Source organism: Devosia sp. J2-20, assembly GCF_055808475.1.
Window position 1 is genome coordinate 3,560,070 of the sequence record NZ_CM147870.1, and the last position, 112,098, is coordinate 3,672,167.

Annotated in this window: 113 protein-coding genes, 2 tRNA genes and 5 pseudogenes (2 of these 120 running past the window's edge); 51 read left to right on the forward strand and 69 right to left on the reverse strand. The window is 62.0% G+C overall.

Annotated elements, in window-relative coordinates; all coding sequences use genetic code 11:
* Positions 1-5 carry the start of an SH3 domain-containing protein gene (locus AC0L37_RS17690; protein WP_473313590.1) on the reverse strand. 454 nt of this gene lie to the left of the window's left edge, so 5 of the gene's 459 nt are visible here — the first part of the coding sequence; its start codon is at positions 3-5; its stop codon lies off the left edge, out of view.
* A gap of 103 nt (positions 6-108) precedes the next feature.
* On the opposite strand from AC0L37_RS17690, the gene AC0L37_RS17695 reads away from it, so the two are divergent.
* The 4 genes from AC0L37_RS17695 to truB all read left to right on the forward strand — a co-directional run bounded on the left by AC0L37_RS17695 (position 109) and on the right by truB (position 3,284).
* The gene (locus tag AC0L37_RS17695; RefSeq protein WP_212660215.1) at positions 109-1,122 is read left to right on the forward strand and encodes a 2-hydroxyacid dehydrogenase; all 1,014 of its coding nucleotides are present in this window, start codon (positions 109-111) and stop codon (positions 1,120-1,122) included.
* A gap of 146 nt (positions 1,123-1,268) precedes the next feature.
* Complete coding sequence (locus tag AC0L37_RS17700) at positions 1,269-1,946, forward strand: hypothetical protein (protein ID WP_282222465.1); 678 nt, start codon at positions 1,269-1,271, stop codon at positions 1,944-1,946.
* A 31-nt stretch (positions 1,947-1,977) separates the two neighbouring features.
* Positions 1,978-2,385, forward strand: coding sequence for a 30S ribosome-binding factor RbfA (gene rbfA / locus AC0L37_RS17705; protein WP_212660213.1), 408 nt, complete (start codon positions 1,978-1,980; stop codon positions 2,383-2,385).
* Positions 2,382-3,284 (forward strand): tRNA pseudouridine(55) synthase TruB, encoded by a 903-nt coding sequence (truB, locus tag AC0L37_RS17710; RefSeq protein WP_269371765.1) that lies wholly within the window; start codon positions 2,382-2,384, stop codon positions 3,282-3,284. Before rbfA ends, truB begins: the two co-directional genes overlap by 4 nt.
* A gap of 133 nt (positions 3,285-3,417) precedes the next feature.
* Here truB and AC0L37_RS17715 read toward each other — a convergent pair whose 3' ends face one another.
* The 11 genes and pseudogenes from AC0L37_RS17715 to aptA all read right to left on the reverse strand — a co-directional run bounded on the left by AC0L37_RS17715 (position 3,418) and on the right by aptA (position 14,946).
* The gene (locus AC0L37_RS17715) at positions 3,418-4,302 is read right to left on the reverse strand and encodes a hypothetical protein (RefSeq protein WP_473313595.1); all 885 of its coding nucleotides are present in this window, start codon (positions 4,300-4,302) and stop codon (positions 3,418-3,420) included.
* 284 nt (positions 4,303-4,586) lie between these two features.
* Positions 4,587-5,557: pseudogene (locus tag AC0L37_RS17720) on the reverse strand (ABC transporter substrate-binding protein).
* A 19-nt stretch (positions 5,558-5,576) separates the two neighbouring features.
* Complete coding sequence (locus tag AC0L37_RS17725) at positions 5,577-6,647, reverse strand: ABC transporter permease (RefSeq protein ID WP_473315452.1); 1,071 nt, start codon at positions 6,645-6,647, stop codon at positions 5,577-5,579.
* 23 nt (positions 6,648-6,670) lie between these two features.
* Positions 6,671-7,534, reverse strand: a pseudogene (locus AC0L37_RS17730) (ABC transporter permease).
* 15 nt (positions 7,535-7,549) lie between these two features.
* Complete coding sequence (locus AC0L37_RS17735) at positions 7,550-8,335, reverse strand: ABC transporter ATP-binding protein (protein ID WP_212660209.1); 786 nt, start codon at positions 8,333-8,335, stop codon at positions 7,550-7,552.
* A 184-nt stretch (positions 8,336-8,519) separates the two neighbouring features.
* On the reverse strand, positions 8,520-8,951 hold the full coding sequence (locus tag AC0L37_RS17740; RefSeq protein WP_282222463.1) for an NUDIX hydrolase: 432 nt from the start codon (positions 8,949-8,951) through the stop codon (positions 8,520-8,522).
* On the reverse strand, positions 8,951-10,402 hold the full coding sequence (gene hydA / locus AC0L37_RS17745; protein WP_282222462.1) for a dihydropyrimidinase: 1,452 nt from the start codon (positions 10,400-10,402) through the stop codon (positions 8,951-8,953). The genes AC0L37_RS17740 and hydA overlap by 1 nt, the downstream gene beginning before the upstream one ends.
* Positions 10,399-10,755, reverse strand: a complete 357-nt coding sequence (locus AC0L37_RS17750; protein WP_348984723.1) for an endonuclease domain-containing protein — start codon at positions 10,753-10,755, stop codon at positions 10,399-10,401. The genes hydA and AC0L37_RS17750 overlap by 4 nt, the downstream gene beginning before the upstream one ends.
* Before the next feature lie 157 nt (positions 10,756-10,912).
* A complete protein-coding gene (locus AC0L37_RS17755) occupies positions 10,913-12,163 on the reverse strand; it encodes a Zn-dependent hydrolase (protein WP_269371777.1) in 1,251 nt (416 codons plus the stop codon).
* 9 nt (positions 12,164-12,172) lie between these two features.
* On the reverse strand, positions 12,173-13,666 hold the full coding sequence (locus tag AC0L37_RS17760) for a CoA-acylating methylmalonate-semialdehyde dehydrogenase (RefSeq protein ID WP_269371779.1): 1,494 nt from the start codon (positions 13,664-13,666) through the stop codon (positions 12,173-12,175).
* A complete protein-coding gene (gene aptA, locus AC0L37_RS17765; protein ID WP_269371899.1) occupies positions 13,666-14,946 on the reverse strand; it encodes an omega-aminotransferase AptA in 1,281 nt (426 codons plus the stop codon). The genes AC0L37_RS17760 and aptA overlap by 1 nt, the downstream gene beginning before the upstream one ends.
* A gap of 172 nt (positions 14,947-15,118) precedes the next feature.
* On the opposite strand from aptA, the gene AC0L37_RS17770 reads away from it, so the two are divergent.
* Both AC0L37_RS17770 and AC0L37_RS17775 read left to right on the forward strand, forming a co-directional pair.
* On the forward strand, positions 15,119-15,841 hold the full coding sequence (locus AC0L37_RS17770) for a TetR family transcriptional regulator C-terminal domain-containing protein (RefSeq protein WP_282222461.1): 723 nt from the start codon (positions 15,119-15,121) through the stop codon (positions 15,839-15,841).
* A 71-nt stretch (positions 15,842-15,912) separates the two neighbouring features.
* The gene (locus AC0L37_RS17775) at positions 15,913-16,341 is read left to right on the forward strand and encodes a DoxX family protein (RefSeq protein WP_282222460.1); all 429 of its coding nucleotides are present in this window, start codon (positions 15,913-15,915) and stop codon (positions 16,339-16,341) included.
* 9 nt (positions 16,342-16,350) lie between these two features.
* Here the strand turns inward: AC0L37_RS17775 and AC0L37_RS17780 are convergent, their stop codons facing one another.
* Entirely contained in the window at positions 16,351-17,424 is a 1,074-nt protein-coding gene (locus AC0L37_RS17780) for a GGDEF domain-containing protein (RefSeq protein ID WP_282222459.1), read from the reverse strand.
* A gap of 449 nt (positions 17,425-17,873) precedes the next feature.
* Between AC0L37_RS17780 and AC0L37_RS17785 the strand changes: the two genes are divergently transcribed.
* From AC0L37_RS17785 to AC0L37_RS17810, 6 genes are all read left to right on the forward strand, one after another.
* Positions 17,874-18,227, forward strand: coding sequence for a septal ring lytic transglycosylase RlpA family protein (locus tag AC0L37_RS17785; RefSeq protein WP_212660200.1), 354 nt, complete (start codon positions 17,874-17,876; stop codon positions 18,225-18,227).
* Positions 18,228-18,373: 146 nt separating this feature from the next.
* Entirely contained in the window at positions 18,374-18,955 is a 582-nt protein-coding gene (locus AC0L37_RS17790) for a hypothetical protein (protein WP_282222458.1), read from the forward strand.
* A gap of 296 nt (positions 18,956-19,251) precedes the next feature.
* Complete coding sequence (locus tag AC0L37_RS17795) at positions 19,252-20,241, forward strand: MFS transporter (RefSeq protein ID WP_473313606.1); 990 nt, start codon at positions 19,252-19,254, stop codon at positions 20,239-20,241.
* 26 nt (positions 20,242-20,267) lie between these two features.
* Entirely contained in the window at positions 20,268-21,461 is a 1,194-nt protein-coding gene (locus AC0L37_RS17800) for an MFS transporter (protein ID WP_473315454.1), read from the forward strand.
* The gene (locus tag AC0L37_RS17805; RefSeq protein WP_212660197.1) at positions 21,454-21,918 is read left to right on the forward strand and encodes an MmcB family DNA repair protein; all 465 of its coding nucleotides are present in this window, start codon (positions 21,454-21,456) and stop codon (positions 21,916-21,918) included. Before AC0L37_RS17800 ends, AC0L37_RS17805 begins: the two co-directional genes overlap by 8 nt.
* A 5-nt stretch (positions 21,919-21,923) precedes the next feature.
* Complete coding sequence (locus AC0L37_RS17810) at positions 21,924-23,078, forward strand: MFS transporter (RefSeq protein WP_282222456.1); 1,155 nt, start codon at positions 21,924-21,926, stop codon at positions 23,076-23,078.
* Here the strand turns inward: AC0L37_RS17810 and AC0L37_RS17815 are convergent.
* The 3 genes from AC0L37_RS17815 to AC0L37_RS17825 all read right to left on the reverse strand — a co-directional run bounded on the left by AC0L37_RS17815 (position 23,041) and on the right by AC0L37_RS17825 (position 26,706).
* Positions 23,041-24,696 (reverse strand): MBL fold metallo-hydrolase RNA specificity domain-containing protein, encoded by a 1,656-nt coding sequence (locus AC0L37_RS17815; RefSeq protein WP_282222455.1) that lies wholly within the window; start codon positions 24,694-24,696, stop codon positions 23,041-23,043. The genes AC0L37_RS17810 and AC0L37_RS17815 overlap by 38 nt on opposite strands.
* A gap of 96 nt (positions 24,697-24,792) precedes the next feature.
* Positions 24,793-25,344: an ActR/PrrA/RegA family redox response regulator transcription factor gene (locus tag AC0L37_RS17820; RefSeq protein ID WP_212660194.1), complete on the reverse strand. Its 552-nt coding sequence runs from the start codon at positions 25,342-25,344 to the stop codon at positions 24,793-24,795.
* Between the two features lie 51 nt (positions 25,345-25,395).
* Complete coding sequence (locus AC0L37_RS17825; protein ID WP_212660193.1) at positions 25,396-26,706, reverse strand: ActS/PrrB/RegB family redox-sensitive histidine kinase; 1,311 nt, start codon at positions 26,704-26,706, stop codon at positions 25,396-25,398.
* A gap of 181 nt (positions 26,707-26,887) precedes the next feature.
* On the opposite strand from AC0L37_RS17825, the gene AC0L37_RS17830 reads away from it, so the two are divergent.
* Both AC0L37_RS17830 and AC0L37_RS17835 read left to right on the forward strand, forming a co-directional pair.
* Positions 26,888-27,349 carry a DUF2852 domain-containing protein gene (locus tag AC0L37_RS17830; RefSeq protein ID WP_473313613.1) on the forward strand — a complete coding sequence of 154 codons (462 nt, stop codon included), beginning with the start codon at positions 26,888-26,890 and terminating at the stop codon, positions 27,347-27,349.
* Between the two features lie 174 nt (positions 27,350-27,523).
* On the forward strand, positions 27,524-28,261 hold the full coding sequence (locus AC0L37_RS17835; RefSeq protein ID WP_282222453.1) for a M48 family metallopeptidase: 738 nt from the start codon (positions 27,524-27,526) through the stop codon (positions 28,259-28,261).
* 29 nt (positions 28,262-28,290) lie between these two features.
* On the opposite strand, the gene AC0L37_RS17840 is transcribed toward AC0L37_RS17835, so the two are convergent.
* The 3 genes and pseudogenes from AC0L37_RS17840 to AC0L37_RS17850 form a co-directional block, all read right to left on the reverse strand.
* Positions 28,291-30,618, reverse strand: coding sequence for a PBP1A family penicillin-binding protein (locus AC0L37_RS17840; protein ID WP_282222452.1), 2,328 nt, complete (start codon positions 30,616-30,618; stop codon positions 28,291-28,293).
* Positions 30,618-30,890: a hypothetical protein gene (locus AC0L37_RS17845; RefSeq protein WP_282222451.1), complete on the reverse strand. Its 273-nt coding sequence runs from the start codon at positions 30,888-30,890 to the stop codon at positions 30,618-30,620. Before AC0L37_RS17845 ends, AC0L37_RS17840 begins: the two co-directional genes overlap by 1 nt.
* A 236-nt stretch (positions 30,891-31,126) precedes the next feature.
* Positions 31,127-32,379: pseudogene (locus AC0L37_RS17850) on the reverse strand (D-amino acid dehydrogenase).
* A 160-nt stretch (positions 32,380-32,539) separates the two neighbouring features.
* Here AC0L37_RS17850 and AC0L37_RS17855 point away from each other — a divergent pair.
* Genes AC0L37_RS17855 through AC0L37_RS17870 form a run of 4 tightly spaced genes read left to right on the forward strand, consistent with a single transcriptional unit; the run spans position 32,540 to position 34,621 of the window.
* Complete coding sequence (locus AC0L37_RS17855) at positions 32,540-32,986, forward strand: Lrp/AsnC family transcriptional regulator (RefSeq protein WP_427857123.1); 447 nt, start codon at positions 32,540-32,542, stop codon at positions 32,984-32,986.
* Positions 32,987-32,991: 5 nt separating this feature from the next.
* On the forward strand, positions 32,992-33,429 hold the full coding sequence (locus AC0L37_RS17860) for a hypothetical protein (RefSeq protein WP_282222450.1): 438 nt from the start codon (positions 32,992-32,994) through the stop codon (positions 33,427-33,429).
* Between the two features lie 55 nt (positions 33,430-33,484).
* A complete protein-coding gene (locus AC0L37_RS17865) occupies positions 33,485-33,916 on the forward strand; it encodes an antitoxin Xre-like helix-turn-helix domain-containing protein (protein WP_282222449.1) in 432 nt (143 codons plus the stop codon).
* Entirely contained in the window at positions 33,917-34,621 is a 705-nt protein-coding gene (locus AC0L37_RS17870) for an RES family NAD+ phosphorylase (RefSeq protein ID WP_282222448.1), read from the forward strand.
* 9 nt (positions 34,622-34,630) lie between these two features.
* On the opposite strand, the gene gyrB is transcribed toward AC0L37_RS17870, so the two are convergent.
* The 3 genes and pseudogenes from gyrB to dnaN form a co-directional block, all read right to left on the reverse strand.
* A complete protein-coding gene (gyrB, locus tag AC0L37_RS17875; RefSeq protein ID WP_212660184.1) occupies positions 34,631-37,087 on the reverse strand; it encodes a DNA topoisomerase (ATP-hydrolyzing) subunit B in 2,457 nt (818 codons plus the stop codon).
* A 103-nt stretch (positions 37,088-37,190) separates the two neighbouring features.
* Positions 37,191-38,298 (reverse strand): annotated as a pseudogene (recF, locus tag AC0L37_RS17880) (DNA replication/repair protein RecF).
* 13 nt (positions 38,299-38,311) lie between these two features.
* Entirely contained in the window at positions 38,312-39,433 is a 1,122-nt protein-coding gene (dnaN, locus tag AC0L37_RS17885) for a DNA polymerase III subunit beta (RefSeq protein WP_212660183.1), read from the reverse strand.
* 202 nt (positions 39,434-39,635) lie between these two features.
* Here dnaN and AC0L37_RS17890 point away from each other — a divergent pair, with 202 nt between their 5' ends.
* A complete protein-coding gene (locus AC0L37_RS17890) occupies positions 39,636-40,502 on the forward strand; it encodes an SDR family NAD(P)-dependent oxidoreductase (protein WP_282222447.1) in 867 nt (288 codons plus the stop codon).
* Positions 40,502-41,479: an aldo/keto reductase gene (locus AC0L37_RS17895; protein ID WP_473313621.1), complete on the forward strand. Its 978-nt coding sequence runs from the start codon at positions 40,502-40,504 to the stop codon at positions 41,477-41,479. The genes AC0L37_RS17890 and AC0L37_RS17895 overlap by 1 nt, the downstream gene beginning before the upstream one ends.
* Positions 41,480-41,571: 92 nt before the next feature.
* Here AC0L37_RS17895 and dnaA read toward each other — a convergent pair whose 3' ends face one another.
* The 3 genes from dnaA to mutM form a co-directional block, all read right to left on the reverse strand.
* Positions 41,572-43,026, reverse strand: a complete 1,455-nt coding sequence (gene dnaA / locus AC0L37_RS17900) for a chromosomal replication initiator protein DnaA (protein ID WP_212660180.1) — start codon at positions 43,024-43,026, stop codon at positions 41,572-41,574.
* A gap of 905 nt (positions 43,027-43,931) precedes the next feature.
* The gene (gene rpsT / locus AC0L37_RS17905) at positions 43,932-44,198 is read right to left on the reverse strand and encodes a 30S ribosomal protein S20 (protein ID WP_212660179.1); all 267 of its coding nucleotides are present in this window, start codon (positions 44,196-44,198) and stop codon (positions 43,932-43,934) included.
* 154 nt (positions 44,199-44,352) lie between these two features.
* Positions 44,353-45,240, reverse strand: coding sequence for a bifunctional DNA-formamidopyrimidine glycosylase/DNA-(apurinic or apyrimidinic site) lyase (gene mutM, locus AC0L37_RS17910; protein ID WP_282222445.1), 888 nt, complete (start codon positions 45,238-45,240; stop codon positions 44,353-44,355).
* Positions 45,241-45,338: 98 nt separating this feature from the next.
* Between mutM and ubiE the strand changes: the two genes are divergently transcribed.
* The 5 genes from ubiE to AC0L37_RS17935 are packed head-to-tail and all read left to right on the forward strand — an operon-like array spanning position 45,339 to position 49,608.
* Entirely contained in the window at positions 45,339-46,103 is a 765-nt protein-coding gene (gene ubiE / locus AC0L37_RS17915; protein WP_212660177.1) for a bifunctional demethylmenaquinone methyltransferase/2-methoxy-6-polyprenyl-1,4-benzoquinol methylase UbiE, read from the forward strand.
* A 3-nt stretch (positions 46,104-46,106) separates the two neighbouring features.
* Positions 46,107-47,666 carry a 2-polyprenylphenol 6-hydroxylase gene (gene ubiB / locus AC0L37_RS17920; RefSeq protein WP_282222444.1) on the forward strand — a complete coding sequence of 520 codons (1,560 nt, stop codon included), beginning with the start codon at positions 46,107-46,109 and terminating at the stop codon, positions 47,664-47,666.
* 59 nt (positions 47,667-47,725) lie between these two features.
* A complete protein-coding gene (dut, locus tag AC0L37_RS17925; protein ID WP_282222443.1) occupies positions 47,726-48,196 on the forward strand; it encodes a dUTP diphosphatase in 471 nt (156 codons plus the stop codon).
* Positions 48,141-48,896, forward strand: a complete 756-nt coding sequence (locus AC0L37_RS17930; protein WP_212660175.1) for a DUF2259 domain-containing protein — start codon at positions 48,141-48,143, stop codon at positions 48,894-48,896. Before dut ends, AC0L37_RS17930 begins: the two co-directional genes overlap by 56 nt.
* Positions 48,886-49,608: a HesA/MoeB/ThiF family protein gene (locus tag AC0L37_RS17935; protein ID WP_473313632.1), complete on the forward strand. Its 723-nt coding sequence runs from the start codon at positions 48,886-48,888 to the stop codon at positions 49,606-49,608. The genes AC0L37_RS17930 and AC0L37_RS17935 overlap by 11 nt, the downstream gene beginning before the upstream one ends.
* Positions 49,609-49,614: 6 nt before the next feature.
* Here the strand turns inward: AC0L37_RS17935 and AC0L37_RS17940 are convergent, their stop codons facing one another.
* The 3 genes from AC0L37_RS17940 to fabA form a co-directional block, all read right to left on the reverse strand.
* Complete coding sequence (locus AC0L37_RS17940; protein ID WP_212660173.1) at positions 49,615-50,811, reverse strand: GAF domain-containing sensor histidine kinase; 1,197 nt, start codon at positions 50,809-50,811, stop codon at positions 49,615-49,617.
* A 173-nt stretch (positions 50,812-50,984) separates the two neighbouring features.
* Positions 50,985-52,211: a beta-ketoacyl-ACP synthase I gene (gene fabB / locus AC0L37_RS17945; RefSeq protein WP_212660172.1), complete on the reverse strand. Its 1,227-nt coding sequence runs from the start codon at positions 52,209-52,211 to the stop codon at positions 50,985-50,987.
* A 75-nt stretch (positions 52,212-52,286) separates the two neighbouring features.
* Positions 52,287-52,817 carry a 3-hydroxyacyl-[acyl-carrier-protein] dehydratase FabA gene (gene fabA, locus AC0L37_RS17950; RefSeq protein ID WP_212660171.1) on the reverse strand — a complete coding sequence of 177 codons (531 nt, stop codon included), beginning with the start codon at positions 52,815-52,817 and terminating at the stop codon, positions 52,287-52,289.
* Between the two features lie 189 nt (positions 52,818-53,006).
* On the opposite strand from fabA, the gene irrA reads away from it, so the two are divergent.
* The 5 genes from irrA (at position 53,007) to AC0L37_RS17975 (ending at position 56,826) form a co-directional block, all read left to right on the forward strand.
* Positions 53,007-53,453, forward strand: a complete 447-nt coding sequence (gene irrA, locus AC0L37_RS17955) for an iron response transcriptional regulator IrrA (protein ID WP_212660170.1) — start codon at positions 53,007-53,009, stop codon at positions 53,451-53,453.
* A 167-nt stretch (positions 53,454-53,620) separates the two neighbouring features.
* Complete coding sequence (locus AC0L37_RS17960) at positions 53,621-55,093, forward strand: arylamine N-acetyltransferase (RefSeq protein ID WP_348984718.1); 1,473 nt, start codon at positions 53,621-53,623, stop codon at positions 55,091-55,093.
* Entirely contained in the window at positions 55,090-55,626 is a 537-nt protein-coding gene (locus AC0L37_RS17965) for a DUF1697 domain-containing protein (RefSeq protein WP_282222441.1), read from the forward strand. Before AC0L37_RS17960 ends, AC0L37_RS17965 begins: the two co-directional genes overlap by 4 nt.
* On the forward strand, positions 55,623-56,519 hold the full coding sequence (locus tag AC0L37_RS17970; protein WP_269371825.1) for a ribokinase: 897 nt from the start codon (positions 55,623-55,625) through the stop codon (positions 56,517-56,519). The genes AC0L37_RS17965 and AC0L37_RS17970 overlap by 4 nt, the downstream gene beginning before the upstream one ends.
* 118 nt (positions 56,520-56,637) lie before the next feature.
* The gene (locus AC0L37_RS17975; RefSeq protein WP_212660165.1) at positions 56,638-56,826 is read left to right on the forward strand and encodes a hypothetical protein; all 189 of its coding nucleotides are present in this window, start codon (positions 56,638-56,640) and stop codon (positions 56,824-56,826) included.
* A gap of 85 nt (positions 56,827-56,911) precedes the next feature.
* Here the strand turns inward: AC0L37_RS17975 and AC0L37_RS17980 are convergent, their stop codons facing one another.
* From AC0L37_RS17980 to infC, 6 genes are all read right to left on the reverse strand, one after another.
* Entirely contained in the window at positions 56,912-57,238 is a 327-nt protein-coding gene (locus tag AC0L37_RS17980) for a YdeI/OmpD-associated family protein (RefSeq protein ID WP_282222439.1), read from the reverse strand.
* Positions 57,239-57,291: 53 nt separating this feature from the next.
* Positions 57,292-57,504 carry a DUF4287 domain-containing protein gene (locus AC0L37_RS17985; protein WP_282222438.1) on the reverse strand — a complete coding sequence of 71 codons (213 nt, stop codon included), beginning with the start codon at positions 57,502-57,504 and terminating at the stop codon, positions 57,292-57,294.
* A 194-nt stretch (positions 57,505-57,698) separates the two neighbouring features.
* On the reverse strand, positions 57,699-58,082 hold the full coding sequence (locus tag AC0L37_RS17990; RefSeq protein ID WP_282222437.1) for a VOC family protein: 384 nt from the start codon (positions 58,080-58,082) through the stop codon (positions 57,699-57,701).
* Positions 58,079-58,714, reverse strand: coding sequence for an RNA polymerase sigma factor (locus AC0L37_RS17995; protein ID WP_282222436.1), 636 nt, complete (start codon positions 58,712-58,714; stop codon positions 58,079-58,081). The genes AC0L37_RS17990 and AC0L37_RS17995 overlap by 4 nt, the downstream gene beginning before the upstream one ends.
* 153 nt (positions 58,715-58,867) lie before the next feature.
* Positions 58,868-59,356, reverse strand: a complete 489-nt coding sequence (locus AC0L37_RS18000; protein ID WP_282222435.1) for a P-loop nucleotide/nucleoside kinase family protein — start codon at positions 59,354-59,356, stop codon at positions 58,868-58,870.
* Between the two features lie 263 nt (positions 59,357-59,619).
* Positions 59,620-60,156, reverse strand: a complete 537-nt coding sequence (infC, locus tag AC0L37_RS18005) for a translation initiation factor IF-3 (protein ID WP_212660255.1) — start codon at positions 60,154-60,156, stop codon at positions 59,620-59,622.
* A gap of 185 nt (positions 60,157-60,341) precedes the next feature.
* Here infC and AC0L37_RS18010 point away from each other — a divergent pair, with 185 nt between their 5' ends.
* Together AC0L37_RS18010 and AC0L37_RS18015 are read left to right on the forward strand one after the other, a co-directional pair.
* Complete coding sequence (locus AC0L37_RS18010) at positions 60,342-61,115, forward strand: alpha/beta hydrolase (protein WP_282222434.1); 774 nt, start codon at positions 60,342-60,344, stop codon at positions 61,113-61,115.
* A gap of 89 nt (positions 61,116-61,204) precedes the next feature.
* On the forward strand, positions 61,205-62,182 hold the full coding sequence (locus tag AC0L37_RS18015; RefSeq protein ID WP_212660158.1) for a ribose-phosphate diphosphokinase: 978 nt from the start codon (positions 61,205-61,207) through the stop codon (positions 62,180-62,182).
* Between the two features lie 3 nt (positions 62,183-62,185).
* Here AC0L37_RS18015 and AC0L37_RS18020 read toward each other — a convergent pair.
* The 4 genes and pseudogenes from AC0L37_RS18020 to AC0L37_RS18035 all read right to left on the reverse strand — a co-directional run bounded on the left by AC0L37_RS18020 (position 62,186) and on the right by AC0L37_RS18035 (position 65,499).
* Positions 62,186-62,838, reverse strand: a pseudogene (locus AC0L37_RS18020) (GNAT family N-acetyltransferase).
* Positions 62,835-63,704, reverse strand: coding sequence for an SDR family oxidoreductase (locus AC0L37_RS18025; RefSeq protein ID WP_473313646.1), 870 nt, complete (start codon positions 63,702-63,704; stop codon positions 62,835-62,837). The pseudogene AC0L37_RS18020 and the gene AC0L37_RS18025 overlap by 4 nt, the downstream one beginning before the upstream one ends.
* Positions 63,701-64,825 carry a tRNA epoxyqueuosine(34) reductase QueG gene (queG, locus tag AC0L37_RS18030; protein WP_282222433.1) on the reverse strand — a complete coding sequence of 375 codons (1,125 nt, stop codon included), beginning with the start codon at positions 64,823-64,825 and terminating at the stop codon, positions 63,701-63,703. Before queG ends, AC0L37_RS18025 begins: the two co-directional genes overlap by 4 nt.
* Complete coding sequence (locus AC0L37_RS18035; protein ID WP_212660154.1) at positions 64,822-65,499, reverse strand: glutathione S-transferase family protein; 678 nt, start codon at positions 65,497-65,499, stop codon at positions 64,822-64,824. Before AC0L37_RS18035 ends, queG begins: the two co-directional genes overlap by 4 nt.
* Positions 65,500-65,611: 112 nt before the next feature.
* Between AC0L37_RS18035 and AC0L37_RS18040 the strand changes: the two genes are divergently transcribed.
* Positions 65,612-66,427 carry an undecaprenyl-diphosphate phosphatase gene (locus AC0L37_RS18040; protein WP_269371844.1) on the forward strand — a complete coding sequence of 272 codons (816 nt, stop codon included), beginning with the start codon at positions 65,612-65,614 and terminating at the stop codon, positions 66,425-66,427.
* A gap of 4 nt (positions 66,428-66,431) precedes the next feature.
* Here AC0L37_RS18040 and AC0L37_RS18045 read toward each other — a convergent pair whose 3' ends face one another.
* From AC0L37_RS18045 to AC0L37_RS18070, 6 genes are all read right to left on the reverse strand, one after another.
* Positions 66,432-67,055: a LolA family protein gene (locus AC0L37_RS18045; protein WP_282222432.1), complete on the reverse strand. Its 624-nt coding sequence runs from the start codon at positions 67,053-67,055 to the stop codon at positions 66,432-66,434.
* A gap of 88 nt (positions 67,056-67,143) precedes the next feature.
* Positions 67,144-69,888 carry a DNA translocase FtsK gene (locus AC0L37_RS18050; RefSeq protein WP_282222431.1) on the reverse strand — a complete coding sequence of 915 codons (2,745 nt, stop codon included), beginning with the start codon at positions 69,886-69,888 and terminating at the stop codon, positions 67,144-67,146.
* Between the two features lie 291 nt (positions 69,889-70,179).
* Positions 70,180-71,541, reverse strand: coding sequence for an ammonium transporter (locus AC0L37_RS18055; protein WP_212660150.1), 1,362 nt, complete (start codon positions 71,539-71,541; stop codon positions 70,180-70,182).
* Between the two features lie 20 nt (positions 71,542-71,561).
* The gene (locus tag AC0L37_RS18060; RefSeq protein ID WP_212660149.1) at positions 71,562-71,900 is read right to left on the reverse strand and encodes a P-II family nitrogen regulator; all 339 of its coding nucleotides are present in this window, start codon (positions 71,898-71,900) and stop codon (positions 71,562-71,564) included.
* 328 nt (positions 71,901-72,228) lie between these two features.
* Positions 72,229-73,605, reverse strand: a complete 1,377-nt coding sequence (locus tag AC0L37_RS18065) for an ammonium transporter family protein (protein ID WP_269371848.1) — start codon at positions 73,603-73,605, stop codon at positions 72,229-72,231.
* A 25-nt stretch (positions 73,606-73,630) separates the two neighbouring features.
* Positions 73,631-73,969 (reverse strand): P-II family nitrogen regulator, encoded by a 339-nt coding sequence (locus tag AC0L37_RS18070; RefSeq protein ID WP_212660147.1) that lies wholly within the window; start codon positions 73,967-73,969, stop codon positions 73,631-73,633.
* Between the two features lie 257 nt (positions 73,970-74,226).
* Between AC0L37_RS18070 and AC0L37_RS18075 the strand changes: the two genes are divergently transcribed.
* Positions 74,227-75,447, forward strand: coding sequence for an FAD-dependent oxidoreductase (locus tag AC0L37_RS18075; protein WP_282222430.1), 1,221 nt, complete (start codon positions 74,227-74,229; stop codon positions 75,445-75,447).
* Here the strand turns inward: AC0L37_RS18075 and AC0L37_RS18080 are convergent.
* The 4 genes from AC0L37_RS18080 to trxA are packed head-to-tail and all read right to left on the reverse strand — an operon-like array spanning position 75,444 to position 77,706.
* Positions 75,444-75,836, reverse strand: coding sequence for an ACT domain-containing protein (locus AC0L37_RS18080; RefSeq protein ID WP_282222429.1), 393 nt, complete (start codon positions 75,834-75,836; stop codon positions 75,444-75,446). The genes AC0L37_RS18075 and AC0L37_RS18080 overlap by 4 nt on opposite strands.
* On the reverse strand, positions 75,826-76,074 hold the full coding sequence (locus AC0L37_RS18085; protein WP_212660144.1) for a Trm112 family protein: 249 nt from the start codon (positions 76,072-76,074) through the stop codon (positions 75,826-75,828). The genes AC0L37_RS18080 and AC0L37_RS18085 overlap by 11 nt, the downstream gene beginning before the upstream one ends.
* Positions 76,074-76,742, reverse strand: coding sequence for an LON peptidase substrate-binding domain-containing protein (locus tag AC0L37_RS18090; protein ID WP_282222428.1), 669 nt, complete (start codon positions 76,740-76,742; stop codon positions 76,074-76,076). The genes AC0L37_RS18085 and AC0L37_RS18090 overlap by 1 nt, the downstream gene beginning before the upstream one ends.
* A gap of 13 nt (positions 76,743-76,755) precedes the next feature.
* Positions 76,756-77,706 (reverse strand): thioredoxin, encoded by a 951-nt coding sequence (trxA, locus tag AC0L37_RS18095; protein WP_282222427.1) that lies wholly within the window; start codon positions 77,704-77,706, stop codon positions 76,756-76,758.
* Between the two features lie 201 nt (positions 77,707-77,907).
* Here trxA and AC0L37_RS18100 point away from each other — a divergent pair.
* Positions 77,908-77,982: transfer RNA gene (locus AC0L37_RS18100), tRNA-Gly, on the forward strand.
* A 187-nt stretch (positions 77,983-78,169) separates the two neighbouring features.
* On the opposite strand, the gene AC0L37_RS18105 is transcribed toward AC0L37_RS18100, so the two are convergent.
* Together AC0L37_RS18105 and AC0L37_RS18110 are read right to left on the reverse strand one after the other, a co-directional pair.
* On the reverse strand, positions 78,170-79,378 hold the full coding sequence (locus tag AC0L37_RS18105; protein ID WP_212660128.1) for an ammonium transporter: 1,209 nt from the start codon (positions 79,376-79,378) through the stop codon (positions 78,170-78,172).
* Positions 79,379-79,538: 160 nt separating this feature from the next.
* Positions 79,539-80,486 carry a sodium-dependent bicarbonate transport family permease gene (locus AC0L37_RS18110; protein WP_282222426.1) on the reverse strand — a complete coding sequence of 316 codons (948 nt, stop codon included), beginning with the start codon at positions 80,484-80,486 and terminating at the stop codon, positions 79,539-79,541.
* A gap of 106 nt (positions 80,487-80,592) precedes the next feature.
* On the opposite strand from AC0L37_RS18110, the gene AC0L37_RS18115 reads away from it, so the two are divergent.
* Both AC0L37_RS18115 and AC0L37_RS18120 read left to right on the forward strand, forming a co-directional pair.
* A complete protein-coding gene (locus AC0L37_RS18115) occupies positions 80,593-81,507 on the forward strand; it encodes a LysR family transcriptional regulator (protein WP_269371862.1) in 915 nt (304 codons plus the stop codon).
* A 145-nt stretch (positions 81,508-81,652) separates the two neighbouring features.
* Complete coding sequence (locus tag AC0L37_RS18120) at positions 81,653-82,192, forward strand: flavodoxin domain-containing protein (RefSeq protein ID WP_282222425.1); 540 nt, start codon at positions 81,653-81,655, stop codon at positions 82,190-82,192.
* A gap of 44 nt (positions 82,193-82,236) precedes the next feature.
* Here AC0L37_RS18120 and AC0L37_RS18125 read toward each other — a convergent pair whose 3' ends face one another.
* Entirely contained in the window at positions 82,237-83,166 is a 930-nt protein-coding gene (locus AC0L37_RS18125) for an aldo/keto reductase (protein ID WP_282222424.1), read from the reverse strand.
* Between the two features lie 87 nt (positions 83,167-83,253).
* Complete coding sequence (locus AC0L37_RS18130) at positions 83,254-84,345, reverse strand: NAD(P)-binding domain-containing protein (protein ID WP_282222423.1); 1,092 nt, start codon at positions 84,343-84,345, stop codon at positions 83,254-83,256.
* 106 nt (positions 84,346-84,451) lie between these two features.
* Here AC0L37_RS18130 and AC0L37_RS18135 point away from each other — a divergent pair, with 106 nt between their 5' ends.
* A complete protein-coding gene (locus tag AC0L37_RS18135; RefSeq protein ID WP_212660122.1) occupies positions 84,452-84,703 on the forward strand; it encodes a DUF2188 domain-containing protein in 252 nt (83 codons plus the stop codon).
* An 89-nt stretch (positions 84,704-84,792) separates the two neighbouring features.
* Here the strand turns inward: AC0L37_RS18135 and AC0L37_RS18140 are convergent, their stop codons facing one another.
* The 6 genes from AC0L37_RS18140 to AC0L37_RS18165 form a co-directional block, all read right to left on the reverse strand.
* Positions 84,793-85,845, reverse strand: a complete 1,053-nt coding sequence (locus AC0L37_RS18140) for an ABC transporter ATP-binding protein (protein WP_212660121.1) — start codon at positions 85,843-85,845, stop codon at positions 84,793-84,795.
* A 9-nt stretch (positions 85,846-85,854) separates the two neighbouring features.
* Positions 85,855-86,940, reverse strand: coding sequence for a Gfo/Idh/MocA family protein (locus AC0L37_RS18145; RefSeq protein WP_212660120.1), 1,086 nt, complete (start codon positions 86,938-86,940; stop codon positions 85,855-85,857).
* Positions 86,937-87,956, reverse strand: coding sequence for a Gfo/Idh/MocA family protein (locus AC0L37_RS18150; RefSeq protein WP_212660119.1), 1,020 nt, complete (start codon positions 87,954-87,956; stop codon positions 86,937-86,939). The genes AC0L37_RS18145 and AC0L37_RS18150 overlap by 4 nt, the downstream gene beginning before the upstream one ends.
* Positions 87,957-87,960: 4 nt before the next feature.
* Positions 87,961-88,782 carry a carbohydrate ABC transporter permease gene (locus AC0L37_RS18155; RefSeq protein ID WP_249327991.1) on the reverse strand — a complete coding sequence of 274 codons (822 nt, stop codon included), beginning with the start codon at positions 88,780-88,782 and terminating at the stop codon, positions 87,961-87,963.
* A 55-nt stretch (positions 88,783-88,837) separates the two neighbouring features.
* Positions 88,838-89,791, reverse strand: coding sequence for a carbohydrate ABC transporter permease (locus tag AC0L37_RS18160; RefSeq protein WP_269371873.1), 954 nt, complete (start codon positions 89,789-89,791; stop codon positions 88,838-88,840).
* Between the two features lie 130 nt (positions 89,792-89,921).
* Positions 89,922-91,211, reverse strand: coding sequence for an ABC transporter substrate-binding protein (locus AC0L37_RS18165; RefSeq protein ID WP_212660116.1), 1,290 nt, complete (start codon positions 91,209-91,211; stop codon positions 89,922-89,924).
* A 457-nt stretch (positions 91,212-91,668) separates the two neighbouring features.
* Here AC0L37_RS18165 and AC0L37_RS18170 point away from each other — a divergent pair, with 457 nt between their 5' ends.
* The gene (locus AC0L37_RS18170) at positions 91,669-92,592 is read left to right on the forward strand and encodes a LysR family transcriptional regulator (protein ID WP_212660115.1); all 924 of its coding nucleotides are present in this window, start codon (positions 91,669-91,671) and stop codon (positions 92,590-92,592) included.
* Here the strand turns inward: AC0L37_RS18170 and AC0L37_RS18175 are convergent.
* From AC0L37_RS18175 to AC0L37_RS18190, 4 genes are all read right to left on the reverse strand, one after another.
* Entirely contained in the window at positions 92,589-93,290 is a 702-nt protein-coding gene (locus tag AC0L37_RS18175; RefSeq protein WP_212660114.1) for a TetR/AcrR family transcriptional regulator, read from the reverse strand. The two genes, AC0L37_RS18170 and AC0L37_RS18175, sit on opposite strands and share 4 nt — an antisense overlap.
* Entirely contained in the window at positions 93,238-94,764 is a 1,527-nt protein-coding gene (locus AC0L37_RS18180; RefSeq protein ID WP_282222422.1) for a tripartite tricarboxylate transporter permease, read from the reverse strand. Before AC0L37_RS18180 ends, AC0L37_RS18175 begins: the two co-directional genes overlap by 53 nt.
* 16 nt (positions 94,765-94,780) lie before the next feature.
* Positions 94,781-95,341: a tripartite tricarboxylate transporter TctB family protein gene (locus tag AC0L37_RS18185; RefSeq protein ID WP_269371877.1), complete on the reverse strand. Its 561-nt coding sequence runs from the start codon at positions 95,339-95,341 to the stop codon at positions 94,781-94,783.
* Positions 95,342-95,420: 79 nt separating this feature from the next.
* Positions 95,421-96,461 carry a Bug family tripartite tricarboxylate transporter substrate binding protein gene (locus AC0L37_RS18190; protein WP_249327983.1) on the reverse strand — a complete coding sequence of 347 codons (1,041 nt, stop codon included), beginning with the start codon at positions 96,459-96,461 and terminating at the stop codon, positions 95,421-95,423.
* A 197-nt stretch (positions 96,462-96,658) separates the two neighbouring features.
* On the opposite strand from AC0L37_RS18190, the gene AC0L37_RS18195 reads away from it, so the two are divergent.
* The 4 genes from AC0L37_RS18195 (at position 96,659) to AC0L37_RS18210 (ending at position 100,823) form a co-directional block, all read left to right on the forward strand.
* Complete coding sequence (locus tag AC0L37_RS18195) at positions 96,659-97,399, forward strand: sulfite exporter TauE/SafE family protein (RefSeq protein WP_212660111.1); 741 nt, start codon at positions 96,659-96,661, stop codon at positions 97,397-97,399.
* 107 nt (positions 97,400-97,506) lie between these two features.
* Positions 97,507-98,658, forward strand: a complete 1,152-nt coding sequence (locus AC0L37_RS18200; RefSeq protein ID WP_269371883.1) for a Gfo/Idh/MocA family protein — start codon at positions 97,507-97,509, stop codon at positions 98,656-98,658.
* Between the two features lie 171 nt (positions 98,659-98,829).
* The gene (locus tag AC0L37_RS18205; protein WP_282222421.1) at positions 98,830-99,999 is read left to right on the forward strand and encodes a dihydrodipicolinate synthase family protein; all 1,170 of its coding nucleotides are present in this window, start codon (positions 98,830-98,832) and stop codon (positions 99,997-99,999) included.
* Positions 99,996-100,823, forward strand: a complete 828-nt coding sequence (locus AC0L37_RS18210; protein WP_282222420.1) for a sugar phosphate isomerase/epimerase family protein — start codon at positions 99,996-99,998, stop codon at positions 100,821-100,823. The genes AC0L37_RS18205 and AC0L37_RS18210 overlap by 4 nt, the downstream gene beginning before the upstream one ends.
* Positions 100,824-100,872: 49 nt before the next feature.
* Here the strand turns inward: AC0L37_RS18210 and AC0L37_RS18215 are convergent, their stop codons facing one another.
* From AC0L37_RS18215 to AC0L37_RS18235, 5 genes are all read right to left on the reverse strand, one after another.
* Complete coding sequence (locus AC0L37_RS18215) at positions 100,873-101,265, reverse strand: hypothetical protein (RefSeq protein WP_282222419.1); 393 nt, start codon at positions 101,263-101,265, stop codon at positions 100,873-100,875.
* Between the two features lie 110 nt (positions 101,266-101,375).
* Positions 101,376-102,572: a class I SAM-dependent RNA methyltransferase gene (locus AC0L37_RS18220; protein WP_282222418.1), complete on the reverse strand. Its 1,197-nt coding sequence runs from the start codon at positions 102,570-102,572 to the stop codon at positions 101,376-101,378.
* A gap of 52 nt (positions 102,573-102,624) precedes the next feature.
* A complete protein-coding gene (locus AC0L37_RS18225; RefSeq protein ID WP_473313669.1) occupies positions 102,625-105,558 on the reverse strand; it encodes an FAD-binding and (Fe-S)-binding domain-containing protein in 2,934 nt (977 codons plus the stop codon).
* 76 nt (positions 105,559-105,634) lie between these two features.
* The gene (locus AC0L37_RS18230; RefSeq protein ID WP_282222415.1) at positions 105,635-106,339 is read right to left on the reverse strand and encodes a PadR family transcriptional regulator; all 705 of its coding nucleotides are present in this window, start codon (positions 106,337-106,339) and stop codon (positions 105,635-105,637) included.
* 157 nt (positions 106,340-106,496) lie between these two features.
* The gene (locus AC0L37_RS18235; RefSeq protein ID WP_212660104.1) at positions 106,497-107,492 is read right to left on the reverse strand and encodes a complex I NDUFA9 subunit family protein; all 996 of its coding nucleotides are present in this window, start codon (positions 107,490-107,492) and stop codon (positions 106,497-106,499) included.
* A 142-nt stretch (positions 107,493-107,634) separates the two neighbouring features.
* Between AC0L37_RS18235 and AC0L37_RS18240 the strand changes: the two genes are divergently transcribed.
* The 6 genes from AC0L37_RS18240 (at position 107,635) to AC0L37_RS18265 (ending at position 110,887) form a co-directional block, all read left to right on the forward strand.
* Positions 107,635-108,000 (forward strand): GFA family protein, encoded by a 366-nt coding sequence (locus tag AC0L37_RS18240; protein ID WP_282222414.1) that lies wholly within the window; start codon positions 107,635-107,637, stop codon positions 107,998-108,000.
* A gap of 59 nt (positions 108,001-108,059) precedes the next feature.
* Positions 108,060-108,144, forward strand: a tRNA-Leu gene (locus tag AC0L37_RS18245).
* Positions 108,145-108,431: 287 nt separating this feature from the next.
* Entirely contained in the window at positions 108,432-109,688 is a 1,257-nt protein-coding gene (gene metK, locus AC0L37_RS18250; RefSeq protein ID WP_282222413.1) for a methionine adenosyltransferase, read from the forward strand.
* Positions 109,689-109,695: 7 nt separating this feature from the next.
* Positions 109,696-109,875, forward strand: a complete 180-nt coding sequence (locus tag AC0L37_RS18255) for a hypothetical protein (protein ID WP_348984717.1) — start codon at positions 109,696-109,698, stop codon at positions 109,873-109,875.
* A 32-nt stretch (positions 109,876-109,907) separates the two neighbouring features.
* Entirely contained in the window at positions 109,908-110,396 is a 489-nt protein-coding gene (gene trmB / locus AC0L37_RS18260; protein ID WP_473315458.1) for a tRNA (guanosine(46)-N7)-methyltransferase TrmB, read from the forward strand.
* Between the two features lie 107 nt (positions 110,397-110,503).
* Complete coding sequence (locus tag AC0L37_RS18265; RefSeq protein WP_212660100.1) at positions 110,504-110,887, forward strand: winged helix-turn-helix transcriptional regulator; 384 nt, start codon at positions 110,504-110,506, stop codon at positions 110,885-110,887.
* Positions 110,888-110,935: 48 nt separating this feature from the next.
* Here the strand turns inward: AC0L37_RS18265 and AC0L37_RS18270 are convergent, their stop codons facing one another.
* Both AC0L37_RS18270 and AC0L37_RS18275 read right to left on the reverse strand, forming a co-directional pair.
* Entirely contained in the window at positions 110,936-111,208 is a 273-nt protein-coding gene (locus AC0L37_RS18270) for a hypothetical protein (protein WP_282222412.1), read from the reverse strand.
* A gap of 23 nt (positions 111,209-111,231) precedes the next feature.
* Positions 111,232-111,504 (reverse strand): hypothetical protein, encoded by a 273-nt coding sequence (locus AC0L37_RS18275; protein ID WP_269371414.1) that lies wholly within the window; start codon positions 111,502-111,504, stop codon positions 111,232-111,234.
* 258 nt (positions 111,505-111,762) lie between these two features.
* Between AC0L37_RS18275 and AC0L37_RS18280 the strand changes: the two genes are divergently transcribed.
* Both AC0L37_RS18280 and AC0L37_RS18285 read left to right on the forward strand, forming a co-directional pair.
* The gene (locus AC0L37_RS18280; RefSeq protein WP_282222411.1) at positions 111,763-112,032 is read left to right on the forward strand and encodes a ferredoxin reductase domain-containing protein; all 270 of its coding nucleotides are present in this window, start codon (positions 111,763-111,765) and stop codon (positions 112,030-112,032) included.
* Positions 112,032-112,098, forward strand: the 5' portion of a protein-coding gene (locus AC0L37_RS18285) for a hypothetical protein (RefSeq protein ID WP_282222410.1). 65 nt of this gene lie beyond the right edge of the window; only the first 67 of its 132 coding nucleotides appear in the window; it begins with the start codon at positions 112,032-112,034; its stop codon lies beyond the right edge, outside the window. The genes AC0L37_RS18280 and AC0L37_RS18285 overlap by 1 nt, the downstream gene beginning before the upstream one ends.

Sequence of the window (112,098 nt, forward strand, 5' to 3'; positions counted from 1 at the left end):
AACATGGCTTTGCAGATGAAAAGGAATTACCTTATCACTAGCCCATGATCCTTAATGGTCGCTGAAGGGTGGCGTTTTCCACACCTCGCGCCCGCAAACCGGAACCTCATGGCCAGTCAGAAACCCAAAATTCTGGTGACTCGACGTCTGCCCGAGAGCATCGAGTCCCGCATGGCGACCCTGTTCGAAACAGACATTAATGATGGCGACATCACCCTGACCAGCGATGACATCATCGCCGGGCTTGAGGGCAAGGATGTGCTGGTCTGTTCGATCACCGATACCATTGATGCGGCGTTGATTGCCCGCCTGCCCCAGAGCGTGCGGCTGATCGCCCAGTTCGGCAATGGCATCGACAATATCGATGTCGAGGCGGCCTGGGCTGCCGGGCTGACCGTGACCAACACCCCATCAGTTCTGACCGAAGACACCGCCGATATGGCCATGGTGCTGATGCTGGCGCTGCCCCGTCGGCTGGTGGAAGGCACGCAGATGCTAGTGCGTGACGGAGTGTGGGCCGGCTGGTCGCCGACCTCGATGCTGGGGCATCGGCTACGGGGCAAGGCGCTGGGCATTGTCGGCATGGGCCGCATTGGCACCGCCGTGGCGCAACGCGCCAAGGCGTTCGGGCTCAACATTCACTACTATTCACGCAATCGTCGGCCACCAGCGATCGAAGACCCGCTCGAGGCCACCTACTGGCACGATCTGGACAGCATGATTGCGGCGGTCGACATTGTCTCGCTGCACACGCCCCATACGCGCGAAACCTTCCATCTGCTCTCGGCCAAACGGCTGGCGGGGATGAAGCCTGGCAGCTTCGTGGTCAATGTCAGCCGACCCGAACTGATTGATGAGACCGCGCTGGTGGCCGAGATCGAATCCGGCCATCTCAGCGGTGCCGCGCTCGATGTGTTCGAGAACAAGAACGGTATCAATCCGCGCCTGCTGGCGCTGGCCGAGCAGAACAAGGTGGTGCTCACCGCCCACATGGCCTCGGCAACGCTGGAAGCCCGGGTGGAGATGGGTGAAACGGTCATCGTCAATATTCGCGCCTTCATGGATGGCCATCAGCCGCCGCATCGCGTGTTGCCCGAAGGTGGTCGCGGCACGCTGAGCTAGCGGTCGCTGCGCCGATAACCGTGATTGCAATCGATTGCGTTGGCGCTTGCCAGCGCTGTCGTTTCCCGCCAAAACCGAGAGTGACCGCCCCGTCTGGAGGATGGACGCTGCGGTCGCGTGCGTATTGTCAGGTGAGGAGACCCCCAATGGTATCGTCTGGAACGCTGGCGCGGATTGTCCGCGCGGTTGTGGTAAGCGGCCTTATGGTGGCCGGTGCGGGGGCGCAGGAGCTTACCGAGTCCCCGATCGTGCAGGACGGCAATGCGCTGCTGCTTGGTGCGGTCGAGCACGATCTGACCCTGCCCCTGCCCGACTGGCTGTCGCCCGCGGAGCGGCTGAGCGGCAATGTGATCGATCAGGTGGTGGCCAGCTATCGGGCGGATGCCAGTCAGGCGCTGCTGGAAATCTACCCCAAGGGCGAGAGCGAAGCCGACTGGCGCACGCTTTATGGCGCGCGCATTACGCTGCAGGCCGATCGCCCGCTCAACGATTATCGCAGCGCGGTAATGTACGGGTACAGCCAGAGCTGCAAGCCCGAGCTGACGGGCTTTTTCAAGTTTGGCGAGGATGACGGCGATGCGCTGGCGCCGCTGGGCTTTGTGTGTGGCGCCTATCTCGACAATTTGAAGAGCTATGCCGGTCAGGGCGAAGTGATGGTGATGAGCTTTCACAAGACGGCAAAAGGCTCGGCCATTGTCTATCAGGAATGGCGCGGCCGGGCGTTCGATCCGTCCGACCCCAAGACCTGGCCAGTGGAAGCCAATGTGCTCCAGACGCGGGCCGAACAGCTTAAATCGGGGGCGGCACTGGCGCTGGCGGATTGACGGGAGCGCGGCGAGGGCATAATTGGCCGCAATGAGCAAAGACAACAAAGCTAATGGCCCGACCCAGCGTTCGCTGCGCGTGGGCGAACTGGTCCGCCACGCCCTGGCTGCCATGTTTGCCCGTGGCGACGTCGAGGATGACGCCCTGCGCGGCGCGGTGATCACCGTGCCCGAGGTCCGCATGAGCCCCGATCTCAAGCTGGCCAACGCCTATATCATGCCGCTGGGCGGCCAGCACGCCGAAGAAATCGTGGCGGCGCTGAACCGTCATCGCAAGTTTGTGCGCGGCCGCGTGGCGCCACAGATCAACATGAAGTTCGCGCCTGAAGTGCGGTTTCATGTCGATGACACCTTCGAGGAAGCCAGCCGCATCGATGCGCTGCTGCGCTCGGAGAAGGTGCAGCGCGACCTCGACGAAGATGATGGCGAGACCGATTGAGCGCCCCCAAACGCGTCAAACGCGCGATCTCCGGCTGGGTGGTTCTCAACAAGCCCTATGACATGACCTCCACCCAGGCGGTGGGCAAGGTGCGCTGGCTGTTCAGTGCAGCCAAGGCGGGTCATGCCGGCACGCTTGATCCGCTGGCAACGGGCATTCTGCCCATTGCACTGGGCGAAGCGACCAAGGCCGTGCCGCAGGTGCAGGATGGCACCAAGGTCTATCGCTTTGCCATTGCCTGGGGCAGCGCCACCACCACCGATGACACTGAAGGCAGCGTGATCGCCACTTCCGAAGTGCGTCCCGACCGGGATGCGCTCGAAGCCGTGCTGCCGCAATTTACCGGGACGATCATGCAGCGCCCGCCGATCTTTTCGGCGCTCAAGATCGATGGCGAACGCGCCTATGATCTGGCCCGCGCCGGTGAACAGGTCGATCTGCCACCGCGCGAAATCGATGTCGATGCGATACGGCTGATCGAGCATGACAGCACGCAGGCCATTCTTGAGGTGAGCTGCGGCAAGGGCACTTATGTGCGCTCGCTGGCGCGCGATATAGCCGAAGTACTGGGCACGCGCGGCCATGTCAGCATGCTGCATCGCGCCGCTGTGGGACCGTTCACCGATGCGGACGCCGTCACCATTGAGCAGCTTGAAGCGCTCGAAGGGGAGGCCCGTGATGGCCTGCTCAAGCCGGTCTGGTCAGGCTTTGGCGATCTGCCCGAAGTGCGCCTGGACGCGTTGCAGGCAAATTCGGTGCGGCACGGCAATAATGTGCTGCTGACCGGCGCCGGTGCGCCGATTACGCTGGATGAATGCTGGGCCAGTTTCAAGGGCGAGGTGCTGGCGACCGGCTGGGTCGAATTTGGCCAGTTCCGCCCCAAACGGGTGTTCAACTGACAGGCAAAAGGCGGGGTTTTGGCCCCGCCTTTTTATTGGGTCTTCTAGATGAAGAAGACGATGATGATGATCAGCCAGATCGGCACGCCGAGCAGCCAGAGTCCAAGACCTCGAAACATCTGATTTCCTTTCCTTAGAAGCGGCGGAACACGTCAGCGAAGACGCTGTTATTGTCGCGGTGGTTGCCACCCTTCTGGGCAGCCCAGAAGGCACCAATGGCCGAGATCAGCAGCGATGCAGCCAGCAGGAATGCACCGATGATGGTGGTGTTGCGGGCAATGCGGGCGGCTTCCACGGCATCCTGGCGAGCCGCTTCAACATTGGCGATGGCCTGATCGACACGCGCCTGAGCCTCTTCCGGGGCAATGCGGGTGTTGGCTGCCACGACATTGGCCAGATAGGTGCGGTCAGCATCGGCAACCGTGCCATCATTCAGAGCGGCCTGCGTGAAGATGCGGCCGGCTTCGGCACGGGCTTGATCAGCTTCAACCGGCTGGCTGGAGCGGAACATGGTGTCGATGAAGTAGGCATTGGGGTCGACCGCGTCAGCGGTGCCTTCGGCGACATTGGAAGCAGCAGTGGTTGCTGTTGCCGCAACATTGCCGACGGTGGAGGCTGCAGCGCCAATACCGCCAACGGCGATAATTGTGCCCAGAACAGCCGCACCGGCCCAGACCAGAAGACCATGGGCGCCATCGCGCACATCGCTTTCGTCTTCATTGGCATCAAAGTGACGACGGCGCAGACGGCCGGTCAGATATCCGCCAGCCATGAAGCTGGAGATCTGAACCCAGAGGAACCAGCTGGCAGCAACAATGCCGACAAACAGCGGGTTGGCACCGGTGCCATAACCAAAGTCGAGGAAGTTCAGACCAACAGCCGAGCCGAAGCTGATCAGCACCAGGCTGATGGCCGAAGCCAGCACGATGCCGGCAATGATAGCGGGCCAATCGACATAGCTGGACTGGTCGCGCTCGGAAGTGGTGGATCTCGATAACGGCGACGCCCGCGGGCGCATCAATGCTCATTGTGGCAGCTCCTGAAAAAGTGGTGGTTGCACTGGCCTGAAAAAGGCTCAGGCGAGACCGATGAACGACAGGATTGCCATGACGACGACGACGAGACCGACGAGATAAATGATCGAGTTCATTGTGATTGCCTTGTTTGTTGACGCAGGTGTCCCATCAACAGAACGTGAGCCGAATTCGTTCCAAGCGTGCCCAAGATATGTTCAGAACATGGCATGCGAAAAGGGCGGGGATTGCTCCCCGCCCTGCATGATTTTTCTTTTATTACAGTCGGTTACAGGCCGTCGGTGACGACAGTGGTAAAGGCGCCTTCTGGCTCGGCCGTGATGATCGACTGATCGAGCAGCGCCTTGACCGTGCGCTCATAGGTGGCCATGTCCAGTGCTGGATCGGTAGCGTCGACCAGCTTGGACACTTCGCCAACCATGTAGAGCTGGTGCGCCAGTTCGGCACCGCCGGTGTCATCGCTGTCAACAACGATCTGGGCGGCTTCTTCAGGGTTCTCCAGCGCGTATTCCCAGCCCATCATCGAAGCTTTGACGAAGCGGGTATAGGCGTCGACCTTGGCTGGATCTTCGAGCGTGTCTTCCATGACATAGAGACCGTCTTCGAGCAGGTCATTGCCCATATCGGTGTAGTTGAAAATGGTCAGATTGTCGGGGCCATAGCCGGCATCGAGCGCCTGACCATATTCGTTGTAGGTCATGACCGAGATGCAGTCGGCCTGGCCCTGGATCATGGGCTGGATGTCGAAGCTCTGCTGCAGCACGGTGACGTCGCCGCCTTCGGCCGTGTCCAGACCCAGCTTGTTCATCCAGGCAAAGAATGGATATTCATTGCCGAAGAACCACACACCGAGCGTGTGACCGGGGAAATCGGCTTCGGAGGTGATGCCGGTTTCGGTGGGGCAGATCATCATCAGGCCCGAACGCTTGAACGGCTGGGCAATATTGACCAGAGCCACACCCTTTTCACGGGCAGCCAAGGCGCCGCCCATCCAGTCGACGATGATGTCAGCGCCGCCGCCGGCGATCACCTGTTCGGGGGCCACGTTGGGGCCGCCGGGTGCGATGGTGATGTCCAGATCAGCATCGCTGTAAAAGCCCTTTTCCTTGGCTACGATATAGCCAGCGAACTGTGCCTGAGTGACCCATTTCAGCTGCAAGGTGAGCTGATCGGCGGCCTGCGCGGATGCTGCTGTCAGCAAAGTGCGCTGGCGGTCAGTCCCAATAGAAGTTTCTTCATAGTGCGTTCCCTTACACTGTTACGCCCGTCCACCACGGACAGACGGATGCCAGAAAGTGACAGCTCTCTCGATGAGAGCGATCACCCCGTAAAAGGCAGAACCAGCCACCGCCGCCACGGCGATTTCTGCCCAGACCAAGTCGATATTGAGCCTACCGACTTCGGTTGAAATTCGGAAACCCATTCCCACGATGGGCGTCCCGAAGAACTCCGCGACAATCGCGCCGATCAAGGCCAGTGTGGAATTGATCTTGAGCGCGTTGAATATGAATGGCGCCGCTGCGGGCAGCCGTAACTTGAAGAGTGTCTGCCAGTAGCTGGCCGCATAGGTGCGCATCAGGTCGCGCTCGATCTCGGAGGCCTGGCTCAGTCCGGCGACCGTATTGACCAGCATGGGGAAGAACGTCATCGCGACAACCACCGCTGCCTTGGATGGCCAGTCAAAGCCGAACCACATCACCATGATCGGGGCGATGCCGATAATGGGCAGGGCCGAGACGAAATTGCCGATCGGCAGCAGGCCGCGTTTGAGGAAGGGCGACCGGTCGACCAGAATGGCCACCACAAAACCGGCACCACAGCCCATGGCATAGCCGGCCAGGACCGACTTCATGAAGGTCTGCTGGAAGTCGGCGATCAGGGTGGGCACCGAGTCGATCAGGCGGGCCCAGATCTGGCTGGGCGCGGGCAGCAGCACCTGGGGCACATTGGCGCCACGGGTGACGACTTCCCAGACAAACAGCAGCGCCAGACCAAACACGATGGGGATCAGCAGGCCAAAGCCGGTTTCGGGCATTTCGCCGAGGCGAATGGCCTGCGACAGGCGTTCGGCAGACAGCCAGGCAAAGCCCCAAAAACCGAGCAGACCAAGCCAGAAGAAGGCGGGCGCGGTCTCATAGAGCGGCAAGGTCGCCAGCAGGGCAATCGCCCCCAGCAAGGCCAGCAACGCATCAACCCAGAAGGGGAGGGGCAGGCGGAAGCGGATCAGGGTCAGCGCACCTGCGGCGGCAAAGGCCAGGAACAGCACGGGTGCGGCGCCGTCGAGGACAGCGAGCAGCAATGTTGCGACGCTGACCAGACCCGAAATCATGGCGAGAAGAGTTTGTAGCCGGCTCATGTCTGGGCCCCCATGGCGCGGTTGGCGACCCGTTCGGCACTGCCCACGGCAATGACCAGAACAGCGGCCAGTGCTGCGGCAATAAACAGCGCCGCCCACATCTGGATGGTCTGGCCGTTATAAGAGCCGGTGAGCAGACGCACACCCAGCCCGCCACCGGCATTGTTGGAGAGTTCGCCAACCACCGCACCGATCAGGGAGATGGCGATACCCACCTTCATGGAGGCAAACAGAAAGGGCACCGAAGCGGGCCAGCGCAGCTTGGAAAACCTGCCAGGCAGTCGCATTGTAGGTGCGCATCAGGTCGAGCTGGATACCCTCTGGGGTGCGCAGGCCCTTGACCATGCCCACCACGACCGGGAAAAACTGAGATACATCGAGATCAGCGCCTTGGGTACCAGACCGGTGACCCCGATGGCGCCCAGCCCGACCACCACCATGGGGGCAACTGCCAGAATTGGCACGGTCTGGCTGGCAATGATCCAGGGCATGAGCGAGCGTTCCGAGGCGTCATTGTGCACGATGACCACCGCCAGTCCGACGCCCAGCAACGTGCCCAGCGCAAAGCCGAGCAGGGTCGAAGACAGCGTGATGGAGGCGTGATAGGCCAGCGAACGCTTTGAGGTGATATCGGTGCCGATGGTGGCGTTCCAGATTTCACCAAACACCTGATTGGGCACCGGCAGCAGTGGCTTGGCCTGGCTCCAGGTCTGGCCGACAAATTCGATGAACGACGTTTCCAGCCCCGCGCGCTCATTAAGCCGCTCCTGCCAGGGGGCATTCATGGGAATGGCGGCGGCGTACCAGATGACCAATATGGCCGCCAGCACGATCAGGATGGGCAGGGTTTTACCGTTCATGAGCCGGGTCACGCGCTATTCCTCATAGGAGTGGCCGGCGCGCAGGCCTTCGCGCACCCGATGGGCAATGGCGAGAAATTCTGGCGTTTCGCGAATGTCGAGCGGACGCTCGTGCGGCAGCGGGCTGTCGATCACGTCGATCACCCGACCGGGGCGCGGGGACATGACCACGATCTTGGTCGACAGATACACGGCCTCGGGAATGGAGTGGGTGACAAAGCAGATGGTTTTCTGCGTGCGCGCCCACAATTTGAGCAGCTCGGAATTGAGGTGGTCGCGGACGATTTCGTCCAGCGCGCCAAAGGGCTCGTCCATCAGCAGCAGATCGGCGTCAAAGGCCAGGGCGCGGGCTATCGAGGCGCGCTGCTGCATGCCACCGGAGAGCTGCCAGGGGTATTTCTGTTCAAAGCCGGCCAGGTTCACCAGTTCCATGGTGCGGGCGATGCGCTCCGACTGCTGGGCTGCCGAGTGGCCCATGATTTCGAGAGGCAGGGCAATGTTCTTGGCGATGGTGCGCCAGGGATAGAGCGCTGGCGCCTGAAACACATAGCCATAGGCGCGGTTCTGCCGCGCCTCTGCAGGGGTCAGACCATTAATGGTCAGCGTCCCCGATGTGGGCTGTTCGAGATCGGCAATGGTACGCAAGAACGTGGTCTTGCCGCAGCCCGATGGGCCGATAAAGGAGACGAACTCGCCCTTGGCAATATCGAGATTGACGTCGCTGAGCGCGATGACGTCTCCGTCACCGGTCGGAAAGGTCAGGCCGAGATTTTTGGCCGAAACGACGATGGGCTTGTTCATATCTGCGCTCGTTTGTTCTTGACCGATAGCGTTGCCGTATCGGGCCGCTGTTGCCGCGGGGTGACTTGTCTATCGGTGCAGGTCTGCACGTCGTGCTGCGTCGTCAGGGCTGTCTGGTATTGCCCTTGCATGTCTTGTGCCAAGTCTCGCATGTCTCGTGCCAGATGCATGTTACCCGAACAGATCATGAGGCAAGCTCGCTCAATCCGGCGATTTGGCGCGCCAGCGGGACGATGTGGCGCTGCAAGAGCGGCGCGAGAGGCATGCGTTGGGGATGATCGAGGTCAAGCCAGGCCAATTCGGCGATTTCGGCGGCCGCCCTGGGCGTCTCGGTTGTCCTGGCTGAAAAGATATGGGCCAGAACCTGCATGCCCGGCTCGTTGGCCGCGGGCGCTGAGTAGGTCCCCAGCGCCGCCACTGCCGAAGGGGCAAGCGTTATGGCTATTTCTTCGGCAATCTCGCGCCGGAGCGCCATTTCTGGCGTTTCGCCGGCGTCGATCTTGCCGCCCGGCTGCTGGAACAGGGCACTGCCGTGCTTGCGCACGACCAGCATGCGCTGGTCAGCCCCCAGAATGATGGCGGCTGCTATGGTGATCTGTCCTGCAGCCGACGCCATCAAACCCCCGAAGCCGGAATACCCGACCGCTCTACCTTGCGCGGTGCGACGAGCTCTTTCCACTGGCTGAGCGCGCGGTTCACAGGGTTCTTGGCCTCGCGACCGACAAATTTGCCGTGACCGGGCTCGTGATGCATCTCGTTTTCGATTACCGCGACCTTGCCACGGGTCAGCACGAACCGCGGCAGGCCAGTCAATTCGAAGCCTTCGAACACATTGTAGTCGATCGCCGACTGCTGGGTCGCGGCCGAGACGGTCTTCTTGCGGGCGGGATCCCAGACGATCAGATCGGCATCAGCGCCGACCAGTACCGCACCCTTTTTGGGGTAGAGGTTGAGGATCTTGGCGATGTTGGTCGAGGTAACGGCGACGAATTCGTTCATGGTCAGCCGGCCGGTATTGACGCCGCGGCTCCACAACACGGCCAGGCGATCTTCGAGGCCACCGGTGCCGTTGGGGATCTTGGAAAAATCGCCAATGCCGTTGCGCTTCTGTTCGGTGGTAAAGGCACAGTGATCGGTGGCGACCACAGAGAGCGAGCCCGACTGCAGGCCGGCCCACAGCGAATCCTGATGCATTTTGTTGCGGAAAGGTGGTGACATCACCCGGCGCGCCGCGTGATCCCAATCGGGATTGGCGTATTCGCTATCGTCAAGCGTGAGATGCTGCACCAGCGGCTCGCCATAAACGCGCATGCCCTTCTGGCGGGCGCGGCGGATGGCTTCATGTGCCTGTTCGCTCGAGACATGCACCACATAAAGCGGCACGCCCGCCATATCGGCAATCATGATGGCGCGGTTGGTGGCTTCGCCCTCAACTTCGGGCGGGCGCGAATAGGCGTGCGCTTCGGGGCCGTTATTGCCCTCGGCAAGCAGCTTTGCCGTCATCGCCGCAACGACATCGCCGTTTTCGGCATGCACCAGTGGCAGCGCGCCCAGCTCGGCGCAGCGGCCAAACGAGGCGAACAGCTCGTCATCATTGACCATCAGCGCACCCTTATAGGCCAGGAAGTGCTTGAAGCTGGTGATGCCGCGTTTGACGACGTCGTCCATTTCGCGCCAGACCTGCTCGTCCCACCAGGTGATGGCCATGTGGAAGGAATAGTCCGCAGACGCCTTGCCGGACTTGTTGTCCCACATCTGCAGCGCTTCGAGCAGGCTCTGGCCGGGGCTGGGCAGGCAGAAATCAACCACCATGGTGGTGCCGCCTGCCAGACCCGCGCGGGTGCCGGATTCAAAATCATCGGCCGAATAGGTGCCCATGAAGGGCATTTCGAGATGGGTGTGGGGGTCAATGCCGCCGGGCATGATGTAGCAGCCGGTGGCATCGAGTGTTTCATCGCCGCTCAGACTGGGCCCGATCTCGACAATGACATCGCCCTCGATCTTGACGTCTGCCTTGTAGGTCAGGTCCGCGGTCACGACGGTGCCGTTCTTGATGACTTTGCTCATGGTTGTGTCCCTTGAATATTGGGGGCGCACTCCACCTGCCCTCGCCCCTCTGGGGAGAGGGTGGCCGGAGCGCAGCGGAGGTCGGGTGAGGGGTTGCCGTTCAGGACCGAAACAATCGCGTGCCAGCAACCGTCCCGGTTGCCCAACAGTTCGTTGTTCCAGAAGCGTAGAACGCCATAGCCATGGTCGTTCGAATAATGGGTACGTGCTGCGTCCTGATTGCTGTCAGCATGCTGGCCGCCATCGAGTTCAATGAGCAGCATGGCCTGCCGACAGGCAAAGTCGGCGACATAGGGTCCGATAGGATGCTGACGCACGAATTTGTGGTTGTCGATTTGCCGATTGCGCAGCATTTGCCAGAGGCGATGCTCGGCTTCAGTCTGGTTTCTGCGCAGTGATCGTGCTCGGGATATAGCAGGCCTGGAGGGTTTTGCGCCCTCTCCCGCCGCTGCGCGGCGACCTCTCCCCGAAGGGGCGAGGTAAGATCAGCTCTTTCCTCGCCCGTCACCATCACTCAACGATCTCCGCCGTTTCGACCACGGCGTGGAACAGCACGTCGGCGCCGGCGGTGGCCCATTCCTGGGAGATGTCTTCGGCCTCGTTGTGGCTGAGCCCGCCAACGCAGGGGCACATCACCATGGTGGAGGGAGCAACCTTGTTGGCCCAGCAGGCGTCGTGGCCAGCCCCCGAGATGATGTCCATATGGCTGTAGCCGAGCTTTTCGGCGGCCGAGCGGACGCGGCTGACCAGGGTGGGGTCGAATTCGACGGGGTCGAAATGGCCCACCGCCTCGACCGAACAGCCAACGCCCAGGGCATCGGCGATCTGTGCGGCCTGGGTTTCGATCTGCTCACGCATATTGGTGAGCTTGTCGAGATCTGGGCTGCGGATATCGACGGTGAAAACCACCGTGCCGGGCAGCACATTGCGCGAATTGGGCGAGAACTTCATCTGACCCACGCCACCCACAGCGCCTGGCTGATGATCCATGGCAACGGCCTGGACCATTTCGAGGATACGGGCCATGGCCAGACCGGCATTGACGCGCATGGCCATAGGCGTGGAGCCCGTATGGGCTTCTTTGCCGGTCAGGGTGAATTCGAGCCACCACAGGCCCTGGCCGTGGGTAACTACGCCAATTTTCTTGTTCTCGGCTTCGAGAATGGGGCCCTGCTCAATGTGGTATTCGAGATAGGCGTGCATCTTGCGGGCGCCGACTTCCTCGTCGCCACGCCAGCCGATACGGACCAGCTCATCGCCATAGCTCAGGCCTTCCTGATCGGTACGGCCATAGGCGTATTCCTGGCTGTGCACGCCGGCGAACACCCCCGAGGCCATCATGGCAGGGGCGAAGCGGGCGCCCTCCTCATTGGCCCAGTTGGTGACCACGATGGGATGTTTGGTCTTGATGCCCAGATCATTCATCGAGCGAACGATTTCGAGCGCGGCCAGAACACCGAGCACGCCATCATATTTGCCGCCGGTAGGCTGGGTATCGAGATGGCTGCCGACATAGACCGGCAGCGCATCGGGATCGGTACCCGGACGGGTCATGAACATGGACCCCATCTGGTCCACGCCCATGGTCAGGCCGGCCTCGTCGCACCAGCGCTTGAACAGGTGACGGCCTTCGCTGTCTTCGTCCGTCAGGGTCTGGCGGTTATTGCCCCCGGCGATGCCGGGGCCAATCTTGGCCATTTCCATCAGGCTGTCCCAGAGGCGGTCGCCATTGATGCGAAGGTTTTCTCCTGGGGCCGACATGGCGCACTCCTATTTGACGCTGGGGAAGCTGAATTCGGCACCGCCCTTGATGCCGGCGGGCCAGCGGGTGGTGACGGTCTTGAGGCGGGTATAGAAGTGCACGCCCTCGGGTCCGTAGATGGAATGATCGCCAAACAGGCTGCGCTTCCAGCCGCCAAAGGAATGGTAGGCCACGGGCACGGGAATGGGGACGTTGATGCCCACCATGCCCACTTCGATCTTGTCGGCGAACTCGCGGGCGGCGTCGCCGTCGCGGGTGAAGATGGCGGTGCCATTGCCGTATTCGTGCTCATTGATGAGCTTGACGGCTTCGGCATAGTCATTGGCGCGGACCACCGAGAGGACGGGACCAAAGATCTCTTCCTTGTAGATGGTCATGTCGGCGGTGACATTGTCGAACAGCGTGCCGCCGACATAGTAGCCGTTTTCATAGCCCTGCAGGCTGAAGCCGCGACCGTCAACGACGAGCTCGGCGCCCTGTTCGACGCCGGAATCGATATAGCCGACGATCTTGTCGCGATGCATCTTGGTGACCACCGGACCCATTTCGGCGTCCTTGTCGGTGGCCGGGCCGATTTTGAGGCTTTCCACGCGTGGCTTGAGCTTGGCGACCAGCGCATCAGCGGTTTCCTTGCCCACCGGCACAGCCACCGAAATGGCCATGCAGCGTTCGCCGGCCGAGCCATAACCGGCGCCCATCAGGGCATCGGCGACCTGATCGAGGTCGGCATCGGGCAGGATCACCATGTGGTTCTTGGCGCCGCCCAGAGCCTGGACGCGCTTACCGGCCTTGACGCCGCGCTGATAGACATATTCGGCAATCGGGGTGGAGCCGACAAAGCTGACAGCCTTGATATCGGGGTGGTCGAGAATGCCGTCGACCATTTCCTTGTCGCCATGGACGACATTGAGAATGCCTTCGGGCAGCCCCGCTTCCATGAACAGGTTCCAGGCCAGCATGGAGGCTGAAGGATCGCGTTCGGAAGGTTTGAGGATGAAGGCATTGCCGCAGGCGATGGCGGCCGGATACATCCACATCGGCACCATGGCCGGGAAGTTGAAGGGCGTCACACCGGCAACAACACCCAGCGGCTGGCGATCGGAATAACTGTCGATCGAGGGCCCCACATTGCGGGAAAACTCGCCCTTGAGCAGTTGCGGGATACCGCAGGCAAAATCGACGCAATCAATGCCGCGGGCCACTTCGCCCAGCGCATCATCATGCACCTTGCCATGCTCGCGCGAGATTTCGCGGGCCATGTCGTCGGCATATTGATCAAGCAGCGCCTTGAACTTGAACATGACGCGGGCGCGCTTCATGGGCGGAGTATTGCCCCAGGCGACCTGCGCGGCCTTGGCATTGGCCACGGCGTCGTTGAGTTCGCTCATGGTCGAGAGCGGCAGCTCGGCGGAAACTTCGCCGGTGGCGGGGTTGAAGACCGGCACACGGCGACCGGTCGAGACGTAGCGTTTGCCGGCGACGGCGTTTTCAATAATGTTCATCAGTCGATGCTCCGCAGGGCTGTCCGTACGCCGTCGATCAGTTCACCGATCTGGCTTTCGGAAATGATCAGCGGCGGGCTCATCGCAATGATGTCACCCGTGGTGCGGACCAGGACGCCGTCCTCATAGCATTTGAGGAAGGCCGAGAAGGCGCGCTTGGTGGGCGCACCGGCAATGGGGTCAAGCTCAACGGCGCCGACCAGACCGATATTGCGAATGTCGATGACATGCGGCTCGCCCTTGAGCGAGTGCAGCGCATCCTGGAAGATCGGCGCCATCTCGGCGCCACGGGTGAGAAGCCCCTCTTCCTTGTAGGTTTCTAGCGTGGCCAGACCGGCGGCCGAAGCCATCGGATTGCCCGAATAGGTGTAGCCGTGGAAGAACTCGATCATGTGCTCGGGGCCCTGCATGAACGTGTCATGGATTTCGGCGGAGACCAGCACCGCGCCCATGGGGATGATGCCGTTGGTCAGGCCCTTGGCAGTGACCATGATGTCGGGCGTGACGCCATAATAGTCGGCGCCAAACGGGGTGCCCAGGCGACCAAAGCCGGTGATGACCTCATCAAAGATCAGCAGGATGCCGTGCTTCTTGGTGATTTCGCGCAGGCGCTTGAGATAGCCCATGGGCGGAATGAGCACGCCGGTGGAGCCGGCCACAGGCTCAACGATGACAGCCGCAATGGTGGAGGCATCATGTAATGTGACGATGCGCTCGAGCTCATCGGCCAACTCGGTGCCATATTCGGGCACGCCCTTGGAATAGGCGTTCTTGGCCAGGTTGTGGGTGTGGGGCATGTGATCGACGCCACCCAGCAGGCTGCCGAACATCTTGCGGTTGGTGACAATGCCACCGACCGAAATACCGCCGAAATTGACGCCGTGATAAGCGCGTTCGCGACCGATCAGACGGGAACGGGCGCCCTCGCCTTTGACCCGGTGATAGGCCAGGGCAACCTTGAGCGCGGTTTCCACCGACTCGGAGCCCGAATTGGTGAACAGCACGTGGTCGAGCCCTTCGGGGGCGATATCGACAATACGATTGGCCAGCTCGAATGCCTTGGGGTGACCCATCTGGAAGGCGGGGGCGTAATCAAGCTCGGCGGCCTGCTTGGCGATGGCCTCGACAATCTTGGGGCGGGCATGGCCAGCATTGACGCACCAAAGACCGGCCGTACCATCAAGTACCTGACGGCCATCGGAGGTGGTGTAGTGCATGTCCTTGGCCCCGACCAACATGCGCGGGGACTGCTTGAACTGTCGGTTGGATGTGAACGGCATCCAGAAGGCGCTCAGATCATTTGGCGCCACGGCGTTAGAATTGGACACGGCTGTATCGCTCCCCATAAATTCGGCCCGGTCACGATTGGCACTTGACGCGAGAGCGCAATGCTCTGAATTTTGACCAGTTGGAAAAAACTTAGCACTCCAAAACTTTCTCGCAAGGCGAAAAATGCCGCCGACCAAAATGAAAAGTGCCGATCCGACCCCCGCGCCCAAGCGCCAGCACAAGGCTGACGCCAAGACAGCGGCACATCCCCATGCCAAACCACGGCCGTTGACGCGCATTCAGCGCGAAAAACAGAATGTCATTCTGGAGGCAGCGCTGGAGGTGTTTTCCATGCATGGCTTCCGTGGCGCCACGATCGATCAGATCGCCGAGGTTGCCGGGATGAGCAAACCCAATCTGCTGTATTACTTCCCGCGCAAGGAAGAGATCCACCGCCGCCTGATCGCGGCACTGCTGGAAACCTGGCTGGCGCCGCTCAAGGAGATGGATGGCGCGGGCGACCCGTTCCCGGAAATCCGCTCCTATATCCGGCGCAAGCTGGAAATGGCGCGCGACTATCCGCGCGAAAGCCGGTTGTTTGCCAATGAGATGCTGCAGGGCGCGCCCCGCATCGTGGAAATGATCGAGGTGGATCTCAAATCTCTGGTCGATGAGAAGGCGCGGCTGCTGTCGCGCTGGATGGATCAGGGCAAGCTGGCCCGCACCGATCCCTACCATCTGATCTTTTCGATCTGGGCGACAACGCAGCACTATGCCGATTTCGACGTGCAGGTGCGCGCGGTGCTGGGGCCTGGTCGCAATGGCGAGGGGCGGTTCGAGGACGCTGCGCGCTATCTCGAACAATTGTTCCTGCATGGCCTGACACCTCGCCCCAAGAGCGCCTAGCGCGCCTGACTGAGGCCACAAGGAACGATCACGTCCGGTGCGGCATTGGTTTGCAGCACGAGGAGCGCGTTTTGATCTGGCTGACACAAATTCCCGCACTGACCGATTTGGTATTGCTGCTGCTGCGGCTGGTCGTGGGGCTGATGTTTGCCCTGTCAGGCTATTTCAAGCTCACCAAACCCGACCGGACACACAGCATGCGGCAGACGCTGACCTCGGCAGGCGTGCCCGCTGCCTTGGCGCGGCCGCTTTCGGTCATCGAAATGCTGGCTGGCGCATCGCTGTTAGTCGGCCTGTTGAGCGTACCGAGCGCGCTGGCCCTGCTCGGCATCAGCGTGGTTGCCTTTGCCACCGTGACATTGCCGAATGCCAAGGGGCATGGCATCCACAAACTGGAAAACCTGCTCTATGCGCCGGAAACACTTCTATCGGCCGCGCTGCTGGTGCTGATCGCCACTGGCGCCGGTGACTGGAGCCTTGATCGCCTGATTGTTGGATAGGATCAGAGGCTAGGCGCAGCGCAGATGCCAGTGATCGGCGCTGGCCGGGGAATCACCGGCAAACTGGAAAGCGCTGCCGGGCTGGGCCTTGGCGCGGTAAAGCGCGGTGTCGGCTGCGCCGAGCAAGGTTGAGGGCGGCAGGCCGCCGCTGCCGGCTGCTACAATGCCCAGACTGGCGCCGACCTTGACGTTGCGTCCACCGGTCAGTTCGATCGGCTGCTCGATGGCAAAAATGCACTCGCGCGCCAGGATCGACAGGCCCGCGGGGTCAGGCTTGTTGACCCGAACCATGACAAATTCATCGCCCCCCAGCCGCGCCAGTTGATCACCGGGGCCCATCAGATCCTCGAGCCGCTGTCCCACGGTGCGCAGCACAATGTCGCCCGCGGCGTGGCCCAGCGCATCATTGACCGCCTTGAACAGGTCAAGGTCGATGATGACAATGCCAAAGGGCGTCCCGGCCTGGCTCAGCCTGCCAATGGCGGTTTCAAAGGCCAGGCGATTATCCAGTCCGGTCACCACATCTGTGCGTGACTGGCGATGCGCAAGGCGGCGCTGGCGCTCGATGTCACTGACCAGCCGGTGCACATAGACCATCAAGCCGATCACGATCAGCAGCATGATCGATACGGTGGGCAACCGGATCGGCGCAAACAGCCTGAACATGTCGTTGCCGAAGGAGTTTTCAGTCCAGACCAGATAGCTGCCCGACACCGCCTGTTCGCCCAGCAAGGGGATCATTCTCAGATCGGGCGCCGTGGGCGCGGTTTGCGAGAGATAGGCGTTTTTCAGCCCGGCGATGCGACCGATGGTTTCGGCCCCCTCGGGGGTGAGCGGACCGAACTGGCTGACCAGCAGGTCAATGCCATTGGCCGCGCGAACGTGCTCGGCCTCGGCGGTCGTCTGTTCGTAAATCCCTTTGACCATCTGTCCGGTCGTCAGCATTACGACACAACTAACCACCAGCGTGGTGATGGAAATCACCAATAGCCGGCCAATTGTCCTGATTGCATGATGCTCGTCCATCGTGGCCGGCGCTGTTTTGCGCGACACCCGAAGACGGTGAGTCCAGTCTAAATTCATTGCCTGCGTCCTAAGCAGGCGCAGTGTGACACCCAAGTGATTGGCAAAACGTTATCGCAACCGCACAATTCGGGCGACGCGACGGGCGCCACAATCGCGCCATAAAAAGCCATCCACGGCCAAAACAGCCGGCCATTTTTCAGGGAACCCAGCAAAACCGGGCTATCCCGGCCAGTCGGGTGGGAACTGTGGCTTCATGGGCACACCGCGCAAGATGAATCCTCGAATTAAAAAATCGGGTCGATCTCATTCCGAGAATTCCGACAATCACGGATTCAGTTTCTCCAATATTGGCGAGACCGGGCTGACTATGGCGCGATCAAGGCGATAATCACTGCGGCACATGGGCAACAGTTCCATGATCGAGGCCAGTTGTGACCAATTCGGGCACATTCTGGCCTGCGGGCTGGATTAGGCAGCGGCCAACACCAACTTCGTGAGTTCCTGTCTTGATTAAAAAAGCCGTATCCGTCGCCGCCCTTGCTGCCGTCCTGTTCTCTGTTTCCACTGCAGCCTATGCCCAATGTGGCGGCGCCTCCTGGTACGGTCCTGGGTTCAATGGAAAGACCGCCGCATCAGGCGAAATCTTCAATGAAAACGCCATGACCGCTGCCCATCGCTCCCTGCCCTTCGGCACCAAGGTCAAAGTTACCGATCAGCGTACTGGTCGAGAAATCGAAGTGACCATCAATGATCGCGGCCCGTTTGTCGGCAAGCGCATCATCGATCTTTCCAAGGCCGCTGCCACCAAGCTCGGCTTCCGCAATCGCGGCGTCACATCGGTGTGCATCAGCCAGCTCTGAATACTGCAATCAGACCTGATTGTATTGCGGGCCGACCTCGAAAGGGGCGGCCCGTTTTTCGTTTTTCTGCTTTATTGCCAGTCTTTAGGCTCACTTTAGTATTCCACGGCTAGACTGGCTTCGGGAATGCGGAGGAGACGTGCGGCATGAAGCCAACAGTCTATGTTGTGGGACCCAGTGACGGGGCGGGTGCGGGACTGAGCGAAATGGCCCGACGGCTCAATTTTGGAACGGTGCAGCCCTATGGGGGCGTGCCACAGGCCGAGCAGCAGGTCAGCCGCACGCCCGTGTGCTATTTCCTGTTCGCGGCCGTGCCCGATGTGAGTGCGCTGCGTGATGTGGCCGAGGCGATCCGGTTTTCTGCCAGCCGCAGGCTGCGTTTTTCGCCACTGATCTATTTTTCCGAAAGTCCGTCAGTCGAGACCATAACGCGCTGCATCAATATGGGCTTTGACGATGTGGTCACCATGCCCTTCACCCGCAGCCGGGTGATGGAGCGGATCAATCGCCAGATCGGCACGCAGTTTACCTATTATGAAACGCCGGGCTATTTCGGACCGGATCGCCGTGGCCGGGTGAGCCCCCGCAACACCCCGGCAGACAACCGCAAGGGCGGACAGTTCCGGCGCCTCGACATCATCCGCAATCTGAGCACCGGGGTGAATGTGGTGCGCGATGAGTTCGTCGAGCACAATCCGCGCCGCACGCTCGTTTCAGCCCGGGCCTGACGATGCTGGTGCAACGTTATTGTTGCAGGAAGAAACGTTTGCACCGCTGCTTTCCCTAGGGCTCGATTTGGCATAGCGTGCAGCCGCAAATCAGCCTCACGAGTAGTCTTCCATGAATTTCGGCCTCAAGCTGGCGCCACAGATACGCGTGTTCGCCGCGTTCTATATTTATTCGTTTTGCATGGGCAGCATCTATCCGCGCCTGCCGGCCATTCAGGAGGCCATGGGCGTGGGCGAAGGCGCACTGGGGCTTTCGCTGATCGGCGCTGCGCTGGGCACCCTGCTGTCGCTGACCTTTGCCGGCCCGTTTCTGGAGCGAGATCGGCTATCGCCGCGCGCTGCTGGGCGCCTTGCCGCTGCTGGCCGTGCTCTATGCAATCGCGGTGCTCGCGCCATCGCCGCTTACGCTGTTTGTGCTGCTGGTGCCGGTGGGGGCCACGATTGGCTGCATCGAGCTGATCGTCAATCTTGAGGCCGACCGGGTCGAGCATGCCGTGGGCTTCCGCATCATGAACCGGGCGCACGCCTTCTGGAGCTTCGGCTTTTTCAGCGCCGGCATGGTTGGCGCGCTGGTTGCCCAGGCCGGTATCTCGCCGCAATGGCATCTGGCCATCATGGTGCCGGTGGTGACACTGGCCACCGTGGTGGTGCTGGGCCGGTTCGAGGCCGCCCGGCATCGTGTCAGTACCGCAACCGATAGCGGTCCCCGCTTTGCCCGCCCGACGCTGGCCATTCTGGTGCTGGTCTGTGTCACCTTTTCGGCCGTGGTGATGGAAGGGGCCGGCATTGACTGGTCCGCCATCTATATGCGCGACGTATTCATGGCCGATCCGTTCTGGGCCGGTTTTGCCGTGGCGCTGGGTGCTGGTGCCCAGGCGGTTACCCGGTTCTTTGCCGACAAATTCGTTGATCGCTCCAGCCCGACCATTGTGGCGCGGACCCTGCTGACCATTCTGGGCATCGGCACGGTGCTGGTGTTTGTCAGCCCCTATCAGTGGCTCGCCTATGTCGGCCTGGCGCTGATGGGCGTTGGCACCAGCGCGATCTTTCCGTTGGCCATGTCGGCGGCAGCGCAGCGCACCGACCGCTCGGCGGCGGTCAATGTGGCGGCGCTGGCGCAGATCTCATTTGTCGGCTTCCTGCTCGGACCACCGCTGCTGGGTTATGTGGCCGAGCATTTCGGCATTCGCTGGGCCTTTGGCATTGGCCTTCCGCTTATTGTCCTGAGCCTGATTACCGCCAGCGCGCTGGGGTCACGGCCACCCAAGGCGGTGCCGGCACAATGAGCTCTGGCCCCCATGGCATGGCGCGGCTGACCATCGCGCCGCAACACCGCATCTATGCATGCTTCTTCTTCTTTGCGGCGACGATTGGCGCCTTGATGGCCCGCCTGCCCGACATCCAGACCCATCTGGGGGTCAGCGAAGGCCAATTGGGCCTGACCATGACCGGGATGGCGCTGGGTTCATTGATTTCGCTGACCGTGGGATCGCCCATTGTCGAGAAACTGGGGTTTCGGCTCACGGCCTTTTTCACCACGCTGGGGCCAGCAATCCTGATCTCCACCATTCCCTGGCTTCCCAACGCCCCGGCCGTCTTTGCCGTGCTGGTGACTGTCGGGCTTTTGGTGGGGGCGCTGGAGATCAACCTCAATGTGGAGATTGATCGTCTCGAAACCCATACCGGCGGGCATTACATGAACCGCGCGCATGGTTTTTGGAGTGTCGGCTTCTTCATTACCGCGCTGTTCGGTGCCGTGATCCGGCAGTCGGACGTGTCGGCTGGACTTCACCTCGGACTGGTCGCCCTCATCGTGATCACCGCGGCGGGTTATCTGATCTATGGGGCGACCAACACGCCAAAGACCGCGCGCAGCCAGACCGAGGCCGCCGGGCAGCGCTTTGCGTTTCCTAATCGTGGTCTGCTGCCGCTCTGTCTCATCGGGTTTTCGGCGTTTCTTGTCGAGGGCGCCGGTATCGACTGGTCAGCCATCTATATGCGCGACGTGTTTGCCGTCGAACCGCTGGTGGGGGGCATGGGGCTGGCTCTGTTCGCCTTCTTCATGGCCGTGATGCGCCTTGGCGCCGATCCTATTGTTCGCCGCTACGGCCCGCGCAAGGTCGCCATGGGCATGCTGACCGCGGCGGGCCTGGGCGCGTTGCTGATCGGGCTGACACCGGTTCCCGAACTGGCATTGCTGGGTTTCGCGCTGATGGGGGCCGGCTGCTCGGCAGTCTACCCGCTCGCCGTATCGGCGGCCGCGCAACGGACCGACCGACCCGCCGCCGTCAACGTCGCCGCCATCGGGCAGGTGAGCGTCGTGGTGTTCTTCCTGGCGCCGCCACTGCTCGGCTTTGTTGCCGAGTTTATCAACATACGCGCCTCATATCTGGTTTGCCTGCCCTTGTTGGCGGCCGGTCTGTGGGCCTCGAGCTTTGCGCTGGGGGATCGCAAGCTGGCGGACGCGAGCGGGTTGGCGCCCGAGCCACTGCCACCGCATGGCTGAGGATCTGCCGCCTATTGTCGATCTGCGCCAATCGGCCACCGCGCTGCGGGTGCAGCGCGGGGTGATGCGACTGCTGCGCGAGAGTTTTGACATGGCGTGCTTTGCCGAAGTGACGCTGAAAAGCGGTCGACGGGCCGACGTGCTGGGAATCGGCCCCAAGGGGGAAATCTGGATCGTTGAAATCAAGTCGAGCCTGATCGATTTCCAGGTCGACAGGAAATGGCCGGAATATCGCGACTTCTCCGACAAGTTCTTTTTTGCCAAGCCGCCCGAGCTGGATGCCGATATCTTTCCGCAAAGCGAGGGGCTGATCGTGGCCGATGGCCATGACGGCGCCATTTTGCGCGACAGCCCCAATACGCCCCTGGCGCCAGCCCGCCGCAAGGCGCTGACGCTCAAACTGGCCCGCCTTGGCGCGGACCGTATCCACGCCTTGATGGACCCCGGTCCGAAGTGAGTCCCATGCCCATTGCCCGCTGGCGCATCATTGCGCTGTTCTTCGTTCATGCCCTGGCCATTGGTGCTATTCATACGCGCATTCCCGATATCCAGCTGCTGGTGGGGCTCAGCGAATCCCAGCTCGGGCTGGTGCTGATGGGCCCCGCAGTGGGCGCGCTGGGCACGTTCCTGTTCTCCAGCCGGGTGATCGAGCGGTTCGGGCCGCGCGCTGTCATTCTCGGCGTGCTGCCGGTGGCCATCATCTCGGCGGCGCTGATCACGGTGCTGCTGCATCCCGTGGCGCTGTTCGTGCTGCTGATGATCAATGGCATTGGTTTTTCGCTGACCAATATCGCCATCAATGTAGAGGCCGACCGCATCGAGGCGGCGACCGAACAGCGCATCATGAACCGCTGTCACGGCGCCTGGAGCGTGGGGTTTCTGCTCACCTCGCTGCTGGGCGCGGCGCTGCGCGGCTTCGATGTCTCACCGGCGCTGCATATGTGGGCGCTGGCGCCGGTGACGATCGCGCTGCTGCTGATCATTGTTGTGCCCATGCCCATCGTGCCGCCGCGTGCCCATGCCGGCGCCGCCAGGAAGCGGTTGGCCTGGCCCAGCTGGGCCACCATGGGGCTGGTGGCCTTTGGCCTGGGGGCGGCGCTGACCGAAGGCGCGTCGCGCAGCTGGTCGATCATCTATCTGCGCGACAATTTCGAGGTTGCCGCCTGGATTGAATCGCTGGCACTGCCGGCCCTGCTGTTGACCATGGCCATTGGCCGACTGGTGGCGGATCGCTGGATCGACCGGTTCGGCCCGGTCCGGGTGGCCCGCACGCTCTCGGCGGTGGCGCTGGTGGGCATGGTGCTGCTGGTGGCTTCCCCCAACGCGGCCAGCGCGCTGGCAGGGTTCGGGCTGGTGGGGGTGGGCATCTGTGTGCTGTTCCCCTTGACCCTGTCCGCCGCCGCCCGGCTGGGCGACCGGCCGGCCTCGGAAAATGTGGCGGCGACCACACTGATCTTCCAACTGGTCAATCTGGGCGCGCCGGTGCTGATCGGCACCGTGGCCGAGGGCTTTGGCATTCGCAGTGCCTTTGCCATGCTGCTGCCGCTGCTGGTCCTGTCCTGGCTGATGGCCGGGCGGCTCAGGCCTGGCCGTCCAGCTCATGCTCCACAGGGGTAATGGCGGTTTCGCGATGGGCCGGTGATGGCGCCACACCCAGCGTGGACAGTTCGGCCTGCAGCGCCTGCATCAGCGCCAGCTTTTCCTCGTCACTGCCCTCGGCCAGCCGCTGGCTGAGCCGGATGGTGAAATCGGAAAAGGCATTGTGCCAGTCCGAATGGACCTGATTGGGGTCGATGCGTGGCGTGGTCGCCGCCGCCTTGCCGGTGACGCCGGTTGCGGTCAGTTCGAAATAGTCATCAAGCTGGGGCAGGATGATCTGGTCGCCGCCCAGGCCGGTGGTCATCAGCGCCTTGCGCAGCGCCAGGCGCTCCTCATCCTCGCCATGGCTGAGAAAGATCGCGCCATGGGCGGGCAGGCGCGCGGTGATCCAGTCCATCAGTTCGGAGTGGTCGGCATGGGCTGAATAATTGCCCAGCGAGCGGATATTGGCGCGGATCGGTACGACCGAGCCGTGAATCCGGGCCTGCTTGGCGCCTGTCAGAATGACATGGCCCAGCGTGCCGGGCGCCTGATAGCCCACAAACAGCACGGTAGCGTTGCGGCGGATCAGATTGTTGCGCAGATGGTGCTTGATACGCCCGGCATCGCACATGCCCGAAGCGCTCATGATGATGGCGCCGCCGCGAATGGTATTGATGGCCTTGGAATCCTCGACCGCCTCGATGATGCGGAAGCGTGGATCGTTGAACAGCTCGTCGGCGCCCAGTTCGACGTCGTCGAACATCTTGGCGTATTTGCGATAGACGCTGGTGACCTTGCTGGCGAGCGGGCTGTCGAGAAACACCAGCTTGGGGTCGATCTCGCCGGTCTTGATGAGATAGCCAATGTCGTGCAGCAATTCCTGGCTGCGCTCGACGGCGAAGGTGGGAATGATCAGATTGCCACCGCGACCCAGCGCCTCGTTGATCTCAGCCTTGAGCACTTCGCGGCGCTGCAGCAGGGTATAATCGTCGCGGTCACGACCGCCATAGGTGGATTCGCAGACAATGTAGTCAAAGCCAGCCGGCGCGTCGGGCTCCTTGTAAAATACCTTCTCGTCGGGGCCGATGTCGCCCGAGAACATCAGCCGCACCGGCGTGTCACCATCCATCACCTCAACCTCGATTGAGGCCGAACCGATGATGTGGCCGGCATTCCAGTAGCGGGCGCGTACACCAGGGCCCGGCTCGATCCAGTTTTCATAGGCACAGGTCTGGCGGTGCTTGAGCGCCTCGTCGGCGTCGGCCTTGGTGTAAAGCGGCTTGACGGGTTCGTCGCCGCGCCGGCTGCGCTTGCGGGTTTCGCGTTCGGCTTCGCTTTCCTGAATACCGGCACTGTCGGGCAGCATGTATTCGAGCAGACCGGCCGTGGGTTCGGTCATCCAGGCCGATCCGCGCCAGCCTTCGGCATACAGCTTGGGCAGCAGGCCGACATGGTCGATATGGGCGTGGGTGAGCAGCAGGAAATCGATAGATTTGACATCGAAGGGGGTCGGCTTGAGGTTGAGCGCGCGGACCGTGCGATTGCCCTGGAACATGCCGCAATCGACCAGAAAATGGCCGCCGGGATGGTCAACGCGATAGCAGGACCCGGTTACCGTGCCAGCCGCACCGTGGAAGTGAAGGGTAACAGTCATGGCCCGGCTCCTCGCTTTTCACGCTAACGTGTCGAAGTAAGCCTGACTGGCCCGGTAATGTCGAGACAGGTAAATCTCTTGCGGATTGTCCTGACGCTAGCGCGGGGCGCGCTTGGCCAGAATGCGCTGCAGGGTGCGGCGATGCATGTTGAGGCGCCGCGCGGTTTCCGAGACATTGCGATCGCACAGTTCATAGACGCGCTGGATATGCTCCCAGCGCACACGATCGGCCGACATCGGGTTTTCCGGTGGCTCGGGCTTGTCTTCGCCGGTGGCCAGCAGGGCGTTGATGACATCATCGGCATCAGCAGGCTTGGAGAGATAATCGACCGCCCCCAGCTTCACCGCAGTCACGGCGGTGGCGATATTGCCATAGCCGGTCAGCACCACGGCGCGCGCATCGGGGCGCTTCTGGTGCAGGGCCGAAACGACCTCGAGGCCATTGCCATCTTCGAGCCGCAGATCGACCACCGCATAGGCGGGGGGCTTTTCCGCGACAGCGGCCAGGCCATCGGCAACAGTGCTGGCGATACGCACGTCAAAGCCGCGCCGGGTCATGGCGCGCTCAAGGCGCTGCAAAAATGCCATATCATCGTCAACAAGCAACAGGCTTGGATCGGTGGCAAGAAGGTCTTCGATCGTGCTCATGGCTTTCCCATAGGCTGTTGCACCTGTTACGTCAAAACCGGTGTTTTGGATCTATAGCTCGATTGCAGTGCGTGGCCAGACAATCCGCACCTGGGCGTGACCATCGGACGCAATGTTCTGAAACGCCAGCCGCGCGCCGGTGCGTTCGAGCAGGGTCTTGGCAATGAAAACGCCCAGGCCCAGCCCGCCGGGCTTGCTGGCATCGGGACCATGGGGGTCGCGCGGGCGGCTGGTCAGATAGGGCTCGCCCAGCCGGGCAATCAGCTCGGGCGCAAAGCCGGGCCCATCATCGGTGATCGACACAGAAATGCTGTCGCGATCCCAACCGGCCTCGACGCGCACGGTCTGGCGCGCAAAGTCGGCGGCGTTCTCGATCAGATTGCCCAGACCATAGAGCAGACCGACGCTGCGGTTAAAGACCGGCGGTTCGCCAGCGGCGCGCTCGTAATAGAACAGAATGGCCTTGCCGCGCCCCTCATGAGGGCGGGCGACCTCGGCCAGCAGATCGGTGATGGGCACGGCGGCGAAGGGATCGTCGTGATGATTGTCGAGATTGCGCAGCTTGGCCAGAATGGCGCGGCAGCGCGCCGCCTGCTCGATGATCAGTTCGACATCTGAAGCCAGATCGCTGTCCGCGGGCGCATCGGCGCGCATTTCCTTGGCAGCCAGGGCAATGGTGGAGAGCGGCGTGCCCAGTTCATGGGCTGCTGCGGCGGCCAGACCATCGAGCGCCGAGAGCTGTTCCTTGCGCGACAGCGCCAGCTCTGTTGCCGCCAGGGCGTCAGCGATCTGGCGCGCATCGTGGGCGACACGGTTGGTATAGGCGGAGATAAACACCACACCGCAAATGATCGAGACCCAGATGCCGATCACATAGATGCGGTTGAACACGATGGTTTCGAGCGGATCCCAGGGCAGCGGCAGATGCCAGACCGCCAGCACCGAGGCAATCACGGCGGCCAGCAGCGCAATGACCAGGGTCGAGCGCTGCGGCAGGGTGGTCGCCGACACCGAAACGGGCGCCAGCAGCAGCAGCGAGAAGGGGTTTTGCAGTCCGCCGGTGAGCGCCAGCAGGCAGCCAAGCTGGCACAGATCAAAGGCGACCTGCCCGGTAGCAAACAGGCTGCTGGGCCGATAGGCGGCGCCAAAGTGCCAGACCAGCCACAGATTGACTGCAGCCGAGGCGCCGATCAGGATGAAGCACTCCAGTAGCGGCAGGGGAAACCCCAGGCCAAAGGCGACAAACAGCACGCCAATGGCCTGTCCTCCCACGGCCAGCCAGCGCACGAGCACCAGTGTCTGCAGCCGCAAGGGGCGCCAGGTCGAGGGCAGGGGCAGGCCATCAGCCTGGATTATGGACATCTCAAAGCCTTGGGCTCGCTAAATTTTGTCGCGCTATAGGGACAGAAAATCGTCATTTCAAGAGCCAAAAATGCACAGGCACACGCTTGATCCTACCCCAGGATGGGCCACGTATTGATCATCGTGACTGGGAGAAAGTAAGCGAAATGACCACAGCAATCATCAAACCACAATGGTCCCCTTGACCATCGCGCTCATGGTAATGGGCTTTATTCTGTTCTGGCCTCTGGGTCTGGCCGTGCTCGGCTATATCCTGTGGGGTGAAAAATTCGGCGGTTCGCCGGAAAAGGCGCAGGCCTATTTCAACAAGGGCCGCGACTGGTGCACCTCGGGCAAGCATCGCCATCATGGTCGGCACAGCCACCACTACGGCATGAGCTCGAGCGGCAATGCCGCCTTTGACGAATATCGCAGCGAACAGCTCAAGCGCCTCGAGGAAGAGCGCGCCCGTCTGGACGCCGAGATCGAGCAGTTCCACGAATACATGGCCAATCTGAACAAGGCCAAGGATCGTGAAGAGTTCGACCGTTTCATGAATGACCGCCGCGGTTCGCGCCAGGGCTATACCGAGCCCAAGCCCGAGCAGAACGATCACAATGATGGCGACCAGAACAACAATAATGGCTGGAACAATAACGGCTAGGCCGCAGCCAGACCAAGACAAGCGACGCGCTGCGGTGCGTCGCTGACCTTTTCCAAAGCCAGCCATGCCCCGGCTGTACTGGCGCCCCGCCGCGGGGCGTTTTTTTGTGTCCGGTCGGACACCGCAATCGCGCCAAATCACGTTAGTATCGGCCCAGCGATTCCCGAGCCCCCGATGAACCTGTTCTTCCGCACCAAACCGAAAATCCCGCCATCGACCGTCATCAGTATTGATGGCGAAGCGGTGAGCGTGACCGTGCGGGTCAATGCACGGGCGCGCAGCTATCGGCTGAGCCTGCCACATAATGGCGGTCCGGTGCTGACGCTGCCACCGCATGGCAAATGGGCCGAGGCCGAGGCCTTCCTCGCCCGTCAGCACAACTGGCTGGCAGCGCGGATCAAGCGGGCGCCGCAGGCGGCCAGCTTTACCGACGGGGGCGTGGTGCCGCTACGTGGGGTGGATCATCGCATTATCGGCACAGGCAAGCTGCGCGGCCGAGTGGAACTGGCTGAAGACGATGGAGAAATGGTGCTGCTGGTGCCCGGCGATCTGGCGCATCAGGCGCGGCGGCTGACCGACTGGCTCAAGGATGAGGCGCACGCCGATCTGAGCGAGCGCAGCGCCTATCACGCCGCGCGGCTGGGGGTAAGCGTCAAGACCATCAAGATGCGCAGCCAGGCGAGCCGCTGGGGCTCGTGTTCAAGTTCGGGCAATATCAATTACAATTGGCGGCTGGTTCTGGCGCCGCCCTTCGTGCTCGATTATGTGGCCGCCCATGAGGTCGCCCATCTGGTCGAGATGAACCATTCGGCTGCGTTCTGGGCTACCGTGGAGCGCACCCTGCCCGATATGGCAAGGGGTCGCGCCTGGCTCAAGGCGCATGGTCGCCAGTTGATGGCGCATGGCAGCTAGGCCACCACGCGCCTGATTTTCATTCCGGGCTAATTGCCGAAGATCAGATCCATCAAGGTGCGTGGATTGTCATTGGCTGGCGCCTGCTGCTGGATCTGTTGCGGCGCCTGGGCAGGGGCGCTGGGCACCCAGACCTGCTGGCCGGTGGCCGGGTCGATCACCAGCACCATGGGCAGACCGGTATTGGGATCGATCGGGGCCTGACCCACGCCATTGCTCTGGGCCTGCAGCGGGAAGCCGGTAACCGGATCAATCGCCTGATCGGTGACGATCTGGCCCACGGGCAGGCCCGTGGTGGGATCAATCTGCTGGCCATTGGCATCGATGATCAAGCCCCCCGCGGGCAGGCCGGCACCGGCGGTCAGATCCTGCCCGGACTGCAAGGGCTGCACGCCCGCGCCGATGGGCTGGCCGGTATTGGGATCGATCTGGACCACCTGACCGGTGGCCGGATCGGTCACGGTCTGCACCGGCAGGCCGGTTGCCGCGTCGACATACTGCACCTGTGGCTGGCCGGTATTGGGGTCGATGATCACCTGACCGGTGTTTGGATCAACCACGGGCTGGCTGACCAGCTGGCCTTCATAGCTGCCGCCGGGAATGGGGGCCGCCTGCTTGCCCGCAAGGGCCTTGGTCATGAATTGCGACCAGATGGTTGCGGGTACATTGCCGCCCGACAAGGTGGTCTTGGTGGCGTCGTCATTGCCCAGCCAGACGCCGGTGACCATGGCGGAGGTAAAGCCGATAAACAGCGCGTCCTTGGCGTCCTGGGTGGTGCCGGTCTTGCCGCCCACTTCCCAGCCGCCAATATTGGCGCGCTTGCCGGTGCCCACTTCAACAGCGGTGCGCAGCATATCGTCCATCTTGGCGAGCACGTCAGGCGCCACGACACGGCCGGGGCCAGCATCGGAGGCTTCATAGAGCACGTCGCCCGCCTTGGATTCGATGCGGGTGATGACGTTGGGGATGACGCCCATGCCGCCATTGGCGAAGGGTGCGTAGGCACTGGTCAGCTCGAGCAGGTTCACTTCCTGGGTGCCCAGCGCGATGGAAGGCACCGCAATCAGCTCGGAGGAAATGCCCATGCGGGTCGCCACATCGATGACCGCCTGCGGGGTGACGTCGATGGCCAGTCGCGCGGCAATGGTATTGATCGAATAGGCCAGACCCTGACGCAGGGTCACCGTGCCGGCATACTTGCCCGAGGCGTTGCGCGGGCTCCAGCCATTATAGTCGAACTGGGCGTCTTCGGCCAAAGTGTCGGGCGTATAGCCCTTTTCCATTGCAGCCATATAGACGAAGGGCTTGAAGGTCGAACCGGGCTGGCGTTTGGCGGTGACGGCGCGGTTATACTGGCTCTTTTGATAGTCGACACCGCCCACCATGGCGCGAACCTTGCCGTCCACATCCATGGCCACCAGCGCGCCCTGGGTGAAGCCGCGCTTGCCGCCTTCGGCCGCGACCTGTTCGCGTACGATGAACTCGGCGTCTTTTTGCATCTTGTAGTCGATAGTGGTCTGCACGATCACATCGCTCTCGATGTCGCCGATATAGGCAGTCATCAGGCTTTCGACCCAGTCAGCGACATAGGATTCCGAACCGGCGACGCGGGTGCGCACGCTCTGATTGGGGTCAATCTGGGCGGCGGTGGCTTCTTCAGCGGTAATATAGCCTTCGGACGCCATGGCATTGAGCGACAGGCGCTGACGCTCAATGGCGCGTTCGGGGCTGGATTTGGGGTTATAGGCCGATGGCGCGGGCAGAATGCCGGCCAGCATGGCGGCCTGACCCAGCGACAGATTGCGCGCCGAAACACCGAAATAGGTCTGCGCGGCGGCCTCGATGCCGGTTGCACCGGCGCCGAAATAGACGCGGTTCATATAGAGTTCGAGGATTTCTTCCTTGGTATAGTTCTGTTCCAGCCAGACGGCCAGAATGGCTTCCTGCACCTTGCGGCCCAGGGTCTGGTCGGGCGTGAGGAACAGGTTCTTGGCCACCTGCTGGGTGATGGTGGAGGCACCACGGGTGACACCACGCGCCTTGATCATTTCAAGCACGACCGAGGCCATGCCGATCGGATCGACACCGAAATGGCTCATGAAGCGGCGGTCTTCGCTGGCGATGATGGCCGCGGGGACATAATAGGGCAGCTCGCGATAGGTCACCGCTTCGCCGCCGGTCTGGCCACGATTGGAGATCAGGCTGCCATCAGCGGCCAGAATGCGGATATTGGGCGGCCGGTCGGGCACGGCCCAGGTATTGGATGAGGGCAGCTGCGCGCCGTAATAGACGATGATGCCAATCACCGCGATACCGCCCCACAGGCAGGCGACAAAGCCCCACCAGAGCAGGCCCATCAAGAAGCCGCCGGAACGCGATTTGCGTGGCTTGTTGCCGCGCGGGGTCGATGCCTTGCCGCGCCGGGGGGCTTGCCGCCGCCCTTGGGGCCATTGCCCGAACCGCCCACGGGGCGTTCGCCGGTGCTGAACATGCTCGAGGCCTGTCCCAGCGATGGTTCGACGCGCGCGCCCTTGCGCGGCTTGGCTTCGGCCTTTGCCGTTTGCCTGGGCTTGCTCGCCTTTTTGGGCTGAGCGCCAACGCGGTCATCGGCGGAAATGCGGAAATCCATCAAGCAAACCTACAGCAGAGCCTTTTGGCCGCTTCTACTCTGTTCCGCGCAAATGGGAAACAAGAGGTTAGCGACTGGTTAAAGGCCGACCCTGACCGACTCGCGGTGCACTGTCGTCACAACAGCTTGCACCACGCGGTCACGGCAGTGGTTTTCCAGAGTAAATGTGGCTGGTTTAAGGGCTGAGGGGCCATGGCACGCCTGCTGTTGCACCGTGGTCACAGGCTTTGGCGCGCTCAGGCGTAGCGCGCCAGCCCCAGATCGTGGGTATCGATTTCGGGCGTATTGCCGCTGATCATGTCGGCGGTAATGCGCGCCGAGCCGCAGGCCATGGTCCAGCCGAGCGTGCCATGGCCGGTGTTGAGATAGAAATTGGGATAGCGGGTGGGGCCGACAACAGGGGTGCCATCGGGCGTCATGGGACGCAATCCGGTCCAGAAGGTTGCGCGGCTGACATCACCGGCGCCTTCGTAGAGGTCGGTGACGACATGCTCGAGCGTCTTGCGGCGACGATCATGCAAGGTGGTGTCAAAACCGGCGATCTCGGCCATGCCGCCAACGCGGATACGGTCGCCCAGACGGGTGACGGCAACCTTGTAGCTTTCATCGAGCACAGTGGAGGTCGGCGCCCGGGTTTCATCGATGATCGGCACGGTGATGGAGTAGCCCTTGACCGGATAGACCGGCACATTGAGCCCGAGCGGCTTGACCATGGCGGGCGTGAAACTGCCCAGCGCACCGACGAAGACATCGGCTTCAAGCTCGCCCTGATTGGTGCGCACGGCGCGCACCTTGTCGCCTTCGGTGACCAGCGCGTCGATATCAACGCCAAAGCGGAATTCGACGCCCAGTTCGCGGGCCATTTCGGCCAGCTTGGTGGTGAAGATGAAGCAGTCACCGGTTTCGTCATTGGGCAGGCGAAGGCCGCCAGCGATCTTGTCGCGCGCCTTGGCCAGACCGGGTTCGGCGGCAATGCAGCCCGCCGCATCAAGCAATTCAAACGGCACGCCATCGGCGGCGAGCACTTCGGTATCCTTGTGGGCGCCTTCAACCTGCTTGTCATAGCGGAACAGCTGCAACGTGCCCTGACTGCGATTGACGTAATCAATGCCGGTATCGGCCCGAAGCGCCATGAGCTGGTCGCGGCTATATTCGGCCAGTCGCACCATGCGCGACTTGTTCACCTGATAGCGGCCAAGCGTGCAATTGCGCAGAATGGACAGGCACCAGGCAATGGTGGCCGGGTCGAGCCGGGGCTGCACGATCAGCGGGGCGTGGCGCATGAACAGCCATTTGAGCGCCTTGCGCGGCACACCGGGCGCAGCCCAGGGGAAGAATAGCCGGGCGAAATCTGCCCGGCATTGGCGAAACTGGTTTCGTGCGCCACCGCGTCCTGACGTTCCAGCACCGTGACGGCATGGCCGGCCCTGGCCAGATAATAGGCCGTTGTAACACCGATGACGCCGCCGCCCAGAACGATCACGCGCATGACTGCTCTCCACGAAACATTGCCGGTCCCCAGCTGAACCGTCGCAAGCCATAATTCTGGCGCAGAAGCCGTGAAATGTCCTTCACTTTGATGCAAGATAATTGCAAGAAGTGCAACTCCGCGCATATTACTGCGGCATTGTAGTAGAAAGTTGTTCGATATGGACCGGATTGATCAGGCAATCGTCACACAGCTGCGCCGCGACGGTCGCATGAGCAATGCCAGTCTTGCCGATGCCGTAGGCCTGTCTCCATCGGCCTGTCTGCGACGCTTGCGGGAGCTGGAAAACAGCGGTGTCATTCGCGGCTATACCGCCATTGTGGATGAACCAACGCCGGGCGACACCATCGTGGCTATTGTGCAGATCACGCTGGAGCGGCAGACCGATGATGTGCTGCGCCGTTTTGAACACGCGCTGCGCGGCTGTGCCGAAGTGCGCGAATGCTATCTGATGGCCGGCATGACCGACTATCTGGTGCGGGTGGAAGCCGCCAGCGTCTCAGATTACGAGCGACTGCACACGGAGGTGCTGTCGCGTCTGCCCAGCGTGACGCGCATTCAGTCCAGTTTTGCCATCCGCAATGTATTGCGCCCGGTGCGGGGCTGACGGTGGTGAGCCCGTGGCGCCTGATTGTTGCGCTGTGCCTGTGCAGTGTGCCCGGCATGGCGCGGGGTGATGAGCAGATCATGCTGACGCGCGCGCTCGAAGGGGCCATTACCCAGTTCGAAGCGGCCCGACCCCGGCTGGGTCAGTCGCTGTCGGGCGTTGATATTGGCGCCTATGGCGATGCGCTGTATCGGCATCGCTTTGCTGGCGGGGCGTGGCCAGGACAGACGGAGCTGACCTTCGATATCCGCCCTGACAATAGTGGTTCCTGCAACCGGTTTGCCGCCTTTGTGCGCATCCCGCCCCAGGTGGCCGGGCGCGATGAGTGTCAGGCCATGGCCTTTGCCGCCCGGATCGAGCAACTGGCCAGGGGCGACTACACCCCGGTCGATAGCTATTGGCAGGCCCAGGATTGCTCTGGCGGCCCCTATCGCCTGCCCTGACACTTGAAATCTGGACTTATTGCCATTATTTGAAGTAGAAATACATATTCATTTGATGGAACGCACTACCATGCTCGACAGTGTCGCTACCCAGGAGAGGCAGGATTTTGCCGTCGAAGCCGATCGGGCCCGGCTATCCGCGGTTGCGCTCAAGGCCTATCGTCGGCTGGTGGTGCAATGGGGGCTGACGGGACTGCAGGCCGCCGCCCTGCTTGATGTATCGAGCAGCACCTGGGAGCGCATGAAGCAGAACGGCAAGGACAAGCCGCTCAGCCAGGATCAGATGACCCGCATTTCAGCGCTTGTTGGCATCTATAAGGGCCTGCACCTGCTCTTCGCCGACGAGATGGCAGACCGCTGGTTGCGGCTGGACAATGCCGGGCCGCTGTTTGCCCGCATGAACCCCATCGACTCCATGATCAGGGGCGGCATTCCGCAAATGCTCGAAGTGCGCCGTTATGTGGACGCCGTGCGCGGGGGCCTGTGATTGTCGCTTGATGGTGTGCCCATTGCCACGATTGCCATCCCTACCACCGTCCGGCTGGTGAGCACGGCCCGCTTGCGCGCTTCGGTGCTGGCCACGCTTGCCGATGGCGATGCGGAACTGGCCATGCTGGCCGAAATCGAGGGCGCGACCAGCAGTCGATTGCGGGCGCAGGAGCACGGGGTCACCGGACTGGCGGCCAATGAGCTGGTTTATGACGTGCCGCACGCCCATTTCATCAATGCCTCATTTGCCTATGCCCGCCCCCGGCAGCCCAATCGGTTCAATGGCAGCCAGCGCGGCGCTTGGTATGCGGCGTTGTCCACCCAGACGTGCCTGGCCGAGGTCGGCTTTCACCTGACGCGGTTTCTGGCCGATACCGGGGTTTATGAGACGGTGGTCGAGTATGCCGAGATGCTGTGCAGCCTGGCGGGCGCCTATCTCGATCTGCGCGCCAGGCCCGAGCATGCAGCGCTGGGCGCCGACGCCACGCGCGCCTATCCCGAGGGCAATCGTCTAGCAGAGGCGGCCCGCGCGCACGGGCTCAATGGGATTGTCTATCCATCGGTGCGCCACACTGGCGGTACCTGCTTTGTCGCGTTGCGCCCGGCTGCGGTTCAGTCGGTGCGGCAGGGCGATATCTATCGTATGACGTGGCAAGGGGCCCCCACGCCGATCGTGGAAGGCCCCTTGCCGACAGAGAGTTGATCGGTCCGATCAGACGTCCAGATTGGACACGCTGAGGGCGTTGTCCTGGATGAATTCGCGGCGTGGCTCGACCAGATCGCCCATCAGGGCGGTAAAGATCTCGTCGGCCTCGTCGGTCTGGTCGACCTCGACCTTGAGCAGGGTGCGTGCATTGGGATCGAGCGTGGTTTCCCAGAGCTGGGACGCATTCATTTCACCCAGACCCTTGTAGCGCTGTAGCGAGACGCCCTTGCGGCCAGCATCGGTGACCGTCTTGAACAGTGAGGCTGGCCCGAAGATCGGGGTCACTTCGCCGCCCTTGCGGGTCAGGGTTGGCACGCCGCCGTAGATTTCGTCGAGACGGTCAGCCAGCTGGCGCAGTTTGCGCGCATCGGCGCTGAGCAGCAGCGCCCGGTCAAGCTGGTGGGTCTCGGTCACGCCGCGCACGGTGCGGGAGAATTCAAGACCTTCCTCGTCGGTGATATTGCCCGACCAGCCACGCTCCAGCTCATCGGAAATCCGGTCCAGACGGGCCGCCACGCGGTCCATGGTCTTGCTGATGCGGCTTGGATCGCTCAGCCCTTCGGGATCAAGACCGCCGACAATGGCGGCCTGTTCGACCAGGCTGCGATTGTAGCGGGTATTGAGGTTATCGATGGCTTTGACGATGTCGCGGGCCTGCTGAAGGATACTCATCAGATCGGCGCCGGCATGTTCGGAGCCGTTCTGGGTCTTGAACACGGCTTCATCCAGGCCGTAATCGAGCAGATAGTCTTCGAGCGCCCGCTCGTCCTTGAGATATTGCTCAGCGCGGCCACGGGTGGCTTTGTAGAGCGGCGGCTGGGCGATGTAGATGTGGCCGCGCTCGATCAGCTCGGGCGTCTGACGGTAGAAGAAGGTCAGCAGCAGGGTGCGGATATGGGCGCCGTCCACGTCAGCATCGGTCATGATGATGATCTTGTGGTAGCGCAGCTTGTCGGCGTTGAACTCTTCGCGGCCAATGCCGGTGCCCAGCGCGGTGATCAGCGTGCCGACCTGATCGGAGCTGATCATGCGGTCAAAACGGGCACGCTCGACATTGAGGATCTTGCCGCGCAGCGGCAGCACGGCCTGATTGGAGCGGTCGCGGCCCTGCTTGGCCGAACCGCCAGCGGAGTCGCCCTCGACGATGAAGATTTCGGACTTGGCCGGATCGCGTTCCTGGCAATCGGCAAGCTTGCCGGGCAGCGAGGAGATTTCCAGCGCGCCCTTGCGGCGGGTCAGTTCGCGCGCCTTGCGGGCGGCTTCGCGGGCAGCAGCGGCTTCAGCCACCTTGCCCACGATGATCCGGGCTTCGTTGGGGTGTTCCTCAAACCACTGACCGAGCTTCTCGTTGACGATGTTCTCGACAACGGGGCGCACTTCGGAGGAGACCAGCTTGTCCTTGGTCTGGGAGGAGAACTTGGGATCAGGCACCTTGACCGAGAGCACGCAGGTGAGGCCTTCACGCGTGTCGTCGCCGGTCAGCGAGACCTTTTCCTTTTTGGCAATACCCGAGGTTTCGGCATAGCCGGTGACCTGACGGGTCAGGGCGCCGCGCAGACCGGCCAGATGGGTGCCGCCGTCGCGCTGGGGGATGTTGTTGGTGAAGCACAGCACGTTCTCGTGGTAGCTGTCGTTCCACTGCAGCGCGACTTCGACGGTAATGCCGTCCTTCTCGCTGATCATGGTGATCGGGCGATCGATCACGGCTGCCTTGGACTTGTCGAGATAGCTGACAAAGGCTTCCAGGCCACCCTCGTAGAACAATTCGACATTGACCGTTTCGGGGTGCCGGTTGTCGTTGAGCAGAATGCGGACGCCCGAATTGAGGAAGGCGAGTTCGCGCAGGCGATGCTCAAGTGTCTTGAAGTCGAACTCCACCATGGTGAAGGTTTCGGCCGAGGGGAAGAAGGAGATCGCGCTACCGCTGCGGCCTTCATAGGTGCCCGGGGTCTTGTTGGGCACATAGGTGCCGGTCTGCTTGAGCGGGGCATCGGCAACGCCGTGGCTGAAGCTCATCTCGAAAATCTTGCCGTCGCGGCGGATGTCCAGTCGCAGCCAAGCCGACAGGGCATTGACCACCGAGACGCCCACGCCGTGCAGACCACCAGAGACCTTATAGGAATTCTGGTCGAACTTACCGCCAGCATGGAGCTGGGTCATGATGACCTCGGCCGCAGAGACGCCCTCTTCCTTGTGGATGTCGGTGGGGATGCCGCGACCATTGTCGATCACGGTGACCGAGCCATCGGCATTGAGGGTGACGGTCACCAGATCGGCATGGCCGGCCAGTGCCTCGTCGATGGCATTGTCGACCACCTCATAGACCATGTGATGCAGGCCTGAGCCGTCATCGGTATCACCGATATACATGCCGGGGCGCTTGCGTACCGCATCGAGGCCTTTGAGCACCTTGATGCTGTCGGCGCCGTATTCTTCGGGAACGGGAGTTTGGCTATCGGTCATGGGGTCCGAATCAGTCGTTTTCAGAGTGCATTTGTTCTAGCCGAACGGGGGTGTATCCCCAAGCAAAATGGCCGTTTTCGGGGCGAAAGCGGGGGGTTTTACCCTAGTCGTGCTGCAGGCGTCCCTCACGCACGGTAATGGTCTGGGCGCGATCGCCCAATGCCTCGAACAGCAGGCGGTCCGTCCCGGTCAAAAAGCACTGCGTACCGAGCCCGTCGAGCGCGGAAAACAACGCCCGGCGCCGGTCAGGATCAAGATGGGCGGCGATCTCGTCGAGCAGCAGAAAGGGCGTGATGGCGGTGCGCAGCTTGACCAGCCGGGCATGGGCCAGGATCAGGCCGATCAGCAGCGCCTTCTGCTCCCCAGTGGAGCCCAGCGCGGCCGGTATGCCCTTTTGGGCATAGGTAACCTCGAGATCGACACGGTGTGGGCCCGCCAGGGTTCGTCCAGCGGCGCGATCACGCCCCGGCCCTGGCGCCAGATATCGACCAGGCTGGCTTCGAGCGCCGCCGAGGCTGCGGGCTCGACGCCATCTTCGAACAGCGGCGTCAGCGCCAGATGGGCGGCGGGGAAGCTGGCATCATCCAGGCTCTGGCCAATCAGGGTCTGCAGGTGGCTCAGGCTATCGGTTCGCGCCAGATGGATGGAGGCACCCAGCTCAGCCATCTGCGCCTCAATGGCGCCCAGCCAGGCGGTGTCGCCGCCATCCTCAAGCAAGCGGTTCCGCTGGCGCATGGCCTTGTCGTAATCATTGACCGAGGCGGAATGGCTGGGGATCAGCGTGGTCACCAGGCGGTCGAGAAACCGGCGCCGATCGCTGGCGGGGCCCGAGAACAGGCCATCCATGGCCGGGGTGAGCCAGAGCACGCGCAGATAATCGCTCATGGCCTCGACGGAGCGGGCATTGGCGCCATTGATGCGCACGCGCCGCCCCCCATCGGGGTGGCGCCGGTGCCGATATCGGCGGGGCCATCATCGGTTTCGACCGTGGCGGCGACGGCCCAGCCAATATCGGAGCCCTGCGACTGCACGGTCTCGAAGGCGGCGCGGCGCAAACCGCGACCGGGGGAAAGCAGTGACACTGCCTCGAGCAGATTGGTCTTGCCGGCCCCATTGGAGCCGGTCAGCACAACGTGACGGGAATCGAGATCAAGCGCTGCCGCCGCGTAATTGCGGAAAGCGGTCAGGCGAAGCCGGGAGAGATGTCGGATCGTGACGTCGACCTCAAACGCGCATCGGCATCAGCACGTAGAGCGCGCGGGTTTCACCTTCATCCTTGACGAGAGTGGGCGAGCCCGCATCGTTGAACATGAAGATGGCGCTGTCAGAGCGGATCTGGCCGATAATGTCGAGCAGGTAGCGGGCATTGAAGCCGATCTCGAAACCGTCGGTCTCGAATTCGACCGCCAGCTCTTCACTGGCCGTGCCGTGATCGGGATTGGTCACCGACAGCTCGAGCAGACCATCCCTGGCCTGCAGCTTGACGGCCTTGCCGCCGCGCTCGGAGGCAATGGTGGAGACGCGATCAACCGCCGTGGCAAAGCTGGCGCGATCGACATTCATCTGCTTGTCGTTGTTCTTGGGTGTCACCCGATCGTAATCGGGGAAAGTGCCCTCGATCAGCTTGGAGAGCAGCACGACCGAGCCCACGGTAAAGCGGATCTTGGTGTCGGAGACTTCCACCGCCACGTCGCCCTCGGCGCCATCGAGCAGCTTCTGGACTTCGCCAACGGTCTTTTTGGGCACGATGATGCCGGGCATGCCATTGGCGCCGGCAGGCGCTTCGATTTCGGCGCGCGCCATGCGGTGACCATCGGTGGCCACGGCGCGCAGCACAGTGCCCGTGCCGGAGATATCGATGGTGTGGAAATAGATGCCGTTGAGATAGTAGCGCGTCTCTTCATTGGAAATGGCGAACTGGGTGCGCTCGATCAATTCGCGCAGCGCGGTTACCGGCATGGAGAATTCGTGACCAAAGGCACCCGACTTGAGATCGGGGAAGCTGTCGGGCGACAGGCAGGCCAAGTTGAAGCGCGAGCGACCGGAGGTGAGAACCATATTCTCGCCGCCATCGGTCTCGAGCCGCACCTCGGCGCCGTCAGCCAGCTTGCGGACGATTTCATACAGCGTGTGCGCCGGCACGGTGGTGGTGCCGGGCGTGGACACCATGGCGGGCACGGATTCGGTGACTTCGATATCAAGGTCGGTGGCGCGCAGCTCAACCTTGTCATCGCTGGCCTTGAACAGCACGTTGGCCAGAATCGGATAGGTGTTGCGGCGCTCCACAACGCGGTGCACATGGCTCAACGACTTGAGCAGATGATTGCGTTCGAGCGTGACTTTCATTCGGCAACTTCCCTGGCACTACGCAGCTGCTCACATGCAGCCCAAAAACCCCCGGCGAGCCGGGGTTTGGACATTTACAATTTGGTGACCAAAACGCAAGGGCAGCCAGCGTTTTGCACCCAGCAAATGCGCGCAGTGCAGCGGGCTGCATAACAGGGCGAATAGGTCTAGGCTCGGCTCCTAAAAACGAGAGGAGGCCCCAATGGCCGAGTGTTTTGTAGCTGATGGCGTGGCGGTGATCACCGGTGGCGCCAGCGGTATTGGCCGGGCAGCGGCGCGACGCGCTGCCGCAGCAGGCATGAAAATCACGCTGGTGGATATCAACGCAGCCAAGCTGGCCGATATGGGCGCCGAACTGGCGGGTATTGTCGGTCACGACAATCTGGTGGTCGAGCGCCTTGATGTCAGCGACCCCGCCGCCATGCTGGCGCTGGCGCAGCAGGTCAACGCCAAGCTGGGCAGCCCGACCCTGCTGATGAACAATGCAGCCGCCTTTGTCGGCGGTGGCCCGGGCGGCATTCTGGACGACAATGCCAATTGGCAGCGCGTGTTCGCGGTCAATGTGCTGGGCCCGGTCAACGGGGTGCAGGCGTTTCTGCCTGCCATGCTGGATGCAGGCCGGCCGGCAGTGATCATCAATACCGGCTCCAAGCAGGGGCTGACCAATCCGCCGGGCAATCCGGCCTACAACACCTCAAAAGCGGCCGTGAACGCCTATAGCCAGAACCTGGCCCGCGATCTGCGCGAGCGCGAGGGTTGTGCGATCAGTGCCCATCTGCTGATCCCGGGCTGGACCACAACGGGCGATGCCGTCCATCGCCCCGGCGCCTGGCTGCCCGAACAGGTGGTGGACCACATGGAAAGCGAAGTGCGGGCCGATCATTTCTTCATTCTGTGCCCGGACGAGGAAACACCCAATGCGACTGATCACAAGCGCATCCTGTGGAACGCCATGGACATTATCGAGAACCGCCCGGCGCTGTCGCGCTGGCACCCCGATTACAGCCAGGCCTTTGCCGATTTCATGAAGCAGGACCTGCCCGGGTCCACCAAGGATGGAGACGCGTGATGAGCACTCAGATCAAATTGTGGAATGGCCGCACCGTGCCACGGGTGGGGCTGGGTTGCTGGGCCATTGGCGGCACCACAGCCAATGAGGGGCCGTCAACCTCCTATGGCAAGGCCGATGATGCCCAGTCGCGCGCAGCCCTGCGGGCGGGCTACGAAATGGGCGCCCGGGTGTTCGATACCGCCGCGGCCTATGGCGCGGGGCATTCCGAAATGCTGGTGGGCGAGGAAATTTCTCATCACGACGACGCCATCATCATCACCAAGTTCGGGGTGGAGGTGGATTTCGAGGCCAATCTCAAGGGCGCGGTGAATGTCACGCCTGAGGGCATTCGCGGCATTGTCGATGGCAGCCGGTCACGGCTCAAGCGCGATTGCCTTGATCTGGTGCTGCTCCATGTCAATGACATGGACCCCGCCCTGGCGCCGCAGGTGTTTGATACGCTTGAAGCGATGGTGGGCGAGAACAAGATCGGCGCCTATGGCTGGAGCACCGATTTCATGCCGCAGGCCCGCGCGGGCGCCGACTATCCGCATTTCGTGGCGTTCGAGAACGACTACAACGTATTCACCCCGGCGGCGGATCTGATGGGCTTTGCCCAGGATCGCGGACTGATCTCGATCAGCCGGCTACCGCTGGCCATGGGGCTGCTCACCGGCAAATACCTGCCCGATGCCCAGCTCAACAGCGATGATGTGCGCGCGCAAAGCCATGACTGGCTGCGCTTTTTCAAGGATGGCAAACCCAGTGCGGACTATCTGAACCGGCTGGCCGACATTCGTGATCTGCTGCAGAGCGGGGGGCGCACCCTGCCGCAGGGCGCGCTGGGCTGGATTCTGGCCGCCTCGCCCATCGCGCTGCCGGTCCCCGGCTTCCGCAATGAGGCGCAGGTGCGCGACAATATCGGAGCGCTCGAAAAAGGCCCGCTGCCGCCCGAAGTGATGGCCGAGATAGCCAAACAGCTGGCAGCCGACTGAGCCACACACAATGCGCCCAGACACAAAGACCCCGTGCAGCTGCACGGGGTCTTTTGCATTGTCACACAGGCGGGCGCACTGCCCGCTTTGGGCTATTCCTCGAGCATGCGCTTGAGCAGTTCGATTTCCTGACCCAGTTCCACATCATCCTTGATCATGGATTCAACCTTGCGCACCGAATGGAGCACAGTGGTGTGGTCACGGCCACCGAAGCGCCGACCGATTTCGGGCAGCGAACGCGAGGTCAGCGCCTTGGCCAGGAACATGGCGATCTGGCGCGGGCGCACCACATCGCGCGAGCGGCGGGCCGAGAGCAGCTCGTTGCGCGGCACCTTGTAGTGGCGCGAGACGATACGCAGAATGTCCTCAATGCGGACGCGGCGGGCTTCGCGGTTGCGGATCAGATCGCCCAGGGTCTTTTCGGCCAGTGGCACGGTGATCAATTCACCAGTCAGCTGGTTGGCGGCCACCAGACGGTTGACGGCGCCATCAAGGTCGCGGCCATGGCTGATGACGGCACGCGAGATGTAATCGATGACCGGCGCGGGGAAGTGCATGCCATAGCGGGCGGTCGACTGATCGGCCCGGCGCTGCACGATGGCGCGGCGCAGTTCGAGATCAAAGCCCGAGATCGGCACGACCAGACCACCCGACAGACGCGAGCGCACGCGCTCATCGAGCATTTCAAGATCGCGTGGCGGCGCATCGCCTGCCACAACAACCTGCTTGGCGCCGGTGAGCAGCGTGCCCAGCGTGTGGCCGAATTCGGTAGCCGACTTGCCCTGCAGGAACTGCATGTCGTCGATCAGCAGCAGGTCGACGCGGCGGAGCCATTCCTTGAAGCCGAGCGCGGACTGGCGCTGCACGGCGGTGATGAAATGGTACATGAAGTGGTCGGCAGTCAGATAGACGATGTTCTTGCTGCTGTCGGCCTGCTGCACGGCGTGCGCAATGGCGTTGAGCAGGTGGGACTTGCCCAGACCGACGGTGGAATGAATATAGACCGGGTTGAAGGTCACTGCGTTGTTGGCAGCCGCATTGGCGATCTGCTTGGCCACGCCAAAGGCCATCTCATTGGCTTCACCAGCCACGAAGCTGTCAAAGGTCATGCGTGGATCAATGGCACTGCCGGACAGGGCGTCGCCCTTGGCGGCCGTGGATTCACGGGGGAAGCGGGCAATGGTGGAGACCGGGGCCAGGGTCGGTGCGGCTTGCGGTGCCGGTGCTTCATTGGTGCTGGGCTCGGCAGCGACAGGGGCAAAGCGTGGACGGGCTTGGCCATTGACGCGCAGCGTCACCTGGATGCGGCCGATCTCGGCAACGTCCTGACGGAAAGCCTCCAGAATGCGCTCGGCATAATTGGACTGCACCCATGAACACAAAAAGCGTGTGGGGGCGGACAGATGCACCACATCGTCGACGATCTCTTCAAGCTCCAGGCTCGCAAACCAGGATGTGAAGACGTCATTGCCGACAGCGGTCTTGATGCGAGCGCGGACACGGTTCCAGAGTTCGCGCTGGGCTTGGCCGGAATCGGAGTCAGTCATGACAGGTGTTTCGCCTTTGTTGATCGTGCTTGTCGTTGGGGCATCGGTTTGAACCCAATCCTCCCTGCTAGCGGTCGCCTGTCGTATCATTCAAGTAAGCCCCATATCTGGCCGATCGGTCCGCAAAGTCCGATCGGTTTTTGTTTGTGCCCTGGCTGTTCTGTGTTGCCCACACAGCCAAGGCTTCGCCCCTGCGCCCGCTCATGCGGACACACTTTTATTGTCCGCTGGCTTGACCCAGCGGTGTGGTGTCTATTCGACTGTTATGAACCTGACCGATACCGGTCGATGGTTTTACAATTCTAGTCCGGTCAGATCAGACCGCCAGCCACTCAAGCTGCCAACACAACCTTCACCGTATGAACATCTCGGCCATCGCCGTAATTTACTAAAACAACGCCCCGAAATATGACCCCATCAGCTCTGTCAGACGCTCATTGACGGCGTCCTCTCTCAAGCTGACGAGATTACTTTAGAGGGACGGTTTTGGGCTCGCAACCGTGGAATCATCAAAATGGGGGCTTGACTCTGAGGTTGTATTTTCGGGTCCCGAGGGCCTCTGTGGACCCCATTTGAGCAAGGCGCTGTGACTCAACGCAGATTCCCGTTGGAGGGCTCTCAAACAAGGTAAAATTTTATTTCCCGAGGGCCCATGTTTTTACGGAAGGGCAGCCCTGATGACATTTTCATGAATGGCGCCCATTCCGCCAAATCCTTATGATTCCTCAACAAATAATGGCTGCTGGTTATGCTAGCTCGGCGCGACCCCGGTGTCACGCCGATGACACATGCGTGTCGAAACGGAATACCATGCTCATCTACCATACAAACGAAAGGGGCCCCTTACGGAGCCCCTTTCAGTCAATTTTGTCGGCAGCCGCTATGGGCGCCCGGGTCGTTCCAAATTAAGCGCTGAGCGCCTTAACACGGTGGTTCAGGCGGCTGACCTTGCGAGCGGCCAGATTGGCATGAACAATGCCCTTGGACGATGCGCGGGCGATCTCGGGAGCTGCTACTGCGAGAGCTTCCATGGCCTGCTTGTGGTCGCCAGCGGTGATGGCTTCTTCAACCTTGCGGATGAAGGTACGAACGCGCGAGCGACGTGCCTTGTTGACCGCGGTGCGGGCTTCAATCTTGCGGGTAGCCTTTTTGGCTGAAGGCGTATTGGCCATAATGGTCCTCTTGGCGTCCAACCGGCCGATCGCGCCACGAGGTCGCATGCGTCCGGGATGAAAAATGAAATCGGCGGCATATCGATAGCCGCCAAGTTGGGCGGTCTATAGGGGAAGCAGGGGCGAGCGTCAACTGGATTCAGCCCCGTGCAGGTCAGGGTTTCTTCTGGCACATCGGACAAAAGAAAGTGGAGCGGCCCGACTGGACAATGCGCTGCACAATGCCGGCACAGCCCGGGGTGGCGCAAGCATCACCTTCGCGGTCATAGACGGCGAAATTGTGCTGGAAGTAGCCATTGCCCCCTTCGGCATTGCGGAAGTCGCGCAGCGTGGAGCCGCCCGAGGCGATGGCCTCCAGCAGCACGGTGCGCACCGCACCGGCCAGATCCTCGAGCGCCGGCTTGGGCTTGCCCTTGGCGGTCACCAGCGTGCCGGCCAGCACAGTGGGCAGGATATGGGCGCGGTGCAGGGCCTCGGCGACATAGATATTGCCCAGTCCGGCAACCACACGCTGATCGAGCAGGGCCGCCTTGATCGGGGTTTTCTTGCCGGCGAATTTTTCGGCCATGGCCGCCGCATTGAAGTCATTGCCCAGCGGCTCGGGGCCGAGCCCCGCCAGATAGGGGCTGGTGGCGATGTCATCATAGAGATCGACAAAGCCGAAGCGGCGCGGATCGGCATAGATCAGATGGCTCTTGCCATGTTCGGGGTGATCGAGATCGAGCACCAGATGATCATGCCTGGGTGGCGTGGCTGTCTCATAATAGCGCGGCGGCTTGTCGATGCCGTGTTCGGCAAAGCGCCAGGAGCCGGTCATGCCCAGATGGCTGAGTATGGTCTTGCCATTGGACAAGGTGATCAGCAGATATTTGGCGCGTCGGCCGACCGAAACAATCGCGCTGCCCTCGAGCCCTTGCGCCAGGTTCCGGGGAAAGGGAAAGCGCAGATTGGGACGATTGAGCGTGACGTGATCAATGCGGGCACCTTCAAGCCAGGGCTGCAGGCCTCGGCGTACCGTTTCGACCTCGGGCAGTTCGGGCATTGGTATCCTCTTTACCTGCGCGGCTTTGCGCGATTGGCAAAGCCCATAGCGCTTCTATATGGTGCGCGCCAACATCATTACAGATTAAGAGCATGGCCATGACCGAGGCGCGCGAGACCACCCATTTCGGCGAACAGACCGTCGCGTTGGACGACAAGCAGGGCATGGTCAACCAGGTCTTCCACGGCGTGGCGGACCGCTACGACCTGATGAACGATCTGATGAGTGGCGGCATTCACCGCATCTGGAAGGATGCCATGGTGGCCGATCTGGCGCCGCCCAAAGCGGGTTCGCGGCCCTATCGCGTGCTCGATATGGCGGGCGGCACGGGTGACATTGCCGAGCGCATCATCAATGCCTCTGTGGGCTATGCCGAAGTGGTGGTCTCCGACATCAATTCGGACATGCTGCGGGTGGGCGCGGAACGTGCCAAATCCTGGCGCTATCCGGCCCAGGCCAGCTTTGTGCAGGCCAATGCCGAAGAGCTGCCTTTCGAGGACAACAGCTTTGATGGCTATACGATCGCCTTTGGCATCCGCAATGTGCCGCGCATCCAGAAGGCCCTGAACGAAGCCCATCGCGTACTCAAGCGCGGCGGACGCATTCTGGTGCTCGAATTCAGCCAGGTCGACGTGCCGGGACTGGACGCGGTCTACAAGGCGTTTTCGGACAATGTCATCCCGCCCATGGGCAAGCTCGTTACCGGCGATGCGCAGCCTTATCAGTATCTGGTGGAATCGATCCGCAAATTCCCCAATCCGGCACTGTTCCAGTCCATGCTGACCGAGGCGGGCTTCAAGCGCGCCAAGGCGACCCCCTTCACGGGCAATATCGCCACGCTGTTTTCCGGCTGGAAGCTCTAGCGCATGATCCTGTCCGCCTATTTCCGCCTGCTGCGCGCTGGTTATGTTCTGGCCCGCGAGGGCGCCCTGTCGATGATCTCGGCCAAGGATCTGCCACCGGCGCTGGCGCCGCTGCGCGCCGGGCTGTGGCTGGGCCGGCTGATCGAGCGTCCCAGCGTGCGCAAGACCGGTCGCGTCGAGCGGCTGAACAAGGCGCTCAACAAGCTGGGGCCGACCTATGTCAAGTTCGGGCAGACCCTGGCCACCCGCCCCGATGTGGTGGGCGCCGGTATTGCCAATGATCTGGCGGGGCTGCAGGACCGCATGGATCCGTTCGATCCGGCACTGGTTCCGGCCATTCTCAAACAAGCGCTGGACGACAAGGCGGTCGAGCTGACCGAATTGAGCGCGCCGATTGCCGCCGCCTCGATCGCCCAGGTGCATCAGGCCAAGCTCAGGCCGGCCGACGGGCTGCCCAAGACGGTTGCGGTCAAGATCCTGCGCCCGGGCGTTGCGGCGCGGTTCATGAGCGATATTGAGAGCTTTTACGTCGCGGCCCGGCTGGCCGACCGCCTGTCGGCATCGACCAAGCGGTTGCGGCCAATCGAGGTGGTGCAGACGCTGGATCGCTCGGCCCAGCTCGAGCTGGACCTGCGGCTCGAGGCGGCGGCCATCTCGGAAATGGCCGAAAACATCAAGGATGATACAGGCTTTGTCATTCCCTCGGTCAGCTGGGATCACGTGGCGCAAAATGTGCTGACTACCAGCTGGGTCGATGGCATTCCGATCCGCGATCATGCCGCGCTTGATGCGGCGGGGGTGGATCGCAAGGCACTGGCGTCCAATCTGTTACAGAGCTTTTTGCGCCACGCCATTCGCGACGGCTTTTTCCATGCCGACATGCATCCGGGCAATCTGTTTGCCGATCCACGCACCGGCGACGTGATCGCGGTCGATTTCGGCATTATGGGGCGGATCAACCGCAAGGAACGGCGTTTCCTGGCCGATATCCTGTATGGCTTCATCACCCGCGATTACCGCATGGTGGCAGAACGTCATTTCGAGATCGGCTATGTGCCCAAGGACCAGTCGGTCGATGATTTCGCGCTGGCGATCCGCTCGATCGGCGAGCCGCTGCATGGCCGCACCGCCTCGGACATTTCCATGGCGCGCGTATTGGGGCAGCTGTTTGCCATTACCGATCTGTTTGACATGCAGACCCGGCCCGAGCTGGTGCTGCTGCAAAAGTCAATGGTGCTGGTGGAAGGCGTGGCGCGGGCGCTCGATCCCCATCTTGATATCTGGACCGTAGCCGAGCCTGTGGTGGGTGACTGGCTGCGCAAGGAAGCCGGGCCGATCGGCCAGATCGAAACGCTGGGCGAACATCTCAAGGTCATGGCGGAGGCTGCCGGCCGCGTGCCGGTGATTCTGGCGCAGGCCGAACTGGCGCTGGCCGATTATCACGCCAACAAGCACCGCCACAATGACGGGCTGATGCGCGTCATGATGCTGGGTCTGATGGGCATAGCGGGGGTCACGCTGCTCGCATTGCTTTGGCGCATAACGGTTTTTTCTGGCTGGTAGTTCACTTGTGCCCAAACGGGCATGGTCGTAGATTGCCCCTATTCGAGACGAGAGTTTCCATGTCTGCCAGTCCGATCTCCATACCATTGCGCTGGCTTGAGCATGGCCTGGGCCTGCCGGTGCCGGCCCAGCAGACCGCCGGCGCTGCGGGTATGGATCTGGTTGCGGCCCTGTCACAGGATAGCGATATGGTGCTGGCGCCGGGCGCGCGCGCCGTGGTGCCCTGTGGCTTTGCCATGGCGCTGCCGCCGGGGCACGAAGCGCAGGTGCGGCCCCGTTCGGGCCTCGCCGTCAAATACGGGGTCACCGTGCTCAACGCGCCGGGGACCATTGATGCCGATTACCGCGGCGAGGTCATGGTGCCGCTGATCAATCTGGGCGCGGACGATTTCGTGGTGCGGCGTGGCGACCGCATCGCCCAGATGGTGGTGGCTCCGGTGAGCCGCGCTGAATTTTCAATTGAGGAGAGCCTTGATGACACGGAACGCGGCGCCAACGGGTTTGGCTCGACTGGGCGTTCTCTGGGCTAGCATCGGGCTCGCCCTGTCGCTGATGGCGTCCCCTGCCCTGGCGGGGGACCGGGCGCAGATCGATCTGATCGGCTACTCCCCGGATGGCAGCTATCTGGCCTTTGAAGAGTTCGGCATTCAGGACGGCTCGGGCTTTGCCTATTCCAATGTGTTTGTGATCGATCTGGTCGAGGACGCCTGGGTGGTGGGCACCCCGATCCGGGTGCAGGCCGGAGAGGACACCATCCCGCTCACCGAAATCCGCGCGCAGGCGCAGGATGAGGCGGCCAATAATATGGCCACGCTCAATATCGAAGTGCCGGCCCAGTTCATCGCCATGATCGGCGATGGCGTGCCCCGCAATGATGGGCAGACACTCAATTTTGGCCGGCCCGGCTTTAACGCGGGCGAGGTGATCGGCGACTATGGGCTGGAGCTGAGCGTTTTCGGCACACCCGCGGCCACACCGTGCCTTGAATGGTTCGGGTCCGCTCCACAAGGATTTGCGCTGGGCATGAGCGATAGTGAGGGCGCGCGTGAAGTCCATCGCGACACCAATCTGCCGCGCTCGCGCGGCTGCCCGGTCGACTATCGGCTGTTTGGCGTGGTGGCCCCTTTCGACAGTGACCCGCTCAGCCACGCCGTGGCGATCATCTCGGTCTATACCTATGGCTTTGAAGGGCCGGACCGGCGCTTCATCGTTGTGCCGCTTGGCCTCTGATCGCCTCTCTTCAGCCGAAACGCGGCGCTATGCGCGCCATCTGGTGCTCAAGGGCATGGGCGGGCGCGGGCAGCAGGCGCTCAAGGCGGCGCGGGTTCTGGTGGTGGGTGCCGGCGGGCTGGGCAGTCCGGCCATCGCCTATCTGGCCGGGGCTGGCGTGGGTACGCTGGGCATTGCCGATCATGACAGCGTCTCGCTTTCCAATCTGCAACGGCAGATGATCCACACCACTGCCGGGGTGGGCGCAGGCAAGGCCAAGAGCGCACAGAGCTTTGCGCAGGCGCTTAATCCCGAGGTGCAGATCGTACTGCACGAACAGGCGGTGACGGCGGCCAATGCCGCGAGCGTGCTTGGCGATTATGATCTGGTGCTCGACGGCACCGACAATCTGGTGACCCGGCGCGCCGTCGCCGATGCTGCTGCGATGCTGGGGCGACCACTGGTATCGGGCGCGGTCTCGATGTTTGATGGTCAGGTGACGGTGTTTGCCCCCGACGGGCCCGAGTTTGCCGAGCTTTATCCCGATGGCGCCAGCGATGATGATCTGCCCAGCTGCGAAGCCACCGGCATATTGGGGCCGCTGACCGGGGTGATCGGCACACTGATGGCCATGGAAGCGATCAAGCTGATTACCGGCATTGGCGAGCCGCTGATTGGCCGTGTGCTGACCTATGACAGCCAGGGCGCCCGGTTTGCCGAATTTTCCTTCTAGTCCCGCTCAGGCCTGAACCAGAGGCCCGATCGGCATGTGGAAGACGAAACGGGTCTGGTCGTCGTCAGAGGTGACGCCGAGTGTGCCGCCATGGGCCTTGGCAATCTGGCTGGCGATATAGAGCCCCAGGCCCAGACCCTGCTGGCCGGGCTGTGCCTGCGCCCGGAAGAACGGCTTGAACAGATTATCGAGCAGATGCGGCGGAATGGCCTCGCCACCATTGGCGACCGCCATTTCGAGCTGGTTGTCGATGAGGCGGGTGGTGACGGTGATCGGCTGATCCACGGCGCCATGGGTCAGTGCATTGCCCAGCAGGTTGGACACCAGCTGCTCCATGCGGATGCGGTCATAGGAGAGCTTGCCGACATCACCGAGCGCGGTGACGATCTGGCGCTCGGGATGGGCGCTGCGCAATTCATCGACGACCTGGGCCACCACTTCATGCAGAGCCTCGTCGGTTGCCGTCTGCAGCTGAATGCCGCCACCCAGCCGCCCCCGGGCGAGATCGAGCATATCCTCGACCAGCGCCCCCATGCGGCTGACGCTCTTGCGCATCAGACCGACAATCTGGGTGGAGCGTTCATCGAGCGGCGATTTGAGAAGGCTGCGCGTGCCTGCCTCCAGCGCGCTGAGCGGATTGCGCAGATCATGGCCCAGAATGGCTACAAACTGCTCGCGCAGCTCGGTTGTCATGCGTTCCTCGGCCAGCGCGGCGCGGCTCTCATTGAGCTGCTGATCGCTGTCCAGATGATGGGCGATCAGCTCGGCAAACAGACGGAACATGCCGATAGTAGCGGGGTTTTTCAGCTTGGCCGGATTGCTGTCAATGGCGCAGAGCGTGCCGAAAAACGAGCCGTCCACCAGGGTGATAGGCACCGAGATATAGCTTTGCAGCCCATACAGGCGCGGGGTGTGATGATCGCAATAGTCAGCGTCTTCGCTGACATGATCGATGACCACTTCCTGCCGGCTGGCGCGCACCTGATGGCACAGCGTGGTTTCCACATTCAGCTCATCGCCCGGTGTCAGACCGAAATGGACATTGTCGAGCACTTCGCAGGTGATCCAGCGATCCTCGGTGACACGCGCCACGGCGGCAAAGCCCATGCCGGTGGCCTCGCAGACGACGTTGAGGATGGACGGGATGGCGGGAATGCGCCGGACGGCGTCAATATCTGTCTGAAAATCGTGTACGTCGCTCATAGGCGCTTTCGTATGCTTGGTGCAGCTGAGTCTGGACACGCCGGGCCCCCGCCCTGGTAACTATATTCGTCACACTGGCAGCAACACGCAATGGCTAAACCACCCGCAACGTTGAAAACGACGCGGGTGGATCAGCTAGAATGGCGGGATTGAGGTGCCCGGGCGGCCCCTGATCAGGCGTCGGGGTGTTTGAAGACCAGGGCGGCATTGGTGCCACCAAAGCCGAAGGAATTGGACAGTACCACGCCCAGATCGACGTCATCGCGGCGCTGCTGGATGATCGGCATGTCCTCGAAAGCGGGATCGAGGTGGTCGATATTGGCGCTGGCGGCGATGAAGCGGTTCTTCATCATCAGGATCGAATAGATCGCCTCATGCACGCCGGTGGCGCCCTGGCTGTGCCCGGTCAGCGACTTGGTTGCCGAGATGGGCGGGCACCTGGTTTCATTGCCAAACACGGCGCGGATGGCCTCGATCTCCTTGAGATCGCCCACCGGGGTCGAGGTAGCATGCGGGTTGATATAGTCGACCTTGGGGCCAACGTTTTTCAGCGCCATTTCCATGCAGCGCGCCGCGCCTTCGCCCGATGGGGCAACCATGTCGACGCCGTCGGAAGTGGCGCCATAGCCCACCAGCTCGGCCCAGATCTTGGCGCCGCGCGCCTTGGCGTGTTCGTATTCCTCAAGCACCAGCACGCCGGCACCGCCGGAAATCACGAAACCGTCGCGGTCCACATCGTAGCAGCGCGAGGCCTTTTCGGGATTGGCGTTATAGATCGAGCTCATGGCCCCCATGGCGTCGAACAGGTTCGACAGGGTCCAGTCGAGGTCTTCGTGGCCACCGGCAAACACGATGTCCTGCTTGCCCAGCATGATCTGTTCCATGCCATTGCCGATGCAATGCTTGGACGTCGCGCAGGCCGCGGTGATGGTGTAGTTGACGCCCTTGATGCCAAAGGCCGTCGCCAGCGTGGCCGAGGCGGTCGAGCCCATAGCCTTGGGCACCGCGAGTGGCCCGATGCGCTTGGGACTGGAATTCTTGCGGGTGATATCGGCGGCATCGACAATGGTGCGGGTAGAGGCGCCGCCCGAGCCCATGACGATACCGGTCATGGGATTGGAAATGTCGCTTTCTTCTAGCCCGGCATCGGCAATGGCCTGCTGCATGGCCAGATAGTTCCAGGCCGCGCCCTTGCCCATGAAGCGGGTGACGCGCCGGTCGAGCAGTTCAAACGGATCCAGACGCGGGTCGCCCTTGACCTGACTGCGGAAGCCCAGCTCGGCATAGTCTTCGGCAAAGACAATGCCCGGCTTGGCCGCGCGCAGGCTGGCCGTAACCTCGTCCAGCGAATTGCCGATTGAGGAAATGATACCCATGCCGGTTACGACAACTCGTCTCATCGTGTCCTCGCTAAGTCTGGTGACGCCCTTGCTTGAGGCGTTCTTGGTCGTGAATTACGTCGGTATCGGGGCGCCTCAGGCGCCCTGTTCAGCCTGCATCTGGGCGTCGGTAAACAGGCCCACGCGCAGATCCTTGGCTTCGTAGATCACCTTGCCATCGGCCTTGACCCAGCCATCGGCGATGCCCAGCGTCAGACGACCCTTCATCACGCGCTTGAGGTCAATGCCGTATTCGACCAGCTTGACGTCATTGGTGACCTGGCCGGTAAACTTGATTTCGCCGCCCAACGCGCGACCGCGACCGGGCTGGCCGATCCAGCTGAGGAAGAAGCCGGTCATCTGCCAGATGGCGTCCAGACCCAGGCAGCCGGGCATGACCGGGTCGCCGATGAAGTGGCACTGGAAGAACCACAGGTCAGGATTGACGTCGAGTTCGGCGCGTACCTGGCCCTTGCCAAACTCGCCGCCATCCTCGGAAATCGATGTGATGCGATCAAACATCAGCATGGGTGGCGCGGGCAGACGTGCGTCTCCCTGGCCCGGCAGTTCGCCCCGACCATGCGCCAACAGCTCTTGATACCCAAATGCGCTCTGCCGTTCGGCCATGCATCCAACCCCGGTTAACCTTTTGTTCGTCTCGTATAGGGGTGCGCTCAGAGGGTCAAGTCAACGCCCTTGCCGCATGGCCCGGTTTACCACCGTTCAGCGTGCGGCGCCGCTGCGCTTGTGTGAACTTGGTGTGATAGTTATAACAACTCCAGTATCTTCCGGCCCTTCAGAGACCTCAAGGACCCTATGACTGATCGTACCCAGACCGCCCGGTCGCTTCCGTCGCGCAAACCGTGTCTTACGGCTGTGCTGCGCATGGCCGGTCTTCGTCCGACCCGGCAGCGCGTGGCGCTGGCCGAATTGCTGTTCGGTGGCCCCCACCGCCATGTCAGCGCCGAGCAATTGCACGGCGAGGCAGGTGATGCGCGGGTCAATGTTTCACTCGCCACAATCTACAACACGCTGCATCAGTTCCATGAAGCGGGCCTGTTGCGCGAAGTGGCCGTGGATGCCTCGCGCTCCTATTTCGATACCGACACCTCCGATCACCACCATTTCTACGTGGAAGACGAGCAGCGGATGATCGACATTCCGGCCGCCTCGGTGGAGTTCATGAAGCTGCCCCAGGCCCCCAAGGGCATGGAAGTCAGCCATGTCGACGTGGTGATCCGGGTGCGCAAGGCGCAGGCCTGATCGGACGCGCAAAAGCGTTTTTCACTCGCCTTCGCCAGCGCGCCTTAGAAGGGAATTGGCTGCTGTCCAGCCCCTTCGATCAACGAAATTGCAAATCGGCCACGGTGACAGTGGCCATCTGATCACCCATATTGCGGCCTGTGTGACAACAGCGACAAGGGTGGCCGATGAGCCAAAAGGTCAATCTCAACGCATATTTCGAGCGAATCGGCTTTGCCGGATCCATCGCCCCGACCTTGGCGACTCTCGAATTACTGCATGCGCTGCACCCGGCAGCCATCGCTTTTGAAAACCTCAATCCCCTGCTGGGCCTGCCGGTCAAACTCGATCTGGCCAGTCTGCAGTCCAAGCTGCTCACCGAGCGGCGTGGTGGCTATTGCTACGAGCACAATCTGCTGCTCATGGCGATGCTGAAGGATCTCGATTTCAATGTGCGCGGCCTGACTGCGCGCGTGCTGTGGAACGATCCGGACACTACCCAGTCCCACCACATGCTGCTGGCCGTGGACATCAACAGCTCCACCTATATTGCCGATGTCGGCTTTGGCGGGCTGACCATGACGGCCCCGCTCAAGCTCAAGGCCGATACCGAGCAGACCACCCCGCATGAAAGCTTCCGGCTGAGCGGGGGCGATCCGGAGTGGTTGCTGGAGGCCAAGATGGGCGAGGCGTGGAGGCCACTCTATGCCTTTGAGACCAGCGAAAAGACCATGGCCGATTTCGAGGAGGCCAATCGCTTCCTCGCCAATGATCCGGCCTCGCCCATGCGCAGCGAGCTGCGCGTGGCGCTGGCGCCCAGCGGCAAGCGGCTGACGCTGAAGAACAATCGCCTGACCACCTATGTCGAAGGCAGCGAGCCGGTGAGCCAGCAACTGTCCAGCGTGGCGGAAATGCGCGAGGTGCTGACCACCAGCTTTGGCATGGCCTTGCCGCCTGCCGATCTGCTCGACCCAAAGCTGGCGGCGATGCTGGCTGAAGCGGGCATTGCCCCCAAGCGCCGCCCCCGCGGACGATATGGGCCCCGAGGTGGCGGAGAACTAGGCATGGCGCCGGTCCAGGTCGACCCGGACAAGGTCCGCAGCTTTGAGAGCCAGGCGGCATTTTACGACTGGCTGGCTGTCCATCACGACAGTGCTGACGAACTCTGGATCAGGATTTTCAAGAAGGCCAGCGGCGTGCCGACCATTACGGCGGTGCAGGCCATTGATGTGGTGCTGTGCTGGGGCTGGATCGACGCGATCAAGAAGTCCTGGGACGATGTCTCGTTTGTGCAGCGCTATTGTCCGCGCAAGCCCAGGAGCGCCTGGAGCCAGATCAATCGCGACAATGTCGCGCGGCTGATCGCCAACGGGCAGATGACCGATCACGGCCTGGCGCATGTCGACGCTGCCAAGGCCGATGGCCGCTGGGATGCGGCCTATTCCACCACCATGGACCCGCCCGAGGACCTGCTGGCCGCGATTGCGACCAATCCCGCGGCCGCGGCCACCTATGGCGTGCTGACCGCGCAGAACCGCTTTGCACTGACCTATCGTGTCATCAATCTGAAAACCGCTGTCGCCCGCACCCGCAAGATCACCGCTCTGGTCGAGATGCTGGCGCGTGGCGAGACCTTTCACCCGCAAAAGGCCAAGCCATGAGCCGCCATTTCGCCTTTCTGCGCGGCATCAATCTGGGCAAGCGCCAGATCAAGATGGCCGATCTGAAAACCTGTCTGAGCGGCATCGGGCTGCGGGACATCAGAACCATCGTGGCCAGCGGCAATGTCGGTTTCGAGACCGATGACGACAGCAATCTGCAGGCGCGCATGGAAGCGGTCATCGCCAAGACGTTCGGTTTCCAGGTTGGCGTGGTATTGCGCAGTGAGTCCGAGATCGCCACCATGCTGGCCAATGCGCCATTTGGCCAGCTCGACCCCCAGGCGGATCTGACGCGGCATGTGATGCTGTTTGACACCCCCCTGCCCGCCGGTCTGGCGCTCAATGATCGCCCCGGCCATACCGAGGTGGTGCGGATCGACGTGCGGGAAATCTATCTGGCAGGCTATCGTCAGCCCAATGGGCGCTATACCGAAGGCATGGACGATCTGGGCAAGCAGATCGAGCAACAGCTGGGCAAGGGTCGGCTGATGACGGCCCGCAACTGGAACACTATCGAAAAGGCTCTCAAATGATCACCGTGTTCGGCTCGACCAATCTGGACCAGATCGGCACCGTGCCGCGCCTGCCGCAGCCGGGCGAGACGGTGGCGGGTGGCGTGTTCTCCATGGCCGCGGGCGGCAAGGGCGCCAACCAGGCGCTGGCTGCGCGCCGCGCCGGGGCACAGGTGCGCCATGTCTCGGCAGTGGGCGATGACAGCTTTGCAGCACCGGCGCTGGCCCTGCTGGAAGCGGCCGGGGTTGATCTCGAAGCCGTGCGCCGGGCCGATACGGCAACCGGCATTGCCATGATCTTTGTCGACGCGGCGGGCGAAAACGTCATCGCCGTGTTGCCCGGTGCCAATGGCACCATCACCACCGCCGATGCCGAAGAGGCGCTGGCCGGCATGGATGAGGACGATCTGCTGCTGGTGCAGCAGGAAGTCCCGCAGGCGGCGACCCGAAGGGCGCTGGAGCTGGCGCGCGAAAAGGGCGTCACCAGCGTGCTCAATACAGCCCCGTTTCTGGACGACACGCCCGCGCTGGCGCCTTTGGCCGATATTCTGGTGGCCAATGAGACCGAGTTCGCGCTGCTCACCGGTCGGCCGGAAAGCGAACTTGAGGGCGCCATGGCCGACTGGCATGCCAAACACAAGCAGACCCTGGTCGTGACCCTGGGCGGCGCCGGGGTGAAGGCCATTGCCGATGGCCAGATGCTGGATATCGCGGCCCTGCCGATCAAGCCAATCGACACAGTGGGTGCCGGCGACACGTTTTGCGGCTATCTGGGCGCGGGCCTGCATGCCGGGCTGGACCTGCCCACCGCCCTGCGCCGCGCGGCGGCAGCGGGCAGCCTCGCCTGTCTCAAACCGGGCGCCCAGCCCGCCATTCCGCTCGCAGCCGAAGTGGATGCCGCACTGGCGCAATAGGGGCGATCTTCAACTGGCCGGGCTTTGCGGCACGAGCGCGCGAAAGCGGACGCCGATGAGGATATATGGTCGAAATGGATAGGGCAGGTCGGACCCTTTGATGGCGTTTAAGGTCTTGATGGCCGCGCTATCCGGCATTGTCATTTTCGGCGGCATGTGGGCCGTACTGGCAGTGCCTTGCTGGATCTTGTGGTGGCGGAGGGGAGAGGCGGTGCCGAGCGCATTTGCGTTCGGCGCTTATGGCCTTGCCGCGATCATCTGGATCAGTTTTGTCATCGCTGTTGACCCGGTGATGTTCGCGCTTTAGCCCGCAGATGTCCGCATGTGTGCAGGCGTTCGCAGGCCCGACGACAATGGGTCTGGTCATGGAAAGAGCGATAACAGCGGTTCGCTCAGGCCCCTTTGCGACCTGTCTTTTCGACCTTCTGATCAATCAAGACTGCCTGTTGCCATGGGCTTGGTGCTTTGTCGGTGCGGTGAATGCAGCCGGCCCAACAGCAAGGACGCTTCTTGCCCTCCAGCAATTCGTCACAGGTTCGTTGAATGCGACGCTGGCGCGTTTTTGGCTGCTTCGCGTCATCGACCCAACAGATAAATTCATTCCGGCCAAGTGGTGTTAGCCCTTCCCAGAGCTTGAAAACATCCGGATCCGATCGCAAAGCTGATTGAAGGTCTTCGCGCGCCTCGTGGACCGTGCCATGTGGAAATGCGTTTGGCATATAACCTCCAAAACAGCCGCTCTGCATGACCATATCATGAGGGCATCGGTGGTTCAGCCCCTCTCAGTTGCCAAAGTGTGCGCCACTACAGCGTTGGCATGACCGTGACCCATGCCATGGTCGTTTTTCAGCATCGCAACCAACTCCATGTGTTTCGCCGGCATCTTCTGGCGCACCAGTTCCTGCCATTCGGCAATGGGGCGGCCATATTTCTCCTCGATGGAAGGGAAATAGGATGCAGGCCCTTTGACTGGTTGGTCTGCCATGAATCTAACACCTCAGATCGGGATCGCAGCCGACATATTTGTCCGCAATTCGTTTCACTGCAACGGGGTTGCATCCAGCCATCGCGCCGTTTGGCCCCCGCACAAAAAGGGCAGCCCTGCGGCTGCCCTTATCAGTTTTGACGACCATGCCGGGCAAGCAGGGTGCTGCCTGACGCGGTGCACCCTGCGCTGCCTTATTTCAGCGACCGCGGGAATTCTTCGGATTGCCACAGGCCGATGCCAAAGCCATCAGGGTCCAGAAAGTCGGCGCTCCAGCCGCCCGGTGCCTCGCTGACCGGGGTGACGATGGTGACGCCTTTGGTCGCCAGATCGGCAACCACATCGTCAATGCCACCGTCGGGCACCGTGAAGATGATGGCAGGCGTATTGCCACGCACCGCCTCCTGCTGGAAAAAGATGAGCTCGAGGCCGCCTTCCAGACTGCCTTGCAGCCAAAAGGGTTCGGCCCCTTCCATCCGTTCCAGACCGAGCCCCAATGTCTGGTTGTAGAAGGTCTCGGTGCGTTCAATGTCACTGACGTAATAGACGATGCTGGCGCTCTTGGGCTTGAAGTTCATGAGAGGTTCTCCTGTTTGACTTGCACTGCCTGTTGCCGCGGGCTGCCGTTTTGTGAGCGCTGCACCACGAATAAATGTCCGTCCGGATCATGGCTGGCAAAAGCCCCGCCATGGCGCAGCAGCTTTGGCAGAAGCGCGTCGCGAATGCTGCCATAGGCAAGATCGAGACCAAGACCAGGCAGGTCCGCAGGCATGGCGAGCCCCGCCGCCACCGTCTTGCGCTTGAGCGCGACGATACGCTGGCGCAATGCAGTGTCTGAAAGGGCAAGGAGATAGGCAATTTCATGCCGTGTATGGCCCGACAGCGCCAGGGCCGCGACGGCCTTGAGCGCAGGGGGCAGGCCGGCAAGGAAGGCGCCAGTATCACTGTTGACGGCTTGATCGGATAAGGTGAGGCCAGCCTGCCACTGCGTTTCGCGGCGGCGTCGTCGTACAGCGGTGCGGGCGGCCATGCGTGCCTGGTTGCGCACTGTTCCGGTCAACCAGCGCGCCGTCTCATGCGCGTCGAAATTGGTGCGACCAGCCAGAACCGCCGCCAGCATGGCTTCCTGCACAACATCATCTGCCGCATCTGCGTTGCGGGTTTCACGCCGGGCAATGGCTTGAAGCTGAGCATATAGGCCTAAGCGCAACTATCTGATCTCCGTCGATACAAGAGGGAATTGCTGAACCTCTCATGCAAGGCAGCATAGTACAGCGCCGCAGAGGGGTGCCAGCCTCTCAGCGGTGCACTATTGGCGCATGGCGCTGACAGCTTGGAAGTTCCGTGTGCTGCGCCAGAGACCCTAGTCATGGCGCACCACGTCGAACCCTTCGTCGTCTGACGGTGGGACGAAATGGCTGGTGAAGCGGTCGAACGTCTCGTCACTGACAGTGAATTCGTGTTCGCCGCTGGCATTTCTGTGCCGCAGGCGCGCCTTGCAGATCGCGTCGGGCACATCGAGATAGTGCAGCTGATGCGCGCAGCCGGCGGCCTCGAACAGGGTACGCATCCAGGCGCGGCTGGCGAGCGTATTGGCGGGAAAATCCAGCACGACTGAAACGCCACTCCCCAGCAGGTCAATCAGATGGGGGGCAATGGCGCCCCGCAGCCGCGCCGCGCTGCGGGCATAATCGGCCAGACTGTTCAACTCGCCTGGATAGAGATGGGCAAGCCAGTGATCCTCGCGCACGATGATCGTGTTCGGCGATTGGCCCAGCTGCGTGACAAGCGTTGATTTTCCTGCAGCGATCTTGCCGCACACAAGGTGCAGCACAGCTGTGTTGGCAGACATGATTTCAGACCCTGAAAGGCGCTGGTAGCGCGATGGTGTTCACCCGGACGAACCCGACCCGACGCATCAGGTCGGGCAGCTAATTGGTGCGGTTGTCGCGATGTGAACAGCGGCGGTCATGCCGCGTTGATAGCAATGCAGGGGTTTTTCGTCCAGCCGCAGGTGATCCGTTTGGAAGCGGGGGTGTGTTGGCGGCGGGCGCCGCCCAAACAAAAAGGGCAGCCCTGCGGCTGCCCTTTTCAATTCTGAACTGGTCGAGTGCCTTACTTGGGCGCGAGAACCATCACCATCTGGCGACCTTCGGAACGCGGCTGGCTTTCGACCTTGGCGATCTCTTCGGTCTGCTCACGCACCTTGAGCAGCAATTGCATGCCCAGGTCCTGATGGGCCATTTCGCGGCCACGGAAACGCATGGTCACCTTGACCCGGTCGCCATCGTCGAGAAAGCGCTGAACGGCCTTCATCTTGGTCTCGTAGTCATGCGTGTCGATGTTCGGACGCATCTGGACTTCCTTGACCTCAATCACCTTCTGCTTCTTGCGGGCCTCGGCAGCTTTTTTCTGCGCGGCATACTTGAAACGTCCGAGGTCGAGCATCTTGGCGACCGGCGGATTGGCATTGGGAGAGATCAAAACAAGGTCGAGACCCTGATCCTGGGCTTCCGTGAGCGCCTCGCGGGTGTTGACGATCCCGCGGTTCTCACCTTCAGCGTCGATGAGCTGGACATCGGGGCTGGTGATATCATCGTTGGAGGGCGGCCCATCTTTCTGGGGCGTGACTGGTCTCATTGGACGGCGAATGGCAAATGATCCTTGTGTTATTAAGCCAAGCGGTGAATTCGGGCATAAAATCGTGTCACCGGGCCCATAAGTCAACTGGCAAAGCGGCTGAATTTCTGGCCCACTGGACCTATAGCACGCCGTTACCCGTTCTAGGGTACACCAACGACGAAATAATCTTACTGGTTCCCTAGGAAAGCATTGCCATGTCCGCCCCGCAAACCACCCGCCTCACCGTTGGAACCGGATCGGCGGCCCGAGACATCGCCATCGAGCAGCGCAAGGGCACTGGCCCGGGCCTGTTCTGGCTGGGCGGGTTCCGCTCCGACATGGCGGGCAGCAAGGCCATGGCGCTCGACGCGCTGGGGGCTGAGCGCGGGCTTGAGGTCACCCGTTTTGACTATTCGGGGCATGGCGTGTCGGGTGGCGATTTCGATCACGGCACCATCAGCCGCTGGCTCGAAGAGGCCGTGGCGGTCTATGGCACCACCAATGGCCCCCAGATCATTGTCGGCTCGTCCATGGGCGGCTGGATCGCCCTGCTGCTGGCGCGGACCCTGCTCAAGGCGGGCACGCCGGCTCACGGTCTGGTGCTGATCGCGCCGGCCCCCGACATGACCCATGAACTGATGATGCCCGAATTTACGCTCGAAGAGCATCAGGCCATGCAGGCCAATGGCTTTGTTGATCAGCCCAGCCAGTATTCGGACGAACCCTATCGCATCACCAAGGCGCTGATTGATGATGGCGAGCAGCACTTGCTGTTTGGCAGCGTCATCGAGACCGGCTGTCCGGTGACCATCCTGCAGGGCGGGCAAGACCCCGATGTGCCGCAGTCGCACGCCATCAAGCTGGTGACCCATCTGCTGCATGATCCGGTGACCCTGACACTGATCCCCGATGGCGATCACCGCCTGAGCCGCGAGGCGGATCTGGCGCGGCTCAGGGATGCCGTACTGCGGCAGGTCGAGGCGCAATAGGCGCCTGCGCGCCTGCGGCAGGTCCATGGGCAGTTGATTGTAACGCCCAAATGGCCTAATCGCCCCCTATCGGGAACGAGGGTTGTGCCATGAGCGAACTAGCGGTTTTCAGCGGCAGCGCCCATCCCGAACTTGCCCAGCAAATCTGCGCCCATCTCGGCGTCCCCTTGCAGCCGACCCGGCTCAAGCGCTTTTCCAATGATTGTCTGGAAGTGCAGCTTCAGGCCAATTGCCGCGAGCAGGATGTGTTCATCATCCAGCCGTTCAGCGCGCCGGTGCAGGACAATCTGATGGAGCTGCTGCTCATGCTCGATGCGGCCCGCGGCGCCTCTGCGGCGCGCATCACCGCTGTCATCCCCTATTTTTCCTATGCCCGCTCGGACAAGAAAGACGCGCCGCGCATCTCGCTGGGTGGCCGTCTGGTCGCCGATTTGCTGGCCACGGCGGGCGCCAATCGCGTGCTGACCATGGCGCTGCATTCGCCGCAGGTGCATGGGTTTTTCAGCGTGCCGGTTGACCAGCTGCATGCGCTTGATGAGCTGGCGACCCATTTCCAGGCGTACGATCTCAGCCATGCGGTGGTGGTATCGCCCGATCTGGGCAATGCCAAGAACGCCGCTGCCTTTGCCAAGCGTCTGGGCCTGCCCGTGGCCGCTGCCGCCAAGGAGCGCATTGATGACACCACGGTACGCATCACCACGCTGATCGGCGAGGTGCGCAATCGGGACGTGATCGTGCTGGACGATGAAATTGCCAGTGGCGGCTCGATCCTTGAGCTGCTGCAGCATTTGCGGGCGCATGGCGCGCGCTCGGTGCGCGTGGCCACCACCCATGGCATCTTTGCCGGCACGAGCATCGAAAAGCTGGCCGCCGAGGCCGATATTGTCGAAATCGTCTGCACCAGCACCGTGCCGATCCCGCTCGGCAAGCGTCTGCCCAAGCTGACGGTGCTCTCGGTCGCCCCGGCCTTTGCCGAGGCCATAAGGCGCATCAATAGCGGCGAGTCGGTCAGCGCGCTGTTCTATGCCGAACCCGAGACCCTGCCGGCCACCGGCACGGCGGGCTGAGCGCTAGCGCGTTGCCAGTCTGCTCTTCTGCATGCCGTCCGCATCGAAATTGTCCGGGCTGAGCCAGCGCTCATATTCGGCGCGCAGGGCCGGCCACTCGCTGTCGATGATCGAATACCAGGCGGTGTCGCGGCTCTCGCCCTTGACGATGCGGTCCTGGCGAAAAACCCCTTCAAACTGAAAGCCGAAGCGCAGGGCCGCGGCCTTTGAGGGCTCATTGCGGTTGTTGCACTTCCACTCAAAGCGGCGGTAGCCCAGATCATCAAAGGCGTGGCGCGCAAACAGATAGAATGCCTCGGTCGCTAGGGGGTGCGCGCCATGGGCAGGCCCCAGTAGACGCCGCCAATCTCGATGGAGGCATGATCGGGAAAGATACGCATCCAGGCGTGCTGGCCGACGGCGCGACCGGTGGCTTTGTCGATGATGGCGACATAGCTGTCCGGGCCGGCATTGGCGCTGTCGATCCAGTCCTGCAGCTCAGCAACGCTGGTGGGCGCCTCGCTGAACAGCCAGCGATAGCGCTCGGCCCCACCGGGCAGATGGGCCACCGCAAACAGATCGGCGACATGGCGGCGCTCAATGGGTTCGAGCCGCACAAAGCGGCCTTCGAGCACAATGCGTTGGGGGGCGGATTTGGCTGGGTGCGGCGCGCTCATGAGCGGGTCTCCAGGATCTGGGCCAGACCTTCACGATAGGTCGGATAGAGCAGCTCGATCCCCAGTGCCTTTTTGATGGCGGCGTTGGAGCAGCGTTTGTTGTCGGCATAAAAACTGCGCTGCATCGGCGTCATCTCGGCGGTGTCAAAAGCCTGTTCGGGCAGCGGCTCAACACCCAGCATGTCAGCGGCATGGGCGATCACCTCCTGGGGGGGCGCCGGTTCGTCATCGCTGAGATTGAAGGTGCCGTTGAGCTTTGCTGTGGCGGCCAAGGCGGTAATCCGGCCGATATCGTCGACATGGATCCGGTTGAACACCTGACCGGGTTTGACGATGCGACGCGACTTGCCCTGTTCGAGCTTGTCGAAGGTGGACCGACCCGGCCCGTAAATCCCGGCCAGTCGCAAAATGGTCAGCGGCACGCCCCGTTCGGCGGCGTAGTCGCGCCAGGCCTGTTCGGCAGCCACGCGGCGATCGGAGCGTTCATTGCGCGGCACCAGGGGCGCGGATTCGTCGATCCAGGCGCCGCCGAAATCCCCATAGACGCCAACCGTGGAATAATAGCAGAGCCATTCGAGCCCTGTTGCCGCATCCAGATCGCCCCGATGCTGTCCCAAGGCAGGATCGCCATCAGCGCCGGGGGCAATGGAAAAAATCACATGGGTCGCAGCGCGAAGGGCCGGACCCAGCGTGGCACCGGGTTGTGTGCCATCGAACAGGTGTGGGGTAATGCCATCGGCTTTTAGCCGCTCGGCCTTTTCGACGCTGCGGACAGTGCCGTGGATGCTGACAGTGTGTGCACCGATGCGCAGCGCATTGGCCGCTGCTGCTGACGAAAAGCCATAGCCGAAAAACAGGGCGTTCATGCGATATCCACAGTCCATTCACGGGCCACGTCGGGATTATTCTCGCGCGGCAGATAAGCTTGGCTGAGCGTGTTGGCGCGCTCGGGCGCCAGCCGCCGCAGCGCCCAGATGGCGGCGCCACGCACCAGTTCATTGTCACTTTCAAGGTGCGGCTCGATCAGCGGCACCATGGCACTATCAGCCGAATTACCGATACCGATCAAGACATTGCGCAAGAAGCGATGCAGGCCGATGCGCTTGACCGGCGAGCCGGCGAACAGGGTGCGAAATGCGCTATCGTCAAGCATCACCAGATCGGCCAGGGCGGGGCCGTCCAATTCGTCACGGGCGCGCAATCTGGCTTCACGGCTGATCGAGGCGAACTTGTTCCAGGGACACACTGCCAGGCAGTCATCGCAGCCATAGATGCGATTGCCCATGGGCGCGCGAAACTCCAATGGAATCTGACCCTTATGCTCAACCGAGAGATAGGCCAGGCAGCGCCGGCTATCGAGCTGGAAGGGCGCCGGAAAGGCATTGGTGGGGCAGATATCGAGGCACCGTGTGCACGAGCCGCAGCTTTGCGCATGCGGCTTATCCCCGGGCAGCTCGGCCGAGGTTAGAATGGCCCCCAGAAACAGCCAGGAGCCAAACTCGCGGCTGACCAGCACGGTATGCTTGCCTTGCCAGCCCAGTCCGGCCGCTTCGGCGAGCGGCTTTTCCATCAGGGGAGCGGTATCGACGAACACCTTGACCTCGGCCCCGGAGCGGCGTGCCAGCAGGCCTGCCAGTTCCTTGAGCTTGCCCTTGATGATTTCGTGGTAATCGCGATTGCGCGCATAGACCGATATAGCGCCCCGACCGGGCTGGTCAAGCAGCGCCAGCGGGTCGTTTTGCGGCCCATAATTGATGCCCAGCAGGATCACCGATTTCGCCTCGGGCCAGAGCTGGGTCGGGCTGCCGCGCCGCGTAGCTGTTTCGGCCATCCACTCCATGTCGCCATGCCAGCCGGCATCGAGCGCGGTCTGGAGTTTTTCGGGCAGGTCGGGCCGTGCATCGGCAGGCGCAATGCCAAAGCTCTCAAAGCCAAGGGCGGTGGCGCGGGTCTTGAGCTCGGCGACGATGGCGTCGGGCTGGATCAAAAATCGAGGTCCGCATAACCCTGGTGCGGCGGCATGGCAAGAACCCGGTCATTGAGCAGGGTACGGAAGGCCGGACGGGACTTGATGCGTGAATACCAGTCACGGGTCTCTCCCGCCTTGCCCCAGTCGATATCGCCCAGATAATCGAGCGTTGAGAGATGGGCGGCCAGTGCGAAATCGGCCAGCGTCATGTCATCACCGGTCAGCCAGGAGCGGTTGGCGAACAACCAGTTGAAATAGAGCATGTGCTCATTGAGATTGGCCTTGGCCACACGCAGCACGGCGGGATCCGGGGTGGCGCCGCGATGGTCGCGCTTGACGATCTTTTCCTCAAGCACATAGCGGGTGACTTCGTCATTGAGCTTGGAGATTACCCATTCGATCAGCCGCCACATCTCGGCGCGCACGATGGCATCGTCGGGCATCAGCCCGGCCACGGCGCTGGGTGCGTAGAGCGCCTCAATGGTGTGGATATTGGCCAGCAGGCCGATCACCGACTGATCATTGTCATCGATCAGGATGGGCAGGGTGGCCGCCGGATTGACTTCGAGCAGTTCGGGCGTGCGCAGCCAGGGCTTGATCTCTTCCATATCGAGCGGCACGCCATATTCGGCGCACATCAGTCGGATCAGGCGCGAGGCGGGGTCGAGAGGATGGTGCAGCAGACTGGGCATGGAACGCTCATTTCTTTTTCTGGCCACAACGCGAGGCTGCTTGGCGCTGATTGCGAAGCGCTATAATGCTTGCCTGAACTCGCAGACTATCTGGACAGGATTAGGGGATCAAATGAACGCCGATCAAGGTCTTTTTGTGCCGCTGATCCTGGGAATTCTCGAAGGGCTTACCGAATTCCTTCCTGTCAGTTCGACCGGACACCTGTTGCTGGCGGGACATTTCTTCGGTCTGACCCAGCCAGAGACCTTTGTGGTGCTGATCCAGCTTGGCGCGATCCTGGCGATTGTCACCATCTATTTCGCCAAATTGGGCCTGCTGATCCGCGATGCGCTGACTGGCAAGGCCTATGCCTGGCGGTTTGCCACATCGGTGATCCTGGCCTGTATCCCGGCCATTATCGCGGGGATCCTGCTGCGCGATTTCATTCAGGGCGCGCTGTGGCACTCGCCCATGACGATCTGCGTATCGCTGCTGGCGGGTGGCATCGTGCTGCTGTTTGTCGATCGCATGCCCAAGCGCGAAACCTATGATGACGCCTTTGCCTATCCCTGGCATCTCTCGCTGATCATCGGCCTGTTCCAGATGATCAGCCTGATCCCGGGCGTTTCGCGTTCGGGCTCGACCGTGGTGGGCGCCATGCTGTTTGGTGCGACCAAGCGCAGTGCGGCCGAATTCACCTTTTTCGTCGCCCTGCCCATCATGACCGGCGCATTCGGCTACGACCTCTACAAGAGCCGCGATCTGATCGACGCCAGCATTGCACTCAATGTCGCGGTGGGATTTGCCGCCGCCTTTGTGGTGGGGGCGATCGTGGTGCGCTATCTGCTGAACTTTGTGTCCAGCTATGGCTTTGCGCCGTTCGCCTGGTGGCGCATTGCCGTTGGCGGCGCCGGCATCATCGCATTGCTGACGATGGGCGGCGCCTAGCGCGCTATTTGCGGGTCGGCTTGTAATTGGCCGGGATGGAGAAATAGGTGCGCGGAATTTCGCGATCCTTTTCAACGTCATAGAGCGAGAAAGTCAGCTCTGCCCCGCTGGGCTCCACCAGGCTCCACTGCACCAGATCAAGCGTATCAGTGCCAAAGATCAGCGACACCTGCACGGTGCCGGCAATGGTTTCGTCGATCACCGTGATCGACATATAGCCATCCGACGTGGTGACATCGATCACATTGGCGTCGAGCAGGTTGATGGTATCGCCCAGGAACTGGCGCAGCGGGATCGAGTCCTGCGGATAGGCGTAATAGGTCTCTTCCTTGCGGTTGAGCACATAAAAGCCATTGCCGACCGAGACGATTTCCTCGCGGCTGGGGGGCGCGTAGCGGAAGGCGATCTTGTTGGGGCGTTCGAGAAAGAACGTGCCTTCGGTGCGCCCGCCATTGGTGTCGATCTGCAGGAACCGCCCCACCATGGTGCGGACGGCGGAGTTATGCGCGCCGATATTGGCAATCAGCTGCTGTTCTTGAGGGGTCAGTGCGCGGTCAAGCGCCCAGGCAGAGGTGCTGAGGGCGAAGGCGGCGGAAAGGCCGAGCAGCAAGGCATCGCGGCGAATCATGAAAACTGGTCCCTGGCTAAGTGGTCGTCTCAGGCTAACCTAGAAACCAATTGCGGCAACAGCTGGTTCCACGGCCTGGTGGCGCCGATCAGTATTGATCGCCGCCCACCAGGATTTCACGCTTGCCGGCATGGTTGGCCGGGCTGATGACGCCTTCGCGTTCCATGCGCTCGATCAGCGTGGCCGCCTTGTTGTAGCCAATGGCCAGTCGCCGCTGAACATAGGAGGTCGAGGCCTTCTTGTCGGTCAGCACGATATGGACGGCCTTGTCGTAGAGCTCGTCGCCCGAACCGGCATAGCCATCGCCGCCACCGCCCCCGCTGGCGCCATCGTCCATCTCGCCATCAGCTTCTTCGGTGACCGAATCGAGATAATCCGGCGCGCCCTGGCTCTTGAGGTGGGTGACCACTGCTTCGACTTCGGCATCGGACACAAACGGACCATGCAGACGCTTGGTGCGGCCACCCGAGGCCATATAGAGCATGTCGCCATTGCCCAGCAGCTGTTCGGCGCCCTGCTCACCCAGAATGGTGCGCGAATCGATCTTAGAGGTGACCATGAACGAGATACGCGTGGGGAAGTTGGCCTTGATGGTGCCGGTGATCACGTCCACCGAAGGACGCTGGGTGGCGGTGATGATGTGGATACCGGCGGCACGGGCCATCTGCGCCAGGCGCTGGATGGCGCCTTCAATGTCCTTGCCGGCCACCATCATCAGGTCGGCCATTTCGTCGACTATCACCACGATATAGGGCAGCACTTCGAGCTGGAATTCCTCGGTCTCGAAGATGGCCTCGCCCGTTTCGCGATCAAAGCCGGTCTGCACGGTGCGACTGATGGTCTTGCCTTCCTTGGCCGCTTCGCTGACGCGCTGGTTGAAGCCGTCAATGTTGCGGACGCCGATCTTGCTCATCTTGCGATAGCGATCTTCCATCTCGCGCACGGCCCATTTGAGCGCCACCACCGCTTTTTGCGGATCGGTCACGACCGGGGTCAGCAGATGGGGAATGCCGTCATAAATGCTCAGTTCGAGCATTTTGGGATCGATCATGATCATGCGGCACTGCTCGGGCGTCATCTGGTAGAGCAGGCTGAGAATGAAGGTGTTGATACCCACCGACTTGCCCGAACCGGTGGTGCCGGCGATCAGCAGATGCGGCATGCGCGCCAGATCGGCAATGACGGGTTCGCCGCCAATGGTCTTGCCCAGGCAGATGGGCAGCTTGCCCTTCATTTTCTCGAAGTCGGAGCTGGCCAGCATTTCGCGGAAATAGACGGTTTCGCGGTTGTCGTTGGGCAGCTCGATACCGATGGCATTGCGGCCGGGCACCACCGCCACACGGGCGGAGATGGCGCTCATGGAGCGGGCAATATCATCGGCCAGCGAGATCACGCGGCTCGATTTGATGCCGGGGGCTGGTTCAAGCTCAAACAGCGTCACGACCGGGCCGGGGCGGACATTGATGATGTCGCCCTTGACGCCGAAATCTTCGAGCACGCCTTCAAGCTGACGGGCCATTTCCTCGAGCCGCTCGGGAGCGTGCTCGGGCGAGGGGCCCTTATGCATGGGCTCGGCCAACAGGCTCAGCGGCGGCAGCTCAAAGCCACCGGGTTCATCGAGGAACGAGGTCTGGGCTTCGCGGGCAATGCGGTTGCCCGGCTGCGGGCGCGGGGCTGGCGCGGTAACGCGCGGCTTGGACGGATCGGCCGGATGGAAGCGCGAATCGCCCTGCTGGCGGTGATTGGTGGGCGCCACGGGCACATCGGTGACAAACGGCATGTCGTCCTCGACCTCATCGGGGTAGTCGAGTTCGGTATCGTCATAGCTGGGCCGCGCATTGATGCGGGCGGAAACCTCTGGGGTGACGTGATGAGCCGGTTCGGCGGTGAAGTCCGCCGTAAAGGCAGGCTCGACCGGCGCGTGGATGCGGCGCTGCGTCGGCGCCAGGGCGGGCTCGTGACGCTGGTCAGCAGACCCTTTGCCGTCCAGGCTTGGTTCAACCTCATCTTCACGCCAGCTGGCCGCTTCGGCCGCATGACGCTCGGCGTGGCTCTCGCGGGCCCGGCGATAGGCGGTACGCAGGGAATAGCCCATATGGACCACCGCCCCCAGGGCGATATCAACAATCGGATTGGTCTCGGGCTCGTCGGTCTGCGGTGCGGCCGTATTTGCAGCAGCGCCCCGGGCCGATTTGGCGGGCTTGCGCGGGCCGGTCGGCACCGAGGCACCCAGCCCCATGGCGGTCCAGAACAGGGCCAGTGCGGGCACGGCAATGATGATGGCAAACAGCACGGTGGTGACAGCCTGAGGCTGCGCGCCCGTGACCAGTGCAGCCAGCGTCGTGAACAGCGAGCCAATCAGGCCGCCCAGCCCGGTTGGCAGGGGCCAGCTGGCCGGCATGGCGACAAAGGCCAGCACGCCGGCGCCCAGCAAGGTTGCGCCGATCCAGCCCAGCAGGCGCAGACCCATGCGGGTAGGCATGCGGCGGCGGGCAAAGGTCCAGCCCCACAATGCAGGTGGCACCAGCATGACGAGCGCGGCCAGACCAAACACCTGAAACAGCGTGTCGGCGATCACGGCGCCCGGAAAGCCCAGCCAGTTGGCGGCGGGTTTGGCGGTGGCATAGGTAAAGCTTGGATCATCGACGGACCAGGACGCCAAGGCGGCCAGGCAGATCGCGACCAGTGCCAGAACCAGCAGACCAGCGACGCGCACGGGAATGCGAATCGCCAGCGCCGGTGGCGGCGTGGGCAAGGGCTTGGTCGAGGCGCGGGTGCCACGCTGTGGCACTGAGCGAATTTCGTCGAGTACGGGCGAAGGTGAGCTGGGCATGGGCGTGTCCGAAGTGGCCCGGCACGTTCCGGGCTCAATCAGCGGCCATGCTAGTGGGGTCGGGTTAACCCAAGGCTAACCATCGCCGCGGGCGGGCGAAAACCCCTGTGGGACAACAAAAAGACCCGGCAGTGAGCCGGGTCCGGGATGGTTGAGCGCGGAGTGCAGCCCGTGCTGTTTGCGAGTGGGAAGCCTCTGTGGCGGGCCAAGAGGGACACGAGCCGCACGCCGCGCTCAACCAGTCTCGAGACAGGTCCCGGCGGCAGCGATCCGCCGCCGGGCCTTGCAGGATTAGTTGTTGTAGGCGCGTTCGCCATGGGTGGAGAGATCCAGACCATCGCTTTCGGCCGAATCGGGCACACGCGCGCCGCCAAAGATGGCCTTGACGATCAGCATGGCTACCAGGGCCACCACACCCGACCAGACCACGGCGATCGCCACGGCAGTCAGCTGGATCATGAACTGGCCACCGATCGCGTAATCGGCCGCTTCGCCCAGCGGGTAGCCGCCAAAGGCCGGCGCAGCAACAATGGCAGTGCCCAGGGCACCCACGATACCGCCGACACCATGGATGCCGAAGACGTCCAGGCTATCGTCATATTTGAGCATGGGCTTGAGATTGACCACGGCCCACAGGCAGACCACGCCAGAGACGGCGCCAAGCACGATGGCGCCACCGACACCGGAGAAGCCAGCAGCCGGGGTGATGGCCACCAGACCGGCAACGGCGCCGGATACCGCACCCAGCGCAGAGGCATGACCACGGGTGATCTTTTCACCCAGCGCCCAAGCCAGCGCACCAGCGGCGGGGGCCAGAACGGTATTGATCAGCGCCACGGCAGTCAGCGCATTGGCTTCGAGATTGGAGCCGGCATTAAAGCCGAACCAGCCGAACCACAGCAGGCCGGCACCGACATAGGTGACCATCAGATTGTGCGGGGCCAGCGGCTCTTTCATATAGCCAAGACGCGGGCCAAGCACGATGGCGGCGACCAGGGCGGCGACACCGGAATTGATGTGCACGACGGTGCCACCGGCAAAGTCATAGGCGCCCAGATTGAACAGCAGGCCGGGACCGGCCCAGACCATGTGCGCCATGGGGATGTAGGAGAAGGTGAACCAGATGGCCAGAAAGGCCATCAGTGCGCCAAACTTCATGCGCTCGGCAATGGCACCCACGATCAGGGTCGAAGTGATGCAGGCAAAGGTCAGCTGAAACACGACAAAGACCATTTCGGGCAGCTGGAAGCCAGCCGAGAAGGTGTCGATCGTGGAATCAAGGGTGACCCCGGAGAGGAAGAATTTGGAGAAATCGCCGACAAAGGCGGACAGGCCCCCTTCGGTCGGGCCGGCAAAGGCCAGCGAATAGCCATAGGCCACCCACAAAATGGCGATCATGGAGAAGCCGAGAAACACCTGGGTGAGAACCGACAGGATGTTCTTGGCGCGCACCAGGCCACCATAGAACAGAGCCAGGCCCGGAATGGTCATGACGATCACGACCATGGTCGAGACCAGCATCCAGGCCACATCGCCCTTGTCCACGACCGCAGCCGCTTCAGCGGCGGGCGCGACGGCGTCCTGGGCAAAGGCTGGCAGCGCCAGCAGAAGGGAGGCCAGTGCAGCGCCCCCGAGGATTTTAGACGTCTTCATCTTGGTTTCTCCGATGACGCTTAGAGGGCTGACGCGCCGGTTTCACCGGTGCGAATGCGGGTGACGGCCAGCAGATCGAGAACGAAAATCTTGCCATCGCCAATGCGGCCGGTCTGGGCGCTGTCGCGGATGGTGTTGGACACGTCATCGGCAATGGCGTCGTCGACGCCGATTTCGAGCTTGAGCTTGGGCAGGAAGTGCACGGCGTATTCGGTGCCGCGGTAGATTTCCGAGTGCCCCTTCTGACGGCCATAGCCCTTGACCTCGGTGACGGTCATGCCGTGCACATCGAGGGAGGAAAGAGCCTGACGAACGTCTTCGAGACGGGATGGCTTGATAATGGCGATTACCAGTTTCACGTGTGCCCCCTTTGCAGCTTGGCGCTTGGTCTGGATGGTCCAATAGACTCAAGCGCCGTGCCAACTGGCACGGCGCTTTAAAGCTGAACAACTCCAAGACGTTACAGGCTGGTGGCGTGACGAACCGCAAATGGCAGCAGGATTTTGCCTGCCATTTGTGCAGAAAGCGCAATGACTGTGCATTTTTCAGGCATTGCTTGTCGCAGGGGTGCGGCCCACGGTTTTGCGAGTGGGAAGCCTCTGTGGCGGGCCAAGAGGGTGAGCCGCACGCCTTCGACAAGGAAGGCCGAAGTGGAAGGCCGGGCGGACCCGACCTTCCCAAGGCGTATTACTTGAACTCTGGATAGGCTTCGATGCCGATCTCGGAGAGATCCAGACCCGCATCTTCATCTTCAGCCGATGGGCGCAGGCCCATCGTGGCCTTGAGGATGAACCAGATCACGAAGCTCACCACGAAGACGAAGACACCGACGATGGCGATGGATGCCAGCTGACCACCGATGGTCGCGTCAGAGTTGGTGAAGACCACGGCGATGGTGCCCCAGATACCGGCCAGCAGGTGGACGGGGATAGCACCGACAACGTCGTCGATCTTGAGCTTGTCGAGCATTGGCACAGCCAGCACGACGATCACGCCGCCAACGGCGCCGATCAGCGTTGCAGTCCCCAGACCCGGGGTCAGCGGCTCGGCGGTCACGGCCACAAGGCCAGCCAGCGCACCGTTGATGACAAAGGTCAGATCGAACTTCTTGTAGAGGATACCCGAGAGAACCAGGGCAGCCAGGGCACCACCGACAGCGCCGGCATTGGTGTTGGCCATGATGCGACCGACATCGGCCACGTCACCCACCGAACCCATGGCGAGCTGCGATGCACCGTTAAAGCCGAACCAGCCGAGCCACAGGATGAACATGCCCAGGGTTGCCAGTGGCATGGACGAACCAGGCATGGCGTTGGCGGTGCCGTCAGCATTGTACTTGCCACGACGGGCGCCGAGCAGAATGGCACCGGCCAGAGCGGCCCAGCCACCCACGGAGTGCACAACCGTGGAACCGGCGAAGTCAAGGAAGCCGAACTGGCTGTCCAGGAAACCACCGCCCCACTTCCAGGAGCCAGCGATCGGGTAGATCAGGCCGGTCAGCACAACGGTGAAGACCAGGAAGGGTGCCAGCTTGATGCGCTCAGCCAGCGTGCCCGAAACGATCGAGGCAGCGGTGGCGCAGAACATCACCTGGAAGAAGAAGTCCGAGCTGGTAGCAGCGTAGGAGAAGTCATCAGCGCCATCAGCGGTAATGCCCACAGCCTCGAGCACGGCGATACCGAAGGCGCCGAGATAGCCGCCGGTTTCGTCAGAGCCCATGGCCCAGTTGCCCAGCGGATACATCAGATTGTAGCCGATGAGGTAGTACATCAGGCAGGCTATGCCGAAGAGCGAGATGTTCTTCAGCAGCTGCATCGAGACGTTCTTGGTGCGCACCATGCCCGCTTCGACCATGGCAAAGCCAGCAGCCATGAAGAATACCAGAATGCCGCCCAGCAGCATCAGCAGCGAGTTGAGAATGAAGACGACGTCAGCGGAGACGCCTTCACTGACCGTTTCGACGGCTTCGGCTGCAGCTTCCTGGCCAAGCGCCGGAAGGGTGAGCAGCATGCCCGCCAGGGCAACGCCCCCGAGCAGGCGCCACGGTGTTTTCTGACCTGTCATTGTTCTTGTTCTCCGGAGAATTCGATTAAAGCGCTGACGAACCGGTTTCACCGGTGCGAATGCGCGTTATGGCCAAGAGGTCGAGCACGAAGATCTTGCCGTCGCCGATGCGCCCGGTCTGGGCACTGTCGCGGATCGCGGTGGTGACCGGATCGGCCAGATCGTCGTCAACGGCGATCTCGACTTTGAGCTTTGGCAAGAAGTGCACCGCGTATTCCGTACCGCGGTAGATTTCGGAATGGCCCTTCTGGCGTCCGTAACCTTTGACTTCGGTGACAGTCATGCCGTGGACGTCCAGTGAGTTGAGGGCCTGACGGACCTCCTCAAGACGTGATGGCTTGATGATCGCAACAATCAGCTTCATGTAATCTCCCACAGCGCTGCAATGTCTTTACGACCAACTAGACTCAAGACCCGTGCCAGAATTGCGCCGCAATCGCTAGACGACTGAAATCTTTGCCATAATCTGGATGGATACTGTTTCTGACCGCTGATTAATCAGCGCCAGCGCAAAGCGAATGCACAAAATATTGGCAACTGCGCAAGTTTTGCCCAAAAGCTGCTCAGCTTGGCAGCGTGGCCAGATCGGCGTAGGTGTCTGGCCAAAACTAGGAGGCCGGAATGGGCGATCAGGGTCGTTTTGATGTCATCATCGTGGGCGGCGGGCCGGTGGGTCTGACGCTGGCCCTGGCACTGACCCAATCGGCTCGCGGCATCCGCGTGGCGCTGGTCGACCGGCGCCCGCTGTCAGTGCCGCGCGACAATCGTGCCTCGGCCATTGCCGCCGGCGTGCGGCGCGTGTTTGAGGCGCTGGGGGTGTGGCCGGACATGCTGGCCCAGGCCCAGCCGATCCACTCGATGCGGATTACCGATTCGGGCGAGGGCGACATTTCCCGGCCGCTATTCCTTACCTTTGATGGCGATGTCGCCCCCGGCGAGGCGTTTGCCCATATGGTGCCCAACAAGGTCAGCACCCAGGTGCTGATGGACAAGCTGGGCGATGCCGCCAGCATTATCGCCCCGGCCGAAGTCACCGGTTACAGCACGCAGGGTGATCTGGCCGAACTGGCGCTGGCTGATGGCCAGCTATTGAAGGCGCCGCTGATCGTGGCGGCCGATGGTGGCCAGTCGGCGCTGCGCGGCATGGCAGGCATTGGCGTGACCGGACATGATTATGGTCAGACCGGGCTGGTCACCACCATTGCCCATGATCTGCCCCATGATGGGGTGGCTTATGAACACTTCCGGCCCGCGGGCCCATTTGCCAGCCTGCCGCTGCCCGGCAATCGCTCTTCGCTGGTGTGGACCGAGCGCCACGACGCCGCGCAGCGCTATCTTGATCTCGACAATGATGCGCTGGCCGGCGAAATCGAAGCGGTAATGGGTGCCACGCTGGGCGCGGTGAGCGTTGAGGAAAAGCTGATGGGCTTTCCGCTGCGATTGCAGATCGCCCGTGCCTTCATTGCGCCACGACTGGCACTGGTGGGCGATGCGGCTCATGTGGTGCACCCGATTGCCGGACAGGGGCTCAATCTTGGGCTCAAGGATGTGGCAGCATTGGCCGAAGTGGTGATCGAGGCGGTCCGGCTGGGGCTCGACCACGGCAGCGACGATGTGCTGGAGCGCTATCAGAGCTGGCGTCGGCTCGATACGGCCAGCATGGCGGCGATGACCGACGGGCTGAACCGGCTGTTTTCCAATGATGTGGCGCCGGTACGGGCCCTGCGCGATTTCGGGCTGGGGCTGGTGGATCGGGCCGGGCCGGTCAAGACCGCGCTGATCCGCACGGCCGCAGGGGTATCCAGTGGCGGCCCCAGGCTGATGAGCGGCCTGCCGCTCTAGCCCAGACGGCGCAGCACTGTCAGCGCCTGCTCGCGTCGATCCCACGGCACGAACAGATGATCATGGTGATAGGCAGCCACCACATTGGCGCTGATGCCCACGCCGGTCAGCGCCGTGGCCATGGCCGCCGTCATACCGACAGCCTCAAGCGCCGAATGCACCATCATGGTGATACGGGCCCATTGGCCGGCGCTGTCGAGCCCGGCCGCTTCCAATTGGGTGCAGGTGGCGATGATTGTCATGCCCTCGGCCTCGCGCACCAGCCCAAAGGGCGTGATACCGGCGGGGAGGGTCTGATCGGCCCCCAGCAGTGCATAGCCATATGGATCTGGATCGAGCACCGGATCGAGCCCGGCCAGCAGGCGCGACAGATCGGTTTCACCGCTCATCGCCATCGCCCCCAAGATCGGGCAGGCGGCGCAGCGCTTCGGGATCAACACTGCGCGATTCATCAAGGCTGAGCAGCGGCACGCCCCTGGTAATGGGAAAGGCCAGTCGCGCTGCCACCGAGATCAGCTCGGTGCGATCGGGCGACAGCGTCAGCCGCGTCTTGGTCAGCGGGCACACCAGCATTTCAAGCGTCTTGATGTCGAAGACGTGGCGCGGGTTGGCGGGCGAATTGGCCATCAGTTGAGCGGCGCCGCACCACCGCCGGTGCCGCGCGCCATTTCATATTCGGTCATGGCGATCAGCGTTTCGGCGCGTTGTTCGAGCGTGGGCGCTTCGAGCAGCACCTGTTTGTCGGCCGGGCCATAGGGCCCCACCATGCAACAGAAATTGACCAGATCGGCGGTGCCGGTGCGTTCGATCTCTTCGAAATTGAGCTCGATATTGGCGAATTCGGCATAGTCGCGCATCAGTTTGACGAAGCGCTCGCGATCGACCTCGTCCTCGCCGAAATCGCGGGTGAAGTCGAAGGCATATTCGGCAGCATCGACCACGCCCTGGCGATAGGGGGTCATCACGGTCAGCTCATGGGCCAGCCGGAAGCGGGTGACGCCCTCGAGAATGATGAAGTAGCGCCCTTCCCCACTTTCCTCGAAATGGGTGATCCGCCCCAGGCAACCAATGGCCTGCAGCGGATCGCGCCCGCGCGGGCTTTCCTCGCTGGTGTCTTCGGGCTGGATCAGCCCGATCAGCCGGTCGCCGCGCAGGGCCGCGTCGACCATATCGACATAACGCGGCTCGAACACATTGAGCGGCCGGTGCGAAAAGGGCAGCAGCAGCGCGCCTGAGAGCGGAAAGATCGGCACGGATTTGGGCAGGTCAGCCGGAGAGGCTGGTCGCTTGAGCATGGAGCCTCCTTGCTTACGAGAACAGGGCTGCCGAGAGCATACGGCGCCCCTTGGCGGTGGCGGGGTCCTTGGGGCCCCAGGCCTCGAAGAATTCCAGCAGCTTGGTACGGGCGCCATCCTCGTTCCACGTGCGATCACGCTTGAAGATGGCAATCAGTGCCTCGGCTGCCTCGACGCGCTTGCCCTCGGCATTGAGAGCCAGTGCATAATCATAACGCGCCTGATGGTCGTCTGGATTGGTGGCGAGTGCTGATTCGAGCGCTGCGGTGTCGCTGAGTTCAGCCGCCTCGGCCTTGAGGCGCAGCGAATTGGTGATGCTGGCATAGGCCTCACCGCTGCGCTTGTCCTCGGGCACCATGTCGAGCGTGGCCTGGGCCTGCTCGCTCTCCCCGGCACTCAGATAGACCTGGGCCAGACCGATCAGCGCCTCGGCATTGTCGGGCTGGTGCTGGATGACCATGCCAAAGATCTGCGCAGCGCTGCCCAGATCGCCAGCGGCCAGAGCTTCATTGGCGCCTTTGACGGCGTCGGCAATCTGCGCCTCGATCGAATTCTCGGCTGCGGCGGGCGCGGGGGCGGCGGTGATCACCTTGTCGGCAAAGCGGCGCACCTCGGCTTCGGGCATGGCGCCCATAAAGCCATCAACGGGGCGACCACCGGCAAAGGCAAACACGGCCGGGATGGACTGCACGCCAAGCTGGCCGGCAATCTGGGGGTGCTCGTCGATATTGATCTTGACCAGCTTGATGGCGCCGGCCTTTTCGGTGACCACTTTTTCGAGTGCAGGAGTCAATTGACGGCAGGGGCCACACCATGGCGCCCAGAAATCGACAAGCACGGGCTGCTGGTTTGAGGCATCGATGACGTCGGCCTTGAACGCGGCGTCACTGGATTCCTGAATCAGCCCCGGTGCAGGTGCGGCATTATTGGCGGCGGCGGCGACATCGATGATCGGGGTGGACATGACAAAAAGGCCCTTGCAGCTAGGCGAAATCTGGAAGTTCGGGGCCCTTCTTGCGCCCGCAAACCGCGATGTGACAAGCCCCTCAATCCACAAGACGACACGAAGATGACGTTGGCGTCAAAATGTGGGTTGCAATCGGGCAAGTGTTTAGGCATATAGGCCCGCGTCGGCGGCGCACAAGAGTGTCGCAGGCAACGGAGCGCGGGTGTAGCTCAGGGGTAGAGCATAACCTTGCCAAGGTTAGGGTCGTGGGTTCGAATCCCATCGCCCGCTCCAAAATCTTCTCTTCCGCGAGAGAGGATACGATGAAAAGGCCGGACAGCAATGTCCGGCCTTTCGTGTTTTGCGCACCAGCATTGTTTCGTGAGCCGTTTTGACACGGGGGCCTTGACGGTGTCCCACGGCAAAAGGCCGGCCCCTGGGGACCGGCCTTTGATCACACATGCTGCGTTCTGGCGTCCGACTAGAACTCGCCTTCGGGATTGGCGCCGATGGAATGGATCGACAGATCCGCGCCGCGGCGCTGCTCGGCATCGGTGAGGCGAATGCCCAGCACGCGCTTGGTCAGCCAGTACAGCGCAAAACCGGCGATGAAGGCGTAGCCTGCGGCCATGGCGGTGCCCAGAAGCTGGCTGAAGAAGCTGACGCCCCCCATGCCGCCCAGGGCTTCGAGACCAAAAACACCTGCTGCAACACCGCCCCAGACGCCGCACAGGCCGTGCAGGGGCCAGACGCCGAGCACGTCGTCGATCTTGAATTTTTCCTGGGTCAGGGTGAAGCAATAAACGAAGATGCCACCGGCAGCGCCGCCGGTGAGCAGGGCCCCGATGGGATGCATGACGTCGGAGCCGGCGCAGACCGCAACGAGCCCGGCCAGGGCACCATTGTGGATAAAGCCAGGATCGCGCCGTCCGACAATGGTCGCCACGACGATGCCGCCAACCATGGCCATCAGCGAATTGATCGCCACCAGACCGGTGGCGCCAGCGACCGATTGCGCCGACATCACATTGAAGCCGAACCAGCCAACACAGAGCAGCCAGGTGCCCAGCGCCAGCCACGGGATCGATGAGGGGGGATAGGGACGGCCCTGTGGGCCATAGCGCCCGGTCCGGGCGCCCAGATGCAGCACGGCCGCCAGTGCCAGCCAGCCGCCGACGGCATGGACCACCAGAGAGCCGGCAAAATCATGCACCGGCGCACCGAAGGTATTGGCGAACCAGTCCTGAATGCCAAAATTGCCGTTCCAGACAATGCCTTCAAAGAAGGGATAGATCAGCCCGACAATGATCGAGGCGGCCAGCACCTGCGGCCAGAATTTGGCGCGCTCGGCAATGCCGCCCGAGATGATCGCCGGAACGGCTGCCGCAAAGGTCGCCAGAAAGAAGAATTTGACCAGTGCAAAGCCCTGCAGCGGGAAGGCCGCATCGGCGCCGCTGAGATCGGCGGCGCTCATGAAGAAGGTCACGCCATAGGCGACCCAATAGCCGATGAAGAAATAGGCGATGGTGGAAAAGGCGAAATCCACCATGATCTTGACCAGGGCGTTGACCTGATTCTTGTGGCGGACAGTGCCCACCTCGAGAAAGGCAAAGCCGCCATGCATGGCAAAGACCAGAATGGCCCCGAGCAAAACGAAAAAGACGTCGAGACCGACACTGGTCGTGTCCATCGGCAGATCCCCCAAAACACGAACGCTTGAAATACGTTCTTGGCGGGGATGTATCGGAAAGCGGGCCGACGCTGTCAACGCCAAGCTGGCGCTGAAGGCCAGATTTGGCGGCGCCAGTGGCAGCCGCCATATCTGGTTGTGCAGTGACCCAGCGCCCCGCTCAGGCCAACGCCTGTGCCATGGCCTTGAACAGCGGGATGCCCAACAGGATATTGAAGGGGAAGGTGATGCCCAGCGACATGGCCAGGGGCAGGCCGATATCGGCATCGGGCAAGGCCAGCCGAATGGCGGCCGGCACAGCGATATAGCTCGCACTACCGGCCAGGATGCCCAGCGCCGCGACCGAACCGGTATCGAGCCCGATCAGCGTGCCGACCAGCACACCAATGGTGCCATTGACCAGCGCCAGCGCGATGGCAAGTCCGGCCAGAGACGGTGTCAGGCTTTTGGTCTTGTGCAGGAAGCGGGCCGCCACCAGACCCATATCGAGCAGAAACAGGCACAATATGCCCCGGAAGGCGCCTTCAAAGACGGGCTGGATGGGGGCAAAGCCCTTTGGCCCGGCGATCAGGCCGATGGCGAAGCTGCCCACCATGAGCAGGACCGAACCATTGGTCAGGGCCTCGCGCAGATGACCTTTTGGACTGGCCGAATCGGTACTGGCGGATTTGCGCACCAGCCAGAGCCCGGTCAGGATGGCGGGCGTTTCCATCAGCGCCAGCACGGCCACCATATAGCCCGCCGGCGGCAGGCCATGCGCACCCAGAATTTCGACACCGGTCACGAAGGTGACCACGGAAACCGAGCCGTAATGTGCGGCTACGGAACCGGCATTGAGTGGATCAAGCTTGCCCAGCCGACGCAGCACCCAGAAGGCGGGCAGCGGCAACAGGAAGCTGAGGGCCACACCGGCGACACCCGCCAGTGCCAGTTCCGTGGTGAAGCCGGACTGGGACACCTGCACGCCGCCCTTGAGCCCGATGGCGGTCATCAGATAGAGCGCCAGCGCCTTGCCCACGACGTCGGGGATGCTCAGATCGCTGCGCACCAGAACGGCAAGCGCACCGAGCACGAAGAACAGGATCATGGGAGAGAACAGGGTTTCCATTGGGGTCTCAAGAGTTTTTGCCAGACGTCACTGGCGCTGATGTAGTCCGCCAAAATCATTCTGATAAATTCATTGATCAGATCGAAACGATCTATAAAACAGAACAATGAACAGCCTGAACTATAAGCATTTGCGCTATTTCCTCGAGGTTGCCCGGCAGGGCAATCTGACCCGCGCTGCCCGCATGCTGGGCGTGGCACAGTCAGCTTTGTCGACCCAGATCCACACCCTCGAAGAACGGCTGGGGCATCATCTGTTCGAGCGGGTCGGGCGCCAGCTGGTGCTGACCGAGGCGGGCCGGATTGCGCAGGACCATGCCGAAGCCATCTTTGCTGCAGGCGATGATCTGCTGGCGACGCTGCGCGTGGGATCGGGGCGGCGACAATTGCTGCGGGTGGGGGCGCTGGCGACGCTGTCGCGCAATTTCCAGATCGATTTCGTGCGGCCCTGTCTGGGCCAGCCGGACCTTGAAGTGATTCTGACCTCGGGCAGTCTGGCCGAACTGGTGGGTCAATTGCGCCATCTCGAACTCGATGTGGTGCTGTGCAATGCGCCGCCCGCCACCAGCCCCGCCGATGGCCTGATCGTTCACCGGCTCGCCCAGCAGACGATCAGCCTGTTTGCTGCGCCCACGCTGGACTGCTTTTCGCTCTCGCTGCGCGATGCCCTGGTCAGCCAGCCGGTGATCCTGCCCACCGGCGCAAGCAGCATCAGGGCCGAGTTCGACGGGCTGTGCGATCGTCTGGGGGTGTCGCCGGTGATCGTGGCGGAAGTGGACGACATGGCCATGTTGCGTCTGATGGCCCGCGAGGGGATTGGTCTGGCGCCCCTGCCCGCCATTGTCATTCGCGACGAGCTTGAAGCGGGCATGCTGCGCGAAGTGGTACAACTGCCAGCCATTCGCGAGGCGTTCTACGCCCTGACCTTCCAAAGGCAGTTCCCCAGCCGCGTCGCCGACGCGTTGATAGCCTCAGCATCAAGCTGGCGAAACGAAGCGGGCCACAACGCTACCGACCCCTGATCAGCATCAGGGGCATGGTTTGATGTCCATCAATGCACTTGGCTCACCCTTGGGTTTCAATCCAAGGGACGGCCTTGGTCGATCCGGGCCTGGTCCAGTGCGGCCCCGCCCTGTGGCAATGGCTGCAAATCCTGAGGAGACAGCGATGACAGTATTGATTGCCTATGCCACCAGCGAAGGGCAGACGCGCAAGATTGCCCGCCATATCGCAGACCGGATCGCCGATGGCGGCGGGGCGGTAGAACTTGTTCACGTTGCCGATGCGGAGGAGATCGAGCTGGGCCGGTTTGATCGGGTGATCCTGGCCGGCTCCATTCATATCGGGCACTACCAGCGTGCCCTCTCAGACTTTGCCGCCCGGTATGCCGATCAGCTCAACAGCAGGGCGACAATGTTTGTCTCGGTATCGCTGGCGGCCGCTGGTCACGACGCCGATGACTGGAACGGCTTCGAACCCATACTGGACGACTTCAAGGCGGCGACGGGCTGGACCCCGGGGCACGTGGCGCAGGTCGCCGGTGCCTATCAGCCGTCCAGATACGACATTTTCCGGAGGTTCGTGATGCGCCGCATCGTGGCATCCAAACAGCCAGCGGGAACCGATCTGGACGCCGACAAGGAGTATACCGACTGGCCGGCGCTGGACGCATTGGTCGATGGATGGATCAGGACACCTGCGCAATAGTCCGAGCGGACAGCCGGGCCAGGGCCCGGCCGTCCTGCCTCTTATCAGGGCAGTTTGTGTCCCGCCGCGGTGAACAGGCGATACCATTCCTGACGGGTCAGGGTGACGTCGGCACCAGCGGCAGAATCGGCGACGCGGCCGGGATTGGTGGTGCCCAGAACGACCTGGATATTGGCCGGGTGGCGGATGATCCAGGCCACGGCAATGCCGGTCGGGGTGACGCCATATTGGCCAGCCAGTTCGTCGATGACGTCGTTGAGTTCGGCGAAGTTCTCGCGATCGCCCAGGAACACCCCATCGAAGAAGCCCTTCTGGAAGGGCGACCAGGCCTGCAGCATCATGTTGTTGATACGCGAATATTCGAGCAGACCATTATCGCGGTCGATCGACTGATCGAGCCCGGCCATATTGGCCGCCACGCCCTGGGCGATGAGCGGCGCATGGGTGATCGAAAGCTGCACCTGATTGGCAACAAGCGGCTGCTTGACGGCGGTCTTGAGCAGGTCGATCTGGCCGGGCGTCTGGTTGGAGACACCGAAATTGCGGACCTTGCCGGCGGCAAGCAGCTTGTCGAAGGCCGATGCGACCTCGTCGGGCTCGACCAGCGTATCGGGGCGGTGCAGCAGTAGCAGATCGAGATAATCGGTGCGCAGCGCCTTGAGTGAGCCCTCGACCGATTTGAGGATGTGCTCCTCGGAGAAATCGAAATAGCCCTTGCCGATACCGGTCTTGGACTGGATGAAAACATCCTCGCGCTCGGCCGTATTGAAGCTGATGGCTTCGCCAAAGCGCGCCTCGCAGGCATGGCGCGCGCCGCCATAGATGTCGGCGTGGTCGAATACATTGATACCCGCGTCACGAGCGGCGCCGACCAGTGTCTGGACTTCCGCATCGCTCATCTTGGGAATGCGCATCATGCCCAGCACGACGCTGGACAGGGTGCGGTCGGTATGGGGCAGTTGATAGGTCTTCACGGGGCAAATTCCGGGACGGAGAACAGGATGCGTTGAATAGCCCAAACCTATCAGCCGCCACCGTGCCTGACCATGTGGGAAGGGGCTTTATGACAGGGTGGTGAGCAATTCCTTGGCCGCGGCCGCGCCGGCGCGGTTGGCGCCGATGGTGGAGGCTGAGGGGCCGTAGCCGACCAGATGGATGCGCGGGTCGCGGGCAACCTGGGTGGCCAGCCGCCCGGTCATGGTGATGCCACCCGAGGGTTCGCGCAATTGCAGCGGCGCCAGATGGTCGAGGGCGCTGCGAAAGCCGGTACACCACAGGATGACATCGACGGCCTGCTCGCGCCCATCGGCCCAGCGTACGCCGGTGGGGGTCATGGATTCAAACATGGGCTGGTTGTTCAGCGCGCCGCGCTGTTCCATGGCCGCAATGGCCGGGCTGCGTGGCAGGCCCGTGACCGACACCACCGAGCCCGGTGGCAGGCCGGCGCGCACGCGGTCTTCGACCAGCTTGACGGCAGCGCGGCCATCCTCGTGCGTGAAACTGCCGTCGCGGAAGTGCGGCGGGGTGCGGCTGACCCAGCTGGTGGTGGTCACCCGGGAGATTTCATCGAGCAGCTGGATGGCGGAAATGCCCGCGCCGACCACCATGACGTGCTGACCGGCAAAATCGCTGGCCGTCTGGTAGTCGCGCGTATGCAACTGGCGACCGGCAAAACTGTCGGCACCGGGATAGTCGGGGATGAAGGGTTTTTCCCAGGTGCCGGTGGCGTTGATCAGGCCGCGGGCGGAGTAGAGCCCGTGATCGGTTTCGATGCGCAGGCGCTCGCCGCGATTGCACACCACCCTGGCCGTGCTGGGGCGCTGCACCTGCAGGTCGAAGCGGTCTTCATAAGCGGCAAAATATTGCGGCACGGCGACCGCGGCCTGCACGCTGGGGTCTTCGCCCGCACTCTCGGTAAAGCTCATGCCGGGCAGATCGTGCACCCGGTTGACCGTGGACAGCGTCAGCGAGGGCCAGCGAAACTGCCAGGCGCCGCCGGGCCGGGGCGCCGAATCAAGCACCAGGAAATCGCGATTGGGGACCAGCCCGGCCCCTTTGAGATGATAGGCAGCACTGAGCCCGGCCTGCCCGGCGCCGATCACCACGATATCGAGCTTGCGCGCGATGCGGATGGCGGGTGTAGGGTCGGACATGGCGGGCTCCTGCTGGACCGCTACCATGTCGGGCAGTGCAGGCACTTTGCAAGGCGCGCAACTTCCCGCCGTCTGCTGAGTTCTGTTTTCAACAAGGAGACTGGCAATGACACATGTGACCTATGACGTGGTCGAACACGATGGCGGCTACGCCTACAAGGTCGGGGACGTGTTCTCCGAGACCTTCCCGACGCATGATGCTGCGCACAAGGCAGCGGAATCGGCAGCCCACCGTCAGCAATTGGGCGGCGAGACCGAGGCAATCCAATATCAGGGTGCCAATGGCAAGTGGCATGAGGAGCTGGCGCAGGGCGGCGACCGGCCCGAGACTGATGTCGAGGATAGGCTGGACGACTAATCCCTCACCCCAAAAGAAAGGAGAAGTCACCCATCAGGGCGCTTCTCCATTCTGCATCGCCAGGGAGGCGGAACTGTTGGACGGCTGTGCTAGATCGCGTCGCCGGCCGCATTGAACAGGTGCAGGCGGGCGGGGTCGATGTGCACCGCCACCGTTTCACCCAGCTCGACGGCGCGCTGCCCTTCGAGCACGATATTGATGGGCTGGTTGTCCTTGGTGGTCGCATAGACCACGGTCTGGCCACCCAGATTTTCCACCAGATCCACGCGGACCTCGGCCAGCTTGGTGCCGCTGCCTTCAGCCAGGGTGATGTGCTCGGGCCGCACGCCCAGCGTGGTGGCGCCGTCAACGGCACGGCCGATTTCGAGCGCATTGCCGGCAACGGTCAGCTTGCCGCCTTCGCTAGTGGCGGTCAGGAAGTTCATCTTGGGCGAGCCAATAAAGCCAGCCACGAACAGGTTCTTGGGGTTGTTGTAGAGCTCGAGCGGGGCGCCGGCCTGCTCGATGACGCCTGCGCGCAGCACCACGATCTTGTCGGCCATGGTCATGGCTTCGACCTGGTCATGGGTCACGTAGATCATGGTGTTACCCAGATCATTGTGCAGCTTGGCGATCTCGACACGCATCTGCACGCGCAGCTCGGCATCGAGGTTGGACAGGGGCTCGTCGAACAGGAAGATGCGGGGCTCGCGCACAATGGCCCGGCCAATGGCCACGCGCTGGCGCTGACCGCCCGAAAGCTGCTTGGGCTTGCGCTTGAGCAGCGGCTCGATCTTGAGGATCTCGGCGGCCTTTTGCACGCGCTGCTCGATCTCGGCCTTGGGCATCTTGGCCGTCTCAAGACCGAAAGCCAGGTTCTGATAGACGTTCATGTGCGGATAGAGCGCATAGCTCTGGAACACCATGGCGATGCCGCGGCGGGCCGCCGGCACATCATTCATGCGCTCATCGTCGATGATCAGATCACCGCCGGTAATCGGCTCGAGCCCGGCGATCATGCGCAGCAGGGTCGACTTGCCGCAGCCCGAGGGGCCCACAAACACGGTGAACTCACCGGGATTGATGGTCAGGTCGATGCCGTGCACGACTTTGACGTCGCCATAGGACTTGATGATGTTGCGCAATTCGATGTTGGTCGACATGGCGAACTCCTAAGCGGTCCGGAACTGAGCCGGGACCCAGCTTTCATAGAGGGAATGGCCGGGGCCGAGCGGTAGGACGACGTCCTCGCCCGTTGCCGATGAATGGTAGAACGCGGTCACCAGTTCGAGCGAGCGGCGCGAATCGGTGCTCGTGACGGGCAGCGGCGCGGCGCCGATCAGGGCAGCGTGGAAACGCTCCATCTGGGTCTGGAAGCGCGATGGCACATGCTTCCAATTGGCGAGCAGGGCGTCGATCTTGGCCTTGGTCTCGTCATTGCGCGGCTGGATCTTCCAGAGCTTTTCGCCGGGATTATAGGCGGCGTGATCGCTTTCGAAGGTCACATTCTCAAAGGCCAGACGAATCCGGGTGGTATCGTCGGCGGCGCCCAGCGTTGCGGTCAGGCTGGCCAGAGCCCCGCTCTTCATCACCAGCGATGCCGAGATGGTATCCTCGACCTCGATCGGATTGACGCGGGTGGCGACACGGCCGAACACCTGGCTGATATCGCCCATCAGATAGGTGAACAGGTCATGGGGGTGGATAGCATGACCCATCAGCACACCACCGAGTTCGGTGGCCCATTTGCCGCGCCAGGGCACAGCGTAATAATCGGCGTCGCGACGCCAGAAGGTTTCCACCGTGCCGGTATAGGCCTTGCCGGCCAGACCTGCATCGATGATGGCCTTGGCCTGCTCGATGCCATCGCCGAAGCGATACTGGAACACCGGCATCAGCTTGCCCTTGGAGATCTTCTCCTGGGCCATGACTTCATCAACCTGGGCGAGCGAGCCGACCAGCGGCTTTTCGCAGATGACGTGCTTGCCAGCCTTGAGCGCGGCCATCACCATGGGATGGTGCAGCATTGGCGGGGTGCAGACATCGATGATGTCGATATCGTCCATGGCCAGGACGTCGTCGAAGTCGGTGACGCGGCGCTCAATGCCGAATTCATCGGCAACGGTGCCCATGCGCTCCTGGTTAAGATCGCACAGCGCGACCACCTTGAACTTGTCGCCATTGGGCAGGTAGCCCTCGACGATGTGGCTGCGGCCAATGCCGACGCCGATAATGGCTACGTTGAAAATCTTGCTCACTGTGCCCACTCCGTGCCGCGCTCAGCCAGTTGCTGAGCCGTCAGGGCCAGCTTCATGGCGTTGAAGCAGCGCTCCTGCGGCATGGCAGTCTCGGTGCGGTTGCGCACATCGTCAAGGAACTGGCGACCAAATGGCAGATCGACATCGGAGCAGTCGATATGGCGTGGGCCTTCGGCATTGACGATGAACAGGTGGTTCTCGCCTGGCTTGCCGGCAATATCGATATATTTGCGCAGTTCGATATAGCCTTCGGTGCCCAGAATGGTCAGGCGGCCATCGCCCCAGGTCGGCAGACCCTTGGGGGTGAACCAGTCAACGCGGATATAGCCGGTGGTATCGGGTGTCTTGAGCGCCACGTCGCCCACATCCTGCAGGCCGGGACGGTGCGGATTGGCGCGGTTGGCGACGCTGGCCGAGACGATTTCGGCATCCATGGCGTCCGAGAAGAACAGGAACTGCTCGAACTGGTGGGCGGCGATGTCGCACAGAATGCCGCCATAGCTCTGACGATCGAAGAACCAGTCAGGGCGCGGATTGTTGTTGAGTGCGTGGGGGCCAAGGCCAACGGTGTTGATCACCTTGCCGATGGCGCCCTGGGCAATCAGATTGCCCGCTTCAACGGTCGCCCTGACTTCGAAGTGCTCCGAATAGAGCACGGCATAGATGCGACCGGTCTCGGCCTGCACCTTCTTGATCTCGTCGAACTGGGCAAAGCTGGTCATGCCCGGCTTGTCCGAGAGCACGTCCTTGCCATGTTGCATGGACTTGATCGAGATCGCGGCGCGGTCGGCAGGGATAGCCGCTGTGGTGATCACGGCGATGGATTCGTCTTCGTAGATTTCCTGGGGGTCAGCAACGCGCTTGGCCTCGGGAAACTTTTCGGCAAACGCTGCGGCCAGATCGTCTTCCACTGCGTGGAAGGCGACGAGCTGGGCGCCGGCGCGCTTGAGGCACTGCACCTGGCCGTAGATATGGCTGTGGTTGATGCCGATAGCGGCGAATTTGATATCAGTCATAGGTCTAGCGTTTCATACCGGTAGTGGCGATGCCCTCGATGAGCATGCGCTGGAAGAAGAGGAAGAACAGGAAGATCGGCACCAGGCTGAGCACGCTCATGGCGAACAGTCCGCCAAAGTCGCTCTCACCGGTACTGTCGGTGAAGGTCCGCAGACCCAGCATCACCGTGTAGGACTTCATTTCGCTCAGATAGATCAGCGGGCCAAAGAAGTCGTCCCATGTCCAGATGAAGGTGAAGATGGCAGCGGTGGCCAGCACGGGCGTGGAGAGCGGAAGAATGATCTTCCAGTAGATACGCCATGGCGAGCAGCCATCCATCTGTGCGGCCTCATCGAGTTCGCGGGGCAGACCCCGGAAGAACTGCACCATCAGGAAGATGAAGAAACCATCAGCCGCCAGGAATTTTGGCACCACAAGCGGCAGGAAGGTGTTGACCCACCCCAGGCTGCGGAACAGCACATATTGCGGGATCAGGGTCACCTGATAGGGCAGCATCAAGGTCATCAGCATCATGGCGAACCAGAAGCTCTTGAACTTGAAATTGAGGCGCGCAAAGGCATAGGCGGCCATCGAGCAGGCCAGCACATTACCCACAACCGACAGCCCCGAAATGATGAAGCTGTTGATGTAGAAGGTGCCAAAGCTGGTGCGCAGACCGTTCCAGCCACGAATATAGGAGTCGATGCTCCAGCTACTCGGGATGATGCTGGCCGACGTGAATATCTCGTTTTCAGGGCGGAAAGAGGCCGCCAGCAGCCAGAACAGCGGATAGAGCATCAGTATCGACGCGGCGAGCAGCGCCACATGGATCAGTACCGAGGTCATCCCGGAGCGGGTCGGCGACTCGTTGCCGGTCACTACAGTGAGTTGGGCCGGGACATCACTCATCGTAGTGCACCCAATATTTTGAGGTCAGGAAGGAGAAGGCGGTAAACAGACCGACCAGAGCGAGCAGGACCCAGGCCAGTGCCGAGGCGTAGCCCATCCGGAAGAAGCCAAACGCCTCCTGATAGAGATAGAGCGTGTAGAACAGCGTCGAATTGATCGGATTGCCGGTACCGCCCGAGATGATGAAGGCGGGCGTGAAGCTCTTGAAGGCTTCAATGGTCTGGATGATGGCGTTGAAGAACACCACCGGGGTCAGCAAGGGCAGGGTGATCTTGACGAACTGCCGCCATTTGCTGGCGCCGTCCAGACTGGCCGCCTCATACATGTCGGTGGGGATCTGACGCAGGCCGGCCAAAAAGATGATCATGGGCGAGCCGAACTGCCAGATCGAGAGCACGATCAAGGTCCAGAGCGAGTATTTCGGATTGGAAATCCAGCTCGGGCCCTCAATGCCGATCATCAGCAGCAGCTTGTTGACCAGGCCGTCACCGGCGAAAATCTGGCGCCACAGGATGGCGATGGCCACCGATGCACCGAGCAGGCTCGGAAGATAGAACAGGGCGCGATAGAGCGGCAGGCCGCGGATACCGCGATTGAGCAGCATGGCGACTGCCAGCGCGAAACACAGCTTGAGCGGGACCGAAAAGATCACGAAGAACATGGTCACGCGCATCGACGTCCAGAACTTGGCGTCGTTGGTGAACATGCGGATATAGTTGTCTGCGCCCACCCAGTCAGGGGAGGTCAGCAGATCGAAATTGGTGAAGCTGAGATAGAGCGAGGTGGCCATCGGGCCAATCGTCAGACCCAGAAAACCGATCAGCCAGGGCAGCAGGAACAGATAGCCAGGCGCATCATTCTGCCAGATCCGGGACCACACCGATTGGCTGGAGGCCGGTTTGCCGACGGCGCTGCGATTGGCGCTCAGAGTATCATTGACCGCCATCGTCAGTTCACCTGAGGCAGCGTGGTCGTCGTCGCAACGACACCGTGAGAAGAATGCGACATGAAAGGCTAATCCTTGCGGTCACTGGAAAGAGCCGCGCGCCCGTAGGACGCGCGGCGAGGTATCAGACTCAGGAACGGCTGAGGATGTCGTTTGCACCGCTGACCAGATCACGGCCAGCCTGTTCCGGCGACTTGGCGCCGAAACCGACTTCCTGACCCAGGGTACGGATCAGCGAGGCGTCGATTTCACCAGCCGATGGTGGTGGTGGTGGTGGCAGCGCACCCAGCAGATCGCCGAGGTTGGCCACGAAGTTCAGGGCAATCTGACCCTTTTCGTCGAGCGTAGGCGCGACGACTTCGCGGGTCGAAGGCAGGCAAGGAATGCCGCGCTCGACACCCAGAACCTTGGCGGCTTCTGGATTGGAGATGAAGAAGTTCAGGAACTCGGCTGCCTTCTCCTTGTTGGCGGAGCTGCCGCCAACGGAGAAGAACATCGAAGGCTTACGGTAGTGACCGCCGCCCGAACCGGCAGCCGCACGTGGGTAGCCGATCATGTTGAGGTCGTCCTGAACGATGGTCTGGTAGGCGACCAGCTGGTTCGAGTTGGACGGCATCAGGGCGGACTTGCCCAGAACGATCATCGTGGTTTCGAGCGGACCGCTATCGAGGGCCTGGTCTTCAGCCGATACGCAGGCACCAGCCTTACGCAGCTTGTCCCACATGGTGTACCATTCGATGGCATCATCTTCATCAAAGGCCAGCTTGCCTTCAGGCGTGTAGAGTTCCTTGCCGCGCTGGCGCAGCCAGTTGTGCAGCATGGGCTCGGTGTAGGAGCCATCCGACATCACCTTCATGCCGCCACGAATGTTGGCGCTGTTGAAGGCTTCAGCCATTTCCATGATGTCGTCATAGGTCCAGGCATTGGTCGGTGCGTCGATGCCGACTTCGGCAAAGGCGTCGGTGTTGACCAGCGTGGCCACCGAGTTGGCGCCAAGCGAGATACCGAACAGCTGACCGCCGACCTTGCCGCCGTCGAGCTGATCCTGATCAAAGCTGTCGAGCTTGAGCGGACCACCAACGAATTCATCAAGCGGGGCAATCGCGTTACGCGATGCGTATTCAACGATATAGCGGTAGTCCATCTGGACGATGTCAGGGGCGTTGCCGCCAGCGGTCTGGGTTGCCAGCTTGGGCCAGTAATCGGACCAGGACAGGAACTCAGGCTCCATCGACACGCCCGACGCTTCGGTGAACATGTCAGAGACCGCATAGGTGCGGTCGGCGCGATCCTGGCCACCCCAGAACAGCAGACGCAGCGCGTCGGACTGGGCAAAGCTGGGCGATACGCCAGCAGCGCCGGCCGCGAGCAGCGCGGAGCTGCCCATCAGGAATTTGCGGCGATCGATACGAATAGTCATCAGGTTTCCTCCCATGAACTGTGGTCGTTCCGGCACGCGGAACGCTTTGCAATCCAGCGACCTCCCGTCGCTAAATCACCAACCGGTTACATAATTCCGCAGCCCGACATCCCTGTCACTTACGGGTCCCTGCGTTTTTTGAGAATTTTTCAATTCGCAAGCTGCGCAAATAACCGACTAGTTACGACATAGCACACTGATTTGGCGGGGCGCAATCGACTTGTATGGAAGATTGCCAGAGTCGTGAATGCCACGCTAACCAGATCTGCTCTTCGTCGATAATCCCTTGAATTAGTGCGTCTTTTTGGCATTGAGTCAAGCATTGACCGCTGCCGCCTCCGGCGCCCTTTGCGGGCGTATTCTTGTTCTCACACAAAAGTTTGGCCCAGACTCGACCAAAAGAAAAATACGAAATATCGTTGGTATTATAGATTTTTTCTATGGACAGGATATCCCGATGGACAAGCTGCTGAACCAGTTTCTCGCCGTGGCCGAGGCGGGCACGATCAGCGGCGCGGCGACGGCGCTGTTCATTACCCAGCCCACGCTGACCTTCAACATGCGCAAGCTCGAGGAATCGATGGGGGTACCGCTGCTGACGCGCTCCTCGCGCGGGGTGGAGCTGACTGCCTATGGCGAGACGCTGTACCAGAACGCCCGGCTGATGCGGCGGCTGCATGACAATATGCTCAAGGCGATCGAGCAGCAGCGCGGGCGCATCGAGCAGGGGCTCAATATCGGCACCGGCTATTCGTGGTGGAATCTGTTCATCCGCGACATGGTGGTGGGCTATTCCAATGCCTTTCCCAATGCGCGGGTGCATATCAGTCTGGGCAATCAGCTGCGCCTGATGGACCAGTTGCTGACCGGCGATATCTCGCTGTTTGTCGGGCACGAGATCGAGGGGCTCAATCGCAGCGCCGGGGCCCGCTTTATCCCGCTGAGCAAGGTGGGCAACGGCTATTTCGTGCGGGCAGGCCACCCGCTGCTGGCGGCGCCGCGCAGCATTGCTGAAATCGAGATGTATCCCGCGGTCACCAGCGCCCTGCCCGAGACCCGGCATCAGCGGTTCTTCGAAACCTGGAGCCGGACCACCGCGGCCAGCGCCAATTTCGACCGGGGCAAATATGCCTTTGCCTCCAATTCGATGGCGGCATGTCTGGACTATGTGGCGCGCACTGATGCGGTGATCGGCCATACCGAGGTGATGGATGCCGAATTCGTGCGGCGCGGGCTGGCGCGCGTCACGGTGACCGAAACCACGGCACCCTCGGTGATCGGCATGTATGCGCTCAATGAGCGGCTGGACGAGCCGCGTGTGGCCGAGCTGATCAGCTGGCTGCAGGAGGCTGCCAAGGCGGTGCTGCCGCCGCTGGACTAGCCCTGCCCGACCGGCTTGGTGCGCAGATAGTCGAGCACCATCTGCACCGCCTGGGCCTCGCGCTCCTGCACCATGTCGATGCCCGAGAGATCGCGGGCGAAGATCACCGAGAGCGTGGCCATGTTGGACACGTAGAAAAAGCCCAGCGCGGCAATCGAAATATAGAGCTGGACCGGATCGACATCGCGGCGGAAGACGCCGATTTCGGCGCCGCGTTCGACAATGGTGGTGATCTGACCAACCAGCGGCGAGTGCAGCGCCTGGATATCGGTCATGGTCTTGAGAAAGCGCGCATTCTCGATGTTTTCGGTATTGAGCAGGCGCGGAAACCAGGGATTGGCCAGAAAGTGCCGGAAGGTGAAGCGCACCAGCCGGTCCATGGCTTCGGCGGGTCCGAACTGATCCAGGCTGAGCGCCCGTTCGCCGCGCCGGATCTCCTGATAGGCATCGAGCAGGACGGCGCGGTAGAGCTCTTCCTTGTTGCCATAGTAGTGGTAGAGCAGTCGCTTATTGGCGCCTGCCAGCGCGGCAATGGCGTCCACCCGCGCCCCTTCAAAGCCGCGTTCGGCAAATTCGGCGCGCCCGGCGACCAGAATTTCCGCCTTGGTGCGGGCGCTATCGCGAACCCGCTTGGCCCGCGGCGGCTTAGCCTTGGGCGGCGGGGTCGGTTTTGCCGCGATTGAAGAGGGCTCTGACACGCTTGGATACCGCCGGAATGGACATCAGGATGGTGAAAACAATGATCAGGCAAATAACAGCACTGATGGGACGGGTAAAGAAAGGGCTTGGATCGCCATTGGTCAGCTTGAGGCCGCGCCGCAGGTTCAGATCGAGCAGATCGCCCAGAATGATCCCGAGCACCAGCGGTGCCATGGGGTATTTCATTTCACGCAGGATGAAGCCGACAATGCCGAAGCCAACCATGACATAGACGTCGAACATGCGCTGGGTAATGGCAAACGAGCCCACCACGCACAGCACATAGACCACCGCCATCAACCGCTCGCGCGGCACAGCGAGCACCTTGAGCAGCGGCTTGGTCAGGGTCAGGCCGAACACCAGAATGGCCAGGGTCGAGAACAACAGGATGGCCACGATCTGGTAGAGCACTTCGGGGGTTTCGGTCATCAGCAGCGGGCCGGGCCGAATGCCGTGAATGAACATGGCGGCGATCAGCACGGCGGCGGCGGCCGAGCCGGGCAATGCCAGGGTCAGAGTGGGGATCATGGCGCCGGGCACCACGGCCGAATTGCCGGTTTCGGCGGCAATCAGGCCTTCCTGACTGCCCCGTCCGAACATGTGCGCTTCCTTGCTCGAGCGCTTGGCTGCGGCATAGCTGGCCCAGGCGCCGACATCCTCACCCACGCCGGGCACAATGCCCACAAAGGTGCCGATCAGGCCCGAGCGCAGCGTGGTCTTCCAGTATTTGAGCACATCCTTGAGGCGCGGCACGACGCGGTCCGAGGACGAAACGATGCGGGCCTGGGCGCTGCGCTTCATGACGCCGAGGATTTCGGCAAAACCAAAGGCACCCACCATGGCCGGGATCAGATCGACCCCGCCACCGAGCGAGGAAATACCAAAGGTGAAGCGCTGATGGGCATGCAGGGTTTCCATGCCGACCATGGCGACCAAAAGGCCCAGAATACCGGCAATATAGCCTTTGAGCGGATCATCCATGGCCGTGAGCTGGCCCGAAATGACGACGCCGAACAGCGCCAGCCAGAAGAATTCATAGGTGCCGAATTTCAGCGCCGCCTCGGCGAGCAGGGGCGCGATCAGGGCGAGCGCAAAAATGCCGATGACCGTACCCAGCGCCGAAGAGGTGGTGGCCAGGCCCATGGCCATGCCGGCCTTGCCCTGCAGCGCCAGCGGATGGCCATCCAGCGTGGTGGCGGCACTGGCGGGCGTTCCGGGAATGGCGAGCAGAATGGCGGTGCGGCTGCCACCATAAATGGCGCCAGAATAGATGCACATCAGGCACAGGATCGCCTGATCGGGCGCCATTTTGTAGGTCAGCGTCACCAGCAGGGCCACGCCCATGGTAGCGGTCAACCCCGGCAGGGCGCCGATGACGATGCCCAGCAGTGTCGCCCAGACGATGTTGAACAACGAGATGGGGGTCAGGAAATGGGCGATACCAGCGGCCAGCAGGCCAAGACCGTCGAACATGATTAGATAACTCCGGTCAGGGTAGACGCACGAGGAACAGGCGCTGGAATACCAGTGTGACGACCGTTGCGGTGACCACGGCCAGTCCGAGCGCCCAGGGCAGGGTCTGGATCAGGGTGCGGCGCGGCGATGCCAGCCACACTTCAAACACCAGAATGAAAACAAAGACGAAAATGCCGGTCGCCAGCCAGAAGGGCAGCCAGCCGACCAGCACCAGCGTGTAGGTCAGGGTCAGCACCAGCACGGCGGCAGCCCGCTGGGCCGAGGTGGAAATGATGGCGTTGCCCAGACCGCTCCAGCCGCCCGGCGCGGGCGAACGCAAGGAGCGCACGGTCAGGATCAGGCCGCAGATCATCAACGCAATGGCGAGCATGCCGGGCACCAGGCCGGGCACGGTCAGCGGATTGATGCGGCGCACTTCAAGCCGATCCATGGTCCAGGAGCCAAAGAAGGTGGCTGCGGCCAGCACGATAAAGAACAGCCCAGCCACCAGATCCGCTTTGATCATGGCAGGGGGTTCGACCTCCACGGTCCGGGATGTCTGCATCGCTTCGGCGGGTTTGGAATCGTCGACCATGGGGGAATAATCTCGTTAAAGAAGTCCGGCCCGGCGGGAACACCCGCCGGACCGCAGACACAGGGTCTGTCAGGCGCTTTTACATGCCGGTTTCGGTGCGGGTTTCGCAATCGATACCGATGGTGGAGGGGTCGTTGACCGCTTCACCGCGCTCCATGGCCGAGCAGGCTTCCAGGATCACCACCGGCATGGCCAGGGCACGCGCCTCTGCACCATAGGAGGGGGCGAACACGGCACCGAAGTTTTCGGCATAGGCCTGGATCTCAGGCGAGGTCATCACCTTTTCTTCCCAGATCTTGTCGACGGTGGCGAGCACCTCGGCAGGCACATCCGATGGGATGAAAATGCCGAAATAGTCCGGGGCCAATGGCATGTCGGGCAGCCAGTCGGTGATGGGTGGAATGGGATCGACGCCATCAAGCTTGAGGGGCTGGTTGGACAGCACGGCGAGCGCACGCAGACGGCCGCCACGGATCAGTTCGGTCTGTTCCACGGCAAGCTGGGTGGTGACCATGGCTTCGCCCGATGCGGTGGCGATGGCTGCAGGGCCGCCGCCATCATAGGTGACCATGTTGTATTCAAAGCCACCTGCCGCGTCGGACAGCGCCGCGATAGCGGTGCCGCCAGAGGAGGTCACGCCCGCTGTTGCCACGGTAATGCCGCGGCCGCCATCGGACTGAAGGGCTTCGAGCAGCTGACCGAAATCAGCGAACTGGCTATCGGCAGGAACGGCAACCACGGGCACGTTGGCGACCGAGAGATAGACGTGCCAGGCGTCGATATTGGTGTTTTCAAGCAGACCCGACACCGAATAGGTGGCGTTGTTGGCGATGGCGTTGGCGGTCCAGGTGTAGCCGTCATGGGGTGCATTGAGCACTTCCTGGGTGCCAATGGCGCCCGAGGCGCCCGGCTGGTTGACGACGACGACGTCGACGCCCAGCGCTTCGGCCAGAATTGGCGCGGTGACGCGGGTCACCTGGTCGGTCGATCCGCCAGCACCCCATGGCACGATCAGATTGATCGGCCGGTCGGGCTTCCATTCCTGCGCAAAAGTCATCGTGGTACCAACAAGTACCGTAGCGGCACTGCAGGTCAGCAGAAGTCGCATGGTGCGATTCATGGTGATCCTCCCTCAAAATGTGTTTTGGGCCGGCTATTACCTGTTGGCCCTGCGCTAGACTGGTCCTAACATGTCAGCGCTGTCAACCATCAAGTAACCAGACGGTGATTTTTGATTTCTGGCGATGAGAGCCTCGCCATCCCCCGTTCCACGGCCCGCCAAGGCACGGCCTGAGCACACGATAGAAAGTTTACGCAATGGATTTGAGTTCGGCCGTGATCATGGCCCTGGCGCTGGCTGCCGGCGCGATCGTCAAGGGCGCCACCGGCATGGGCCTGCCCCTGGTGGCCCTGCCGGTGCTGACCGCAGCTTTTGGCCTGCAGCATGCGGTGGGCTTGCTGACCATTCCGCTGATCGTGACCAATGCCTGGCAACTCTGGCGGTTCAGGGGCGAATCGGGCTCGCCGCGCATGGCCTTCATGCCGCTGTTTCTGGTGGGGGGTGCCGTTGGCATCGGCGTGGGCACATGGGCGCTGACCAATTTGCCCGAACGTCTGCTGATACTGGCGCTGGGGATTATCCTGCTCGCCTATGTCGTGTTGCGCCTGATGACCCCACATTGGGTTCTGAGCACCGCAATGGCCAGGCGCTGGGGGCCGCTGGCGGGGCTGGGCGGCGGTACGCTGCAAGGCGCCACGGGCATTTCGGCGCCGATCGGGGTCACCTTCATTCACGCCATGGGGATGGATCGCGCCGCCCATGTGTTTGCGGTCTCGGCCATGTTCCTGCTGTTCGCGGTGGTGCAATTGCCCGCGCTGTGGGCTGCGGGCGTCATGCAGCCACTCTGGATGCTGCAGGGCCTGCTGGCGCTGATTCCGATCCTGATCTTCATGCCGGTGGGACAATGGGCCAGCGGCAAGCTCAGCCGGCAGGCCTTTGACCGCATGATCCTGATCTTTCTTGGTGTGATCGGGCTGAAAATGGTGCTGGGGCTATGAGGCCCCGCCTCTGTGCTTTTGCGCGATAGCGGCTTGACGAATGGACAGGCTCGTTATACCGAAGTAACTAATCAGTTACACGCAGTTGGCGTATGGGAGGAATTGGAATGGCGGATAAGCGGCTTGGCCTGATCATGCATGGCGTGACCGGGCGCATGGGTTACAACCAGCATTTGGTGCGCTCGATCCTGGCGATCCGGGATCAGGGCGGCGTGATGCTGTCCAATGGTGACCGGCTGGTGGTCGACCCGATCATTGTCGGCCGCGATGCTGACAAGATCGAGCGTCTGGCCAAGAAGCATGACATCAAGCGCTGGAGCAGCGATCTCGATGCCGCGCTCGCCAATCCTGATGACACGGTGTTTTTTGACGCTGGCACAACGCTGATGCGCGCCGGGCTGATCGAAAAGGCGCTTGCCGCGGGCAAGCATGTCTATTGCGAGAAGCCGACGTCGGACAGCCTCGAGATCGCCGTCAATCTGGCCAAGACCGCCCGCGCCTCGGGTCTCAAGCATGGTGTGGTGCAGGACAAGCTGTTCCTGCCCGGCCTGATGAAGCTCAAAATGCTGCGCGATAGCGGCTTTTTCGGCGACATTCTGTCGGTGCGCGGCGAGTTCGGCTACTGGGTGTTTGAGGGCGACTGGCAGCCAAGCCAGCGTCCCAGCTGGAACTACCGCAAGAAGGATGGCGGCGGCATCATTCTCGATATGCTGTGCCACTGGCGCTATGTGCTCGACAATCTGTTCGGCGAAGTCAAAGCCGTGTCCTGCCTGGGCGCGACCCATATTCCAGAGCGCGTCGATGAGAAGGGCAATCGCTATAAGGCCGATACCGATGATGCGGCCTATGCAACCTTTGAACTGGAAGGCGGCGTGATCGCCCAGATCAATTCGAGCTGGACCACCCGCGTGCGTCGCGACGATCTGGTGACCTTCCATGTCGATGGCACCCATGGTTCGGCCGTTGCGGGCCTGCACAAGTGCTGGAGCCAGCATCGCGTCAACACGCCCAAGCCGGTGTGGAACCCCGACCAGCCCCAGACCATGAACTTCTTTGAAGACTGGGAAGAAGTGCCGGACAACTGGCCAGCCGAGAACGGCTTCAAGGCACAGTGGGAAATGTTCCTCCGCCACGTCGCCGAAGACGCGCCATGGGAATATGGCCTGGAAGCGGGCGCCAAGGGCGTGCAGCTGGCCGAACTGGGCCTCAAGAGCTGGGATGAACGCCGCTGGCTCGATGTGCCCAAGCTGGATTTCTGATCCATTTCGCGTGAGGCACGGCCTCACCCCACCCACGGTGTCACCCCGGCCTTGAGCCGGGGCCCATCCTGAGAAGTTACGGCGCTCGGTGAACGTTGAAGGACCTCAGGATGGATCCCGGCTCAAGGCCGGGATGACATCGCGTTCTTTGACGCTTTCGAGGAAGCCGAGATGCCCACCATCAACCTGCCCAATGCCGACCGGTCCATCAGCGCCTATACGCTGAGTGGCACCCCGATCCCCTTCGTTCAGCACAAGGCCAGCGATTTCAATCGCATCGCCTATGCCGCCGCCCATGTCGTGGCGGACCCGCTGGCCAGCAATGATCCATGGCTGACCCCGGCGATCGACTGGGACACGACGCTGAAATTCCGTCACCGCCTGTGGGATCTGGGTCTGGGTGTTGCCGAGGCCATGGATACCGCCCAGCGCGGCATGGGTCTGGGCTGGGCCGAGGCGCAGGAGTTGATCCGCCGCGCCCAGGCCGAAGCGCGCACCCGTGATGACAGCCTGATTGCCTATGGCGCGGGTACCGATCACCTGCAGGCGGGCCCCGATGTCACCATTGATGCGATCATTGCCGCCTATGAAGAGCAGGTCGGCTTTGTCGAGGGCGAAGGCGGTCGTGTTATCCTGATGGCCAGCCGCGCGCTCGCCGCTGCAGCCAAGACCCCCGATGATTACGCCAAGGTCTATTCGCGCATTCTGAGCCAGGTGAAGCAGCCGGTGGTGATGCACTGGCTGGGCGAGATGTTTGATCCGGCCTTGGCCGGCTATTGGGGCCATGTCGACCACGACGCGGCCATGGATGTGTGCCTGGACGTCATCGCCGCCAATGCCGACAAGGTCGATGGCATCAAGATCTCGCTGCTATCGGCAGAAAAAGAAATTGCCATGCGCCGCCGCCTGCCTGCATCGGTCAAAATGTATACCGGCGACGACTTCAACTATGCCGAACTGATCGCTGGGGACAATCAGGGCTACTCACATGCCCTGCTGGGCATTTTCGACGCCATCGCCCCGGCCGCCTCGGCGGGCCTTGCCGCTTTGGGCAAGGGTGATGAAAAGGCCTTCCATGACCTGCTCGCACCGACCGTGCCGCTGAGCCGGCATATCTTTGCCGCGCCGACGCGGTTCTACAAAACCGGCGTGGTGTTCCTGGCCTATCTCAACGGGCTGCAGGACCATTTCCAGATGATCGGCGGTCAGCAATCGACCCGTTCGGTGCAGCATCTGAGCGAGCTGTTCCGGTTGGCCGACAAGGCGCGTGTGCTGAGTGACCCCGAACTGGCCGTAAAACGCATGAATGCCGTGCTCAACGTGAACAGTGTGTCAGCATGAAGACCGATCGCGCTATCTCGATAAACCTTGCTACCACCCGTCAGGTCTGGGGCTTTGCCGAAGCCGTCGATGGCTGCCTGAAGGCCGGCATTACGGCGATTTCGCCGTGGCGCGACCAGATCGCAGCCATTGGACTGGATGAAGCGGCGCGCATTGTGCGCGACAACAAGATTCAGGTCACCGGCGTGTGCCGTGGCGGCATGTTCCCCGCCGAAACCGCGGCCGGACGCCAGGCCCAGATCGACGATAACCTGCACGCCATTGACGAGGCGGCGGCACTCAATGCCGATTGTCTGGTGCTGGTGGTGGGCGGATTACCCGGTTCTTCCAGGGACTTGGTGGGTGCTCGACAGATGGTGACCGATGGTATTGCGGCCATGCTGCCCCATGCCAAGGCCTCGGGCGTCAAGCTGGCCATCGAGCCGCTGCACCCCATGTATGCCGCCGACCGCGCCTGCATCAACACCATCGATCAGGCGCTGGACGTCTGCGAAGTTCTGGGCGAGACGGTCGGCGTCGCGATCGACGTCTACCATGTCTGGTGGGACCCGCAGCTGGCCAATGCCATTGCGCGCGCCGGTCGGATGAACCGGATTTTCGCCCATCACATCTGCGACTGGCTGGTGCCGACCAAGGATATGCTGCTTGATCGCGGCATGATGGGCGATGGCGTGATCGACCTGCCCGGTATCCGCAAGATGGTTGAGGATGCTGGGTTTTTTGGCCCGCAGGAAGTGGAAATCTTCAGCCAGGACAATTGGTGGAAGCGGCCCGGCGACGAAGTGCTCGGCGTGATCAAGGAACGCGTCGCCAGCGTCTGCTAAGAAAAAGACCCCCGGAGAGCAATCCCCGGGGGTCTTTTCAAATTCGGTGTCAGGAGGCCTTGTTGTACGACAGCGTCTTGCAAAGAATGGCCGCGCGGCACCCCTGGATTGTCACGGTATTGGGGTCGATCTGCGTGATGGTGGCATCCGCGCTCATCCCGCCGGCAGCCAGAGAGCCCTTCCAGGCATTGGGGGCAATCTGCTCGGCTTCGATGACCTGCTTGCCGACAAAAGCGAGATTGTCTTCAGTGGCTGAAGCGCCTTCAAGATTGGTCAGCACCGCACACAGGGCGGTACCGGCGCCACAAGGCTGAAATTCAAACGACGTCCCATATTCGTCGACGAAGGTGCCGCTGGGCACGGTTTCGTCACCCGCAAAGGTCGGCATGGCAATGCTGGCGCACAGTGCGGCAGCGACAAGACTGGGTTTCAGAATACGCATGAGTCTCTCCAAACGCGACAGCGCCCGCCCCAAGCAGTCGCTTAAAATTACGATTGGTTACGCAACGTCCCGAGATGCGGATCAGTTGCGTGAGACTGCCTAGCGGGCAATCATCGCCGGAATGTGGCAGCGATCTCGATATGGGTGGATTGGGTAAACTGGTCCACCGCCACCAGATCGCTCATGGTGTAGCCACCGCCGATCAGAATGGCCGCATCGCGGGCAAAGGTGCGCGGATCACAGGCAATCATGACGACGGTCCTGACCTTGGACTTGGCCAGTTCCCTGACCTGCGCCTCGGCGCCGGCCCGTGGCGGGTCGAGTACGACGAAATCGTAGTTCAGCTCGAACTGGGTCAGCGGATCCCGGAATAAATCGCGCGCCTTGGCGGTGATTTCGCGCAGCCCCTTGGTAAAGCGTCGAGCATGGTCAAGCGCTGCAATGCCGGGCTTGTCGGCATCGAACGCAGCCACAGGGCGCTGCTCGGCCAGTCGCAATGCGAAGGGCCCCAACCCGCAGAACAGATCAGCCACGGTCTTGGTCTTGCGATCGAGCGCCCCCAGCACGTATTCGGCCAGGGCGTTTTCAGCAGCAGCTGTGGCCTGCAGAAAGCCGCCAATCGGCAGTTCGACGCGGGCACGGCCCATTTCTATGATGGGGGGCTGGGCCTGCAGCACCATTTCGCCATTCAGGGCCAGTCGCGCCAGCTTGAAGCGGGCAACCAGCGGCGCGACACGCTCGACACGAGCCTGCTTTTTCTCGGTGCGGATGGCGACATCGAGCCCGGAAAGGCTGGCGACGAAGCTCACATCGGCCTCACCCACGGCCTGAAACACGGCGCGGGTGATATCGGGCGCCCGGGCCAGACCGGGCACCAGAATGGGGCAGGCATCAAGGTCATGTACTTCATGGCTGCGCAGCCGCATATAGCCGGCGCCTTCGCGACGGGCATGCAGGCTGGCGCGGCGGCGGCCATCGCCTGCAGCATCGATAAAGCGGGTGACGCTGGCCTCAATTCCGGCGAACCGCAGCGGCGTTTCAACCAGGCCGATCTTGAACGCCTCATAGCTAGGGCGGTCCATATGCTGGAGCTGACATCCACCGCAGGCACCAAAGTGCGGGCAAAAAGGCTCAATGCGGCTTTCGGCCGGTTTGATAACCCCCATCAATGTCCCGCGATCACCATCGACAGCGATCTCGACCGTCTCTCCGGGCAGGGTAAGCGGCACGAAGACCTTGTGGCCATCGAGCTCGACGACGCCCTCGCCCTTGTGGCCGAGATTGAGAATGGTGGCGGTGCTGGTCATGATTATCCGGGGCTTGCTGAACCCGTTCAGTAGCGGCAAGCCCCGGTCAGGTCTAGTGCAGCGGTCGGCTGGCCCATTCGAGCAGGCTGGCCAATCCCACAAAAGGCACTTGGGTGTGTTCGCTCAAACCCGAGGCACAGGTGCTCACCGTTGATACCCCCAGGGTGCACCCGGAGGGGATATCCTGCTTGGCAAAGCGGGTGGCATGCGCGTTCAATTCGGGCACGAACAGGCCTTTATCGCCGGCATAGCCACAGCAGGTGACCGAGCTGAGCACGGCAATATTGTCGGCACAGGCCCGCGCGATGGCTTCGGTCATGGGCTGCTCAGCCAGACGCTGGGCCGAGCAATTGTGATGCACCGCGACGGTTGGCAGCTTTTGCGTCATGTCCAGCTTGGGCAGGATATGGCTGAGCAGGAACTGGCTCGAATCGAGCACGGGCGCATCGCCGGGGAACTCCCGCAAATGCTTGGCGCAGGTTGAAGCATCGGTGACCACGCTCAATCGGCCCGCATCGGACAGGGACGATAGTTCGCGCTTGAGCTCGCTGCCAACACTGGCAGCCTGCTCGGGAAAACCCTTGGACTGGAAAGGTTGGCCACAGCACTGACCGTTGAGATGTTCAGGCATGATCACATCGAACCCGGCGCGTTCGAGCAGGGCCAGCATCGCATCGGGCACCGATAGCAGGCCATGGTCGGTTTTGGGGGCGCCAAACATGCGGGTGGCGCAGCTGGGGAAATAGACGATCGACTGTCGACCGCTCTGGGCGATGGGCACCGGAAACCCGGCCTGGCGCGGGTCCTGCCTGCTCTGACCTGGCTGGGGGGCACCCGGCCCGGCATGCAGAGCGTGGGAAACGCGTGGTATTCGTTTGCCAGTCAACCGACGGGCACCCTCGGTCATCGTCTCCACCGCCGCGGCGGGAATGACGACGCGGGCCGCATCGGCCAGGCCGACGCCGGCGCGCATCAGGGTTTCGACACCGCCACGATGATCAGCGACAAAGCCCGCGATGGATCGTGCTGTGTCGCCGCGGCGCTGGGCGCGCTGGCCCATGATCATGGTGCCGGTTTCAATGCCCACGGGGCACCGCACAGAGCACAGATTGCACGCGGCGCAGGTATCAAGACCTGGATACTGGAAATCCTCATCCAGTTTCCTGAGACGTTCTGGGTCCTCGCCGGTGGCGCGCAACCGGGCGCGCTCACGGGTGACGGCGATTCGCTGACGTGGCGACAGCGTCATCTGGTGGCTCGGGCAAGCCGGTTCGCAAAAGCCGCATTCGATGCACATATCGACCAGTTCATCGGCCAACGGCATGACTTTGAGGTTCTTGATGTGGATCTTGTCGTCGGGATTGAGCAAGACCCCCGGATTGAGCAGTCCTTCGGGGTCGAACAGCGCCTTGATGCGGTGCATCAGCGCATAGGCTGTGCTGCCCCATTCGGCTTCAACGAAGGCGGCGATGGCACGGCCCGTCCCGTGCTCGGCCTTGAGCGAGCCGCCATATGCCACCGATACGAGATCGCTCAGTGCCTTGGAAAAAGCATCGAAACGCGCGGCAGCATCAGGCTGGGAGAAGTCGTCGCTCATCTGGAAGTGCAAATTGCCGGCCAGAGCATGGCCAAAAATTATGGCATCGTCATAGCCGTGATCATCGAGCAATTGACGCATGTCGATAACGAACTCGGCCAGCCGTTCAATCGGCGCAGCAACGTCTTCGGTCAACATGGCCGTGCCCTTGGGGCGGGCGCCGCCGCCCGAGGCAAAAAAGCCCTTGCGGATGTCCCACAGCGCATGGCTGCGCGCTTCGTCGGTCGAAAAATCAACATGGGTGGCGCCATGGCGAGACAGCAGTTCAACCGCCTTGGCGACTTCGGCTTCAAGCGTGTCGGAGTCTGGCGCGGTTACGTCGATCAGTACGGCGGGGGAGTTGTCCGTCAGCCAGGGCAACAAGGGTGCCATGGGGGCAAGGTGTTCCACCGTCGCCAGGGCACGGCGCTCAATATATTCGGCGGCGGTGACGCCAGTGGTCACCTGCACGCCGCCATTGGCCATTTCAATGATGGCCCGTCCAGCCGATTGCGGATCAGGAAACGGGACTAGTGCGGTGGATTTGAAAGGGTGCTCGGGGACGGTATTGTAGGTCACCTCGGAGACGAAGCCGAGCGTGCCCTCAGAGCCGACCATCAGATGGATCAGGATGTCGAGCGGGTCGTGAAAATCGATCAACGCATTGAGCGAATAGCCCACCGTGTTCTTGATGGCGTATTTCTTGCGGATCAGGGCGACCAGTTCGGCGTCGCCGGCAACCTCGTGATGGAGTTGGTGCAGCCCCTCAAGCATGCTGGCGTGACTTGCCCGGAAGGCGTTGCAACTGGCCTGATCGCCCGAATCAAGCATGGTGCCATCGGTCAGCACGATGCGCAGGCGCGCCATGGTATGGTAGGTGTTCTGGGCCACCCCACAGCACATGCCCGAGGAATTGTTATTGACCACGCCGCCGATCTTGCAGGTGGCCTGGCTGGCCGGATCGGGCCCGATCTTTTTGTCAAATGGCTTGAGGGCCTTGTTTGCATTGGCCACGATAATGGCGGGACCCAGCGTGATCTGCTCGGCTCCTGGATGGATGTCGAGCTTGCGCCAGCCATCGCCGAGTACGGCCAGAACGCCATCGGTGACGGCCTGCCCCGATAGTGATGTACCGGCAGCGCGGAAGGTGATTGGCAGGTTTTCGGCGCGGGCGGCGGCCATGACGGCCCGCACCTCATCTTCTGAATTGATGAAGACCACCGCGGCCGGAATGAGCCGATAGGAGCTGGCATCGCCGCTCCAGGCATAGGTCATCAAGGGATCGGTATACATGCGGCCGGCCACCTGCCCCTTGAGGCGGGCGACGAGGCGTTCGCCGGCGGCCTGACGGTCGGGCGTGACCTGATGTACTGGAGATTTGGGGGCGGGTCTGAGATCGGCTTGCTGCATGCCCCCTAACTAACATGTTAGCATTTGGATGCGAAGGGGCTTGTTTGGGGCGCGCGCAATGTCGCGCCCCAAAATGTCAGATATCGACGTCGTCCTCGCTGAGGGCATGAAGGCGTCGCGCCGCGCGCTGCAGGACTTCGGCCGCCTTGCGCTGCTGATCCTCGGAGCCGTGCCGTACCGCCTTGATCGCCGCCTTGAGTTCACGACGGGCTCGGTTGAGTTCGGGGACCACGTTCTTGAGGTCCTGATCGGGCTTTGGCGTGCCCCGGGGCCGCTCGGCTTCCTCGCCCTGCGCTTCCTGCTGCGCCGACCAGTCGGCTTTGGCGAATTCGCGGAAGCGTTGCATCTGCTCGCCGGCCTTGGCTAGGAAGCTCAACGTTGATTCAATGGCCTCGCGATTGTCGCTCAGATGCGCCCGGCCTTCATCGGTGATGGTATAGAGCTTCTTGTTGCCATCGGCATGGGAGCTGGCAAAGCCGGCTTCCTCGAGGAAGGTCAATGCCGGATAGACCACGCCGGGACTGGGCGAATAGAAGCCGCCAGATTTTTCTTCGATTGCCTTGATCAGGTCATAGCCATGACGCGGCTGCTCTTCGATCAGGAACAGCGCCACCAGCCGCAGATCACCTGAAGCCAGCATGCGGCCGATGCGGAAATTACCGCCCATATTGCCCCAGTTTTCGGCGCTATCGATGCCAGCGGCAACACGGCCCCAGCCGCGACGGGCCATGGCCTCCATGCGGCGCCAATTGGGCTCGCCATCTTTCCAGTATGTACTCATATATGTTCTCCGATATATCTTAAGTTCGATTAAGACAGCACATCATGGCAAAATCACGCAGTTTCAAGATATATCGCAGAAGTGTTATCGAAGGGAGTGCGCAGCAAAAAGCCCGCAGCGAAACTGCGGGCTGATTGAAATCGGATTGCGCTGACGATCAGGCGGTGCCGGCTTCGTCTGCCAGATTGGACGCCTTGTCGAACTGGCCATGCTTGCGGAAGCGCCAGAGATAGGTTGGCAGGATGGTGTCCATTGCGGTGGGCACGATGCCCATGCCGGCAAAGGTACGTTTTTCCTTGATGGCCGCGTCGGACACCACATTGTCGACGCTGAGCAATTCGACCTGATCGGCGGTCAGCAGCGGCGGGAAAGGCAGTATGGACATGATGCCGGCCAGCATCTTTCCCATGCCGAACGATAGCGGCAGCAATGGCCGGCTACGCAGCGCTTCGCGCTGAATGCGCTCGAGCAGCTCGCGATGGGTTTCGACCTGCGGGCCACCAAGTTCATAGATTTTGCCGGGCTTGAGCTGGCCTTCACCCGCCAGCACGAATGCTTCGGCCACGTCCGCGACATAGGCGGGCTGGAATTTGGTGTCGCCACCAATCAGCGGCAGCACGGGGAACAGGCGCGCCAGACCTGCCATGAGATTGAAGAAACCGTCGCCCTGACCAAACAGCAGCGAGGGACGCATCACAATGGCGCCGGGAAAGGCGTCGAACACGGCCTGTTCGCCAGCCAGTTTGGAAGCTGCATAGGCGCTGATCTCGGCGGCCTTGTCGACGCCAAGCGCTGACATATGCACCAGCGCACCGGCACCAGCAGCCTTGGCAGCCTGGGCGATGGTGCGCGCGCCATCCACATGGACCGCCTGAAATGTCTGAGCACCCTTGTTGGCGCCGATACCCACCAGATTGATGACGATATCAGCCCCGGCCACGGCACGTTCAATCGAGGCCATGTTGCGGATATTGGCCTGAACCGGAACAACCTGCCCCACTGTACCAAGCGGACGGACATGGCCAGCCAGGTCGGGACGCCGGACGGCGACCCGGACACGATGGCCCTTGGCAGCCAGCAATTGCACGATCTGTGTTCCCACAAAGCCCGAGCCGCCAAACACGGTAACGAGTTTTGGATCAAGACTTTGCATGGATGGGCTCCGGTATAAGGGGCAATACGTTCCCGCTTCTAGCGCAAGGCCGCGCCTACTGTCGAGGGCAGAAAGCCTGTTTCGGCTTGACTCCGCTCCACCGATGTTCTTCTTTTGTTCACTATCAAGACGAGGAAACACCATGGCAACTCTAGAACGAGAATATCACGGGCACTGCCATTGCGGTGCCGTCCGGTTTACGGCGCGGACCGATCTTGCCGGCATGGGTGACTGCAACTGTTCACGCTGCCGGCGTCTGGGCTGGGTGATGCAATCGGTGCCTGCCAGCGACTTTGTGCTTATTTCGGGTGCGGACAATCTGACGCTCTACCAGTTCAGCACCCAGACCATCGCGCATCTATTCTGCAAGACTTGCGGAATTGAAGCGTTCGCACGCGGCAGCGACGGCAAGGGGCAGGAGTTGGTGATGGTCAATATCAACTGTCTGGAGGATGTGCCGCCCATCGATCGCAGCGCCATCGAGCACTGGGATGGTGCGAATTGGTGAGCGCTGCGCGAATAGGTGATTGACAACGCTCACCGCTGCCCCTAGTTACCGCCCTGCTTGCCCAGATGGCGGAATTGGTAGACGCGCACGGTTCAGGTCCGTGTACCGCAAGGTGTGGAAGTTCGAGTCTTCTTCTGGGCACCAAGTTTAGACCCCGGTCCGACGAAAGTCGTGGCCGGGGTTTTTGGTTTTCGGGACCGCTGGCGCGAGCCCAGGCGAAATGCAGGGCGCGCATTGCCAGCGCATCGATCACAGCCGCTTCGTCACAGGTGGCCGATTGTTGTGCAGCGCACGCCAAATCTTGCTCCAGTAGCGCGCTACATCATATCAAGCTTTCTTTATATCCGCCTTGACCGGTTGGCTCATGGGTGTCACAAACCCCATAGAAATGCTCGTTTTGAGCGCTTTTGAGCAAAATCAGGGGATGTTGCGTGGTCCGATCATCTTTTCTCTTCACCTCGGAATCGGTTTCCGAAGGTCATCCGGACAAGGTCTGCGACCGGATCAGCGATGAAATTGTCGATCTGGTATTCCGCGAGGCCAAGAAGGCCGGCATGGACCCTGCCCAGGTCCGCACCGCGTGCGAAACCCTGGCTACGACCAATCGCGTCGTCATCGCCGGCGAGGTACGCGTCCCCGAATCGCTGCTGAAAAAGGACAAGGCGGGCAACATCATGCTCGATGCCGCCGGCAATCCGGTGGTCAATCCATCCAAATTCAAGTCGGCAGCGCGCAAGGCCATTCGCGCCATTGGTTATGAGCAGTCCGGTTTCCACTGGAAGACCTGCCGCATTGACGTGCTACTGCACGGCCAGTCCGCCGATATCGCCCAGGGCGTCGATGAGTCGGGCAACAAGGATGTTGGCGCTGGCGATCAGGGCATCATGTTTGGCTATGCCTCGCGCGAGACGCCGGAATTGATGCCGGCGCCGGTCTATTACGCCCACAAGATCCTTGAATCACTGACATTGGCGCGCAAGGAAGGCACCGGCCCCGCCAAGGTGCTGGGCCCCGACGCCAAGAGCCAGGTGACGGTGCGCTATCAGGACGGCAAGCCCGTCGCCGTGACCCAGATCGTGCTGTCGACCCAGCATCTGGACGAGACGCTGACGTCTGCCGATGTCCGAAAGATTGTCGAGCCCTATATCCGCGAAGCCCTGCCCGATGGCTGGATTTCTGATGAAACGGTCTGGCACATCAACCCGACCGGCAAGTTCGTGGTTGGCGGCCCCGATGGCGATGCCGGTCTGACCGGTCGCAAGATCATTGTGGACACCTATGGTGGCGCAGCCCCGCATGGCGGCGGCGCGTTCTCGGGCAAGGATCCCACCAAGGTTGACCGCTCGGCTGCCTATGCCGCGCGTTATCTGGCCAAGAATGTGGTGGCAGCCGGCATGGCCGAGCGCGCCACGATCCAGCTCAGCTATGCCATCGGCGTGGCGCATCCACTCTCGATCAATGTCAATCTGCATGACACCGGCACGGTGGACGAGGAAGTGGTCGAAGCGGCTCTGGCCAAGGTAATGGATCTGTCGCCCCGCGGCATCCGCACCCATCTCGATCTCAACAAGCCCATCTATGCCAAGACTGCAGCCTATGGCCATTTCGGTCGCAAGGCGGGTCGCGATGGCAGCTTCTCGTGGGAAAAGACCGATCTGGTCAGCGCCCTCAAGGCCGCCGTAAAGTAGGCTCGACATGTCGCACGAACTGCCAAAAACGCGCGATGGCGCGCCCCGCGCGTTTTTTGGCCGTCGGTCTGGCAAGAAACTGCATGGCGGGCAGCAGGCGGTGTTCGACGCCACCCTGCCCAATCTGGAAATCAAGCTCGCGGGTCCGCTTGATCCGCGCAGCCTTTTCCCGATGCCGACAGGCTGATCGTTGAAATCGGTTATGGCGGCGGCGAGCATCTGGCGCTTGAGGCGGCAAACCATCCCGAGACCGGCTATATTGGCTGCGAGGTTTTTACCGGCGGGATCGGCAAGATGGTGCAGACCATCGCTGCCGAGGGTCTGGAAAATATTCGGCTGTTCACTGACGATGCCTTCAAGCTTCTGACCGAGTTGCCCGATGCGAGCCTGGATGAGGTTTATCTGCTCTATCCTGACCCCTGGCCCAAGACGCGGCATCACAAGCGGCGCTTTGTGTCACCCACCACGCTGGCCGAGCTGGCGCGGGTGATCCGGCCAGGCGGCGTTTTTCACTTCGCCACCGATATCGAAGACTACGCCAACTGGACGCTGGCCCATATCGTGCGCACGCCAGAATTTGCGTTTGCGCCGGAAAAACCGGGCGACTGGCACCAACCCTATCCGGGCTGGCAGGCGACGCGGTATGAGCAGAAAGCGCGCCGTGAAGGCCGCATGATCAGTTTTTACCTGAGCTTCATGCGCGCCTGAGCGACCAGCAATTTGGTAAGCATGGCGACGATTTCAGCCCGTCAGCACTGGAACATGCACCATCACGCCCCATATGCGGGACTTGGTCCACTGTTCCGAGATGCGTCATGTCCCAGTCGAGAAGCCTGCCACCGGATTCAGACATGCTGGTGGTCAGGCCCGGCAAATGGACATTGGTGATCGTCACCCTGCTGCGCGCCGAGACACTGCGGTTCAATGAACTCAAGCGCGTTTCGGGCGGCATCTCTCAAAAAATGCTGACCACCACGCTGCGGGAGCTGGAGCGCGATGGTTTCGTGACACGAACCATGTTCGCCACGATCCCGCCCCGTGTTGATTATGAATTGACCGAACTTGGCCGCGAATTGCTTGAGCTGGCCGATAGCTGGCGAGTGTTTGCAGCGCGCAATCGAACACAAGTCGAAGCGGCGCGGCAGCGCTTCGACACCTCGGGCGGTGAGCCGGCTGTCCGACTCATCCATTCCGCCTGAGCTACGGGCGCCGTCGGCCAGTACCGCCGGCGCCGTGGTTGTCTGGCCTTAGTACGTTACTGGCTGCAGCAAGCCGGGTGTGAACAGCTGCATGGACTGCGTGCCATCAGGGTTGGTCACGAAGGCGCGGACCAGATCGCCCCATTCTTCGACATCGGTGGCGGCGACGCCCTGCTGCTGCAGGCGAACGAGAATGCTGTCGGCGATGAATTCGCGCATTTCGGGGGTGCCATCACCAAAGGCGGTGTCGGCCATGGCGGGCGCAGCGACGCTAACCATAGAGGCGGCAGCAACAAGGGCGATGAGTGTGTTCTTGATCATTTCAATATTCCTTCTTGGTGGGGTTAGAGCGTTACTGGCTGCAGCAAGCCGGGTGTGAACAACTGCATGGACTGCGTGCCATCAGGGTTGGTCACGAAGGCACGGACCAGATCGCCCCATTCTTCGACATCGGTGGCGGCGACGCCCTGCTGCTGCAGGCGAACAAGAATGCTGTCGGCGATGAATTCGCGCATTTCGGGGGTGCCATCACCAAAGGCGGTGTCGGCCATGGCGGGCGCAGCGACGCCAGCCATAGAGGCGGCAGCAACAAGGGCGATGAGTGTGTTCTTGATCATCTCGTGTGTTCCTTTCGTTTTGAACACCCTTGAAATGATCCCGGACCGGTCGCGCCTCAAGTGACGATTTTGTAGATTTCTGGGGTTGAACTCCTCAGCGGCGATCCGAGGGTTTTCCTAAGGAAATCAAGGCATTGGATTGTGCCCCGGTATCCTCTACGTGACTGTGTATCTTTGGTGTGACGCTCCGGCCCGCTTGAGGTTGGAAGGGTGGAGTCATCCACCTATCCCGCTCTTCGCCTTGCAAAGGAGCCAGTCATGTCCACTCGCGTGAAGATTTTGAAGACCGAAATGGTCACCCACGATGCCCGGCATTATCGCGTCGAAAAACCAAAAAATTTTCGATTTGCGCCTGGGCAGGCGACAGAACTGAGCATCGACAAGCCCGAATGGCGCGATGAAAAGCGCCCTTTCACCTTTACAGCGCTGACCGATGAGCCAACCTTTGAGTTCACCATCAAGAGTTATCTGGATCGTCCGGGAGTGACCAATGCGCTCTGGCCTGCGAAGCCGAGGATCATCTGCTGATGGGCGATGCGTGGGGCACCATTCAATACCAGGAGCCCGGAACCTTCATTGCCGGGGGCGCCGGGG

Coding starts and splice junctions, on each gene's coding strand:
- AC0L37_RS17695 (WP_212660215.1), top strand. CDS start 109: ATGGCCAGTCAGAAACCCAAAATTCTGGTGACTCGACGTCTGCCCGAG.
- AC0L37_RS17700 (WP_282222465.1), top strand. CDS start 1,269: ATGGTATCGTCTGGAACGCTGGCGCGGATTGTCCGCGCGGTTGTGGTA.
- rbfA (WP_212660213.1), top strand. CDS start 1,978: ATGAGCAAAGACAACAAAGCTAATGGCCCGACCCAGCGTTCGCTGCGC.
- AC0L37_RS17715 (WP_473313595.1), bottom strand. CDS start 4,302: ATGCGCCCGCGGGCGTCGCCGTTATCGAGATCCACCACTTCCGAGCGC.
- AC0L37_RS17725 (WP_473315452.1), bottom strand. CDS start 6,647: ATGATTTCGGGTCTGGTCAGCGTCGCAACATTGCTGCTCGCTGTCCTC.
- AC0L37_RS17735 (WP_212660209.1), bottom strand. CDS start 8,335: ATGAACAAGCCCATCGTCGTTTCGGCCAAAAATCTCGGCCTGACCTTT.
- AC0L37_RS17740 (WP_282222463.1), bottom strand. CDS start 8,951: ATGGCGTCGGCTGCAGGACAGATCACCATAGCAGCCGCCATCATTCTG.
- hydA (WP_282222462.1), bottom strand. CDS start 10,402: ATGAGCAAAGTCATCAAGAACGGCACCGTCGTGACCGCGGACCTGACC.
- AC0L37_RS17750 (WP_348984723.1), bottom strand. CDS start 10,755: ATGCTGCGCAATCGGCAAATCGACAACCACAAATTCGTGCGTCAGCAT.
- AC0L37_RS17755 (WP_269371777.1), bottom strand. CDS start 12,163: ATGTCGGCCCCAGGAGAAAACCTTCGCATCAATGGCGACCGCCTCTGG.
- AC0L37_RS17760 (WP_269371779.1), bottom strand. CDS start 13,666: ATGAACATTATTGAAAACGCCGTCGCCGGCAAACGCTACGTCTCGACC.
- aptA (WP_269371899.1), bottom strand. CDS start 14,946: ATGCCGTTCACATCCAACCGACAGTTCAAGCAGTCCCCGCGCATGTTG.
- AC0L37_RS17770 (WP_282222461.1), top strand. CDS start 15,119: ATGCCGCCGACCAAAATGAAAAGTGCCGATCCGACCCCCGCGCCCAAG.
- AC0L37_RS17780 (WP_282222459.1), bottom strand. CDS start 17,424: ATGAATTTAGACTGGACTCACCGTCTTCGGGTGTCGCGCAAAACAGCG.
- AC0L37_RS17790 (WP_282222458.1), top strand. CDS start 18,374: ATGAAGCCAACAGTCTATGTTGTGGGACCCAGTGACGGGGCGGGTGCG.
- AC0L37_RS17805 (WP_212660197.1), top strand. CDS start 21,454: ATGGCTGAGGATCTGCCGCCTATTGTCGATCTGCGCCAATCGGCCACC.
- AC0L37_RS17810 (WP_282222456.1), top strand. CDS start 21,924: ATGCCCATTGCCCGCTGGCGCATCATTGCGCTGTTCTTCGTTCATGCC.
- AC0L37_RS17815 (WP_282222455.1), bottom strand. CDS start 24,696: ATGACTGTTACCCTTCACTTCCACGGTGCGGCTGGCACGGTAACCGGG.
- AC0L37_RS17820 (WP_212660194.1), bottom strand. CDS start 25,344: ATGAGCACGATCGAAGACCTTCTTGCCACCGATCCAAGCCTGTTGCTT.
- AC0L37_RS17825 (WP_212660193.1), bottom strand. CDS start 26,706: ATGTCCATAATCCAGGCTGATGGCCTGCCCCTGCCCTCGACCTGGCGC.
- AC0L37_RS17835 (WP_282222453.1), top strand. CDS start 27,524: ATGAACCTGTTCTTCCGCACCAAACCGAAAATCCCGCCATCGACCGTC.
- AC0L37_RS17840 (WP_282222452.1), bottom strand. CDS start 30,618: ATGGGCCTGCTCTGGTGGGGCTTTGTCGCCTGCCTGTGGGGCGGTATC.
- AC0L37_RS17845 (WP_282222451.1), bottom strand. CDS start 30,890: ATGGATTTCCGCATTTCCGCCGATGACCGCGTTGGCGCTCAGCCCAAA.
- AC0L37_RS17855 (WP_427857123.1), top strand. CDS start 32,540: ATGGACCGGATTGATCAGGCAATCGTCACACAGCTGCGCCGCGACGGT.
- AC0L37_RS17865 (WP_282222449.1), top strand. CDS start 33,485: ATGGAACGCACTACCATGCTCGACAGTGTCGCTACCCAGGAGAGGCAG.
- gyrB (WP_212660184.1), bottom strand. CDS start 37,087: ATGACCGATAGCCAAACTCCCGTTCCCGAAGAATACGGCGCCGACAGC.
- dnaN (WP_212660183.1), bottom strand. CDS start 39,433: ATGAAAGTCACGCTCGAACGCAATCATCTGCTCAAGTCGTTGAGCCAT.
- AC0L37_RS17890 (WP_282222447.1), top strand. CDS start 39,636: ATGGCCGAGTGTTTTGTAGCTGATGGCGTGGCGGTGATCACCGGTGGC.
- AC0L37_RS17895 (WP_473313621.1), top strand. CDS start 40,502: ATGAGCACTCAGATCAAATTGTGGAATGGCCGCACCGTGCCACGGGTG.
- dnaA (WP_212660180.1), bottom strand. CDS start 43,026: ATGACTGACTCCGATTCCGGCCAAGCCCAGCGCGAACTCTGGAACCGT.
- rpsT (WP_212660179.1), bottom strand. CDS start 44,198: ATGGCCAATACGCCTTCAGCCAAAAAGGCTACCCGCAAGATTGAAGCC.
- mutM (WP_282222445.1), bottom strand. CDS start 45,240: ATGCCCGAACTGCCCGAGGTCGAAACGGTACGCCGAGGCCTGCAGCCC.
- ubiE (WP_212660177.1), top strand. CDS start 45,339: ATGACCGAGGCGCGCGAGACCACCCATTTCGGCGAACAGACCGTCGCG.
- ubiB (WP_282222444.1), top strand. CDS start 46,107: ATGATCCTGTCCGCCTATTTCCGCCTGCTGCGCGCTGGTTATGTTCTG.
- dut (WP_282222443.1), top strand. CDS start 47,726: ATGTCTGCCAGTCCGATCTCCATACCATTGCGCTGGCTTGAGCATGGC.
- AC0L37_RS17930 (WP_212660175.1), top strand. CDS start 48,141: ATGACACGGAACGCGGCGCCAACGGGTTTGGCTCGACTGGGCGTTCTC.
- AC0L37_RS17940 (WP_212660173.1), bottom strand. CDS start 50,811: ATGAGCGACGTACACGATTTTCAGACAGATATTGACGCCGTCCGGCGC.
- fabB (WP_212660172.1), bottom strand. CDS start 52,211: ATGAGACGAGTTGTCGTAACCGGCATGGGTATCATTTCCTCAATCGGC.
- fabA (WP_212660171.1), bottom strand. CDS start 52,817: ATGGCCGAACGGCAGAGCGCATTTGGGTATCAAGAGCTGTTGGCGCAT.
- irrA (WP_212660170.1), top strand. CDS start 53,007: ATGACTGATCGTACCCAGACCGCCCGGTCGCTTCCGTCGCGCAAACCG.
- AC0L37_RS17960 (WP_348984718.1), top strand. CDS start 53,621: ATGAGCCAAAAGGTCAATCTCAACGCATATTTCGAGCGAATCGGCTTT.
- AC0L37_RS17965 (WP_282222441.1), top strand. CDS start 55,090: ATGAGCCGCCATTTCGCCTTTCTGCGCGGCATCAATCTGGGCAAGCGC.
- AC0L37_RS17970 (WP_269371825.1), top strand. CDS start 55,623: ATGATCACCGTGTTCGGCTCGACCAATCTGGACCAGATCGGCACCGTG.
- AC0L37_RS17975 (WP_212660165.1), top strand. CDS start 56,638: ATGGCCGCGCTATCCGGCATTGTCATTTTCGGCGGCATGTGGGCCGTA.
- AC0L37_RS17980 (WP_282222439.1), bottom strand. CDS start 57,238: ATGCCAAACGCATTTCCACATGGCACGGTCCACGAGGCGCGCGAAGAC.
- AC0L37_RS17985 (WP_282222438.1), bottom strand. CDS start 57,504: ATGGCAGACCAACCAGTCAAAGGGCCTGCATCCTATTTCCCTTCCATC.
- AC0L37_RS17990 (WP_282222437.1), bottom strand. CDS start 58,082: ATGAACTTCAAGCCCAAGAGCGCCAGCATCGTCTATTACGTCAGTGAC.
- AC0L37_RS18000 (WP_282222435.1), bottom strand. CDS start 59,356: ATGTCTGCCAACACAGCTGTGCTGCACCTTGTGTGCGGCAAGATCGCT.
- AC0L37_RS18010 (WP_282222434.1), top strand. CDS start 60,342: ATGTCCGCCCCGCAAACCACCCGCCTCACCGTTGGAACCGGATCGGCG.
- AC0L37_RS18015 (WP_212660158.1), top strand. CDS start 61,205: ATGAGCGAACTAGCGGTTTTCAGCGGCAGCGCCCATCCCGAACTTGCC.
- AC0L37_RS18025 (WP_473313646.1), bottom strand. CDS start 63,704: ATGAACGCCCTGTTTTTCGGCTATGGCTTTTCGTCAGCAGCAGCGGCC.
- AC0L37_RS18035 (WP_212660154.1), bottom strand. CDS start 65,499: ATGCCCAGTCTGCTGCACCATCCTCTCGACCCCGCCTCGCGCCTGATC.
- AC0L37_RS18040 (WP_269371844.1), top strand. CDS start 65,612: ATGAACGCCGATCAAGGTCTTTTTGTGCCGCTGATCCTGGGAATTCTC.
- AC0L37_RS18045 (WP_282222432.1), bottom strand. CDS start 67,055: ATGATTCGCCGCGATGCCTTGCTGCTCGGCCTTTCCGCCGCCTTCGCC.
- AC0L37_RS18050 (WP_282222431.1), bottom strand. CDS start 69,888: ATGCCCAGCTCACCTTCGCCCGTACTCGACGAAATTCGCTCAGTGCCA.
- AC0L37_RS18055 (WP_212660150.1), bottom strand. CDS start 71,541: ATGAAGACGTCTAAAATCCTCGGGGGCGCTGCACTGGCCTCCCTTCTG.
- AC0L37_RS18065 (WP_269371848.1), bottom strand. CDS start 73,605: ATGACAGGTCAGAAAACACCGTGGCGCCTGCTCGGGGGCGTTGCCCTG.
- AC0L37_RS18070 (WP_212660147.1), bottom strand. CDS start 73,969: ATGAAGCTGATTGTTGCGATCATCAAGCCATCACGTCTTGAGGAGGTC.
- AC0L37_RS18075 (WP_282222430.1), top strand. CDS start 74,227: ATGGGCGATCAGGGTCGTTTTGATGTCATCATCGTGGGCGGCGGGCCG.
- AC0L37_RS18080 (WP_282222429.1), bottom strand. CDS start 75,836: ATGAGCGGTGAAACCGATCTGTCGCGCCTGCTGGCCGGGCTCGATCCG.
- AC0L37_RS18085 (WP_212660144.1), bottom strand. CDS start 76,074: ATGGCCAATTCGCCCGCCAACCCGCGCCACGTCTTCGACATCAAGACG.
- AC0L37_RS18090 (WP_282222428.1), bottom strand. CDS start 76,742: ATGCTCAAGCGACCAGCCTCTCCGGCTGACCTGCCCAAATCCGTGCCG.
- trxA (WP_282222427.1), bottom strand. CDS start 77,706: ATGTCCACCCCGATCATCGATGTCGCCGCCGCCGCCAATAATGCCGCA.
- AC0L37_RS18105 (WP_212660128.1), bottom strand. CDS start 79,378: ATGGACACGACCAGTGTCGGTCTCGACGTCTTTTTCGTTTTGCTCGGG.
- AC0L37_RS18110 (WP_282222426.1), bottom strand. CDS start 80,486: ATGGAAACCCTGTTCTCTCCCATGATCCTGTTCTTCGTGCTCGGTGCG.
- AC0L37_RS18115 (WP_269371862.1), top strand. CDS start 80,593: ATGAACAGCCTGAACTATAAGCATTTGCGCTATTTCCTCGAGGTTGCC.
- AC0L37_RS18120 (WP_282222425.1), top strand. CDS start 81,653: ATGACAGTATTGATTGCCTATGCCACCAGCGAAGGGCAGACGCGCAAG.
- AC0L37_RS18130 (WP_282222423.1), bottom strand. CDS start 84,345: ATGTCCGACCCTACACCCGCCATCCGCATCGCGCGCAAGCTCGATATC.
- AC0L37_RS18135 (WP_212660122.1), top strand. CDS start 84,452: ATGACACATGTGACCTATGACGTGGTCGAACACGATGGCGGCTACGCC.
- AC0L37_RS18140 (WP_212660121.1), bottom strand. CDS start 85,845: ATGTCGACCAACATCGAATTGCGCAACATCATCAAGTCCTATGGCGAC.
- AC0L37_RS18150 (WP_212660119.1), bottom strand. CDS start 87,956: ATGACTGATATCAAATTCGCCGCTATCGGCATCAACCACAGCCATATC.
- AC0L37_RS18155 (WP_249327991.1), bottom strand. CDS start 88,782: ATGACCTCGGTACTGATCCATGTGGCGCTGCTCGCCGCGTCGATACTG.
- AC0L37_RS18160 (WP_269371873.1), bottom strand. CDS start 89,791: ATGGCGGTCAATGATACTCTGAGCGCCAATCGCAGCGCCGTCGGCAAA.
- AC0L37_RS18165 (WP_212660116.1), bottom strand. CDS start 91,211: ATGACTATTCGTATCGATCGCCGCAAATTCCTGATGGGCAGCTCCGCG.
- AC0L37_RS18170 (WP_212660115.1), top strand. CDS start 91,669: ATGGACAAGCTGCTGAACCAGTTTCTCGCCGTGGCCGAGGCGGGCACG.
- AC0L37_RS18180 (WP_282222422.1), bottom strand. CDS start 94,764: ATGTTCGACGGTCTTGGCCTGCTGGCCGCTGGTATCGCCCATTTCCTG.
- AC0L37_RS18185 (WP_269371877.1), bottom strand. CDS start 95,341: ATGGTCGACGATTCCAAACCCGCCGAAGCGATGCAGACATCCCGGACC.
- AC0L37_RS18190 (WP_249327983.1), bottom strand. CDS start 96,461: ATGAATCGCACCATGCGACTTCTGCTGACCTGCAGTGCCGCTACGGTA.
- AC0L37_RS18195 (WP_212660111.1), top strand. CDS start 96,659: ATGGATTTGAGTTCGGCCGTGATCATGGCCCTGGCGCTGGCTGCCGGC.
- AC0L37_RS18200 (WP_269371883.1), top strand. CDS start 97,507: ATGGCGGATAAGCGGCTTGGCCTGATCATGCATGGCGTGACCGGGCGC.
- AC0L37_RS18205 (WP_282222421.1), top strand. CDS start 98,830: ATGCCCACCATCAACCTGCCCAATGCCGACCGGTCCATCAGCGCCTAT.
- AC0L37_RS18210 (WP_282222420.1), top strand. CDS start 99,996: ATGAAGACCGATCGCGCTATCTCGATAAACCTTGCTACCACCCGTCAG.
- AC0L37_RS18215 (WP_282222419.1), bottom strand. CDS start 101,265: ATGCGTATTCTGAAACCCAGTCTTGTCGCTGCCGCACTGTGCGCCAGC.
- AC0L37_RS18220 (WP_282222418.1), bottom strand. CDS start 102,572: ATGACCAGCACCGCCACCATTCTCAATCTCGGCCACAAGGGCGAGGGC.
- AC0L37_RS18225 (WP_473313669.1), bottom strand. CDS start 105,558: ATGCAGCAAGCCGATCTCAGACCCGCCCCCAAATCTCCAGTACATCAG.
- AC0L37_RS18230 (WP_282222415.1), bottom strand. CDS start 106,339: ATGAGTACATACTGGAAAGATGGCGAGCCCAATTGGCGCCGCATGGAG.
- AC0L37_RS18235 (WP_212660104.1), bottom strand. CDS start 107,492: ATGCAAAGTCTTGATCCAAAACTCGTTACCGTGTTTGGCGGCTCGGGC.
- AC0L37_RS18240 (WP_282222414.1), top strand. CDS start 107,635: ATGGCAACTCTAGAACGAGAATATCACGGGCACTGCCATTGCGGTGCC.
- AC0L37_RS18255 (WP_348984717.1), top strand. CDS start 109,696: ATGTCGCACGAACTGCCAAAAACGCGCGATGGCGCGCCCCGCGCGTTT.
- AC0L37_RS18265 (WP_212660100.1), top strand. CDS start 110,504: ATGTCCCAGTCGAGAAGCCTGCCACCGGATTCAGACATGCTGGTGGTC.
- AC0L37_RS18270 (WP_282222412.1), bottom strand. CDS start 111,208: ATGATCAAGAACACACTCATCGCCCTTGTTGCTGCCGCCTCTATGGTT.
- AC0L37_RS18275 (WP_269371414.1), bottom strand. CDS start 111,504: ATGATCAAGAACACACTCATCGCCCTTGTTGCTGCCGCCTCTATGGCT.
- AC0L37_RS18280 (WP_282222411.1), top strand. CDS start 111,763: ATGTCCACTCGCGTGAAGATTTTGAAGACCGAAATGGTCACCCACGAT.